Below are 114,059 nucleotides of genomic sequence, written 5' to 3' on the forward strand. Positions count from 1 at the left end.
CGAGTTCCTCAGCCGAGAGACCTCGGCGCCCCTTCAGAACACGGTATTTCGCAATCTTGCTCAGAGAAATTTGCCGACGCTCGGGGTCTTTATCTCTCGCTATGTCGTCCTTCGCGGCTTCATGAACATAAATGTCAACTTTGTGCGACAAAGCCAGATTGAGAAATCTAGCATACGCGGCTTCGACCTTATGGTAATCTTCCAGCCCGATAAGGATATTCGTATCAATGAGATACGATTGCTGGCTCATTTTTGAGGGCCTTTCGAAGGTCACGCTTAGCGTACAAGAAAGATTGAGGGGGCTCGAAACCAAACTTCTCCCGAAGTTCGCTCAACGGCAGGGGGCGCGAGAAGGTTTTTACGTCATCGAACACCAACGCAAAGCCATGCTCGAGACCGTCAAAATATTTTTCGAATTTATCGCGCGCAATGAAAGCAGTACTCTCAAACTCAGCCCAAATCTGTTCCACTGGGAGCTTTAGCACGTCTCGGATTGCCGCGGTGCCAACCATGGCCTTAACTGGCGAGGTGGAATAAATGTAGGCGAGTGTACCGTTCGGCGCGGACACAGGAAAACGGCGACGCAGCTCGACCGTTTTCCTGCCTTCCAGAATTTTCTCCGTGTAGACCGGTTTAATGGAGAGCACGACATCCCGTTGCGGCTTGAACGGCTCATCCCCAAGGAGCGGTAGAACTAACTGGTCATCATGTCCCTGCTCAACATCGAATGCTTCGCAGAGCTTCATCGACAAGGGAGCGTCTGTCGGAAAATGGGCATTTAACCGCAAGGATGCACCAAGGGCCTCGACATATCTTTGGACAGTGCTCAAATAGACTTCACCGCCCTGCTCAATCTTTGAGACGGCAGCTTGTTGAACGTTCATGCGCTGCGCTATCTGGCCTTGGGTGAACCCGGCCAGCAGTCGCAGTCGCCGCAACTCCGGCCCCACCATCGGGGATTTTTCACCCGATGTGACCGCCTTTGCCTCGACTATCCTGCCGGTCAACTTGCCCATGTTCGCCCCTCTCTTTTCCCTTCTACTTACAAGGCTATTATATTCCTCGCAAGGAATATCGGTGCACACTATCCACGTGTATTTGGACGTCTCGCGTGACAATCGCCCAACAAATCGAGCAATTTCTAGCGTAAGCTTGCCCAGGGCAAGCGACACACTCTCCCCGTAAGGACCTGCGAAGGAAGCAAAAGACTCTGGCAACCATTGACTTTGGAAACGGCAGCGCGCCATCTAGTTGAGCCAGGGCAGAACCCACCACCTTTTCGAGCATTGGGAAGTAGATGGCCGAACGAACACTAAGTGAAAAAGAACTTTGCAAAGTCGATATCAACGACCCTTTCTTCGATAGCCTAAAGGACGCATACGAAGGGTTTGACGTATGGTTCAAATCAAAGGCAGCAGAAACTGCATTCCTTTTGGAGGATACCAAATCAGGATCCATCGAAGGAATGCTCTATTTGAAAACCGAGAATGGTCCGATAGCAGACGTGACGCCACAGCTAGGAGCTGGTAAATGGCTGAAAGTAGGGACTCTAAAAATAAATGCAGCCGGTACAAAAGCCGGAGAGCGAGTAATAAAGAAGGCGTTCGACCGCGCCATATCTGAAGACTGCGTTGGCATTTACGTGACTGTGTTTGCTGTTCACACGACACTTATCGCGCTTCTCGAGCGATACGGATTTGTTCTCCACGGCTCAAAAACAACCCCTAGCGGGGTAGAGAACGTATACACCAAAGACTTGACTGCGGACTTAGCCGATTTACGAAAAAACTACCCACGATTCTCTGTTGCAGGGCGTAGATACTGGCTGCTTGCCGTATACCCTGAGCACCACACAAAACTCCTGCCGGATTCTAAGCTAATTACAGATCCGGTAGATATAGTGAAAGATGTATCCCACTCCAACACAATAGAAAAAATTTATGTTGGAAAGCTCGCGCTAACCCGCATCGCTCCAGGTGATCTAGTTGTAATTTATCGAACCAGCGACCAAAAAGGGCCCGCGTATTATCGGTCTGTGGCAACGTCTTTGTGCGTCGCTATTGAAAGCAAAAAGAGGAAGGACTTCCTGTCAGAAGCCGACTTCAAGGAATACTGCAGAAAGCACAGTGTTTTTGATGACGCCGAACTGCAGACGTTGTACCGGGCCAGTGCGAGAATCTCCACCGTACGTTTGCTTTACAACGCCGCATTTAATCGACGCCTAATCCGAAAAAGGCTGCTAGAGGAAGTCGGAATATCGGAGCAGCCGAGGTGGGACTTGCGGGAACTTAATGAAAATCAAATTTGGGAGATTCTGGACCTAGCGGAAATTGATAAAGGCCTAATCATTGACTGACCATAGACCGGCAATAAGCACGCTCTCTGGGGTAGGGGCTAGATTCGAACTAATAACGGCAGCTAAGTGTCGACCTCCATCTCTATCTTCTGATTGGTGCGGCTGAAGCCTGCGCTTAGCAATGCTTCGTGTAGCCTACACTTTTGCCACACCGGAGTTCCGCAATGCAGAACTTCGGTGCGTGTTAGATATATTCAGACTGTTTCACTCGGGTCTATGCCGGGAGGCAGCGACCCCGTGGCTCACAATAGGGCCAGTAGGGACCCAAAGACATTGGGGGGCTTTCCCTACTGGGGGCCTCCAGCGGATGCCGTGAAGAATGAAGGTTTCGGGCACCGCTCGGCGCTGGGCGGCAGGAATGTTTCACGGTCGGAAGGAGGCGGAATTTCCGCTAAAGTGTGTAGAAGCTCGCCCCAATAGCGTGCGTTCTGAGGTCCACAATTAAATGGCGAGCTGTAGAAGGCACCCACAGAAAGCTGTTTGCAGAAGTGCAGCGAGTGCAGCAGCAGGTGAGCAAATCTCTTTGAGGGCGCTTTTTGGGATTTGCCCTTATTTTCATGACACTCTCAAATAATCACACATGAAATGTATGCTTACTATCTATCTTTTATAGGGAGAGTATCCACAGTTTTTTGGGGTATCCCCGCTACTGAAAACAAATGCCTACCCACTTCTGCACTCGCTGCATTTCTGTAAAATCTCCCCATAAGTCTGGTTCAGCCCGGTCGCGTTGTCAGTCACGGAAAGCCCGCGGCCCTCATTGTTTCACGGCGCAGCGCCCAGCGCCGCAGGCAGAGTGTCATGCGGACAAAGAAAAGGGGCCACCCGAAGTCAGCCCCGATTGTTAGCCTCAATGTCCGCCCGGTCAGTTCGGGCCAGTGATGCGATAGGCGAGTCTTGGTTTGCTGCCGTTCACCTCGCTTCCCGGTTCCAACTTGGTCAGCCATCCCAGCTTTGCCAGCTCGGACATGACCTCCTTCACCTTGGCTGCGGAGCGTAGGCAGTTGGGGCCATACGTGACCACGTCGCGCGGTGTCAGGTACTCCCGGTCCATGCCGTTCCGCTCTGCGGTCTCGGGCCAGCTTTCCAGCATCCACTTGCGCAGCGCCTCGGTCTCTTGCTCCTTCTGGCTGATAACTGCCGCACCGGTCAGGCGCAGAGCCTCAGCCATGTAGAAGCCGGCGATGATGATAGCGTCATGCATGGTCTCCGGGGCCACCATGCGGGCGTTCAGGTCATCTACCAGAGTCAGCACCCCGGCAATGCGGCAAGCCTGTTCGGCAATCTTGGATGCAGCGCCGGTCACGTCTGCAAGAGGTCCGCCGGGGGCCTGCGCGTGCTCAACCTTTTGCGCGAATTCGCCCAGCGCGAGACGGGCGTCACCAGACAGGCGCAGGCGGTTGGGTTTCAAATTCTGCCCCTGTGTTTTCGCATGGTCGCCCCAAGCTGGCATGACTGCATCCAGAGCACCCTTGATGCGCTGTTCCCAGCGTGCAATCGCCTGCTTTTGCCAGCTCTCGGCCTCTGGTGCTTTCTGCCCGATATGCACCCGACGCTTGCCGATGTTCGATGCGGGTTCGCAAAGCAGCATCCTTGGCAGAAAGCCCTGACCGACAGCCAACGGGTCGGAGACAAGGCCCTGCGCAATAACGGGCTGCACCATGAGGTGCATGGATAGCCGCCGGTCGCGCAGAGTGGATGTGCCGTCGCCGGCGCGGGTCCGCTTGATTGCCGCGCCATCCCAAAGCTTGGAGAACGCAGTGAGAGTCTTTTGTGCGTTATCCCGGTTCATGGCGTGTCCTCCCAGAAACTGACCGCCTTCATCGCTCAGGAGGCCAAGGCTAGGGTTGCCCGCCTCGTAAAGCTTGGTCAGGCCCTCGAAGGTCGGTTCCGTAATCACCCGGTCAGGCAGCAGCGGCGCGCAGGGTGCATCGCCCAGCTCTTCAAGAGCCTCTGTCCCCGCCTCGCCGCTGCGGATGGACGACCGCGCCCCGTTTTCCTGCTGCTTCCGGGCCTCGGTCGCGATGCGATACTTCTTCATGGCCTCCCGGTAAGCCCTCTCCTGTTCGCGCTCGTGCTTTTCGACGGCCTGAGCAAGCATTTTGTCCACGGTGGATTTGCGCTCACCGGATCGGGCGATGGTCAACACGAAAAGACTCGTAGGCGCGGTTCCGTGGAGCAGCTCCACGTCACCATGGCCCTGTACCGCTAGGGAGGCGATAGACAGCGCGGAGCCAGCGGCAATGGCAACGGGTGCCTGCGTTTGGTCAGCAACCGCCATTACCACGTCTTTCAGCGGGCCCAGTGCTTCGCATGGAAACTCCAGCGCGGGCATTGCCTTGCGGTATACCTCATCCGGCTCCGTTGCTTTCTCTGCCTCGATGTCAAAGGCGCTGGGCCCGTTTCCTGCGGGGGCTGCCGTGAAAGATGCAAGCGTCGGGCTAACCGCTGCTGCCTGCGGTGTGTTGGCAGTGTCCTGGCTCAATTCTGCGCCGACCCCCACCAGGTGCTCATCAACCGCATCCCAGTCAATGTTCCCGAGACCAATATCCATTAGGCGGCCCCCTTCTTAATCATCTGCCCGGCGCTACGGCGCAGTTCGTCGTTCCAGTCTCCCCCCTTGCGAGGCGGTTTGATGCGTCCGACCCTCCAGCCGAGTCCGACAGCGCGCTGGCCCAATGCGCTGGCAGCCTTTGCGCCCGCTTCATCCGGGTCTGGTGCTGGCAGGAGATGGTTGCTCCATGCGCCCGCCCGTACCGGCTCCGGCAGCAGGAGGCCGCGCATATTGGAGCTGGAGAGGGCGGCAATCACGCTCACCCGGCGGCCCTCGGCCTGCATCAGTTCCAGGATAGAAAGCCCGGTCTCGATTCCTTCGCTCACTACCATTGGCGCACCGAATTCAAAGTGCAGCATGGTCCCCGCGCCGCGCGTCTGGCCCAGCATCAGCTTGGACTGCGCGGTGGACAGCTTGCGCCAGCCGCCATTACCATCCGGTTCAAGAAAGGTCCGGTGTAGCCCGGTCAAATCCCTGCCTCCTTCAATCCTCACAGCAGAAATCATGGCAGGAAGGCGCTGCCCGCTCGGTCCGTGGAAGGCATTGGGCGAAAATCGGATAGATTCAGGTGGGGGCACGGTGATGCCGCGGCCGCGCAGATATGCTTCACTTGGGCTGCCTTGGGCGGGGAGGGCCTGCGTCCAGATGTTTCGCGCCATTTCGCGCTTGCGGCAAGCTTGCGCTTCTTCCTCCTTTCGACGCTGAGCAATGGCTTCATCGCTCAGGGCAGGCCAGCCGCGCCCGTCGCCGTCACCTGCTGCAAGGCCCCGGTCTTGAAGTGCAGGCAAGATTTCAGACAGGAAGTCACAGCCATTTCCGCAGGTACACAGCAGGCGGCCGTCGCTGGCGTTGCTGATGCTTAGGGCCGGCGTGCGAGTGTTCTGGTGGCTGGGGCAGAAGGTCACGCCATAGCTACCATACCAACGTCCGCCCAGCGCCTCGCAGATTGTGCGCGCGTCTGCGTCATGTTCGTTAAATTTGCTCATTGGTTCGTTCCGGTATTGGTGCCTGCGGCGCGATGGCCTTGAAGAATAGAGGCGGTTAGATTTGCGAGGGGCTGGAGGAAGGAGGCAGCCGCAGCTGCCCCCTCGTAGATGAAGTGCAAGAGGTCGGTCATGCCTTGCCCCTCCGCTTGTCCTGGCACTTGCCTTTCGGGCATTTCTGCACCGGGCGTTTGGCCCCGCCGTCGCGCAGGTCCAGATTGCCATTCTTCCCCTCGCGCTCGCGCTTGGTGCGGGCGTTTTTCGCGTGCATCTCGCGCCCGATGTGGATTGACCGCGCGTCAGGTGAGCGGTCGCGCCTCGAAGGGCGCAGCTCGTTAGGGTCGGAGATGTAGCCAGAGCGCACAAAGGGCAGCGCCGCCTCGGCTTTGGTAATGGGCTTGCCGCTCGGCTTGCTGGCATCTGCCAGTTCGATGCTCAGTTGTGCCTGCACCGGATCGCCATACATCTTGCCGCTCAGATGCCAATCCTCGCCCAGCGCATAGCCGGTAATCTGTGACCAACCGCGCGACGCAGCCGGGTCGGGCACCCGATGAATCACGTTGTGGACAGGCACGCCCTTTTCGCGCAGCTTCCGTACCGCGTCGGACAGGTTCCCCCGCTCACCCCGAATTTTGACAGCCGCGCCATACTTTCGCCCTGTAATGAGTTTCAGGAAGGCTTGCCTGACTGTGCCCATGAAGGTCAGCCGACGGCCATCTGCGCAGATGAAGTCGGCATTCATGTCGCCGTCAATCTCGGCGGCTACCTGTTCGACCGGCGGTAAAGTCAGTCGCGCAGGGTTGGGTGCATCCACAAGCCAGTCAGGCATGCGGGTTTCATTGTGCGGCACTGGTTTCGCGATGCGTTTCTCGTCAGATTTAGACATGTGTTGTCCTTCGATTGAGGCCGCCAATCGAAAAACCGGGGTTGTTTTCGGGGTAAAGTCAGGCTACCTGCCTTCCAGCTACAGAATGCAGGCTGCACCGCAGCTTCTTCCTCCGCCCTCGGCTTCCGTGTGGCGGAGTTTCTTTATGCTGCGGTGGGTTCGATGTACTCGATGCCTGCCGCTTGCAGGTCGGAGATGTGCCAGCGCTTCTGGCCTAGCACGATGCGCGGTCTGGGGAAGCCGCCTTGCCGCACCTTGCGGCGGATAGTGGAATGATGCAGCCCTGTAATCCGGGCGACGTCTACGGCGCTGAAATAATGCTGCTGAGGGCCGCTCTTGCGAGTCCGGCGGGCGTTGTCTGTTCGGTCGGCAGTGGTGGTGTCGATGCTCATGGGTTCACTACTTCGTCATGGTGTGTTTCTCCTGTGCGGGCACCTGCCCTTGTCATCGGAATTGTGGTTCGGTCGTTCGTCGGGTTCTGGCGCGCTCTAATCCATGATCCTGCTCCTTCTCGTTGCGGGACTGCTGAGATAGGGCGGCACCCCCGATGGGTACAAGTGCACAGAAGGGTGCACACCCGCTCATCGCTCCCTCGGAGAATCCTCCCCCTCGTTGTTTCACGGCAACCCGGCGCGACCAACGCCTTGCGAATAAGGGGCTTCAGCATCCAGACGCACGAAACCGGTATGCGACACTTCGCCACACTTATTCACGTAAGAACTGACTGGCTTTTTCTTTTCCTCTGTGTATTTGCGCTGGGCGGGATGTGGTTGCGGAGCGGAAGGAGGCGGATGGATACCGGGTGGTGCTGCGGCTTCCACGGCAGCCGGGCGCTGCTCCCATGGTCGCCTCTGCCGCCCTGTTATCGCTGCCAATATGACGGAGAAAAACCCCGGCGCGCGGTGCGTCAGGGCATCCGCCGGATGCCGTGAATAATGAAGGTTCCGGGTTTGGTCAGGTCCGGCGGCTGCCCAGCGCCACCACGTTGGACTTGCCTGCTGCGTCGGTGCAATGGTCCGCCCATGCCTCCATGACAGCGCGGCGGCGGTCCAGCAGGTCGCCCCGCGCGTATGCCTGCTCAACCGTGCTGCCAATCTTGTGCGCAAGGCACATCTCGGCCACTTCGCGCTCGATTCCGCTGTCTTGGCACCATGTCCGCAGGCTCGTGCGGAAACCATGAGGCACCGCATCTTTGACGTCCATACGGTCGCGCACCATGACCAGCAAAGCCATATCGCTCAGCGGCCGCTGCTCGCCGTTCTTGCCGCGCGTCGGGCTGGGGAAAACCAGCTCTGCCCCGTGGCCGCGCACCGATTCCAGAATCACTGCCGCAGCGTCGGATAGGGGCACCCGGAATTCCTCGCCGCCCTTCATATTCTCAGCCCGCACAATCGCCATGGGGCCTTCCTCGTGATCAAGATGGATGTCCTGCCAGCACAAGGAGCGCGCGCTGTTGCTGCGCAAGCCGGTCAGGATGACGAACTGCAGGCAGCGGGCAGCCATGGCCTTGCGACCAGCAAGGAGTGTGATGAAGGTCGGCACATCCCGCCAGTTCATGGCCGCGTGGTGCTTCGCCTTCCCCTTCACCAGCCCGCGCGGGTATGCCTTTGATGCCGGGCAGTTCTCTGTGTACAGGTCGGCGCTGATGGCGTCCGCAAAGATGAGTTTCAATTGTGACAAGCAGCGCCGGGCGGTCTCACGCTTGCCCGCTGCAATCAGCGGCTCAATGATGTCCTGCACATCGGTGCTGCGCACGTCCGCCACCGGCCTCTTGTGAATGCCCGCCATATGCAGCCGCACATTGGAGAGCCAATTTGCCTCGTGCTTGTCGCTGCGCCACTCTTTGTGCGCTTTCTGCTTTTCATAGGTCGTCATCGCGCAGTCGTGGAAGGTCGTCACCGCCCGCACCGCTTGGGCTTTCGCCTCCTGCCGCTCCGCAACCACATCCCGCCCAGCGCGCAGAGCTGACTTGATCCGCAGAGCCTCGGCCCGCGCTTCCTCTAGAGTCACCTCGGTCAGGCTGCCGGCCCCGATGTTCTGGCGCTTACCGTCCACCATAGCGCGCACCACCCACGACTTGCCGCCAGCCGGGCTGCACTTAAGGTAGAGGCCACCGCCGAAAGCTAGGGTCACCGGCTTATCGACCTTTACAGTCTCCGCGCCTCTTTGCGTCTTGGCGTATTTGTTTCCCACGTCCTACCCTCCACTTGCCGCATTCCAAGCCTACCGTGAACCGGTATGCCAATCGGTATGCCACTTTGTAGAGATGTCAAAACCAGCGGGGCAAGGCTGCTTGCAGAAAAGCCCCTATTTTTCTGGGGCTTCTGCACCATCATGCGCGCCTGTGAAATGGTGTAATGGCGGAGACGAAGGGATTCGAACCCTCGAGACCCTTCCGGGCCTACTCCCTTAGCAGGGGAGCGCCTTCGACCACTCGGCCACGTCTCCGTCGACGCGTATAGCCCAGCAACTATCGGATATACAAGGGCATTCTTGAAACGACGGGCATTTTCTTGGAAAATCCAAGAACCCCTTGAAAACGCTGTTTTTCATGGCTTCTCCCCGCCCACGGTTGAGACGCCAGTCAGGAAAGGTGCACAGAAAACGCCCGCCAGGGGTCCTGACGGGCGCTGCGATCTTCGTGGGCATACCGAGTGTTCAGGTGTTAAACAGGAAATGCAGCACGTCGCCATCCTTGACGATATAGGCCTTGCCCTCGGCGCGCATCTTGCCGGCTTCCTTGGCGCCCTGTTCGCCATTGTTGGCGATGAAATCCTCATAGGCGATGGTTTCTGCCCGGATGAAACCTTTTTCGAAATCGCCGTGGATGACGCCTGCGGCCTGCGGTGCCGAGGTGCCCGCGCGGATGGTCCAGGCGCGGGCCTCTTTCGGGCCGACGGTGAAATAGGTTTCCAGATGCAGCAGCTCGTAGCCCGCACGGATCAGACGGTCGAGCCCGGCTTCGCTGAGGCCCATTTCCTCAAGGAACATCTCTGCCTCTTCGGGGTCCAGCTGGCTGATCTCCTCTTCGATCTGGGCCGAGATAATCACATGGGCATTGCCCTGTGCCGCTGCCATTTCTGCCACTTTGGCAGAGTATTCGTTGCCTTCAACGGATTCGGATTCGCCGACGTTACAGACATAAAGCACCGGTTTAGTGGTCAGCAGCTGCAGCATCCGCCAAGCCTTGGCATCTTCGGCGTCAACCTCGACGAGGCGCGCGGGTTTGCCCTCTTCCAGCATCGCCTGGGCGTCGGCCAGAAGGCGATCCTGCTGCTGGGCCTCCTTGTCATTGCCCTTCAGCTTGCGCACGAGGCCCGCACGGCGTTTCTCGATGCTTTCCAGGTCGGCCAGCATCAGTTCGGTTTCGATGGTTTCAGCATCGGCCACCGGATCGACGCGCCCTTCGACGTGGGTCACATCGCCGTCTTCGAAACAGCGCAACACATGGGCGATGGCGTCCACTTCGCGGATATTGGCCAGGAACTGGTTGCCCAGCCCTTCGCCCTTGGAGGCGCCTTTGACGAGGCCGGCGATGTCCACGAATGTCATCCGTGTCGGGATGATCTGTTTCGATCCCGCGACGGCTGCCAGTTTATCAAGGCGCGCATCGGGCACCCCGACCTCACCCACATTCGGCTCGATCGTGCAGAACGGAAAATTCGCTGCCTGCGCCGAGGCTGTTTTCGTCAATGCGTTGAACAATGTCGACTTACCAACATTGGGCAGACCGACGATTCCCATTTTAAAGCCCATACCGGCCTCCTGATGCCACTTGGGAGCCGCTTCTAGGCAGCATTGGGCGGTGGCGCAAGCGGTCATGGCCCCGCAGCAACCATTGTCATCTGCCCCGGCCGCCCCGTTCACGCCATATCACGGCCGCTATCATTGTCTTGATTTTCCTGTTGCAAACGGACTTCAATACCCATGTCCCGGTCACCCAATTCTCCTGATGCTGAGTGAGACGATGAAATACATTGCTGCCCTGACCGCCGTCCTTTTGTCCGCAGGCGCTGCCGCCGCGCAGGACCGCGAACTATCTGTCGGGATCGGATACTCCGAATTCTCCCGGCCCGGTTCGGAAAACAGCGCGCTTGTGTCGCTGGATTACCGGCACAACGCGTTTTACGAAAAGGGCATCTTTTCCGCCCGTTTCGGTGCTGCCCTGGACGTGCAGGAGACCGGAGACCTCTTCATCGGCGCCGGTGTGGCGGGCAAATGGGATCTGGGCCAATCCTGGTTCATCGAGGCCAGCGTCCTGCCGGGCGCCTATTTCGAAAGCGTGGCACTGAACGATCTGGGGTCAACCTTCGAGATCCGCAGCATGGCAGGCGTCGGACGCAGCTTTGCCAACGGAACCGCCCTGTCGCTGTCCCTGTCGCATAAATCCAATGCCTCGACCGCCGATATCAATCCCGGTGTCAATTCCCTGCATCTGCGCTGGCATTTTCCGCTGTGATCCGGGGCATGTGCTGCAGGGTTGATGTGGCTTGGGATTGATTTCCGGTAGAACATTCGGCACACCAGAGCGGACATCACAAACAAGGCCCGATCATGACCCGCATTGACGCCAAATTCGCCGAGCTTTCGGCCGCCGGAAAGAAAGCTTTCGTCTCCTATGTCATGGCCGGAGATCCGGATTTCGACACCGCGCTGGAGGTGGTCAAGGGACTGCCTGCCGCCGGGGTCGACATTATCGAGCTGGGCCTGCCCTTTACCGATCCGATGGCGGATGGGCCGACCATTCAGCTGGCCGGGCAACGGGCGCTGGACGCCGGGATGACCCTGGAACGTACGTTGCAGCTGGCCGCGGAATTCCGCAAAGGTGACGACACCACGCCGATCGTGCTGATGGGCTATTACAACCCGATCTATAACCGCGGCGTCGATAAATTTCTGACCGATGCCAAGGCAGCCGGGATCGACGGGCTGATCGTGGTGGACCTGCCCCCGGAAGAAGACGATGAGCTGTGCATTCCCGCCCAGGCCGCCGGGCTGAACTTCATTCGCCTTGCGACGCCCACCACCGATGACAAACGCCTGCCGCGGGTGCTGCAGAACACCTCGGGCTTTGTCTATTACGTCTCCATCACCGGCATCACCGGCGCCGCCGAGGCCGAAGCAGGCGATGTTGGACCGGAAGTGGCGCGCATCAAGGCCGCCACCGACCTGCCGGTGATCGTGGGCTTTGGCATCAATACCCCGGAAAAGGCGCGCAACATCGCGTCGATTTCAGACGGTGCCGTAGTCGGCAGCGCCATCGTCAGCCAGATAGCCGCCGGAAAACCGGTGGAAGAGGTTCTGGCCTTTGTGAAATCCCTGTCGGATGGCGCCCACGCCGCCTGACGCCTCCTTCAGAACAACAACCTGATCCGCGCTGCGGATCAGGTGGGTCAGGGTAGGCTGCTCCCGGCAAGCGCGCGCGCCATTGCCGCAACAAGGTCGGATTTGCGGGTTGGTTTGGCCACATGCGCCGTCATGCCCTGCGCCAGATAGCCCTCGATCTGATGCGCCATCGCATTGGCCGAAATGGCAATGATCGGCACCGGCGCACGACCCTCTTCACGTTCGGCGCGGCGGATCTCACGGGTTGCGGCAACACCGTCCATAACGGGCATGTTCACGTCCATCAGGATCAGGTCGGCGCCACCCGCCCGCCAAAGCGCACAGAGCTCGGCCCCATCCGGCAGAATGGTCAGATCCAGATCGAACTCCTTCAGCAGGTGGCGCAGGACCAGTTGATTGGTCAGATTGTCCTCAGCCGCCAGCACCCGCCAGCGGTGACGCTGCAACACCTCATTGCTCCAGTCCAGTTCGTCCTGCGCCGGATCCTCCGCAATGGGTTCGGTGCTTTGCAACACCAGTGAGACATGGAATTCGCTGCCCTCCCCGGCTGCACTGGTGAAATCGATCCCGCCGCCCATTTCCCGGCAGATCTGCTGCGCCACCACCAGACCCAGCCCGGTCCCGCCATGCAGCCGGTTCACGCTGACCTCGGCCTGAGCAAAGGGACTGAACAGTTTCTTGTGCTGCGCCGCGTGGATGCCACTGCCGGTATCCCGGATCCTGAAATCCAGCGCCACGCAGCCGTTTGTTACCTCCCGCGCATGCACGGTAAAGGTTACGGCCCCTTCGGAAGTGAACTTCAGCGCATTGGCCAGAAGATTGCCCAAAACCTGAGTAAGCCGCGTCGGATCCAGTTCAGCCCAGACCTCTTTACGGGCCATCAGCCCGCTCAGCACGCTGGTAAAGGACAGGCCCTTTGCTTCGACCCGGGGGCGAAACTGGCGGCAGAGGGAGTGAAATACCTCAGTCACGCAGGTTGGCATCATCTCCAGTTCAAGCTTACCCGCTTCGACCTTGGAGAGATCCAGAATGTCATTGACGATGGTCAGCAACAGATTGCCGCTGTCAGCGATGGTCTCCAGCGCCTGTTTCTGATCCTCGCGCATGCCGCTGTCCGCGAGAACCTCGGCCATGCCCAGAACGCCGTTCAACGGCGTCCTGATTTCATGGCTCATCACCGCCAGAAAGGCCGACTTGGCCTGGTTGGCCGCTTCGGCCTCCTGCCGAGCGGCCCGTTCCTGCTCAAGTGCAAGGCGCAGATCGGCAATTGTTGCTTTTGCGGGCAACCTGGGTTCGGAATTGCGGTTCACTGTCGAAATGACATGCCTCAATCGGTTCGTGCGTTTCAATAATCGCCCAAACCCATACAGACACCGCCCTGAGCCGGCCTCAAATGGCGCCAGAAATACGGCTACCCTGCAAGATTTCGACGTCTTGTTTTGAAACCTATAGGTTTTCTACAACAAATATACCGTAAAATTTTAGCGACAGACAATTTGCGCAGGCCATCATTGCGCCAGCAGGGTGAAATTGGTAAATAATCCTGACCACCACTAGGGCGAGGACGAACCGGTGCCTGTTATCACCAATATCAACGACCTGAAGCGCATCTACGAACGCCGCGTTCCCCGGATGTTTTACGACTACGCCGAAAGCGGCAGCTGGACCGAGCAGACGTTCCGCGAGAACACCTCGGATTTTGAACAGATCCGCCTGCGCCAGCGCGTGGCCGTTGATATGTCCGGCCGCTCCACCGCCAGCCAGATGATCGGCCAGGACGTTGCCATGCCGGTGGCGCTGGCGCCGGTCGGCCTGACCGGCATGCAACACGCCGATGGTGAAATCAAAGCCGCCCGCGCCGCCGAGGCCTTTGGTGTGCCCTTTACCCTCTCGACCATGTCGATCAACTCGATCGAGGACGTGGCGGAGGCGACCACCAAACCCTTCTGGTTCCAGCTATATACCATGAAAGACGAGGACTACGTGCGCCGCCTGATCGAACGTGCCAAGGCGGCCAAATGTTCGGCGCTGGTGATCACGCTGGACCTTCAGATCCTTGGGCAGCGCCACAAGGACCTGAAGAACGGTCTTTCCGCACCGCCGAAACTGACACCCAAGACCATTGCCAACCTGATGACGAAATGGGCTTGGGGCATCGAAATGCTGGGCGCCAAGCGCCGCGAGTTCGGCAATATCGTCGGCCACGTCGAAGGCATTTCCGACGCGTCTTCGTTGGGCGCCTGGACGGCCGAGCAATTCGACCCCTCGCTCGACTGGGGCAAGATCGAAAAGCTGAAGGAAATGTGGGGCGGCAAGGTGATCCTGAAGGGGATCCTGGACGCCGAGGACGCCAAGATGGCCGCCAAGGTCGGCGCCGATGCCATCACTGTCTCAAACCACGGCGGGCGCCAGTTGGACGGGGCGCTCAGCTCGATCCGGATGCTGCCGCAGATCATGGATGCTGTCGGCGACGAGATCGAAGTGCATCTGGACAGTGGCATCCGCTCGGGTCAGGACGTCCTGAAGGCGCTGGCGCTGGGGGCCAAGGGCACCATGATCGGCCGCGCCTTTGTCTATGGTCTGGGCGCCATGGGGCAGAAGGGCGTGACCACCGCTCTGGAAGTCATCCAGAAAGAGCTGGACACCACAATGGCCCTGTGCGGCGAGCGCAACGTGGCGGATCTTGGCCGTCATAACCTGCTGGTCCCCGAAGGGTTCGAAGGGCGCTGGCAGGACTGATCTCCGGCAGCGATTTTTAAGCTTTGCATTGCGGGGATTCTCCGCTATACGCGCGGCTTCACGCGGGGTGACAGCCTTGGAGGCATCCCGCCCTAACATATTGGAGAATTAAAATGGCTGGAGAGATTCCTGATCTCGTTTGCCAGGAACGTGCGGGGACGGGCAAGGGCGCCGCTCGCGCAGCGCGTCGCGCTGGCATGGTTCCTGGTGTTGTTTTTGGTGGTGACGTCGATCCCGTTGCGATCCAGATCCCCTTTAACGAGCTGTTCAAAAAGCTGAAAGCCGGTCGCTTCAAGTCCACCCTGTGGAACCTGAAGGTCGAAGGTCAGGAAGACGTCCGCGTAATCTGCCGCGACGTCCAGCGTGACGTGGTCAAAGACCTGCCGACTCACTTTGACCTGATGCGCCTGCGCCGCACCACCAAGATCAACCTGTTCATCCCGGTTGAGTTCGTCGGTGAAGACGTTGCACCCGGCATCAAAAAAGGCGGCATGCTGTCCGTCGTCCGCCCCGAGGTGGAACTGGTCGTGACCGCTGGCGATATTCCGGAGAAGCTCGTCGTGGACATCTCCGAGCTGCAGATCGGTGACACCGTCACCATCTCCGCGATTGACCTGCCGAGTGGCGCCAAACCGACCATCGACCGCGACTTCGTGATTGCGAACATCGCAGCACCTGCTGGCCTGGCTGCCTCGGACGACGAGGAAGAAGGCGAAGCGGAAGAAGCCGCAGAAGAATAAGATCCACGCCACATTGGCAGGATCACGGAACGGAGCCCCATTCGGGCTCCGTTTTCTTTTGCCACAGCAAAAAACGCCCATCTGCCCCGGCTCTGGATTTCCGGGCGCGCAGCGGGCATGTATCAGGCAGAGATCTGCAAACAGCGAGAGAGCCCATGAAACTCTTTGTCGGACTGGGAAACCCCGGCGCCAAATACGAAAGAAACCGGCACAATATCGGCTTCATGGCGCTGGACCGGATCGCCGAAGACCACGGGTTTTCCCCCTGGAAGTCGAAATTCCAGGGACAGATCTGCGAAGGCACCCTGAGCGGTGAAAAGGTGCTGCTGCTGAAGCCGCAGACCTTCATGAACAATTCCGGCCAGTCCGTCGGGGAAACCATGCGATTCTACAAGCTGACACCAGCGGATGTCACCGTGCTGCATGACGAACTGGATCTGGCTCCCGGCAAGGCGCGCGTCAAACAGGGCGGTGGCCACGCGGGCCACAACGGGCTGCGCTCGATCCACGCCCATATCGGCGCAGACTACGCCCGCGTGCGTCTGGGCATCGGTCATCCCGGCCACAAGGACGCCGTGGCAGGTTATGTGCTACGCGATTTCCCCAAGGCGGACGAAGACTGGCTCGACGATTTAATGCGCGGCATTTCCGACGGCGCAGCATCGCTGGCCAAAGGGGACGGCGGCAAATTCATGAATGCGGTTGCCCTGCGCACCGCGCCGCCACGCAGCTCCACTTCGCCCAAGGGGCAGGAGAAGCAGGCCAAGGCGGAAAAGCAGGCGGACAAAGCCCCCGAGACACAGGACAACCGCTCCCCGCTTGAGCGTCTGGTGGACAAGTTCAAGTAGGCTGCTTTCCGTTGCGTCCGCTTTGCGCGGGTTCACCCCGGCGGCTAGGCTGACCGTAAAGGGGAGGAAAGACATGCGCAAACTCATGCGGATAGCCGGGCGTGTCCTGGCCATTGCAGCCGTTGTCCTGCTGGCGGCAGGCCTGTGGAAACGGGACGAGATCATGCGCCTTTGGGCGGTGAATTCGCTGTTTGCCGAAGACAGGATCGTGGCAAATTTCTCCAACATGGAGGGCGCCTTTCTGACCCGGCCGGTGTCGCGCGGCGACGGACCCGTCGTGCCCCTTGCCACAGGCGAGGCGATGACCCTGCCCGCCGGAGCGGACGACTGGATCGATGCCCGCGCCGTGACCTCTCTTCTGGTGCTGAAGGACGGGCAGATCCGCCACGAAAGCTATCACCTTGGCACTGCTGAGACGGACCGGCGGATTTCCTGGTCGGTGGCGAAAAGCTATCTTTCGGCGCTGTTCGGGATCCTGCTGGAGGAAGGTGCGATTGCCTCGCTCGACGATCCGGTCACCACATACGCGCCGCTGCTGAAAGGCAGAGCCTATGACGGCGCCAGCATCCGTAACGTGCTCAACATGGCCAGCGGCGTCACCTTTGACGAGGATTACCTGGATTATGACTCCGACATTAACCGCATGGGCCGCGAGATCGCATTGGGCGGGGCGCTGGACCAGTTCGCTGCCGATTTGAAGGACAGCTTCGCCGCTCCGGGCAGCACCTGGCAATATGTGTCGATCGACACCCATGTGATCGGCATGGTGATCCGGGGCGCCACCGGGCGCAGCATTCCGGACCTCCTGTCGGAAAAGATCATCACCCCGCTGGGGCTGGAACAGGCACCCTATTACGTGACCGATGGCGACGGCGTGGCCTTTGTGCTGGGCGGGCTCAATATCACCACCCGCGATTGTGCCCGGTTCGGCCTGATGATCGAACAGGACGGCCGGTACAACGGTCAGCAGATCGTGCCTGCCGACTGGATCGCCGCCTCGACCCGCCCCTCTGCTCCGACCAAGGAGGGCAAGATCGGATATGGCTATCAATGGTGGGTGCCCATCGGCGCCCATGACGGCGAATTCCTCGCCCGCGGTGTCTATGGCCAATACATCTATATCGACCAGGACCGGGACGTGGTGATCGTCAGCACGGCAGCAGACAGAAAATTCCGCGACAAGGGCGTAAACCGCGCTAATATCGAGATGTTTCGACAGATCGCCCGCGCATTATAGGGAGACCCGCATGGAAAAAGACGACAGCATCAATGTTCTGGGAGAGGCGCTTGAGCCCTGCTCCACCGATCCGATGACCGGCTTTTTCCGCGATGGCGCCTGCAACACCTGCGCGGCGGATCAGGGCAGCCACACCGTCTGCACGGTGATGACGGCAGAGTTCCTTGCTTATTCGAAATATGTGGGAAATGACCTCAGCACGCCACGACCCGAATTCCAGTTCAAGGGACTAAAACCCGGCGATTGCTGGTGCCTCTGCGCCGCTCGGTTCCTGCAGGCCGCCGATGAAGGCTGTGCGCCGCGAGTGAACCTGAAAGGCACCCACCAACGGGCGCTCGACGTCGTGCCAATCGACGTCCTGAAGGCCCACAGTGCCTAAGCGCAGACCCTAGCCGTCGTCACTCATCAGATCCTCGATGAACAGACTCAGCAGCTGCGTACGGCCGCTGACCCCGGCCTTGCGGTAGATCGCATTGCTCTGCGCCTTGACCGTGCCGTCCGAGGTTTGGCGCAGCTCTGCGATTTCCGAAAGGCTGAGGCCCTTGAGGGAAAACAGCGCCACATCGCGTTCGGCCGGGGTCAGACCCCAGGCGCAGAACCGTTCCTCTAGGTGATCCTTGAAGGCGGATTGCATCAGGCGCAGGCTTTCCTCGACCGCGCGCACCCGCTGCTGGCTGCGCCGGTAGGCAATCCAGCCCAGCACCACCCCCAACACGAGTCCCAGTGCGGCGCCGATTTCCAGAAATTCGCGGGTCTGCCAGCTGATCGGACGGGACCGTAGCCCCAGCACCGTAAGCGCGATATCGGAAACGAAAAACATGGCGCAAAGACCTTGCACCAATACCAGAACGGGAAGGAACCAACCCGTCTTCATGCGGCTGCCCTGCGTTTGGTCAGCACAGGCGCGTCCGGCCCATGATCAGTCATCACCGTCCCCGCCTTCGCCATCGCCACCTTCACCGGAGCCGCCCTGTCCGTCACCCCCATGACCGCCGTGGCCGCCCGCGCCGGGACCATCGCCGTTGCCGCCATCGTCAGATCCGTCATCCCCGTCTTCGCCGCCATCATCCCCGTCGCTGTCTCCGTCTTCGCCACCAAGGCGATCAAACAGGCTGAAAAGGCCGCTGCTGGCGCTGTCGTCATCCTTGTCTTCGATGTAATCGCGCAGGATCTCACCGGTGCCGGGGTTCACAATGATCTCGCGCTCGGTCCGGTCGGTTGTGGCCACGATCCTGTAGCGGCCAAGGAAAGTCCGCGTCACCACGATCTCGCCATAACCCTGCTGGCGCAGCTGATCGGTAATTCTGTCCGTGAAGGAGTCGGCCAAGGCGACGCCCGGATATGTCAGCAACATGACAAGACCAAAGAGGACGTCGGCGATCCGGCTGCGCATGGGCTGTGTCCTCCTTCGTGTGATTTCAACGGGGCGATGGGTTGCTCTGTGGGACAATGCCACTGATCGGCAGAAAAGCTCAACCGCGGTATCAGGCAGAAAATACCGCGGTTGAACCTTGTGAGGCGCCGGGGGGAAATGGAGCGTTGGGACGGATGCTCCACAGGCGCCTTGGGTGCGCTTAAGGGACGCGCGTCGGGTTAGTCGTGACCTTCACCACCGTTTCCTTCACCACCATGGCCTTCGCCACCGCCGCCGTGGCCCTCACCGCCATGGCCTTCACCACCGTGGCCCTCGCCACCGTGACCTTCACCGCCATGGCCCTCGCCACCTTCACCGTGGCCTTCGCCGCCCTCGCCGTGGCCCTCTCCATGGCCTTCGCCGTGGTCGTCTTCACCCGCATCATCGGACTTCCCATAGGCATAGGCATGCTCGTTCTGGTTCTGATGCTGGTTCTGGTTCTGATAGGCGTGCTCGTAGGAATTCTGGTTCTGCTCGCCCGAGCCTGTATCGGTAGAGGCATAGGTGGTCGCTGCAAGGCCCAAGAGGATTGCGGTGCTGGTCAGAAGTACGCGGTTCATCAGGATCTTCCTTTTATTGATCACGTTGGCGGTGGGTTTTCAGCCGCCTTGACCCAGACTGAACCGCTCGGCCCGGCAAGAACCATTCGACAGAGGTTTAAATTCCGGCCGGACTGCGGTTGGTTTAGGGCGCATAAACCTGGGTTTATGGCGCCGAAAACGAAAAAAAGAGCCGCCAGATGGCAGCTCTTTTCCTGTGTTTGCAGATAGATCAGGCGGATCGGATCAATCTTCCAGATCGCGGCCCTCTTCGGTGTCGGACATGTCAAACCCCAGATGGCGCGCCACCGTGAAGATGTCCTTGTCGCCGCGACCGCACATGTTCATCACGATGATATGGTCCTTGGGCAGGGTCGGCGCGATCTTCATCACATGGGCCAGCGCGTGGCTCGGCTCCAGCGCCGGGATGATTCCCTCCATCGCGCAGGACAGTTGGAATGCCTCCAGCGCTTCCTTGTCGGTGATCGACACATATTCGGCGCGGCCCGTGTCATGCAGCCAAGCGTGCTCCGGGCCGATGCCGGGATAATCCAGACCCGCAGAGATCGAGAAGCCTTCGAGGATCTGACCATCGTCGTCCTGCAAGAGGTAAGTGCGGTTGCCGTGCAGCACGCCCGGGCGACCACCGGTGAGCGAGGCACAATGCTGCATCTTCTCGTCCACGCCCTTGCCGCCAGCCTCGACCCCGATGATGCCGACGCTCTTGTCGTCCAGGAACGGGTAGAACAGGCCCATCGCGTTGGAGCCACCGCCAATCGCCGCAACCAGCGTATCGGGCAGGCGGCCTTCGCCTTCCTGTTCGGCCAGCTGCCAGCGCACTTCCTTGCCGATGACGGACTGGAAGTCGCGCACCATCGCCGGATAAGGGTGCGGGCCTGCCACGGTGCCGATGCAGTAGAAGGTGTCACGCACGTTGGTCACCCAGTCGCGCAGCGCATCGTTCATCGCATCTTTCAGCGTGCCCCGGCCCGAAGTCACCGGAATCACCTCGGCGCCCAGCAGACGCATGCGGAACACGTTCGGGGCCTGACGTTTGACGTCATGGGCCCCCATGTAGACCACACATTTCAGGCCGAACTTGGCGCAGACGGTCGCCGTGGCGACGCCGTGCTGACCGGCACCGGTTTCGGCGATGATCCGGGTTTTGCCCATGCGGCGGGCCAGCAGGATCTGACCCAGCACGTTGTTCACCTTGTGGGCGCCGGTGTGGTTCAGCTCGTCGCGCTTCATATAGATCTTGGCGCCGCCCAGATGATTGGTCAGGCGTTCCGCGAAATACAGCGGGCTGGGACGGCCCACGTAGTTCTTCCACAGATCGTCCATCTCGGCCCAAAAGGTCGGGTCGTCCTTGGCCCGGTCGTATTCCTCTTCAAGGCTGAGGATCAGCGGCATCAGCGTTTCACTGACGAAACGCCCGCCGAAAATGCCAAAGCGACCCTTTTCGTCGGGCCCGTTCATGAAGCTGTTGAAAAGATCTTCGGCCATGATTGTTCCTCTCTGCGCGGCACTGCTTCTGAGTATAGGGCAGCAGGCGACGGGTAAAGAGACACCAGACAGGAATCGCGCCATCTGCGGTAAAGTCACCGGGATGACCGGCCCGAAGCCGGGACGCGGCTCCGGTAGCCGCAAGCCCGTCGCCAATCTGGGCTTAACCCGTTGCGTGCTCCACAAAGGCGCGGATCAGGTCCGCATCCTTGACGCCGGGGGCGCTTTCAACGCCCGAGGACACATCGACCTGACGGGCACCGGTCATCCGGATTGCCTCGGCAACGTTCTCCGGGGTCAGACCACCGGCCAGCATCCAGGGCTTGCGCCAGTATTTGCGCCCGGCCAGCAGGCGCCAGTCAAAGGCAAGCCCGTTGCCGCCCGGAAGGTCAGCGCCCTTGGGCGGTTTGGCATCGATCAGAAGTTGGTCAGCCACATCGGAGTAAATATCAATCTGCGCCAGGTCCGCCGCGTCAGCCACCCCGATGGCCTTCATCACAGGCAGGCCGTAGCGCGCCTTGACCTCGGCCACGCGCTGGGGTGTTTCCTTGCCGTGCAGCTGCAACATGTCCAGCGGCACGGCCTCTGTCAGCGCATCCAGCTCCGCATCGCCCGCGTTGACCGTCAGGGCAACCTTGCACAGACCCACGGGCGCAGCAGCGGCCAGGGTTGCAGCGGTTTCATAGGAAACGTTGCGTGGTGATTTTTCGAAGAAGACAAAGCCTGCGTAGGCCGCGCCCGCGCGCGCCACGCAATCGACGTCCTGCGGCGTGCTGAGGCCGCAGACCTTTACCCGGATGTCAGCAGCCATCAGATCAGACCGCGTCGTCCAGCAGCGCCAGAACTTCGTCCTTGCCTTCGTGCTTCTGCTTTTTCAGCTTCTGCACTTCGCGGGACAGTTTCTTCACCTCGCGGGTCTGATTTCCGACCTCGCGGCGGTGCTTGTGCTCGCGCAGCCATTCCCAGATGAAGCCAATCACCAGACCGGCCGCAACGCCGCCCAGAACCACGACAAACAGCGGCAGGGCGATGCCCGGGTTCCAGCCCACCAGTTCCGCCAGGGCGGTTGGCATCAGCTTCAGCTCCACAACAGAGCGGTTCGCAAGGCTCACAGAGACCAGAATGATCCCAAGCGAAGCCAGGATGGCATACCGAATATAGCGCATTTAAGCCTTTCCGTTCAGACGGTCCCTCAAGAGCTTTCCAGTCTTGAAGAACGGCACATGTTTTTCCTCAACATGGACCGTTTCGCCGGTACGGGGATTGCGACCAACCCGCGCATCGCGCTTTTTCACCGAAAAAGCGCCAAAGCCGCGCAGCTCAACCCGGTCACCCCGGGCCATCGCATCGGTCACTTCCTCAAATACCGTGTTCACGATCCTTTCGACGTCCCGCTGATACAGGTGCGGGTTTTCGTCTGCAATCTTCTGAATCAGTTCAGAGCGGATCATCCTTTCTGCCCTCCCAAGCCAACGCAATCCTTTGTCGAGTGTTCCCGACTATAGGAAAAAATCGGCGCGCCGGGAACAAAAACAGGCGTCGCCAACCTCCTAATCTGAGGAGATTGCACGAAATTGCTTTGTAAAACCAGCCATTTGCTGCCTATAGGGCAGTTTGCCGCCGCCCGGGCCCGGTTTCGCGCCGCCGACGGCCTGCGGCCGGACCTGATTCGCCGCCCGCTCAGGCCCGGGGCCCCGAGGTGTCAAAATCAGCGCGGAAATCTCAGGTTGAGATCAAACGCGCATATCGATTGGCTCCTTGGGGTCCAGTTGAAACATCACCATATCATACTCCATGGGCGCGGAAGACAAGGTATTGCTCCAGTCATGGATGGGCCGATAAAAGTTCTCCGCCTCCGGCACAGTGATATCCACCGTCTTGGTCGTATCCAATGTAACCGCCACGCCGCCACGCAGATTTTTTGCCTCAAGACTCTCATAAAAGGCCGCATTCTCCTCTCGCATCTTAGCTTGACGCTCAACTTCATTAGAAATGACTCGCTTTGCTTCCTCAGGACTGAGCAAGTCGTTGATTTCGTCTTCGCTTGCTGCATACCTGCCTTTAATGGCGATTGCCGATGCCTGTTCATAATCCTTGATGGTTACGGACCCGCCGGCGTGCGTAATGATCAGGTCGTTTCCGTCCTTTTTCGCAGTATATGTTTGAGTGTCGATCTCCAGCATCAATTCGGCGCCGCGCGCGACCTGCACGGTGTCATGGCCTGCGTCACGTCCAACGCTCATCGCCACAGTTCCGCCGCCAATCGAAATCGTATCATTGCCGGTGCCTCCATTAACTGACAGGGTTTCCTGAACCGTAACGGAAATAAAGTCATCCCCTGCCCCTCCATGGATATCCGCCCGGCCAAGATAAGCCGCTGTTGCCTGCCTCACGCGTTCCTCCGCCGTTTCTGCTCGGGTATAGCCAGAGAACCCTGACATCCAATTCAAAGCCGACTTCCCCTCTTGCGTTACAGCTGACGCACCAATTCCAGCATCTACGGATATGGTGTCCTGACCGTCGGCGCCGTAAATACCGCTGACAACCCCGCCACGAATGGCTACGGAATCGTTCCCCTCGCCCGCATGGATGTTCTTTACCAAGTCGGATTCGATCGCGATCGCATCGTTGCCGCCTTTGGTGGACACACCGCTTACGCGCTTGGCCTTGATCGCGACCGCATCATTGCTGACTGTTTTGGAGCGCCACCCGAGTACAAGATTGCCAGATTTGGTTTGCCTAGCGTGCATGCGGCCGTCACGATCCGTGCCTACGGACTCCACCCAATCAGCTTCGATACTGATGGCATCATTCCCTCCCTCTGTGCCAACCCCGCGGACTTTTTTGGCGCTAATGGCAAAAGAGGCTTCATTTTGGGAGGAAATATTTCTGACAGTTTTGCCGCTAACAATGCTCAGCGCATCGGAGTCCGGGGTCTTGAACAAGGCGACAACTGTTCCGCCAAAAGATCGCTCCTGGCCGCCAAGATTTTCCAAGGCCGCCGCCATATTGGCCGCCAGTTTGTGGTATCGCTCCGCGAGAATCTTGCTCTGGGCCGCTTTGCTCCTTCTGGCTGTGGAAGATTCTAATTTTCCACGGGCATTCTCAAAGATTTCGTGCTCCTTAGTTCGATAGTCAATCTCTGCTTTTGCGAGCGAATTTAGCCTGTCCACGCCCCAGGCCGTCCCTTGATCACCCGATTCGACCCGGGCCTGAGCGCCCCTGTCGCTGGCTGAGGCATTAATCAGTGTAAGGGCGGAATTATTGACAATAGAAAGGCCGGAAAATGTGGTCATGTCTCTACTCCTGAAGCTGAATTCGTTCGCCGCAGTCTCAACCAGAGACATTTAGACATCATTGCAACCAAAAGGAGATTGCGTGGGATTTTACTAACCCATACTCCGGACTGTCACCTTTCCATGCCCCAGAACACAGAAAAGCCCCGCAAATTGCGGGGCTTTCCAGATTGTCAGAACAGAGAAATCTCTGAAGATCAGTCGCCGGTCTTCAGCGCTGCGCCCAGGATGTCGCCCAGCGATGCGCCGGAATCCGAGGAGCCATACTGTTCCACTGCTTCTTTCTCTTCCGCGATCTCGCGTGCCTTGATCGACAGACCCAGACGGCGGGTCTTGCTGTCAACGTTGGTCACGCGGACGTCGATCTTGTCACCTACCGAGAAACGCTCGGGGCGCTGATCGGCACGGTCACGCGACAGGTCGGAGCGGCGGATGAAGGACTTCATGCCTTCGTATTCCACTTCGATGCCGCCGTCTTCGATGGCGGTCACTTCGACGGTCACGATCGAGCCACGCTTCACGCCGCCCACGGCTTCGGCGAACTTGTCGCCGCCCAGGGCTTTGATCGACAGGGAGATACGCTCTTTTTCAACGTCCACTTCGGAGACAACGGCCGAAACCATGTCGCCTTTGCGGTAGTTCTGGATCGCATCTTCGCCACGCTCGTCCCAGCTGAGGTCGGAGAGGTGAACCATGCCGTCGATGTCGCCTTCGAGGCCGATGAACAGACCGAATTCGGTGATGTTCTTGACTTCGCCTTCGACTTCGGTGCCCTCGGGGTGGGTCTCAGCAAAGACTTCCCACGGGTTGCGCATGGTCTGCTTGAGGCCCAGGGACACGCGACGCTTGGCGCCGTCGATTTCCAGAACCATGACGTCGACTTCCTGCGAGGTCGAAACGATCTTGCCGGGGTGCACGTTCTTCTTGGTCCAGGACATCTCGGAGACGTGGACCAGACCTTCGACACCGGGCTCCAGCTCAACAAATGCACCGTAATCGGTGATGTTGGTGACGCGACCCTTGTGGACCGAACCCAGCGGGAACTTGGCGCCAACCAGATCCCACGGATCTTCCTGCAGCTGCTTCATGCCGAGGGAGATACGGTGGGTCTCTTTGTTGATCTTGATGACCTGAACCTTGACGGTTTCGCCGATCGACAGGATCTCGGAGGGGTGGTTCACACGGCGCCATGCCATGTCGGTGACGTGCAGCAGGCCGTCAACGCCGCCGAGGTCAACAAACGCACCGTATTCGGTGATGTTCTTGACCACGCCGTCAACCGCATCGCCTTCGGACAGTTTGCCGATGACTTCTGCACGCTGTTCGGCACGCGATTCTTCCAGGATGGCGCGACGGGAGACAACGATGTTGCCACGGCGACGGTCCATTTTCAGGATCTGGAAGGGCTGCTTCAGACCCATCAGCGGGCCAGCGTCGCGCACGGGGCGGACGTCAACTTGCGAACCGGGCAGGAAGGCCACGGCGCCGCCGAGGTCGACAGTGAAGCCGCCTTTGACGCGACCGAAGATCGCGCCTTCGACGCGGGCATCGTCTGCGTATGCTTTTTCCAGGCGATCCCAGGCTTCTTCGCGGCGCGCCATCTCGCGGGAGATGACAGCTTCGCCACGGGCGTTTTCAGCCGAGCGCAGGAAGACTTCCACTTCATCGCCAACGGCGATTTCGGGAGTTTCACCAGGATTTGCGAATTCTTTCAGATCAACGCGGCCTTCCATTTTGTAGCCGACGTCGATGATGGCTTGGCCCGCCTCGATTGCGATGACCTTGCCTTTAACAACGGACCCCTCATCGGGTGTGTCCATTTCGAAGCTTTCGTTCAGGAGGGCTTCGAATTCCTCCATCGATGTGTTCTGAGCCATGTGGTCTCGGATTTCCTTTACATATCTTATTTAGCTGGCCATGCGGTTGTCTCCGCCGGTCTGAATGGGTTGGTCGGTCTGAGATCACGCATCTGAACCGTCTGGAGCAAACAAACACAAAGGGCCGGAGGTTGCCCCGACCCTGCTCAGACTGTCCGTGGTGCGTTTTCGCATCTCTTTCGACAGGGGCCGTATAAGCAGATTCCCCCTTGCTGGCAAGGGGAAATGGACTCAGCATCCCTGTCACGACAAGGATGCGCCCCGGCTACTGGCGGCGGAAACAGCCGCCGCCTCCCCCGTTTCCGGTCAGCCTTGCCGGTCCTTGATCGCCGCAATGGCCGCCGCGATGGCGGCTTCGATGCTCAGATCGCTGGTATCGATCACCACCGCATCATCCGCAGGCTTCAGCGGCGCCTCGCTGCGATTCATGTCGCGTTCGTCCCGGGCCTTCACATCAGCCAGAACGGTGTCGTAATCGCTGTCCGATCCGTTTTCGCTCAGCTCCAGGAACCGGCGGCGGGCGCGGACCTCGGCGCTGGCGGTGACAAAGAGTTTCGCCTCGGCATCCGGGCAGATCACCGTGCCGATGTCGCGCCCGTCCAGCACCGCGCCCCCGGCCCGGCGGGCAAAGCTGCGCTGGAAATCCACCAGGGCCTGACGGACCTCGGCGATCACCGCCACTTTCGATGCGGCCTGGGCCACCTCGGCCGTGCGCAGCCCCTCGGCCTCCAGATCCGCAGCCACAAGGGACCGCGCGGCCTCAAGCGGTTTTTCACCACCCAGCACCCGCGCCCCGACAGCGCGGTACAACAGGCCGGTGTCCAGATGAGCAAAGCCGAAATGCGCGGCGACCGCTTTGGAAATCGTTCCCTTGCCTGCCGCAGCCGGACCGTCGATGGCGATGGTGAAACGGGTGGTCATGCTGCAAAGCGCTCCGAAATCTCAAGCGTGGGTGAACTTGGCGCCAAGCGCGGTCATCAGCGGCTCGAAGATCGGGAAGGAGGTCGCAATCGGGCCGCCATCATCAACGGAGACCGGGTTTTGCGCCGCCATGCCCATCACCATGAAGGACATGGCGATCCGGTGATCAAGGAAACTCTCGCAGGTGCCGCCGCCGGGTACGCCTTCGGGGCCAAGGCCCATCACAGCCCACCAATCGTCGCCTTCACGGACGGCAACGCCATTGGCCCGCAGGCCCCGCGCCATGGCGTCGATCCGGTCGCTTTCCTTGACGCGCAGCTCTTTGACGCCCGCCATCATGGTCTCGCCCCGTGCAAAAGAAGCAACGACGGAGAGCACCGGGTATTCATCGATCATCGAGGCCGCGCGTTCAGGCGGCACCTCGATCCCCTTCATCGAGGGAGAATAGCGCGCCCGCAGGTCGGCGACCGGCTCACCGCCCTCGACACGTTCGTTTTCATATGTAAGGTCCGCGCCCATCTCGCGCAGGGTAGTGAACAGTCCCGCGCGGGTCGGGTTGAGGCCAATTCCCGGCACCAGCACGTCCGATCCGGGCGTGATCAGCGCCGCGCAGACCGGGAAGGCGGCTGAGGATGGATCGCGCGGCACCGCGATCACCTGCGGTTTCAGCTCGGGCCTACCGGTCAACGTGATGACGCGGCCCTCTTCGGTCTCTTCGGTGGTGATCTCGGCGCCGAACCCTTCGAGCATCCGCTCGGTATGGTCGCGGGTGGCTTCCTTCTCGATCACCACGGTCTGCCCCGGCGCGTTGAGGCCTGCCAACAGAACAGCCGACTTCACCTGCGCCGAGGGCACCGGCACCACATAGCGCACCGGCACCGGATCCGCCGCCCCGACGATGGTCATCGGCAGCCGCCCGCCAGAGCGGCCCACCGCCTGCGCGCCGAACAGGGCCAGCGGATCGGTAACCCGCGCCATCGGACGTTTGTTGAGGCTGGCATCGCCGGTGAAGGTCACTGAAATCGGCGAGGTCGCCATAGTGCCCATGATCAGCCGCACGCCGGTGCCGGAATTGCCACAGTCGATCACATTGTCCGGCTCGGCAAAACCGCCGACACCGACACCAAAGACCGACCACTTTCCGCCGCCATGGTTGATTACCTCGGCCCCGAAGGCCTGCATCGCCTTGGCCGTGTCCAGAACGTCCTCGCCCTCCAAAAGTCCTGAGATCCGGGTTTCGCCCACGGCCATGGCGCCAAGGATCAGGGACCGGTGCGAAATCGACTTGTCGCCCGGCACCTTGGCCACGCCTGCCAGCGGGTCGGCACGGTGAGAGGTCATCGGGGTAGGCGTACCGTGTCCGGACATGAAGGCTTCCTTTGTCAGAGTGTCGCGAATGCTTTTGTTTCCGCTATCGGTAACGAATTGCCGTGATCCGGTCCAGCGCCGATCAGCGCAAGATCACGCCCATATCACCCCGATATCAGCCAAGGCGGCGGAAGGTCAGGTAATGCGGCGTTCGCCCTTCTCGCAGGGCCTTTTGCTCGTAACGGGTGGAAATCCAGTCGTCCCAGGGCTCGCGCCAGTCGGCAGGGCGTTCGGCCAGCCATTCAAAGCCCGCTCTTGGCACTTCTTCCAAGGTCTGGCGGACGTAATCAGGAATATCCGTCGCCACCCGGAAAATCGCGCCGGGTTTCAGGCAGCGGGCCAGCGGCTCCAAATGTTCCTGGGTCACAAAGCGGCGGCGGTGATGGCGTTTCTTCGGCCAGGGATCGGGATAGAGCAGGAAGGCGCGCGAAATCGACGCTTCGGGCAGCACATCCATCAGATCGCGCGCATCGCCGGGATGCACTGCGATATTATCCGCATTTGCCTTGCGGATCTTGCCCAGCAGCATGGCCACCCCGTTGATAAAGGGTTCGGCGCCGATGATGCCGACTCCTGGGTTTTTCTGGGCCTGATGCACCAGATGCTCACCGCCACCAAAGCCGACCTCGAGCCAAACATCGCGACCGCCAAACAGCGCCTGCAGATCCAGCGGATTGCGCTCCGGGTTTTCATCCCAGCCCACCGCCCCGGGCGACAGCGCCCCGAGGTCCTCGTCCAGATAACGTCGCTGGCTGTCCTTCAGGGTCTTGCCGCTGAAACGGCCATAGAAATTGCGCCAAGGCGCGCCGCTGGCGTGTTTGTCGGCCGCATCGGTCCGCGCCGGGTGGCTGGCAGAGCTGGTTTTCTTGTCATCAGACATCGGACGGGCCTTTTCATTGCCGGTGTTTCCACGCCCGAATTTGCGTTTCGCCATTAACAGGCGCAGGCGGGCGAATGCTGGGCGTCCATCTGCCGCAAGCCGCCCTGCGGGTCAAGAGAGCTGTCCCGGTGCGACTGATCCTGCGGCGCCTGTTCCCGCAACACTCCGGCAGCCACCAGCCGCAAGCGGGACGGGTACCATTCGGCATTGGGGCGCACCCGCATGGTTTCAATCGCAAAGGCCGGATCGACCCCGCGCGATACCAGATAGGTCAGCTGTTCGTAGATTTCCTCCTGAGTGTCCTGATAGATCCAGGAGCCGAATTCAAAAGGGGTGGCCCAATCTTCGTCATCGCGCCATTCGCGATAGTAGCTTTGCACCGCCTCCGGCGCCCAGCTGCGCTGATGAAACCCGATCTTGGACCCCAACATCATGCGCCGCCGCTGCCCGGCCAGAAAGATATCGACACAGGCGCTGACACATTCCCCATCGACCGAAGTATTCAGCCCGTGATCCATCACGATCCAGGCGATCTCGGCCCCGGCATAGACGCTGCCGCCGCTGCTGTTCAGACGGATCTCGGTGACCTGCGGGTTGTCTGCCAGGATGGTGCGAAAGGCGTCGATGTCCTCGGGGGTGATCTCGGACGCCGCGCCGGTGATGTCGGTTTCGGTGTCAAACACCAAGGCCTCGCCGTCGATACGAAATTTCTGCGGCAGGGGCTCCCTGGCCAGCAGGGGTAACGGCAATGCCAGCAGCACAAGGCAAAGCAGCGAGAACATAGTCAGGGATGAACGGTTCATATGGACATGGCTTCCTTTGCGCGAAGGGCATTCCCCGCCGGTAAAGTCTAGTTCGGCCCCGGCGCGTAGCTCAAGCCCTGCGCCCTACACCAGTCGCGGATCAAAAAGGGGCAGGCCCCGTGGCCCGCCCCCGTTTTGCAATACACTGCCTGACCGGATCAGACGGCCTTTTTCAGCGCCTCGACCAGATCAGTGCGTTCCCAGCTGAAGCCGCCATCGGCATCGGGTTCGCGGCCAAAGTGACCATAGGCTGCGGTGCGCTGATAGATCGGCTTGTTGAGGCCCAGATGCGAGCGGATGCCGCGCGGGCTGAGATCCATCACCTGACCAATGGCTTTTTCGATCGCCTCAGGCGCGACGTCGCCGGTGCCGTGGGTGTCAGCATAGATCGACAACGGCTGAGACACGCCAATCGCATAAGACAGCTGGATGGTGCATTTGTCGGCCATGCCAGCGGCAACGACGTTCTTGGCCAGATAGCGCGCAGCATAGGCCGCCGAACGGTCTACCTTGGTCGGGTCCTTGCCCGAAAAGGCGCCGCCGCCATGCGGGGCCGCACCGCCATAGGTGTCGACGATGATCTTGCGGCCGGTGAGGCCGGCATCGCCATCAGGGCCGCCGATCACGAACTTGCCGGTCGGGTTTACGTGCCAGATGGTTTCTGCGGTCAGCCAGCCCTCGGGCAGGGTCTCGCGGATATAAGGTTCCACGATCTGGCGGATATCGTCGGATGTCAGCGACTCGTCCAGATGCTGGGTCGACAGCACCAGCGAGTTGACGCCCACCGGCTTGCCGTTCTCATAATTGATGGACAGCTGCGATTTGGCATCGGGACCCAGTGCAGGTTCGGTGCCGTTCTTGCGCACTTCGGCAAGGCGGCGCAGAATCGCGTGGCTGAACTGGATCGGCGCGGGCATCAGCGCGTCGGTTTCATTGGTGGCAAAGCCGAACATGATGCCTTGGTCGCCAGCACCTTCGTCCTTGTTCTCGGCCGAATCGACACCCTGCGCGATATGGGCGGACTGTTCATGCAGCAGGTTGGTGATTTCCACGGTCTCGTGGTGGAACTTGTCCTGCTCGTAGCCGATGTCCTTGATGCAGGCGCGGGCGATCTCGTCGATCTTGCCCATGTAATCGTGCAGTTTGTCCTGGTCGGACAGACCCACCTCGCCCCCGATCACAACGCGATTGGTTGTGGCAAAGGTCTCTGCCGCGACACGCGCTTCTGGCTCTTCCGCCAGAAAGGCGTCCAGAACGGCATCGGAAATCCGGTCACAGACCTTATCCGGATGGCCCTCGGAAACGGATTCCGAAGTGAAAATATAGTGCTTGCGGGTCATGAAAAGTGCTCCATTTGGTTTCGCCTCGCCACGCCAGGAAGCCGTTGTGGGAGGAACCGAAACTACCTACGTGGGAAGACGGTTGTCGTCAATGCTTTTACCGGCCAGAGGTTGAGCAGCTATGAACGCGCCTGCATATTTCCGCCGCGGCGCAGCGCCGCACCTGCCAGCCCCAGCAGCAGGATCAGCACCGGCCAGTCCCCGGTTCCGCTGTAAGGGGTCGCGGGAAGCGCCGCGGGCAGGATCACATCCACATAGCCAGCCTCCCCCAGGGGCAGCGACGGGCCAAGACGCCCATAGGGGTCAATCACGCCGGAAATACCGGTATTGGCGGCGCGCAGCATCGGCAGCCCCTGCTCTGCGGCCCGCATCCGCGCCTGCACCAGATGCTGATAGGGCCCCGAACGAGTGCCGAACCAGGCATCATTGGTGATCTGCACCAACATGTGCGGGCGATCGGGTGCGGCGTTCACATCCTGCGGGAAGACTGCCTCGTAGCAGATCAGCGGCAATGCCTTGCCGATAGGCAGATCCATCAGCCGCGCGCCGGGTCCCGCAGCATAGCCCGCACCGGCCTGAGAGGCCAATCCATGGAATCCGAACCGCGCCATCAGATCGCCAAAGGGCACGTACTCCCCGAAAGGCACCAGATGCGCCTTGTCATAGATCTGCCCAGCAGATCCATCAGACCCGATCAAGGCGGCGGAATTGAAATAGGCGCCGCCTTCCTCGCGCTGGATCCCAAGGAGCAGCGGCACGCCGGGCGCCTGCTCAAGGATCGCCTCCAGCGTATCCCCGGCATAGTTCAGCAGTTGCGGCACCGCGGTTTCCGGCCAGATGATCATATCAGGGCGCGGGCCTTGGGCGTTAAAACCCATGGCGCGGCGCACGAAATCCCACCGCAGATCCGGGTGCCATTTCTGGTGCTGCGGCGCATTGGGCTGCACCAAGCGCACCTTATGATCGGTCAGTTCGACCTCGGGCGGAGACGGCAGCAGCGCCACCAGAGCCACAAGTGCACCACCGGGCAGGAACGCCCGCGCGGGGCTTTGGCGCAGCAACGCCAGCGGCAGAAACGCGGCAAGCGTCAGAACCGCCAGCCCCTGCGGACCAATCCACGGCAGCAGCTGCGCTGCGGGCGTATCAATCCAGAACTGTCCGAAAGCGGCCCAGGGAAACCCCGTCAGAAGATAGGCGCGGGCAAATTCTGCAAGGCTCCAGAAGGCAATCAGCAGGGCGACCCGCGCTGCCCCCCTGCTCCACCGCACGGCCCCGGCAAAGGCGGCGCCCCAGAACAGCGCCAGACCACCGGCCAGAAACACAAGGGCAAAGGGCGCCATCCAGGCGTGCCGCTGCGCATCCACCTGAAAGGGTTCAACGATCCACGACAGGCCAAAAGCGAAATAGCCAAGCCCAAAGGCCCAGCCCAACATGGCGCCAGACCAGGACGTCTGCGCCCGCAGGGCAAAGGCGCCAATCACCGCCAGTGCAATTGGCACGGTCCAGAGCATGTGATTGGGGGCCAGCGCCAGCGACATGAGCGCGCCAAAGCCAAAGGCCAGCGCAAGGACCGGCAAATGGGGGGCCAAGCGCCCCAACCTGCTGCGCAGACCGGAAACCTTCGTCATTCCGCAGCGTTGGGCACCAGTACCCGCAGCCGTTTGATCCGACGGGGATCGGCATCCATGATTTCGAACTCAGGCCCGTCCGGGTGCACGATCACCTCACCGCGGGCAGGCACCCGGCCCGACAGCATGAAGACCAGTCCACCCAGCGTGTCGATCTCTTCTTCGTCGACATCGTCGTGATTGGTCAGCGACTGGCCGATCTCGGCCTCAAATTCATCCAGTGGCGTGCGGGCTTGGGCGATATAGCAGCCAGATTTTTCCCGAAACCAGGTCTGATCCTCGCCGGTGTCGTGTTCGTCCTCGATCTCACCGATGACCTGCTCAATGAGGTCTTCGATGGTCACCAGACCGTCGACACCGCCGTATTCGTCGATCACCAGCGCCATATGCCGCCGTTCGGCCTGCATCTTGGCCAGAAGCACCCCGATGGGCATCGACGGTGGCACAAATAGCAGCGGGCGCAGCATCTCGCGCAGATTGAACGGCTCCGCCCCGCAGTTGAACCCATGGGTCAGGGCAAAATCCTTGAGGTGAGCAAAGCCAAGCGGCGTGTCCAGCGTGCCCTCGTAAACCGGGACTCGGGTAAAGCCGCTGTCGCGGAAGACCTGCACCAGATCGTCGCTTTCGATTGTCACGGGGACGGCCACGATCTCGGCCGAGGGGATAGCAACATCTTCAACCCGCATCCGGCGCAGATTGATCATGCCATGTGGCTGAACCTCGGAGACAGCGTCTTGCTGCTCTTCCTGTTCCTCCGTCGCGGCAGAGGTCGACAAGGAGCCGAAAATACGCCCCAACAGTCCGGTCTTTTCCGCGTGTTCCGTGGCCTCTATGGCCTCACTCTTCATATGCAGCGCGCCATGCGCTGCGTTAGAACTGCCTTCTATGTCGCCCATCTATCCTATCCAATATGCCCCGTTCAGGGGCTTCCATTTACCGTATATGGGTTATCGATACCCAGTTTGCCAAGTATCTCGACCTCCAGCCCCTCCATAAGTGTGGCGTCGGGGTCGCGAATGTGATCGTAACCCAAAAGATGCAACACTCCGTGAACAAGCAGATGACAGAGGTGATCTGCCAGCGGTTTGCCCGCTTCCTCAGCCTCACGGGCGCAGGTTTCATAGGCAATGGCAATGTCACCCAGCGGGATTTCGCCCGTAAAATCAGCCTCTGGCGGCAGAGGGTCCCCGCCCGGCTCCTCGGCAGAGAGTTCCTCGGCTGGCCAGCTGAGCACATTGGTCGGGGTCGGCTTTTCACGGAATTCTGCGTTCAGATCCGCGATGCGCGCATCGTCGCAGGCCAGCAGGGAAATCTCGCACTCCTCGGCCTCCAGATCAAAATGCGCAAGCGCAGCGCCGATGGACCGCTCCGCCAGCGCCTCAAACGCAACCGCATCCCAGCGGCTGTCTTCGGTGGAAATCTCTAATGTCATCTGTCGCTTTCACATATCCGCTGGGGTCCGACATCACGGACCCGGCGCAGGGCGCCGGGATCAGATTGCCGGAACATCCGCGTCATAGGCTTCGATGATCGCCGCCACCAGTGGGTGACGCACCACATCGCGGGCGGTGAAATAATTGAAGCTGATCTTGGGAATGCTGCTCAGCAACCGCTCCGCATCCGCCAAGCCAGACGGCACGCCGCGCGGCAGGTCGACCTGGCTGCGGTCGCCAGTGATCACCATGCGCGAACCTTCGCCAAGGCGGGTCAGGAACATCTTCATCTGCATGGTGGTGGCGTTCTGCGCCTCGTCCAGCACCACAAAGGCATTCGAAAGCGTGCGCCCCCGCATAAATGCCAGCGGCGCGATCTCGATCGTCTTCTCTTCCTTCAACTTGGCCAGTTGCTTGCCGGGCAGGAAGTCATTCAGCGCGTCATAAAGCGGCTGCATATAGGGATCGACCTTTTCCTCCTGGGTGCCAGGCAAGAATCCGAGCCGTTCGCCCGCCTCAACAGCAGGACGGCAAAGGATAATCTTGTCCACCTGTCCAGTGATGAACATGCTGACCCCGACCGCGACAGCCAGATAGGTCTTGCCGGTGCCGGCCGGGCCGATGCCGAATGCCAGCTCGTGTTCATATAACGCCTGCACATAGACCTTCTGCGCGTCGGTGCGCGGCTCCACCAGCTTCTTGCGGGTCTTGATTTCGACCTTGCCGCCACTGAACATTTCCAACTGGCCGCCCGGATCGGTCTGATCCGACGGCCCCATGCGCAGTTCGCGGTCCACATCGGCGCTTTCGACGCTACGGCCTGTTTCCAGCCGGTCATAGAGCGCAGTCAGAACCGCTGCGGCCTGTTCGCGGCTTGCTTCCTCGCCCATCACCGACAGAAGATTGCCCCGGCGCAGGATCTGCACGCCCAGCTTCTGTTCGATATCAGCGATATTGCGGTCGTATTCCCCACAGAGGTCGATCAGCAGGCGATTGTCAGGAAATTCCAGCAGCACTTCATGTGCGGTGTCGGGATGGGGGTGGGACGACGACGGCGGGGCGCTGGTGACCAATCTCTATTCCTCTGGCTTGCGGTTTCCTTCAATGTGCCTCTGCCGCGCGCCCTGTGCAAGCGCAGCCCGGCAAAATTCACACGGTTGAAACAAAAATGGGCTGACACAATACGGACGGGGTCAGAACGGCAAAAGAAAACAGCCGCCCAGAGACGGGCGGCTGCGTTGTTCCTAAAATCGTTTGGTGCGCTTACAGCGGGTCGCCATAGGTGGAACCAGACTTGAACGGCCCGGTTGCGACATTGCGCGGCAATTCGCTGTTACAGACGGGTTTTCCGTCCGGCGTGCGGCGCAAGTCGGCGTAGCCTTCGACACCGTCATCGATGATCCAATGCTCACAGCCCTGCGGATCCACCCAGATGCCGGCGGTCAGCTGCGAAAGATCGCCGCTTTTGCCGTCAAAAATGTTCTGGTCGCGAGTCTTGTCGGTGACATCGGTACAAGCCGCAACGGAAAGCGCAAGGCACAGAGCAGCGGCCCCTTTGAGAATGGTCATGCTGTAATCCCCCTTAGCGCACACAATAGATTTCGACGCGACGGTTCTGCGCCATATTGGCCGCGCTGGTATTGGGAACGCGCGGATCACGTTCGCCGTAGGCGCGGATATCACCAACCCGCGCACCGGCAGATCGTGCGACCTGAGCCACCGCATTGGCCCGGCGTTGCGACAGGCCGATATTGTATTCATCCGAGGCGCGGCTGTCGGTGTGACCCGCAATCACGAAATACCGTGTGCTCGGTTTTGTCTTCTGAAAGAATTCCGTCAGGCGCTTGCGGCCTGCCGCGTTGATGAAATGCTTGTCCGTGGCAAAGAACTGATCCGTCGGCATCATACCGCACAGCAGACCGGGACGACACACAGGTTTGCCGTCCGGTGTGACATGCGGTGTCATGTAACCTTCGGCGCCATCGTCCATCACCCAATGTTCGCAGCCATCCGGATCAACCCAGATGGTCGGCACATAGCGTTCCCCGACAACAGTACGTGTCTGCGTATCCTGCGCCTGAACAGACGCCCCTGCCAGACTGAATGCGACCGTGGCAGCGGCCAGCAAAGCGCCTGCTTTTCTCAACTTGAAATTCAGCACAACCAGATATCCTTCACCTAAGTCCCCCCGGGAGCATGCCACCACGAGCGTTAAGCCTCACGGTAACAGCATCAATCCATGTATAAACAATAAACTACACAACTTTTCAGCCTATTGCCCCTTGGCGGAGCCTATTTTTTCCCAAAACTATGCGGATTTACCCAACACTCAAACAAATTTCTTAAAACTGTCCACAAAATGGATGCAATAAAGACTCACCCCGCGCCAAAGGAGCGAGGTGATCAAAGGCTGCAAAGGCCCGAGGAAATGGTCAGCCGATCAGCTCACCGGCCAGCGAATTGGCGCCCGAGGAAACGATGCGCACCCGCGCCAGATCGCCGATGGCGCGGTCGCAATCGGCCACATGCACCGCGTGCAGATAGTCGGATTTGCCCACCATCTGCCCGGGCAGACGACCCGCCTTTTCGAACAACACGCCGACCTCGCGCCCGACCATGCTGTCCTGCACCTCGCGCTGCTGGCGGGTCAGCAGGGCCTGCAGCCGCTGCAGGCGTTCATCCGCCACTGCGGCCTCTACCTGCGCGCGCTCGGCCGCCGGGGTGCCCGGACGGGTCGAGTATTTGAAGGAATAGGCAGTGCCGTATTTCACTTCCTCGATCAGGTCGAGCGTGGCCTGGAAGTCCTCTTCGGTCTCTTCCGGGAAGCCGACGATGAAATCGCCCGAGATCAGGATATCCGGCCGCGCGGCGCGAATGCGTTCGATCAGGCGGATATAGCTTTCGGCGGTATGGCTGCGGTTCATTCGTTTCAGGATCCGGTCCGATCCGGCCTGCACGGGCAAGTGCAGATAGGGCATCAGCTTTTTGCAGGTGCCATGCGCCTCGATCAGGTCGTCCATCATGTCGTTGGGGTGCGAGGTGGTAAAGCGGATGCGCTCCAGCCCGTCGATCTTGTCCAGCTCCCAGATCAGCTGCGCCAGGGTCCAGTCGGCGCCATTCGGCCCCTCGCCGTGATAGGCGTTGACGTTCTGACCCAGCAGCGTGATCTCGCGCACGCCGCGCTCCACCAGTTCCTGCGCCTCACCGATAATACGGGACACGGGGCGGGAGACTTCGGCACCACGGGTATAGGGCACCACACAGAAGGCGCAGAACTTGTCGCAGCCCTCCTGCACCGTCAGGAAGGCCGTCGGGCCACGCTTGGCCTTGGGGCGGTTCTTGAGCTTTTCGAATTTGTCCTCTTCGGGGAAATCGGTATCGAGCACCTTCTCCCCCGCGCGCGCCTTGCTCTCCATCTCTGGCAGGCGGTGATAGCTTTGCGGTCCGACCACCAGATCGACCAGCGGCTGGCGGCGCATGATCTCTTCGCCCTCGGCCTGCGCAACGCAGCCTGCAACGCCGATCTTCAGATCCGGCTTCTCTGCCTTCAGACCCTTGAACCGGCCCAGCTCGGAATAGACCTTTTCGGCGGCCTTTTCCCGGATGTGGCAGGTGTTCAGCAGGATCATGTCGGCATCATCCGCCGATTTCGTCTCGACATAGCCCTGCCCGCCCAGCGCCTCGGCCATGCGTTCGCTGTCATAGACATTCATCTGACAGCCGTAGGTCTTGATAAACAGCTTCTTGGGGGCGCTCATGGGTTCGTTGCCTTCCAGCCGGACATAGGGATCAGCGGCCTGCCATACTGGGAAATGACGCCGCTTGCAATGCAAGCGCACTTACCCGATTTTGGGAGCAAATGCCAGAAAGGCAGGAGCAGACCGCCGTGATGTATTCTTCCCTCGACGATTTTCTTGAGCAGCAGTCGGCGCTGCTGATCAAGGGGCCCGTTGCGCTGATCTTTTTCGAAGATGACGTGGAAATCGGCACCACCCTGCGCCACCACCTGCAAAGCGGCTTTGCCGAGGTGATCGCCCTGATCCCTGATGCCTTTGACCTGCCGGGGGATGTGAAAAACCGGGTGCACCGGGTGCCGTTTGACTGCAGCGTGCCCGAAACCGTCTTTGCCGCAATCAACAAGGTGATCCGCACCGCAAGCCCCGGATGCTGGCTCTACTACTGCTACAACGCGGAATACCTGTTCTTCCCGTTTTGTGAAACGCGGACTGTCGCGGAAATGCTGACCTTTCACACCGAGGAAAAGCGCGCGGCGATGCTGACCTATGTGATCGACCTCTATGCAGGTGATCTTGAGGCTCATCCCAACGCCGTGTCGCTGGCCAATGCCTATCTGGATAAATCGGGATACTATGCGCAGTCCCGTTACATTGGTGCCAAAAGCAGCCCCGAGGAACGGCAGCTCGACTTTTTCGGCGGTGTGCGCTGGCGCCACGAGGAACACATCCCGCAGGCCAGCCGCAAGATCGACCGGATCTCTCTGTTCCGGGCCAGACCCGACCTGGAGCTACAGCAGAACCACACTTTCAATATCGACGAATACAACACCTATTCCTGCCCCTGGCATCACAACCTGACGGCAGCCATCTGTTCCTTCCGCACCGCCAAGGCGCTGAAACGCAATCCCGGCTCTTCGTTCGATATCCACAGCTTCCGCTGGCACAATTCCACCCCGTTCGAATGGCATTCGCGCCAGTTGCTGGATCTGGGGTTGATGGAGCCGGGGCAGTGGTTCTGAGGGCAGTTACCCGGCTCCCCCTGCCCCGCCTTAATAGCAGCCGCTTACCGCTGCAACAGCACCGGGAACCAATCCTCGCGCAGGCGCTGGCCCGGCTGCATGTCATGACCCGGAAACGGCGGTGAGGTCGGGCCGGGGCGTTCAACATAACGTGCATCATCGCCCACCAGCCGCAGGGAAAAGGCACGGCGGCGCTGATCTGCGGTATTACCGCGCGCGCCATGCAGCGTGCGATAGTTGAAGGCCACGGCGTCGCCGGGCTCCATCTCCCACTCCATGACCCGCATGCCTTCGGCATCGGGATCGGGCACCGGCATGTACTGTCCCTCGTCGGCAAAGAACCCCTCTTCCGAGACCCAGCGGGTGGGCAGCACTTCCTTTTCCCAGGCATGCGATCCGGCAACGCAGCGCAGCGATGCCTCCCGCACGGGATCAAGCGGCGACCAGAAACTGATCGTCTGCTGGCCCTCGACAAAGTAATAGGGGCCATCCTGATGCCAGGGCGTCGCCATCGAGGTGCCCGGCTCCTTGACCAGCACGTGATCGTGGAACATCTGCACCCGGTCAGAGCGCATCAGATCGGCGGCAACCTCGGCCACTGGCGAGGCCTTGATCGCTTCGTCAAACTCGGAAATCCGTGTCCAGTTGCAGTAGTCGTCAAAGAAACGCCCGGTCTGGCCCTTCTTTTCGTTGTTGGAGGCATAGGGGCCCGGCTCTGCCATATTGGCCTCTACACCCTTTCGCAGCAGATCGACCTGATCCTTGAACAGGCCCTTGATCATCACCACCCCGTCGCGCTGGTAGGTTTCGACCTGCTCTTCGGTGATCAGCGGATGCACCATCTTTCGTCTCCCTCATTGGACGTCTTGCTGCTGGTAAAGTTGATCTGGCCAGAACATAATTTCAAATCATATCTTTCTAATATACCCTTCGGAACATGTTATACCTCACTCTGCGCCACTATGAATATGTCACCGCCATCGCCCGCCATGGCAGCCTGTCTGGCGCGGCGTCGGCGCTGCATGTCAGCCAGCCCGCACTGTCCGCCGCGCTGGCCCGGATCGAGGCACATCTGGGCCGGGTATTGTTCCTGCGCAGAAAAGGCGCGGCGCTGGCACTGACGCCGCAAGGGCGCGAGTTTGTCACCGCAGCCGAGGCGCTGTTGTCGGAGGCCGCGCGGCTGGAACACGCGGGCACCGGTGCTGCACCGCAGGGACGGCTGGTAATGGGATGTTTCCGTGATCTTGCGCCCTTTCTGCTGCCACGTGCCCTGCGGGTGCTGCGACAGACCCTGCCGGGGGTGGAGTTGGACCTGTTGGAGAGCGATTTCGAGGATCTCATTGCAGCGCAGCTGTCCGGCGCCTGCGATCTGGCGCTGACCTGGGATCTGGGGCTTGATTCCAGCTTTACCCGGCAGGAGCTTTACCGCGTCACGCCACAGGCGCTGATTCCGCCGGATCATGCGCTGGCCGCCCGGGCTGAGGTCAGCCTTGACGACCTCGCGAGCCAGCCGCTGATCCTGTCGCGCGAGGGCTTGTCGATTGCCCATATGATGCGGCTGTTTCGCGGCGCCGGGCTGGTGCCTGCCATCGCCCATCGCGCCGCCTCGCTGGAACTCCTGCGCAGCCTGGCCGCCAGCGGCGAAGGCATCGGACTGGCCTACAGCCTGCCGCAATCGGACCACAGCTATGAAGGATTGCCACTGATCGCCCGCCCGTTGGCCGCGCCGCAGGCGGTGGAGCCGGTCGTGCTGACCTGCCACGCGGACCCGGCGCCGCACTCGCTCACCGCGCGGGCGATGGCTGCGCTGACGCAGGCTTTCAAAAAGGACGCTACGGAGAGAGAATCAGACGATCAGCCGTGATCGGCCTTCTTGCGCAGGCGGACCACTACATCGACCGATGCGATCTCCATGCCTTCGGGCGCCTCGGGCAGGCGCTGGATCACCAGCTGATCCGAGGGCGCATCGCTGACGCGGCCTTCCTGCTCCCAGTAGTAATGCGGGTGGTCATGGGTGTTGGTGTCGAAATAGCTTTTCGACCCGTCCACCGTGATCTCCTGCAGCACGCCCGCCTCGCAAAAGGCGCGCAACGTGTTGTAGACGGTGGCCAGCGACACGGCTGCGCCCTTGTCCTTGGCGGCTTCGAACAGGCTTTCGGCGGTGACATGGCGATGCTTGCCATCCCCGACCAGCAGTTCAGCCAGCGCCACCCGTTGCCGGGTCGGGCGCAGACCGGCCTGCCCCAGCCAGTTGGTTGCCAGATCTTCGCTGTTTGGCGTCATATGCAGATCCTGCCTCGCGTTGCTGACCGTATATATAGGGGCAACGGGGGGGGATTTTCAAATGGATTCCCCTGCGGCGTCTTGCACCGCGCCCCGCGCAAAGCCCCCGCAGCACATGGGCAGCACATGGACGGGACAGATGCAGAACCCTTGCAGGACCCGCAGGGCCGATGCTACAGGAGGCCAGATTGAAAACCGACACCTCAGCAGGAGCACCGCCAGCATGGCCGACTACCCGAGCAGCTTTGACAAAGAAGATTTGCTGAAATGCGCCCGAGGCGAGCTGTTCGGCCCGGGCAATGCCCAGCTGCCCGCACCGCCGATGCTGATGATGGACCGCATCACCGAAGTGAGCGCCGACGGCGGCAGCCACGGCAAGGGCCACATCCTGGCGGAATTCGACATCACCCCGGACCTGTGGTTCTTCGAATGCCACTTCCCCGGCAACCCGATCATGCCCGGCTGCCTGGGTCTGGACGGGCTGTGGCAGCTCACCGGCTTTAACCTCGGCTGGCGCGGCTGGAAGGGCCGCGGCATGGCCGTGGGCGTTGGCGAGGTGAAGCTGACCGGCATGGTCCGCCCCGACCGTAAGATGCTGACCTACAAGGTGGATTTCAAAAAGGCGATGCAGACCCGCCGCCTGACCATGGGCGTTGCCGACGGCACGGTGGAGGCCGATGGCGAAGAGATCTACCAGGTCAAGGACATGCGGGTTGTTCTGAGCGAGGGCTGAGGCCCGCGACGGCTGACCTCAGTCACAACCAGGTGAGAAGATCAGGAGGCCCCGCGGGGCCTCTTTTTTTGTTGGAGAGGTGTTTCAGGTATCTGCTTGAAGCGGACATGTTTCCTGGCATTCGTTGCGAGCCATCCGAATGTCCGCAATGCACAAGTGCTCGCCTTTTAGCTGAGCGACTCTATGCTCGTGTCACATTCCAATGTTCGGGCTCGACAACTCTCCCTAGAGCATAGTCCAAACGATCCTGCTCCCTCTTGTCAGCGAGCTCTCTCAGTCCGATAACTAAGGGAACAACGCGCGAGGCCGGTTTTGCAATCTCCGAAGTTTCAGTTTCTGCAAAGTGATATCCAGGACGTTTTCGATGTGAAACTCTTAAAGGAGGAGTGGAGGAAACGTACAAAACCGCAAATTCGGAAACAACTCGTTTTTGACGCGATTGAGTATAGAGACATTGACCAAGGTTTGACACGTCTTCTTCAACGCGTTCGCAGGGAGGTCAGCGAAGGTAACTACGTGGTGCGAATGCCAAAGAGATATCTAACTGAGAAATCTCGCGGTCTTTGCCGCCAAATGACCTTGATACACCCGCGAGACCTTCTTGTTCTGGAGAGGCTCTCCAGATCAGTGTACTTCGAGTTGAAACGAAAAGCCCCAAGCAAATCGGCATTCTTTGAACCGGACGATGGAAAGTTTGCGAAAGGCTTTAAGCAAAGTGACTTTGAGTACGGATCATTTGCCAGTTGGAAGAAATTCCAGAAGAGCATCTTTGGCTTTGCCAAGGAGAACGACTTCATCGTCATTACTGACGTCGCGAATTTCTATGACTTCATCAACTTCCAACATCTAAGAAATATTGTTTCGTCGCTTGCAGACATCCGGGAGTCGATTCTCGATCTGCTAATCCACGTTTTGAACCGCCTGACATGGACGCCAGACTTCATGCCTTTGACTCAAGTGGGCATGCCTCAGATCGAGACATCAGCCACACGTGTTTTGGCGAACGCAATGCTCTACGAGGTCGACAAGTTGTGCGAGCACTCAGCAGTGTCCAACTACGCAAGATTCATGGATGATATGGATGTTGGCGTGGAATCTGTTGAGAAGGCGAAGGCCATTGTTAGGGATATGGATCTGACGCTGCAATCACGCCAACTCAGGCTCAACTCTTCGAAAACTCAAATATTGTCGCAAAAAGAAGCCTTTAAACACTTTTGCACCTCAGAAAACCTGTCGCTGACTCGGATAGAAACATTTGTCGAGAAAGGGCGTTTCATTAAATTTGCTAGAACAATACTAACCGCGAAATATGAGGCTTGGCTTGATCGGTCCGTTGCCGGTGGACCGGGTGAGAATTCGCTCTTCATCAGGGGTAACGGGCCGAAAATCCACAAACATGTACTGAGCTTGATCTACGACGTGGGAAGCTCAGTCAGTGACGAGGACCTCCTCTGGCAGGTCGAGCACAATCCTTCTATGCGACCAACGGCACTGCGTTATCTCTCCAGAACAACCAGAGGGAATACAGTCCTCAAGAAACTGATCACCATGGTCAAAAATGGCGTGTTCATTGACGATGCTGCGTACGTGGATGTAGCAGGTTTCATGCTTCACGCCAGATTTCGCAAAACCAACGCATGCACATTGCGGGCAGAAGAGTTTTGCAGGCACGCCGCATCGACAGGCGACATTGGCTTGCATAGCGCATTATTCGTCTCGGCGCGTTTTCTCACACGCACAAAAATACAAAGGCTCCTAGATGACAATATCGAGAGTATATCAGATGACTTCTGGCTCAGCCGAGCAGCCGCAGGCCTGACATCTCTATTTATTGGTGAAACCGAATGGGGCCGGTATCTTGAATTCCTTCGCAATCTGAACTCGCCAGATGCTGATGACGTATGCGAATATCTGCTGGATGTAAGTAGCTCTACAAGCTTCAATCAATCGCTCAAAGCCTACATCAAGGCGGCCAATCACACCTTCCCTCAGGCGCTTTTCTTTCCGAAGGTTTTGGCCCTGTTGGCGGTCGCGAAGAACGGCAGCAGCGCATCATTGGCTCCCAACCTCCATGTTGACCACCCTGCACTTAAGAAGGATCCATACTACTCCCAAATGGGTTTTTGATTTAGGGCATCCACACCAAAAGATCGCCAACGCCGCATGATTGGGACAGGTGTGAAAGGCTGAAAGAGTTGGGTTTCAGACATTCTCTGCGCGATTGGAGAATGGCCACGTCGGGCCGTCAGGTCGATCCCGAACGCCTGGAGGCCCCGGCTTTGCAAAGGTCGCTTCCTGCGCAAAGCCCCCACCCCCAAACCCAACCCATCTTGCACCCATGCCCTGCACGGCCTAGTAAGGCAAAAGCTATTAAGGGAGTGCACCTATGCGTCGCGTCGTCGTCACCGGTCTTGGCATCGTCTCCTCGATCGGCAACAGTGCCGAAGAGGTTCTTGCATCGCTCAAGGCCGGGAAATCCGGTATCGTAGCCAGCCCCGAAATGGCCGAACACGGCTTTCGCAGCCAGGTGGCCGGCACGCTGAAAATCGATCCTGCCGAACATGTGGACAAGCGCACCCTGCGCTTCATGGGGCCGGGGGCCGCCTATGCCCATATCGCCATGCAACAGGCGATTGCCGATTCCGGCCTGTCCGAAGATCAGATCGTCAACGACCGCACCGGCCTCATTGCAGGGTCCGGCGGACCGTCGACCTCGTCCCTGCTGGCCGCGCATCAGACCGTTCTGAAAACCGGCGCGACCAAGCGGATCGGGCCCTTCGCGGTTCCGAAATGCATGTCCTCCACGATTTCCGCCAACCTGTCGACCGCGTTCAAGATCAAGGGCATCAACTATTCCATCACCTCGGCTTGCTCCACCTCGCTGCATTGCATCGGCAGCGCCGCCGAGCAGATCATGATGGGCAAGCAGGACGTGATGTTCGCCGGTGGCGCCGAAGAGCTGGACTGGACCCTGTCCTGCCTGTTCGACGCGATGGGCGCGATGTCCTCGAAATACAATGACACGCCCGAAAAGGCCTCGCGCGCCTTTGACCAGAACCGCGATGGTTTCGTGATCACCGGCGGCGGCGGCATCGTCGTGCTGGAAGATCTCGATCACGCGCTGGCCCGCGGTGCCAAGATCTATGCCGAGGTCACCGGTTTTGCTGCAACCTCGGACGGGCACGACATGGTGGCCCCCAGCGGTGAAGGCGGCGAGCGCGCCATGCGTCTGGCCCTGTCAACCCTGCCCGAGGGCCGCAAGGTCAGCTATATCAACGCCCATGGCACCTCGACCCCGGTTGGCGACCTCGGCGAAGTCGAAGCCGCCCGCCGCGTCTTTGGCGCAGGCCAAGTGCCGCCGATTTCCTCGACCAAGTCGATGACCGGCCACGCCCAGGGGGCTGCCGGAGCGATGGAGGCGATCTTCTGTCTTCTGATGCTGGAAAACGATTTCATCACCCCGTCGATCAACGTCGAAACCCTGTCCGAAGGCATCGAAGAGGGGGAAATCGCCACCTCCTATGTGGAGAACGCCGGTCTGGACAGCGTGATGACCAACAGTTTTGGGTTTGGGGGCACTAACGGCTCCATGGTTCTGAGCAAGTACAAGGGATAAGCACGTCATGTCTGGAGTTTTGACCGGCAAACGGGGCCTGATCATGGGCGTGGCCAACGAACGTTCCATCGCCTGGGGCATCGCCAAGGCGATGCACGAGGCCGGAGCCGAGCTGGCCTTCACCTATCAGGGTGAAGCCTTTGGCAAGCGGCTGGAACCGCTCGCGGCCTCTGTCGGCAGCGATTTCATGGTCGATGTGGATGTGACCGACGATGCCTCACTCGACACCGCCTTCGAACAGCTGGCGGCGCGCTGGCCGACAATCGATTTTGTGGTGCACGCGATTGCCTATTCGGACAAGACCGAGCTCACCGGCCGGTTCATCAACACCAGCCGCGCGAACTTCAAGAACTCCATGGATATCTCCGCCTATTCCTTCATCGAGGTAGCGCGCCGCGCCTATCCGATGATGGAGGAGAACGGTGGCACCCTGCTGACGCTGACCTATGGCGGCTCCAACCGGGTGACTCCGAACTACAACGTGATGGGCGTTGCCAAGGCCGCACTGGAAAGCGCCACCCGCTATCTGGCCAATGATCTTGGCCCCGATGGCATCCGCGTCAACGCGATCTCGCCCGGCCCGATGAAGACCCTCGCTGGCGCCGCTATTGGCGGGGCGCGCAAGACCTACAAGCACACCGAACAGAACGCGCCCTTGCGGTCAAACGCAACGCTTGAAGCTGTGGGCGGCACCGCCGTCTATCTGGCCTCGGATGCGGGCGCCTATACAACGGGTGAGGTCATCCGTGTCGATGGTGGCTTTCATATTCTTGGTATGCCGCAGCAGGAAAACCTCTAAGCTTTCCGCAAGCTGCATACTTCAAAATGGAAAAACGGGCGCCCTCACCGGACGCCCGTTTTTCTTTTATGGCAGGCGCGATCCCAAACGGCTCACCCTCCGTCAGCCTCGTCCGGGCCATCCTTCTCTTGAACCTTACGGCGGGAGCGCGCCAATCCTGCCTCGAACCCCTCGCCATCTCCGAATTCGGAAAACTCGGCATAGCGCGCGTGGGCCCCTGCAACCCGCGCGGCATGCTTGATCGGGCACCAATAGGCTTCGGTGCGGCTGGCAACTTCACGCACCCAGGCGATCACCCCGTTGCAATACCCGCAGTAGATGCAATTCAGTTTCTGCACTCCGTTGAGATAGGCCAGATGGTGCCGGTCCATCCGGATAAAATCGCGCCTCGGCACCTTGGGGATACCGTAAACCGGGAAACAGGCGGCCTGATAGACAAGCACAAAAAGATCCAGCAGCACGAAGGGCACGATCAGCGCATAGATGAAAGGGGCGGTGATCAGCACCATCGGCCGTGTGTAGGCAAGAAAGCGTAGCCAGCGCACCCGCAAAGCCCGGTGACGACGGCGGGCCTCTTCCTCCCAGACGATGCGGCCGTTCTCCAGCTTGTACTGAAACGCGGCGCGCTTGTCGGCAATTTCATCCTCCAGCTCGTCCTGCAGCTCCCGCATCCGGGCCAGCAGATCCTCCATTCGCGTGCTCATCTCATACCCTCCATCTGCTCGTTACACCGGCGCGCGGACCGCGCTCTGTTGCGCCCTCGCGGAACTATGCCGTGGCCGCGCGCCATTCGGCAATCAGCGCTGCCATGATATCCGACGCCGAACCGCTGCGGACGCGCGGCGCGCCTTGGCCTGCCCATTGCGCGCCAAACCCAGAGGCCCCGGCCGATTTAGCCGCCGCATTCAGCGCCTTTCCCGCATCATAGGCGATCGGATAGTCCGGAACAGCCGCGCCTGCGTGCTCTGTCGCCCATGCGGTGAAATCGTTGGCGAGGCAACGGGCCGGGCGGCCTGAAATCGCCGCTGTCATCTGCGTGGCCTCTGCCGCTTTCGAATGCAGCCGGGCGCGGTACGCGCCATCAGCCAGGCTCTCGCTACAATCGATGAAGGCGGTGCCCAGCTGTGCTGCAGACGCCCCCAAACGCAGCGCCGCTGCGATATCGCCCCCCTTCATCAACCCGCCTGCGGTGACCACCGGCAGATCAACCTCCGCCACCAGCCGCCGCGTCAGGTCAAGGGCATTCAACCTTTCGTCTGGAGCTGCCGGATCAAAGATGCCGCGATGACCGCCAGCCTCCCAGCCCTGCGCCACCACCGCCTGCACCCCGGCGTCGCGGATCGCACGCGCCTCCGCCAACGATGTGGCGCTCGCCATCAGAAAGATACCCGCCTCTTTCAGTGCCAGTATCACATCCGGCGCAGGCAGGCCGAAATGAAAGCTGACCACCGCCGGGCGCTCTGCCAGCAGCATCTCCTGCATGTCCCTGTCCACCACAAAGCTGGTATATATTTCGCTCAAGGCCGCTGGCGCCTCCGCATCGAACCGGGCAAAGACCGGGGCGAGCAGATCCAGCCAGGCCGCCTCCCGCGCCGGATCCGTCACAGCGGGCTGGTGGCAGAAAACATTGACGTTGAATGGCCGCGCAGTCAGCGCCCGCGTCTGGCGGATCATCTCCCGCGCTTGCGCCACTCCAGAGGCGCCGATGCCCAGCGCGCCAAGCCCGCCTGCATTGCTGACCGCCGCCGCCATGGCAGGAGAGCTGACCCCCGCCATCGGTGCCTGAAAGATCGGCACCTCAAGGTCCAGTGCCCGGATAAGCTCCGTTGCAGCCATGCCATATGTCTCCCTATTTTGCCCCTCGGCCAGCAAAGCCGCAGTTTCATGCCCATGCAAGTAGAGAAAGCGAAACGCCCATCCCCCTTTGGCCGGAGCCGGTTCAAGGGCGCCGCAGCCGCCGCACCCTAGGTGCGGCCTGCCCTTGAGGCGGCTCTGGCCGCACACAAACTGGCTCTGGCGCCCAAAGGAGGGGCAAAGCCCTCCCTTTGGCGCCTCTCAGCCGTCCTTCGCGCCGCGCAGCGGCGCCACTCCGACGGAACGGGCCCAACGGAAAAGGCCGGATCTGGGATCCGGCCTTTTCAGGCGGGAGAACCCCGCCTTGCAGAATAATTCGCAGATCAGTTAATCGACACCAGCTCGATATCGAAAATCAAATCCTTGCCCGCCAGCGGATGGTTGGCATCAAGCGTAACCGTCGCTTCGTCCGCTTCGACCACGGTTACCGGCAGGACCTGGCCTTCCGGGGTCTGCATCTGCAGCTGCGTGCCCGGCTCCAGCGGAATGTCATCCGGAATACCTTCGCGCGGGATCGCCTGACGTGCGTCAGGGTTGGACGGACCGTATGCGTCATCACAGGCGATCTCGAGCGTCTTCTTGTCGCCCGCGACCATGCCCGGCAGACCGGCATCCATGCCGCCGATCACGTGACCGGCGCCAACGGTGAACTCCAGCGGATCACGCCCTTCGGAGCTGTCAAAGACGGTCCCATCCGTCAGTCGGCCCGTGTAGTGGATGCGCACGGTGTCGCCATTCTTTACCTCGGTCATGTGACCTCCAGTTCGTGTTCAGAATCTAAAGGGCCGGACCCTACAGGACCTGTTTGTGATGTAAACCCACGGCCCGGACCGCAGCAGAGACAATATTTGACCGCCATCCGGGCACCCTCGCGCAATTGTGACAGGTACAACTTCCCGCTTTGTTCCAAGCTGCCTCCTATGACAAAGTCGCGGCAACGGAGGACCCCATGCCCATCACCACCTGTGTATTCGACGCCTATGGCACCCTGTTCGATGTTGCCGCCGCCGCCCGGCAGGCCGCGGCTGAACCGGACTTCCCCCAGCTTCAGGGCACTTGGGCAACTCTGGCTGCGAACTGGCGCCAGAAGCAGATCCAATACACCTGGCTGCGCGCGGTAACCGGCGCCCATACCGATTTCTGGGAGGTCACCCAGAACGGGCTGGACTGGTCGCTGGAGGCCGCCGGTCTGGCCGGAGATGACGCCCTGCGCGAGCGGCTGCTGGCGCTTTACTGGGAACTTCAAGCCTATCCCGAGGTGCCCGCCATGCTCACCGCGCTGAAAGAGGCCGGTTTCAACACGGCCATCCTGTCCAACGGCTCGCCCGGGATGCTCGAAGGATGCGTGCAATCCGCCGGAGTGGGCGCGGTTCTGGACGATCTCCTGTCGGTCGAAAGCGTCGGCGTCTTCAAGCCGCATTCCAGCGTCTACGATCTGGTCGGCAAACGCTTTGACTGCGCATCCTCCGAGGTGCTCTTCGTCTCCTCCAACGGCTGGGACGCGGCGGCGGCCAGCGGTTACGGCTTCGAAACCGTCTGGGTCAACCGCGCCGGAGAACCGATGGACCGCCTGCCCTGGACGCCGCAGCACGTGCTGAATGATCTCACCACGATCCCGGACATCGCCAAGGGCTGATCCCCTCAATCCCAAAGGAGCACATCGCACCGATGCCAAATTTCACCACTTCGGATGGGCTGTCGCTCCACTACACCGACAGCGCGCAGGGTCAGGCCCTGCCGCTGATCTGCCTGCCGGGCCTTACCCGCGATGGGCAGGACTTTCGGTATTTTGCACCGCATGGCGCACGCTACCGGATGATCACGCTGGATGCGCGCGGGCGCGGGCAATCGGACCCCGACCCTAAGATCGCCAATTACAACGTCATGCGCGAGGCGCAGGATGTGATCGAGCTGATGGATTACCTGGGCCTGGAACAGGCGGCGATCCTCGGCACCTCACGTGGGGGAATGGTGGCCATGGTTCTGGCCGCCACCGCAAAGGACCGCCTTAGCGCCGTGGTGCTGAACGATGTGGGGCCGGAAATCCCTCAAGGTGGCATTGCCCGCATCATGGAATACGTCGGTCGCCGCCCCGCTGCAAAAACCTATGATAAGGCTGCGCAAACTCTGGCGGCTTTGATGGCACCCGCCTTCCCCGACGTGCCGCCCGCCCGCTGGCGCGAGGAGGTCGAGGTCTTCTACGACGAAACGCCGGATGGCCTTGCCCTGCGCTATGATCCACGCCTGCGCGATGCGCTGCTTGAGCAGGCCAAGGCTGGCCCGCCCCCCGATCTTTGGCCGCTGTTCATGGCGCTTGAAGGGCTGCCCTGCGGCGTGATCCGGGGCGCCAATTCCGATGTGCTGAGCCATGAGACCTATCTTGAAATGCAGCGCCGCCTGCCTGCCCTGCAGGCGGTAGAGCTGGACAATCGCGGCCATGTCCCGTTTCTGGACGAACCGGCTGCCCTCACCCTTATTCATTCCGTATTGGACCAGATTTGATGACTTCCATTTCCATGATCGAAGCCGCTGCACAGCGGCTTGATGGCCACGCCCGCAAGACACCGCTGCTATCCTCGCCCTTCCTCGACGAGGTTGCGGGCCGTCGCCTGCTGGTCAAACCTGAGTGTCTGCAACACACTGGATCGTTCAAGTTCCGGGGCGGCTGGGCAGCGCTCTCGGCAATGGACGAGGACACCCGCAAACGTGGCGTGCTGGCCTATTCCAGCGGCAATCATGCGCAGGGTGTAGCAGCCGCCGCGCAGGCCCATGGCGTCCCTGCCGTGATCATCATGCCCTCTGACGCGCCGCAGCTGAAGATCGACAACACCCGCGCCCTTGGCGCCGAGGTGGTGCTTTATGACCGCGCAGGCGAAAGCCGCGAAGAGATCGGCGCCCATTACGAGGAAACCCGCGGCCTGACGCTGGTAAAACCCTATGACGATCCGCAGGTGATCGCGGGCCAGGGCACCGTTGGTCTGGAGATCGCAGAGCAGGCCGCTGCCGAAGGCGTCACCTCGGGCGATGTGCTGGTCTGCTGCGGTGGCGGCGGTCTGACCGGCGGCGTGGCGCTGGCGCTTGAGGCGCGGGCGCCCGGTCTGCGGGTGCGCCCCGCCGAGCCGGAAGGCTTTGACGACGTGGCCCGGTCACTCTCAAGCGGGCAGGTCGAAAGCAATCCCGCCACCTCCGGCTCCATCTGCGATGCCATCCTGACGCCTGCGCCGGGGGAAATCACCTTTCCCATCCTGTCGCGCCTTTGCGGCCCCGGCATTGTCATCACCGAGGACGAAGCCCTGCACGCCATGGCGCTGGCATTCTTGCGGCTGAAGATCGTTGTCGAACCAGGCGGCGCTGCTGCCCTTGCCGCGGCCCTGTTCCACGGGGATGAGATCCAAGGCGATGCGGTGATCGCCGTGGCCACCGGCGGCAATGTGGATCCCGCGATGTTCATCCGCGCACTGGAGCAGCACGCCTAAGGCGGCACCTGTCCCTCCCCGACCTTTGCTTTACCTTCCCGTGCCTTCGCGGATATGGTGCGCCGCAAACGTGACGGGGAGAGATATCATGCAAATCGCGGATCTGGGCGATGTCCAGCTGCACTACCGTGTCGACGGCGATCCGGACGGCGCGCCCATCGTTTTTGCCAACTCTCTGGGCACCGACCTCAGGGTCTGGGACGCGGTGGTCGAACGCCTGCCTGCGGGTCTGAAGGTGATCCGCTATGACAAGCGCGGGCATGGTCTGTCCACCGTTCCGCCCGCTCCCTATTCCATGGGCGCGCTGGTACGCGATGCCGAGCGGCTCTTGGATCATCTCAATGTGCGCGACTGCGTCTTTGTCGGCCTCTCCATTGGCGGCATGATCGCACAGGGGCTGGCCGTGAAACGCCTCGATCAGGTGCGCGCGCTGGTACTGTCGAACACCGCCGCCAAGATCGGCACCGCCGAGATGTGGCAGGAACGGATCAAGGCGGTCGAGGAACAGGGCATCGAGGCGCTGGCGGACAACGTGATGGAACGCTGGTTCGGCAAGGATTTCCGCGCCACACCCGAACTCACCCTGTGGCGCAACATGCTGGTGCAGCAATCGCGCGCCGGTTACGCGGGCTGCTGCGCCGCTATCGCGGGCACCGATTTCTACACCCCCACCAGCGGGTTGCGTCTGCCCTGCCTTGGCTTTGCCGGGGCCGAGGATGGCTCTACCCCGCCCGATCTGGTGCGCGAAACCGTCGATCTGATCCCCGGATCGCAATTCCACCTGATCCGCCGCGCGGGCCACATCCCTTGCGTCGAAAAGCCCGATGAATACACCGAACGGCTGACCACCTTCCTCAAGGAGATCGGACACATTGGCTGACTTTCTGCTGATCCACGGATCCTGCCACGGCGCCTGGTGCTGGCGCGACCTGATCCCGGCGCTGGAGGCGCGCGGCCATACCGCCCGTGCCATCGACCTGCCCGGCCACAACGACGGGCGCGATCTGACCAGTGTCACGCTGGAGGAAACCGCCGAGGCGATCCTGATGGCCGCCGGGCCGGACACCATCGTGCTGGGCCATTCCTGGGCGGGTTTTCCGATCTCGGCCGCCGCAGAAAAGGAACCCAGCTGCCTGCGCGGGCTGATCTATCTCTGCGCCTATGTGCCAGTCTCGGGCCTTTCCATGATCGACATGCGAAAGCGCGGCCCGCGCCAGACGCTGGCCCATGCGGCGATCAAAGACGAGGACAGCAACAGCTATACCGTTGACCCCGCCGAGGTGCCGCGCCTGTTCTACCACGACTGCCCGCAAGAGGCGGTGGATTATGCGCTGGAACGCCTTTGCCCGCAGGCGATCCGTCCGCAGGACACGCCGCTGACCCTGGGCGCCAACTGGGACGGTACGCCCAAGGCCTATATCCGCTGTGCAAATGACCAGACCATTCCGCCGGAATATCAGGCCGATATGGTCAAGGACTGGCCCAAGGGCCGCGTACATGTGATGCAGACCTCTCATTCCCCGTTCTTCGCCGCGCCGGATGCGCTGGCGGATCTGCTCACCCAGATCGAAAAGGATCTCTGACATGGCCGGATCGGTCTTTGACAGCCAGCTTTATGGCGATCTTTTCCCGGCGGGCGATGCTGCGCGCCTGTTCAGCGACAGCGCCGAAATCCGCGCCATGCTGCTGGTCGAGGGTGCGCTGGCCAAGGCGCAGGGCGCGGCGGGCGTGATCCCTGCCGACAGCGCCGCCGCCATCCAGCGGGCGGTGATGGAAGTCGCGCTAGATCCCGGTGCGCTGCGCAAGGCCACCGGACAGAACGGCGTGCCGGTGCCCGCACTGGTCGCCGCCCTGCGCAGCGAGATGAACGCGCCGGAACATGCGCAATACGTGCATTGGGGTGCCACCTCGCAGGATATCATGGACACCGGCCTGATGCTGCGGCTGCGGCAAGTTCTGGCAGCGGTTGAAACCGATCTGAAAGCAGCGCTGACGGCGCTGGCCCGACTGGCCAAAGACCATGCCGAGCTGCCGATGCCCGCCCGCACCTATGGCCAGCATGCCACCCCGACCAGTTTTGGCTCCGTGGTCTCCGCCTGGGGCGCGCCACTGATCGCGCTTCTTGAAGAGCAGCCCGCCTTGCGTCAGTCCTGCCTGCTGGTCTCACTCTCTGGTGCTGCCGGAACTGCCGGGGCGCTGGGGCCCGAGGCGCCGCAGATCCGCACTGCCCTGGCCGAAGGCCTGTCTCTGGGCGATCCCGGACGCAGCTGGCACAGCGACCGAACCCCGGTGCTGCGCCTCACCGACTGGCTGGTGCGGGTCAATCTGGCGCTTGGCAAGATGGGTGAGGATTGCATCGCGCTGGTGCAGACCGGCATTCAGGAAATCCGCCTTGGCGGCGCAGGTGCCTCATCGACCATGCCGCAGAAACAGAACCCGGTTGCACCGTCAGCGCTGGTGGCGCTGGCGCGGCAGGGATCGGGGCTTCTCTCGGTCCTGCACGGCGCCGCCATGCAGCAGCATCAGCGCGACGGTGCCGCCTGGTTCACCGAATGGATGTGCCTGCCACAGATCGTGCTGGGCGCGGCCAGTGCCGCCGCCATGGCCAAGGAGCTGAGCGCCGGGATCACCCCCAACGCCGATGCCATGGATGCGGCGCTCGCCAGCGGTCTGGACATGATCCACGCCGAGGCGCTGAGCTTTGCCCTCGCCGCCAGCATGCCCCGACCGGAGGCGCAGGCCGCCGTCAAAAAGCTCTGCCTGGAGGCCAACGAGACCGCAACGCCACTCAGCACCCTTGCAGCGCGCACCTTTGCCGATCTGGACACAGAGGCACTGTTCGATCCGGTCCGGCAACTGGGACATGCCCCGGCGGAAGCCTTGCGTTTTGCCGAAAAAGCCGCCGAAATCTGCGGCCAGAATTAACCGGCAAAGAGACATCAGGATGCGGCGCGGGAAAGACGGTTTGGCAGAGGCTGTGCCCGCGTTCATGAAACGCAGGCACAACAGACGCGGGGCGGTGCCCTTCTGATGCGCCTGCCGCTGGTTTTTGTTCTGCTGACCGTGATGATCGATGCCATGGGCATCGGTCTGATCATGCCGATCATGCCCAGCCTGATTGTCGAGGTGCAGGGCGGATCGCTGGCAGATGCGGCCATCTGGGGCGGCGTTCTCAGCACCGTCTTTGCCGTGATGCAATTCCTGTTCAGCCCGGTGCTGGGCTCCTTGTCAGATGCAATTGGCCGCCGTCCCGTGCTGCTGGTGTCGCTATTCGTGATGGCGCTGGATTATCTGGTGATGGCATTGGCGGGGTCCTTGTGGCTGCTGCTGGCCGGACGCCTCATCGGCGGTATCACCGCCGCCACCCACTCCACCGCAGGCGCCTATATCGCCGATATCTCGAAACCGCATGAAAAGGCTGCGAATTTTGGCCTCTTGGGCGCGGGCTTTGGCGCTGGTTTCGTGCTTGGTCCGCTGATCGGTGGTCTGCTTGGCGAGATGGGCACCCGGGCGCCCTTTTATGCCGCCGCCGCCCTGTCAGCGCTGAACTTTGCCCTTGGCTGGTTCGTGATGCGGGAAACGGTCACCGACAAGACCCGCCGCGCCTTTGACTGGCGCCGCGCCAACCCCTTTGGCGCCTTTCGCGCCATGGCCCGCATTCCTGGTATTGCCAACCTTCTGTGGGTCTATTTCCTCTATTCCGTGGCGATCTACGTTTACCCGTCGATCTGGTCCTATTTCACCGCCGAACGGTTTGGCTGGGACACCAAGGTTATCGGCGTGTCACTGGCCATCTACGGCGTCTCGATGGCGCTGGTGCAGGGCTGGCTTTTGCGCCACTGCGTGCGCTGGTTCGGCGAGCGACGCACCGTGCTTTGGGGGCAGATCTTCGACTTTGTCGCCTTTGGCATTCTCGCCTTCATCACCAGCGGGTCGCTGGCGCTTGCGCTGATCCCGGTCTCGGCCCTTGGCGCGGTGGTGCAGCCCGCATTGCAGGGGATCATGTCCCGCGCGGTGGACGACAACCAACAGGGGGAGCTACAGGGGGTGATGACCGCCGTACACGCCCTGTCGATGATCATCTCTCCGATGATGATGACGCTAACCTTTGCCCATTTCACCCGCGCCGAGACCGCCATCTACCTGCCGGGGGCGCCGTTCCTGCTGGCGCTGGTGCTGATGTTGGGTGGGTGTCTGCTGTTCTTGCGCGCCAGCCGTTCCCACACGTAAACGCGCAATCTCCCCTGCAACTCTCCTCTTGCGACAATCAACTGTCCGGGTCACCGTGCGGAAAATGCACGGTCTAAAAAACACGGGCCAACGGGGAGAACGCACCATGCAAACCATCAAAGCCGCCGTCTGCCACGCCTTCGGCAGTCCGCTTGTCATCGAGGAGATTCAGCTGGCCGCCCCGCGCATGGGCGAGGTCGAGGTGACGCTGGATGCGGTGGCCATCTGCCACAGCGATATTTCCTATGCCGAAGGCGCCTGGGGCGGTCACCTCCCTGCCGTCTATGGCCACGAGGCGGCCGGAACGATCACCGCGGTTGGCGGCGGCGTCAACGGATTTGAAGTGGGGGACAGCGTTGTCGTCACCCTGATTCGCGCATGCGGCACCTGCCCCAGCTGCGCAGGCGGCAAGCCGACGATCTGCGAAACGCCCTATGACGGGGTTAAAAACGGCCCCCTCACCACCGCCGATGGCGGCCCGCTGGAACAAGCCATGGCTTGCGGTGCCTTCGCCGAAAAGGTGGTGGTCGATCAGCGCCAGATCGTGAAGATCCCCGACACCATGGCCAAGGATGTCGCCTCGCTGATTTCCTGCGGGGTGATCACCGGCGTTGGTGCCGCGGTCAATGCCGCCGGTCTGCGCCCTGGGCAGGACGTGGTGGTAATCGGCGCCGGCGGCGTTGGCCTCAACGCCATTCAGGGCGCCCGCATCGCAGGCGCCCGCCGCATTGTCGCCGTCGACATGAGCGAGGAAAAGCTGGAGGTTGCCAAGGAATTCGGCGCCACCCACGGGGTGCTCGGCAGCCAGGCCTCACCCTGGCGCGCCGCTTACAAAGCGCTTGGCGGCAAGGGGGCCGATGCGGTGCTGGTCACTGTAGGCGCCATCCCCGCCTATGATCAGGCCGTGCGCTATCTGGGAAGGGGCGGCAAGGCGGTGATGATCGGCATGCCGCATTCCGGCCAAAAGGCGGAATACGAGCCCGTCGTAATGGCCGCCATCGGTCAAGGCATGGTCGGCTCCAAGATGGGCGATGTGGTGATCCAGCGCGATATCCCCTGGATGATCGACCTTTACGATCAGGGGCGGCTCAAACTGGACGAGCTGATCTCCGGCCGCTGGCGCCTTGACCAGATCAACGAGGCCATCGCCGATACCAAGACCGGCTCAGCCCGGCGCAACGTCATCCTCTTCAACCACTAACGGCTGCCGCAGCCCAAAGGAGTCCTCCCATGAAGCTGCAGAACCTCGACATCATCGTCACCGCACCGCCTGCCCCGGGTTGGGGCGGGCGCTACTGGATCCTCGTTAAAGTGACCACCGACACCGGGATCACCGGCTGGGGCGAATGCTATGCCGCCTCGATCGGGCCGGACGCCATGAGCCATGTGATCCGCGATGTCTTTGACCGGCATATGGCGGGCGAGAATCCGGAAAACATCGAGCTGATGTTCCGCCGCGCCTATTCCTCGGGTTTTTCCCAGCGTCCCGATCTGACGGTCATGGGTGCCTTTTCCGGCTTGGAAATCGCCTGCTGGGACATTCTGGGCAAGGACAGGGACCGCCCGGTGCATGCACTGCTCGGCGGGCGGATGAACGATCGCATCCGCGCCTATACCTATCTTTATCCGCTGCCCCATCACGACATCGCCGCCTTCTGGACCTCGCCCGATATGGCCGCCGAAAGCGCCACCGAAATGGTGCTGAGGGGCTATACGGCGGTGAAATTTGACCCCGCAGGCCCCTATACGATGCGCGGCGGCCATATGCCCGCGATGCGCGACATCAGCCAGTCGGTCGCCTTTTGCAAGGCGATCCGGGAGGCGGTCGGCGACCGTGCGGATCTGCTGTTCGGCACCCATGGCCAGTTCTCGACCGCAGGCGCCGTACGGCTGGGCCAGACGCTGGAGCCCTATTCGCCGCTGTGGTTCGAAGAACCCACGCCCCCCGACAATATCGAGGACATGGCCCGCGTCGCCCGGCAGGTGCGCATCCCGGTTGCCACCGGCGAGCGGCTGACCACCAAGGCCGAGTTTGGCGCGGTGCTGCGTGCGGGCGCTGCCGAGATCCTGCAACCGGCGCTGGGACGGGCCGGCGGCATCTGGGAGATGAAGAAGGTTGCCGCCATCGCCGAGGCCTTCAACGCGCAGATGGCGCCGCATCTTTATGCTGGGCCGGTGGAATGGGCCGCGAATATACATCTGGCGGCCTCGATTCCGAATATCCTGATGGCCGAAACCATCGAAACCCCCTTCCACGACGCCCTGATCAAAGGGGCGATCCGCGTCGAAGAAGGCTTCATCCGGCCGCCCGAGGCCCCCGGTCTGGGCATCGAGGTGGACGAGGATCTGGCCCGCGCCAATCCCTTTACCGGTGATGATCTGCACCTCAACATGCAAGAGGCGCCCTGCGACTATGCCAAGGGAAATGCCTTTGCCGGAGGCGCCCCGCCGCTGCCCGAGTGACTCTGTTTCATCGATGGCTTGTGCAACAGGGACAAAATGGGGCATTATACGGTCCATCATTTATCGCAGGACCCCGGACACGTGACCATTCAGCATCCCGATACGATGTCGCCGGATACCCCGATCGACATGGCCCAGCGCGCCGCCGATGCCGCGTCTTTCCTTAAGACGCTGGCCCATGAAGGGCGGTTGATGATCCTGTGCCATCTCGGCACCGGTGAGAAATCCGTCGGCGAATTGGAAGCGCTGCTGAATATGCGTCAGGCCGCCGTCAGCCAGATGCTGGCGCGACTGCGCGACGAGGGGCTGGTCGAAACCCGCCGCGACGGCAAGACGATCTTCTATTCCCTGAAGGACCGGAACACCGAAGAGATCATCGCGCTGCTCTACCGCCAGTTCTGCGGCCCGGAATAAGCACCCACTGCGCCCGGCACCGAGCGGCCCACAGACGTCTCCATTCCAAGACTACACCGGATCAAACCCGCTGGGTTTGAGACCCACGGCACCTGACCCCGTTCGACAAGGACGCGGGTGCTCCCGTGCCTGTCAGATCCCTTGCCTGCGGCAAAGCCCCAGACACGCTTTGGGCGTGGCGCGGCTTCGCCGCGCCACGCCCAACTGGCACAGGGCATTCCCTGAATGGCCGAAACCAGGCGGGAGTGCCCCGCCTGCCTTTCAATGGTGGTTTCTCAGAACGCCCGGATCAGTCGTCCGCACGCACGGTCTGCCGTTGACGGCCCAGACCTTCGATTTCCAGCTCCATCACGTCGCCCGGTTTCAGATAGATCGGATCAGGCTTGATCCCCATGCCGACGCCCGGCGGGGTTCCTGTCGCGATCACATCGCCCGGATGCAGGGTCATCAACTGACTGAGGTGGGCAATGATTTCCGCCACCGAGAAGATCATCTTGCCGGTGGTGCCACTTTGCATGCGCTGACCGTTCACATCGCAGGACAGCGACAGGTTCTGCGGATCGGCAACCTCGTCCCGGCTCACCAGCCAGGGGCCGATCGGACCAAAGGTGTCACAGCTTTTGCCCTTGGTCCATTGCCCGGTCAGCTTGATCTGGAAATCCCGCTCGGACACATCGTTGACCACGCAATACCCGGCCACATAATCCAGCGCGTCTTCTTCGCTCACGTATTTGGCGGTCTTTCCGATCACCACGCCCAGTTCGACCTCCCAGTCGCCGGCGACCGAGCCGCGCGGCAGCACCACATCGTCATTGGGGCCGACAATGGCCGAGGTCGCTTTCATGAACAGGATCGGATGTTCGGGGATCGGCATCCCGGCCTCTTCGGCGTGGTCCGAATAGTTGAGACCGATGCAGAGGAACTTGCCCACGCCGCCGACGCAGGGCGCCAGGTCCACATCGCCTTCGACCACTGGCAGGGCCGCCACATCCAGTGCCGCCATCTTCGCCAGCGCGGCATCATCCAGGGTTGCGCCTGTGATATCCTCTACATGATCCGACAGATCGCGGACCGTTCCATCGGCCGCCAGCATCCCCGGACGCACAGTGTCTCCCACGCGATATCGCAGCAGTTTCATTCTATTCTTCCCGTCTTGTTGGTTGTCTTCGTCAGATCAGCTCGACACGTAGCCGGCCACCACCTGCAACAGCTTAAAGGCCGTCGCGGCGTCGTTTTCCACCACGGCGAGGAACTCTTCCTCGCCGATACGCAGACAGGTCAAATCCGTCTGCGCGATCATGCTGAGCGCACGGGGCTCCTTGCGGATCAGCCCCAGTTCCCCGACCAGCCGCCCCGGGCCAACCGTGGCAATCAACCGGTCCTCTTCGCCATCCTGTGGCAGGAACAGCCCCGCTTCGCCTTCGGTGATCATATAGGCACCGTCGCTGGCATCGTCGTCTTTCAAAAAGACCGCATCGCCCGCCTTGGCCTCGTACCAGCGCGCGCCAAAGGCCAGCAGCCGCAGCTGACGCCGGTTGAGACCTGAGAAAAGCTCTGATTGTTCCAGCGCCCGCAGTTTTCGCGCCAGATCCTGGCTGGCGGCGCTGTCGGCCACGGCGGCCTCCTGCATCTGGTCGCTGACCAGCCGCCCCTGGCGCAACTGGTAGAAAACATCGAAGACTTCGGAGCGTTCGAAATCGCTGTCGAGATAGACCAGCGTCGTCTCCGGCAGCAGCTTGCGCAGGTTCTTGTGCACCGAAACGCGGGTTTCCAGATCGTAACTCGCCAGCGCCGATTCCAGGATCAGGATATCGGGCCGTTTGATCGTCGCACGGGCAAAGGCCAGCGGTTCGGCAAAACTGGCAGGCAGGCCCTGCCCGCCCAGCGCCACCGGCAGATCAAAGATCAGTTCGACCACCATGTTGCGGGTGCCATTTTCCACCAGCACGTCCGACACCAGCTTGCGCAGCTCGTCACCGCGGGCGCCGGCAGTATCGGAGATCTTGCCGAACATGGCGTTCTCCATCACCGTCAGACCGGGAGCAAAGCTGCTGTCGTCGATACGGACAAAGATGTCCTCAAGCGTTTCCATCAGCTCGTCCGCGTGGCTACGGCGGAACTGCAGGATGCGGTCCTGCATTTCCTGACTGAAGGCCGGGCCGATCTGCTCGGCTGAGATGCTGAAGGGCACGATCAGCATCTGCGCCAGCTCGTCCCGGTCCAGCGCATCGACGCCCTTGCTGCGGGTCTTGTCCACCAGCGCAAGCGCCGCCTCATAGGCCGACGGTTCCAGCCCCAGTTTGCGGAACAGCGGATGGCCGGTACCATCGATACCAAAGATCTGCCGCAGCATGTCCACCACGTCCTGTGTCAGCGTCACAAGGTCGGTGTCCAGCTTCAGCTCGCGCAGCCGGTCCAGAAAATTGACGTGGCGTTTCAGCACCGCTTCGGTGATCGGCTCGCGCAGGGTGGCATACAGCAGGTTTTCCGCCACCGGCAGCGCAGGGTTATAGCGGTCTGGTGCAAAGAAATGCGCTTGCGCCTCCAGTCCAGCCTTTTCAATGGCCGCCTGCACCTTGGGGCGCAGCTCGATCAGGCTGGCGGTCAGGCGCGGATGCGCGTTGCTGTCGAATTTCTGGTCCATGCCGCGCCGGAACAGGGCGGTATCGGTGCCGATGCCCGACACCAGTTGCACCCACCAGTCGCGCAATTCCGCCTCGGTCGAAAAACCCGCAAGCGATGGGTCCAGCCAGGCCGCATCGTAGGGGTCGGGACTGTTGCCCGCCCTCAACGCCGCATCCAGCTGCAACATGTCGCGGGCCTCACCCTGCGGGCGTTGCCGCATCGGCATCATGACGTTGTCCCCGAAAGAGCCCCGAAACAGAACCGGCCGCGAGGTCGCATGACCGATGCGCGAAGCAACGATGGCCTGATGCACCTCGCGCAGATCAAAGGTTGCGACCGTCACGGCGCCCGCCGCAGGCAGCACTTCACGGGTCAGCAATTCGGCCATGGCGCGGCGGTCTTCCTCGGACGGGGCGGCAATGCCGATGACCTTCCCGGCAGGCAGCGTGGCGGTAAGATCCTCCAGCACAAGATTGCCATCGGCGTCGCGCACGCTGACGTCTTTCAGCTCGATATCGCCCTTGAGGCGCGGAATATCGTCAGGTTCGCCGGTCATCAGCGCTTCATCGACCATGCCCGGCGGCGCGAAACGTTCCAGGATCACCTCCCAGCGCAGCGACATGTCCTGCGTCTGGTTGTAATAGGTCAGCAGTTCCTTCCAGGGCGAGGCGATATCCTTGTACGCCGCCAGCGCCGCCACCAGCGCGCCCAGCGACACCTTGCCCTGCAGCACCAGAAAGCCGCCCACGGCGTAAAAGAAGAATGGCGTCAGCTGGGTGATGAAGTTGTTGAGGAACTTCATGAAGAATTTTTTCTGGTAGATATCGAAACGGATATCATAAAGCCGCCCCAGCCGGTCGGTGATCACCGCCATCCGGTAGCGCCAGCCGCCATTGATGCGCAGCGTGGCGGCACCTGCTGCGCTTTCGCCGATTTCCGAGGCCAGCGCCCGCACCTCTTTGATGCGTTCCTTGTTCAGAAGGTTGATGCGCCGCTGCAGCATCGGGATCAACCAGCCCTGAAGCGGGATCAGTGCCACGGCGGCCAGACCGAACCAGAAGCTTTGCACAAACAGGAAATAGAGGATGGTCAGCATTTGCCCGGCCTGCAACACCGGCTGGCTGACGGCATCGCCCATCAGACCGCCCATCGGCTCGGATTCCGATGTCACCATCGACACCAGTTCGCCCTGGCTGACCCGTTCGAAATAAGGCTGCGGGAACCGCAAAACGCGGGCGATCAGCTGATAGCGGAACCGGCGCAACATCCGTTCGGCCAGAACCCCCTTCATGGTGTTGATCCGCATTTTCAGCAGACCGTGCATCAGCACCGACACCAGAAAGGCCACACAAAGAATCCACAGGAAAGTCAGCTTATCGAAGGAATACCCCAACACCGCAATCGTGTCGGTCTCGGCACCAATGGCATCGTTGATAATACGCTTGGGCAGTTCCAGTGTCAGGTACAAAAGCGGAAACAGGCAGGCCGTGACCACCAGAAGCACGAGCTGATCACGTTTGGAATACTTCCAGATAAAACGGAACAAAGAACGTTCTATGAGACAGCTCCGGATAGGCGTCTGAAATTCGGTACAGCATATGCCTAGCGCGGTTTACCTGTGACAGGCAATGGCAACTGCACCAAAGCCCGTTTTGGCCTGTCGTCGCGGCACTAGGGCACGCAGCATTTGCCATGGCGGCAAAAAAACGTAAGGTTCCCGGACAGTATAGATGACAGGGGACTGTTTTGCCGGAGCATACCGGAACATTATTGCTGCTGCTCTGCCTGATGCAGGTCAAACATATGTTCGCAGATTTCTTTCTGCAGACACCAAAGATGCTGTCGGGGCGCGGCGAATACCTGCACAGCGGTCGTGCGCAGCATGCCGGAGTTCACACGCTGGGTTCCATTCTGGTCTTCGTGCTGATGGGCGCGCCCGTCCTGTTCATCCTGATCACCTGCGTGCTGGAATGGATCGTGCATTTCAACATCGACTACTGCAAGGCGCGCTATTCCGACAGCAAGCAACTGACGCCGCAGCAGGCGGCTTTCTGGCGCGCTGCCGGTACCGATCAGGCGCTGCACCAGCTGACCTATATCGCCATGGCCGCCGCTTGGCTGAAATACGCGACCTAGGGCACAACCGGCCTAAGGTACAACCGGTCTGTCCCGCTTGATCGTGCGCAGGACCACGTTGGTCTGGGCGCTGGCCACCGCAGGCAGGCGGAACAGGAACTCTTCCAGAAACCGATTATAGGCCTCCAGATCCGGCGCCAGAACCCGCAGGTGATAATCCGACTGGCCGGTGGTCGCAAAACACTCCTGCACCAGCGAATTGTTCTCAACCGCGCGGATGAACTCCTTCAGCTTTTCCGGATCATGCCGCGTCAGCTGCACATGCACCATGGCGTGAAAGCCAAGCCCCATGGCCGCCGCATTCACCACCGCGCCATAGCGTTCGATCACACCGGCCTCTTCCAGCGCGCGCACCCGCCGCCACAGGGCAGAAGGAGACATGCCTACCGCCTCGGCCAGATCCGCATTGGAAATACGCGAATCCTCCTGCAACAGGGTCAATATACGGCGGTCGCGGTCGTCCAGCTTCATTGTAACGGTTATCCAGTTCAAAATAGCGATCAACACCGGTTAATTTATCCACAAATTGCCAAAACGCCAGTAGATGCGGCAAAATTTTCCGCCCTAAATGGATTATCCTTTCGCGATCACAGACTATCCGCGCGAGGACTCCCCGATGACCAAGCTGAGCCACGACTTCCGCAGCTACCAGCTCGATGACCGTTACGAGATGACCAAGGGCCGCGTGTTCCTGACCGGCACGCAGGCGTTGGCGCGGATCATGCTGGACCAGTCCCGCCGCGATCAGAACGCCGGGATGAACACCGCCGGTTTCGTTTCGGGCTATCGCGGCTCGCCTCTTGGCGCCGTCGATCTGGAATTCTGGCGCTCTCGCAAGCGGATGGAAGAGGCCAAGGTCAAATTCATGCCCGCCGTGAACGAGGATCTGGGCGCCACCGCCGTTCTGGGCGCGCAGCAGGCGGTTCTGGATCCCCATTGCGAGGTCGAGGGCGTCTTTTCCATGTGGTACGGCAAGGGGCCGGGCGTCGACCGTTCTGGCGATGCACTGAAGCATGGCAACGCCTATGGATCGTCCGAAAAGGGCGGCGTGCTGGTGGTGGCAGGCGATGACCACGGCTGCGTCAGCTCCTCGATGCCGCACCAGTCGGACGTGGCCTTCATGGCCTGGTTCATGCCGGTGCTGAACCCGGCGGATGTCTCCGAATTCCTGACATTTGGCGAATACGGCTTTGCCCTGTCGCGCTATTCCGGCACCTGGGTCGGCTTCAAGGCCGTGTCGGAAACCGTGGAAAGCGCGCGGTCCGTGGAATTGCAGCCGGACCGTGAATTTGTTCTGCCCGAGCTGCCGCCCTACCCCGGCGGGCTGCACATCCGCCGCGCCGATCTGCCCTCGCCCGAGATCGAAACCCGCATACAGGCCAAGATCAAGGCGGTGCGCACCTTTGCCGAGGCCAACCCGATCGACCGGCGCATCTATGACGTCGAGGATGCCAAGTTCGGTTTCGTCACCACCGGCAAGGGGCATCTCGACCTGATGGAGGCGCTGCGCCTTCTGGGTCTGGACGAGGCCGCCTGTCGCCGACTGGGTATCGACATCTACAAGGTAGGCATGGTCTGGCCGCTGGCCCGCCCCGAGGCGCTGCGCTTTGTGAACGGCAAGGAAGAGGTACTGGTCGTAGAGGAAAAACGCGGCATCATCGAAAGCCAGTTCAAGGAATATTTCTACGACTGGCCTGGCGACAAACCCAAGAAAATGGTCGGCAAATACGACAGCGCGGGCGAGCCGCTGATCCCATGGACCGGGGAACTTAGCCCGCTGATGCTGGCGCCCATCGTCGCCGCGCGTCTGGATGCCTTCTTCCCGGAAGAAAACCTGCCCGCCAAGGCCGCCGCGCTGACCGCTGAGCCGCCCAAGCTGATCAACGTGCCCGGCGCCACCCGCACGCCCTATTTCTGCTCGGGCTGCCCGCACAACACCTCGACCAAGCTGCCCGAGGGCTCCAAGGCATTCTCCGGCATCGGCTGCCACGTCATGGCCAGCTGGATGGACCGGGAAACCGCAGGCTATGCCCAGATGGGCGGCGAAGGTGTGCCATGGGCGGTGGCCTCGCAGTTCAACGGCGGCAAGCATGTGTTCCAGAACCTGGGCGAAGGCACCTGGTATCACTCGGGCAGCCTTGCGATCCGGCAGGCGGTCGCGGCAAAAACCAACATTACCTACAAGATCCTCTATAACGACGCGGTCGCCATGACAGGTGGTCAGCCGGTGGACGGGCCGGTCAGCGTTTCGGGCATCGCCCAGACCTGCCGCGCCGAAGGCGTGGACCGCATCGCACTGGTCTCGGACGATATCGGCAAGTTCAACCACGCCGATTTCCCCGCCGGAACCTCGTTCCACGACCGGGGCGAAATGGACGCGGTACAGCGCGAGTTGCGCGAGATCCCCGGTGTCACCGTGCTGATCTATGAACAGACCTGCGCCACCGAGAAACGCCGCCGCCGCAAGCGCGGCAAGATGGAAGACCCGAAGAAATTCGCCTTCATCAACGATCTGGTCTGCGAAGGCTGCGGCGATTGCTCGGTGGAATCCAACTGCCTGAGTGTAGAGCCGAAAGAGACGCCCTTTGGACGCAAGCGCAAGATCAACCTCTCCTCCTGCAACAAGGATTTCTCCTGTCTCAACGGCTTTTGCCCCAGCTTTGTCACCGTTGAGGGTGGCGAGCGGCGCAAGAAGCAGCCCGCCGGTCTGGATGCAGACCAGCTGACGGCCCGCCTGCCCGCCCCGGACCTTCCCTCCCTCGCCGAGCCGTTCGATCTGCTCGTCACCGGGGTGGGCGGCACAGGCGTTGTGACCGTCGGCGCGCTGATCACCATGGCCGCGCACCTTGAGGGCAAGGGATCCAGCGTGCTGGACTTCACCGGCTTTGCGCAGAAATTCGGCACCGTCCTCAGCTATATCCGCCTGTCGAACGCGCCCGAAACGCTGAACCAGGTGCGTATCGATCAGGCCGCCGCCGATGCGGTGATCGGCTGCGATGTGGTGGTGTCCTCCGCCCCCAAGGCCTCGGCCCATTATCGCGCGGGCACCAAGGTGGTGCTGAACCGCGCCGAAATGCCCACCGGCGATCTGGTGCTGCGCCGCGATGCCGACCTGATGACCGGTCTGCGCGAAAAGGAGATCGAGGCGGTGGTTGGCGCCCAGAACCTATCGGGCTTCAATGCCAACGAGGCGGCCGAGGCGCTCTTGGGCGATGCGGTTCTGGCCAATGTGATGATGCTGGGCTTTGCCTGGCAAAAGGGGCTGGTGCCGGTCAGCGGTGCGGCCCTCAGCCAAGCAATCGAACTCAACGGCGTGGCCATCGACAAGAACCACCTCGCCTTTGCTATCGGTCGCGCCATGGCGGTGGATCCCGCGCTTGTCAGCCAGTTCTACGACGAAACCCCGGAAGAGGCTGAAACGCTGGAGCAGATGATCGACCGGCGCGCGGCCTTCCTGACCGAGTATCAGGACGCTGCCTATGCAGAGCGCTACCGCAACATGCTGGACCGGCTGCGCAGTTCCCTGCCTGCGGACGTGCAGGACGATCTGGTGACGCGCGCGGCAAAGTCGCTGTTCAAGCTGATGGCCTATAAGGATGAATTCGAAGTCGCCCGCCTGCTGACCGCAGACAGTTTCAAGGAGCAGATCGCGTCGGAATTCGACGGCAACTATTCAGTCAAATACCACCTTGCCCCGCCGCTGCTGGCGCGTGGCAAGGACAGCCGGGGCCGCCCGAAGAAAAGCGCCTTTGGCGCCTGGCTACGCCCGGCCTTGTCGGTGATGGCCAAGGCCAAGGGCCTGCGTGGCAGCGCGTTCAACCCCTTTGGCTATCACGCCGAGGCCCGCCTGCACCGCGACCTTCTGGACTGGTACGAGGCGGCGATGACCAAGGTCGCACGTGCCTATGGCGCGGACCGGCACGACACCTGCGCCGACATCCTGGCAGCACCGATGGAGATCCGGGGCTATGGCCCAGTCCGCATGGAGGCCGCCGCCAAGGTGCGCCAAGTGGTCGACCAACAGCTCGGCCAGCTCTGAGTGCCGTCTCTCCCGATCAAGGGCGCGCCTGCCTCTGCGCAGCGCGCCCTTTTTTGATCCAAAACTCTTGCTTATCCAGCACAGCTTTCCACTGCCCCGGATTGAAAACGCCTCTCCCATCGGGCTGCACAGTGCGACCGATTGCGGCCAGTGCCGGATTGGCAATTGTAAAAGTAGCCACAGAAATGCATAATTTTCGAACGATGGGTGACTTCGTTCCGATAAGGACGCAACGCGCCTTGGGAAACCGGCCAAGCAGTGCCGGGACACGCACACCAGACGGTTCGGAAAGGGCCTGCCTGTATGCCAACTGAAATGAACATCCTTCTGGTCGAAGACAGCGACCTGGATGCGATGATCCTGGAACGTACTTTGAAACGGCTTGATCTTCCGGCAACCGTCGTGCGGGCGCGTGACGGCGTCGAAGCACTGGATATCCTGGCGGGCACAGCCCCGGGAATATCAATCGAAAGCCCGTTCCTTATCCTGCTGGATATCAATATGCCGCGCATGAACGGCCATGATTTTCTGAGCGCCCTGCGCGCCAACCCGGACACGGCAGATCAGATCGTCTTCATGTTCACCACATCAGACAATCACGCGGACATTGCCGAGGCTTATAAGCACAATGTCAGCGGATATTTCATCAAGCCCCAAGGTGCGGCCGAGCTGAAGACGCTGCTGACCTCTCTTTTCCGGTTTTGGGAGATTTGTCAGCCGCCTGTGCCCAGCCCCGCCTAGGCGATGGCCACCGGACCCGGCTGCTTCAGACGTCCCAGTATCTTTCCGTGTAGACGGCGAATTCTTCCAGCTCCTCCGGCAGGGGTTCTTTGCCGGTGAAGACCCGCAGGTAATGAGGCGTCATCTGCAACCGTTCCTTATGGCTCTCGTTCGGCTCCGCCATGTCATAGCCAAGCTGCATGTAGTAAAGAACCTTGGCCCGGGTCTTTGCCTCCAGCTCCGGATAGCCATAGCGGGAGAACATGTCGCTAAGCGCTTTCACCCGCCGTGCATCGGAACGGTCCAGCAGGCTGCGCACCTTGCCCGAGCGCCGCGCCCAGTCCCGCACCGCGAAATCGAGCGCGGTATTGAACAGATCCGGGTTGGCAATGCAGTGAAAGACGTTCAGCACCGCACCCGTGATCGCGGCGGCAGGGGCTTCGGTCTGGGCAACCATCGCGGCGGTATTGGTCTGCTCCCACGTCTGCAACAGCGCATCCAGCAGATCCTGCCGCGATTTGAAATACCAGTAGAAGGAGGAACGCGACACGCCCATGCGCTCGGCCAGGGCCAGCACCTTGACCTGCTCAACCCCGTGGCTGATCAGCACATCCATCGCCACATTCAGCCAGTCGGCCCGGGTAACCTTGACGTTGCCGGTCAGGGGTTCGGCGGTGGGATCATCCCGGTGCAGGATCGGTTTGGGGGGCATGGACAGAACACCTCGTGACGTGCGCCAATCAGGGCACCAAACATCCTGCGGCGCCCACCGCGCCTTGTCCACCGCATTTGACGGTGTTGCGACATTTGTCTCAGTTTAAGGCCAGGGCACCTGGGCTCTCGAAATCGTGTCCGTCCATCGCGCGGGCCCGCACCGCCTGCAAATGAACGGTCATTGAGCCCCCACATTATGTATGCGAGCCTTCACGCTGAGACGGTTTCGAAGGTGACATGAAATGAGCAATGCCTGCACAGTGCGATGCTGCGAGAACATCCGCGGTCATGCCATCTGCCACCGCAAGGGAAACGAGACTACCCGCCCGATTGCCTTGGAGAAAAACCAATGAGCGTGACAGTCCGAGCGTTCAGGGCAGAAGATGCAGAGGCGTTCCGCACTCTTCACCGGGCCTGCCTCGCGTATTACCAGATTGCCCCGGCCACCCATGATCAAGAAGAGCGGGTGCTTGCACTGCTCCGCGCCGAAAGGCACATGGCGTGCCATCTGGCCTTTGATGGCACCCAGCCCGTCGGGTTCGCCACATGGGGACTAAGCTTCCCGGCAGGCCCGGGCATATCGTTGGTGATGAAAGAGTTATTTGTTTCACCGAGCGCACGACAGAAAGGTGTCGGAAAAGCATTGTTATCCGCCCTCATCGATGTGGCACGTCGCGAGGGCTGCACCCGTTTTGACTGGGCCACAGACGGCACCAACGAAGGTGCCCAACGATTCTACAAGGCGCTTGCAGCACCGAAAATGGCAAAGCAGAGTTATCGCGTAACCGACACGGAATTTGACGCTTTTCAAGCGCGAATAGGGCGCAAGTAGCGCGTGATTAATTCTGATATTGGCTCCGAACTCGGGCTGTCAGGACGTGCCATCGCTGCGCGCGACCTCCTCCTCTGCCCTCCCGGCCTACAACTGCGAACTTGGACGCTCCCGAATGGCCTCTTGCCAGGCCAGCGTGGCCGTGTTGGCTTCGGGCACGCGCATCTTGATCACGCGAGCAAAATCAACAAAGACGAAGGCCGAGATATCCGCCAGCGTGAAATGATCAGTGGCAAGGAAGGGGCTGTCCTGCAGACGCTCTTCCAAGAGATCAAAGAACCGTGCAGTCCGCGCCTGTCCGCGTTCGGCCAGCTCAGGGATCTGGGCATAGTGATCAGGGCCCGGAATGGCGCGGTTTTCAAACGCCGGGTGGCTGTTGCGCAGCGCCTCGGCCACGGGGGCACCGCCCTGCTGTTCCACGATGGCATTCCACATCAGCACCAGGCCTTTTTCATCGGCGGTGCGTCCCATCAACGGCGGTTCCGGATGCGCCGCCTCCAGATAGGCGGCAATGCCAAGGTTCTCGGTCAGGACAGTGCCCGTATCAGTGACCAGAACCGGGATCGTCGCGCGCGGGTTCACCGCCAGAAAGGCCGCGTCCAGCTGCTCACCCTTGGCGATGGAAATGTCATGGGTTTCAGGGCTCAGCCCTTTCTCCGCAAGAAACATCCGCGCCCGACGCGGGTTCGGCGCGGTGGAGCAATCGTAGAAAATCATGGCGGCCTCCCTCTGTTACTGCCAGCCTAGGGGCAGGGCAGCACGTGAGGCCAGCATGACGGAGCGTCGCGCGGATCAGGAGTCGCGGCGGTAGATGAAGCAGCGCCCCTCGACCGCGTCCGGCGGCAGGGGCATTTCGCGCAAGCTGTCAAAATACATCCGGTCCGAGGACACCATCATGCCGCCCACCGCCAGCAGCGGTTCGATGAGCGGCGACACCAGCCGGGCAAAGGCATCGTTCTTGGCGCGGTTGTGACCGCCCAGATCCGCGTGGATCAGACTGGCGGTCGCACCGAACCGTTCCACGGCTGCCGGTAGCGTTTCACGCACATCGCCAAGGATCGTCAGATCCTCGGGCGGGGTGCTGTCAGGATGCGAGGCAACAGCGCGTTCGAAGACATAGATATCCCGGCCGGTGATATTGTGCTTCATGTGGTGGTAGGTGCGCCCGTTCCCAAGCCCCAGCTCAAAGACCGGGCCGCTCATACCAGCGGTTTCGGCAATGGCGTAATCCAGACAGGCACGCTGGGACACCATGCGATCGATAAAAAGGTCCAGACGGGTGATCATGTTACGGTCTCCTTGCACGCCATGGCCGCACGGCGGCCAATCCCGTGCAGATGTGTCAGACTTTTACGCAAATGTGTAGCGAATAGCGAAAACGGCTCGAGCGCCTTCACAATTGCGTAAAGACCCCACCGGCGCGTCATATTTCCCGCATCTGGGGCTGCTATCTGCGAATGGGGTTTGACTAGTGCCCGTAGGCCGCGCGATGGTGGGGAAAAAAACAGGGAAACGGGAAGATCATGAAGAGACATCACCGGACCTCAGACGGGTTGAACTGAATGGCGCCGCTGTTGTCAGTCGAGGGCCTCAGCATCGGCTTTGGCCGGGATGAAGCTGTCGTGCGCGATGTTAGTTTTGACGTTGCCCCCGGCGGCACCCTGGCGCTGGTCGGGGAAAGCGGGTCCGGCAAGACGATCACCTGCCGCGCCCTGCTGCGCATTCTGCCGCGCGCGGCGCAGATCCGCTCGGGCCGCGTGATCCTGAATGGCGGTGATGCGCCGCTGGATCTGTGCTCGATTGGTGAGCGGCGCATGCGGGATGTGCGCGGCAACCGTGTCGCGATGATCTTTCAGGAGCCGATGCGCTCCCTGTCGCCGCTGCACCGGATCGGCAACCAGGTCTCCGAAGTGTTGTGGCTGCACGAAGGAAAGAGCGAAGCCGCTGCCCGCAAGGAGGTTCTGGAGTGTTTCGAACGGGTCGGTTTTCCCGAGCCGCAACGCACCTATGACTCTTATCCCTTTGAATTGTCCGGGGGCATGCGCCAGCGCGCGATGATCGCCATGGCGATGGTGGCCAAACCCGATCTTCTGATCGCGGATGAGCCGACCACGGCGCTGGATGTGACAACGCAGGCACAGGTTCTGGGCCTGATGAAGGAATTGCAGCGCGATACCGGCATGGCGATGATCCTCGTGACCCACGATCTGGGCGTCGTTGCCAATATGGCCGAGGACGTGGTGGTCATGCACAAGGGCCGGGTGATGGAGGCAGGCCCTGCCGGGCCGATCCTATCGGATCCGGCCCATGCCTATACCCGGGCGCTGATCAATGCCGCGCCCAAGATCCCCGCCGCCGCGCAGGCCGTGCCGCCAGAACCCAAGGAAGATCTGATCCTTGAGCTGAAAGCAGTCTCCAAGACCTATACCCTGCGCGCCGGAAAAGGCTGGGCGGCCCCCACCTTTATCCACGCCTGTCGCGGGGTTGATCTGAAACTGCCACGCGGCAAGACGCTGGCCATCGTCGGCGAAAGCGGCTCTGGCAAGACCACCGCCGCCCGCATCGCATTGGGGGCCGAACCGCCCGATCCCGGCGGCGAGGTTCTGTTCCGCCCCGATCCGGATGGAGAGACCGTCAAGGTTCACCAGATGGACCGCGCCGCCCGCACCGCCTTTCAGCGCGAGGCGCAGATGGTGTTTCAGGATCCCTATTCCTCGCTCAGCCCGCGCATGCGCATTTCGGACACCATGACCGAACCGCTGGAAATCCACGGCATCGGCACCCCCGCCGACCGCCGCGACAAGGCCGCGATGATGCTGAAGACCGTCGGCCTTGGCCCCGAGATGCTGCAACGCTATCCGCATGCCTTTTCCGGCGGCCAGCGCCAGCGCCTGTCGATTGCCCGCGCGATGATGCTGGATCCATCGCTGATCGTCTGTGACGAGCCGACCTCGGCGCTGGATGTGTCGGTGCAGGAACAGATCCTGCGGCTGTTGGAAAACATTCAGGAACAGCAGGGGCTGTCCTATCTTTTTATCAGCCACGACCTGGCGGTGGTGGCGCGGATCGCCGATGAGGTCGCCGTGATGCGGCGCGGTCTGGTCGTCGAGCAGGCGCCGCCGCAGACGCTGTTCCACAACCCCCAGCATCCCTACACCAAGGCGCTGATCGCAGCGCAGCCGGAACCCGACATCGACCGCCCGATCAATCTGGATCTGGTGTCGCAAGGCGCCGGCGCGCCGGACAGCTGGCCCGAACATTTCAGATTCACAGGAGCCGAGGCCCCGCCTCTGGTCATCCTGGAACCCGGACATAAGGTACGTTGCCATGTTTAACGCCCCGAAAACCGCGACAAAACGAAATGCCCTGAAACCCATACTTGCCATCGCGGTGGCCGCACTGCTGACACCGCTTGCCGCGCTGGCAGGCACGCTGCCCACCCCGCAGGAAAGCGCCTTCTGGGAACAGGAGGTCGCCTCTGGCAACCTGCCCCAGGCGGCAGAACGCCTGCCGGATGCGCCGCTCGTGGTCAATCTGGAGGCCAAGGGCCGCGCCTTTGGCGTGCAGGGCGGTGCGCTCAACACCATGGTGACCCGGTCGAAAGACATCCGCCAGATGGTGGTCTATGGCTACGCGCGGCTGGTCGGTTATGATGCCGATTACAAACTGCAATCGGATATCCTGCTGGGCTATGAGGAAGAGGACAACAAGCGCTTTACCCTGCACCTGCGCCCCGGGCATCGCTGGTCGGATGGATCCCCCTTCACCTCGGCCGATTTCGAATACTGGTGGAAGGACATCGCCAACAACCCGCTGCTCAGCCCCGCCGGGCCGCCGGAATTCATGCGCGCCGAGGGCGAATTGCCAGAGGTTACATTCCCGGATGAAACCACAGTCGTCTTTGAATGGCAGAACCCGAACCCGAGCTTCCTGCACCATCTGGCGCAGGCGCGCCCGCCCTTCATCTACCGGCCCTCGGCCTATCTGAAGCAGTTCCACGCCGATTTCGCCGACCCGGCCAAACTGGCCGAGGAAGTGGATTACGCCCGCGTCAAAAGCTGGGCGGCGCTGCACAACAAATACGACAACATGTACAAGTTCGACAATCACGAGCTGCCCACCCTGCAGCCGTGGATGAACGCGACGGCGGGCAAGAAGATCCGCCACTTGTTCGTGCGCAACCCCTATTACCACCGGATCGACGCCAAGGGCGTACAGCTGCCCTATATCGACACGGTGGAAATGGAGATCGTCTCGGGCGGGCTGGTGGCTGCCAAAGCCAACGCCGGAGAGGCAGACCTTCAGGCCCGTGGTCTGGGTTTTCGTGACATTCCGATTCTGCGCAAGGGCGAAGCCGACGGCGGCAACTACCGGACCTTCCTCTGGGGCACCGGCACTGCCTCGCAGATCGCGATCTATCCGAACCTCAACGTGAATGATCCGGTCTGGCGCGCGCTGCTGCGTGACGTACGGGTGCGCCGCGCCCTGTCGGTCGCCATCAACCGCGCCGCCATCAACAAATCGCTCTACTTCAAACTGGCCAAACCCGGCGCCATGACCGTGCTGGAAAAAAGCCCGTTCTTCGATCCCGCCCTGCGCGAGGCCTGGGCCCAGTTCGATCCCGATCTGGCAAATCAGCTGCTGGATGAGGTCGGGCTGACCGAAAAGGATGGCTATGGCATCCGCCAACTGCCCGACGGCCGCCCGATGGAGCTGATCGTGGAAACCGCCGGTGAGCGGCAGGAGGTCGAAAACGCCCTGCAGATCATCACCGACGACTGGCGCGATGTTGGGGTGAAGCTGGTGATGCGCCCGCTGGATCGCGACATTCTGCGCAACCGGGTGTTCTCCGGCACCACCGCCGCCTCGGTCTGGTATGGTTGGGACAACGGGCTGCCGCAGCCCTATACCTCGCCCGCCTATCTGGCGCCGACCGATCAGGTCTTCCTGGCCTGGCCGAAATGGGGGCAGTACTACCAGACCGGCGGAGAGGTCGGCGAAGCCCCCGATATGGAACCCGCCCAGCGCCTGATGGAGCTGGCGCATGACTGGGAAATCGCCACCACCGAAGAGGAGCGGATCGCGGCCTGGAAAGAAATGCTGAAAATCCATTCCGAGCAGGTCTACGGCATTGGCCTTGTGGCCGAGGCGCCGCAGCCCGTGGTGGTGTCAAACCGCCTGCGCAACGTGCCAGAACGCGGCATCTGGGCCTGGGACCCCGGCGCTCATTTTGGAGTCCACCGCATGGATGAGTTCTTCTTCGAGGACGGTAAGGGCTGATGGGAATCCTGCGCTACGCCATATACCGCTTCGGCACCATGCTGCTGACGCTTTGGGTGGTGTCGGTGCTGATCTTCGTGATCATCAACCTGCCACCCGGCGACTACCTGTCCAACCAGATCGCCGAGCTGCGCGCCAGCGGTCAGACCGCAGGCGTGGCCAAGGCAGAGTTCCTGCGCACGGAATACGCGCTCGACAAGCCCATGTGGCAGCAGTATTTCATCTGGGCTGGCTTCATGCCCGGCCCGCACGGCTTCTCAGGCCTCATTCAGGGCAATTTCGGCTGGTCCTTCGAATTCGACCGCCCGGTGGCCGAAATCGTCGGTGACAGCCTGTGGCTGACGGTTCTCGTTAATCTCGCAGCGGTTCTTTTTGTTTATATGGTGGCCCTGCCGCTGGGAGTTCTGGCGGCGGCGCGCTCGCGCACCTGGGTGGATTACACTTCGGCCTTTGTCGGTTACCTCGGTCTGGCGACGCCGAACTTCCTCCTGGCGCTGATCCTGTTCTACTACGGCCATCGCTGGTTCGACCTGCCCATCGGCGGGCTGATGGACCCCATCTACGAGGGTGAGCCGATGAGCTGGGACAAGGTGAAATCGATCCTCATCCACCTGATCGTTCCAACCTTCGTCATCGGCACCTCGGGCGCTTCGGCGATGATGCAGCGGTTGCGCGCCAATATGCTGGACGAGTTGGGCAAACCCTATGTGGAAACCGCGATTGCCAAGGGCATGTCGCCTTCGCGGATGCTGGCGAAGTACCCGCTGCGGGTGGCCTTCAATCCCTTTGTCGCTGACATCGGCAACCTGCTGCCCTCGATGGTGTCGGGATCGGTTCTGGTCTCGGTGGTGCTGGGACTGCAAACCATCGGGCCGGATCTGCTGCAAGCGCTGAAATCGCAAGACATGTTCCTGTCGGCCTTCATCCTGATGTTCGTCGCCCTTCTGACCCTGATCGGCACGATGATTTCGGACGTGCTGCTGGTCCTTCTGGATCCGCGCATCCGCTATGAGGGGCGTGACGCATGAGCAAGCTGCCCGACGGTCGCTATGTCGACGATGCCCCCTATGACGCCGAACAGTCCCTGCGCGAGCTGGAGCGCAAGGATCTGGATGCTCCGAACTGGGTGCTGATCTGGCGCAAGTTCAAGACGCACCGGCTGGGCCTGATCTCCGGTGCCTTCCTGCTGTTCTGCTATCTGATGCTGCCCTTTGTCGGCTTTGTCGCGCCCTATGGCCCGAACGAACGTCACAGCGAGCATCTCTATGCACCGCCGCAGGAGATCAATCTCTTCCACGAGGGCGAGTTCCTCGGCCCCTTCATCTACCCGATGACCTCTGAGGCCAATCTGGAAACCTTCCAGTGGGAGTTCAAACCGGATCTGGACAACCCGCTGCGGCTGAAATTCTTCTGCGAAGGCAGCTCCTACGATATCGCCGGGCTGATCCCGGCCGACACCCATCTGGTCTGCGCGCCCGGCGCCGATGTGCCGCTGTTTCTCTGGGGTTCAGACCGGCTGGGCCGCGATGTCTTCAGCCGCATCCTTTATGGCGCGCAGCTGTCGCTGACCGTCGGTCTGATCGGGATCACGGTCTCCTTCGTTCTAGGCATCTTTTTCGGCTCTATTGCGGGCTATTTCGGTGGCCGGATCGACTGGGTGATCAACCGGGTGATCGAGATCCTGCGCAGCCTGCCGGAGCTGCCTCTGTGGCTTGCGCTCTCAGCAGCCGTGCCCTCGAACTGGTCTCCGGTGGCGGTTTTCTTCATCATCTCGGTGATCCTTGGCATATTGGACTGGCCCGGCCTTGCGCGCTCGGTGCGGGCCAAGTTCCTGTCTTTGCGCGAAGAGGAATACGTGCGCGCCGCCGAAATGATGGGCGCCACATCGGGCCGGGTGATCCGCAAGCATCTCCTGCCGAATTTCATGAGCCACCTCATCGCCTCGGCAACCCTGTCGATCCCGGCGATGATCCTGGGCGAAACCGCGCTTTCCTTTCTGGGCCTGGGCCTGCGCGCGCCTGCGGTCAGCTGGGGCGTGATGCTGAACGATGCGCAGAACCTCGCCAATATCGAGATCTACTGGTGGACCGCCATTCCCATGCTGCCCATCGTGGTGGTAGTGCTGGCCTTCAACTTCCTTGGTGACGGCTTGCGCGACAGTCTGGACCCCTATCAACAATGACCCTGCTTGCCGCCCTTCCCGATCCCGCAAGCTATGCCATCACCGGCAGCGGGCACAGGCCCAGTGCCTTTGCGGTGACCGGGCTGGCCACTGCCTCTGTTGCTGCCGTCGGCGTGGAACTGGCCCGCTACATGAAGGTGGCAGGTCTTGCGCCCCGCGCGCCCGAAGTCACCGTGGATCAGCGTTTGGCGGCGCTGTGGTTCGGCTATAGTTTTCGCCCCGCAGGCTGGGAGATGCCATCGCTTTGGGATCCGATTGCCGGGGACTATCCCTGCGCCGATGGCTGGATCCGCCTGCACACCAACCTGCCCCATCACCGCGCCGCCGCGCTTCAGGTGCTCGGCTGCGAAGGCACGCCCGAGGCGGTGCGCACGGCCGTCAGCAAATGGGACGGCGACCTGCTGGAGCGCGAGATCGTCGCTGCTGGAGGCGTGTCGGCCACCATGCGCAGCCGCGAGCTGTGGCTGTCGCACCCGCAGGGACAGGCAGTCGGCTCGGAACCGTTGGTACAATGGACCGCCCCACGCGACGTCTCTCCGCGTGCGCGTCCTGAAGCAAGTGAGACACGGCCGCTGGCCGGACTGAAGGTGCTGGATCTGACCCGGGTCTTGGCCGGGCCGATTGCCACCCGGACGCTGGCCGGATTTGGCGCCGAGGTGCTGCGGATCGACCCGCCCGGCTGGGATGAGCCGGGGGTGATACCGGATATTTCGCTGGGCAAGCGCATGGCCATGCTCGATCTGCGCAAGGACCCGGACCGGCGCCGTTTCGAGGCACTTCTGGCCAAGGCCGATGTGCTGGTGCACGGCTACCGCCCCGGCGCCCTTGCAGGTCTTGGTTACGATCAGGCAACCCGCGACCGGATCGCCCCAAACCGGATTGAGGCAACGCTCAACGCCTATGGCTGGACCGGCCCCTGGGTGCGCCGCCGCGGCTTTGACAGTCTGGTACAGATGAGCGCGGGCATCGCCGATGCAGGCCGGATCTGGGCAGGCGCAGAGAAACCGACCCCGCTGCCGGTGCAAGCACTGGATCACGCCACTGGCTATCTTCTGGCTGCGGCGGTGATTTCCGCCCTCAGCCGGGCCACCGAGACCGGTAAGACCCCGCAGGCACGGCTGTCCCTGGCCCGCACCGCCGAGCTGCTTGCCAGCCTGCGCCCATCGCAGGGTGGCCCCTCCATCACCCAGGCCGAGGCGCAGGATTATGCACCTTCCCGCGAACATTCCGGATGGGGACCGGGTCTGCGCCTGAAACCGCCGCTTGCGCTGGGAGAGACCGGCATGCGCTGGGACCTACCCGCAGACAAATGCGGCTCTTCCGAGCCCGTCTGGACCAGCTGACCCTTAGCCATCTGGCATCTCCCTCAAGAATGGCAGACCGCCCGCGCCGTGCCCAACCCCAGGCGGAGCGCAGAGGCGCTCAGGCGCGGGGGCGGGAGCGCCCTGTTCTCACGCACCGCGAATTTCAGAATTTATGCAGCACAGACCTATCGGTCGTCGCCGCCCCTGCCCTCATCGGCGTCCAGAAGATCGGCATCAATCGCCGCCTGCACGGCCCCCGCCGCCGCCTCCTTTTGCTGCGGGGTCAGGTTCTCGTTCTGATCCTCCGCAAGGCGCACCGTGACCTCGCGATGAGCGAACTTGATGCCTTCGCGTGCGAACAGCTGGCGGATTTCCTCGTAGACCTTCTTGCGCACCAGCCACTGATCGCCCGGTTTGGTCATGAATTTCACCCGGATGATCATCGCCGAATCCTGCATCTCGATGACGCCCTGGGATTTCAGCGGCTGGATGAAATTGTCGCCAATGACCGGATCGTCCAACAGCTCCTGCCCCAGTTTCTTGATCAGCTTGCGGACCTTTTCCACATCGGTGTCATAGGTCACCCGCAAGGGCAGCTTCATCATCACCCAGTCGCGGGAATAGTTGGTCAGCACCCGGATTTCGCCAAAGGGAATGGTGTGCAGCGCGCCCAGATGGTGGCGCAGCTGGAAGGAGCGGACCGAGATCTTCTCGACCGTGCCTTTCACGTCGCCGATGTCGATATACTCACCCTTGCGAAAGGCATCATCGACCAGAAAGAAGGCGCCGGAAAAGATATCCCGCACCAGCGTCTGTGAGCCAAAGCCCACCGCCAGACCGACAACGCCTGCACCAGCGAACAGCGGGCTGACATTGATCCCCAGTTGCATCAGCAGGATCAGAGCAATCGATACCACGACCACCGCCAGAATGGCGCCCCGGAACAGCGGCAGCAGCGTGGCAAGCCGACTGGCCCCGCCTGCGCCGCCTTCATCGCCCAGCTCGCTCTCGGGCATATCGCCGACTTCCTCGTCGATCTTGCTGTCGATCCAGATCCGCGAGACGCTGTAGATGATATAGCCAAGGAACAGGATCACCACGATGTCGAAGATCCGGTCGATGGCCGAATTGTCAGTCCAGTCAAGATCCGGGTTCCACACATAGATCAATGCCAGCGCCCCGCCGACAAAGGCCAGAACCCCGGCAACCCTGCGCGCCAAATCCTCATAGGTGGCAATCGGGTGGCGCTTTCGCATCGAAGCGGCGGCCGCCTCATCTGCTTCTACAGCCTCCCCGTCAGGGCCATCGGCGTCTTGCGCATCGCTGTCCTCTGGCTGAACCATTTGCGCGGGAAGACGCCGCCTGTCGGCATAGACTTCGATCCCGTAGTTGATGATCCCATAGACCACCAAGATCGAGGTCAGCACCATATAGGTTCCCGCCATCAGCGGGATCGACATCTCCCGCTCCAGCACCAGATCAAAGGCCAGCTGAAGCCAGCCAAAGACGATATAGGCCACGACCGCGGGCGCCCAGGCCACCGACAGCAGCCGCACCAGCCAGGAGCATTCCTCAGCATCGCGGCCCGCGCGGATGGCGCGGCTGATGGCCCCGGCGTTGAAGGCGACAAGCGCCAGATTGCCGACAATCCCCAAAAGCGCCAGCCCGCCATAGACGATGGCATAGACGTTGTAAGTCAGCCCGAAATCCCCGACCCAGGCGGCAAAGACGAGGGTCGAAATATCATAGGTCGCCAGCACCGAAGCCCAGATATAAAGCCGTTTGGCATCCCGGTCGGAAAATGCCGGTATCCGGTATTGGCTAAGGTAGGGCGACAGCACCATGCGCCACAGGTCCGATATGGTCCGGGACAGGAAAAAGGCGGTATAGATCGCCAGCACCGTCAGCCGCACCGACGAATTGCCTGAGGAACCCAGCACAAGATAGGATCCCAGCAGCGCGATCCCCATCGAAAAGATCGTTCCCCCGACGCCCAGCAGGAAGCGAAAGAACAAAAATGGCATTTTCTCGCGATAGCCTTCGGGCTTTTCCTTGGTACGGGCCACCACGTGGTGCAGCGCAAATCTCTTGCCGTAGAGCTCAACGGTGACCCAGCGCCCCAGAAACAGGAACAGGAGGCTCCAGAACAGGATTTCCGCATAGGTGGCGATCCGGCCATCGGGGCTGGTCTGGCGCAGGATGTATTTCATCTCAAAGATGGAATAGGGCAGCGCCTCCAAACGACTGCGCAATTCGGCCCGGAAGATATCCATCTCCGACTGGGCTTTCATCAGCATCGATGCACCTTCCATCTTGGCATCGTGTTCGCTGATGGCCTGTTCCGCAGCCCCGTCCTGCGCGCGGGCGCCGCCGCTGTCGACGATGATCACATCAACGCCGCTTTCGGCAGCCAGCTCGATGGCCCGGGCGATCGGATCCTCGCCGTTGTCAGCCGCCGTCTGCGCATGTCCTGTGCCCGCAGTCCCGATGACCAGCGCACACAGAAGAAACAGGGCAAACAACCCCGGGAGAAGCCGCCGGACGGGAATGAAGTTCATGGTCTGAAATCCTCAGGACAGTTCAAACCAGACTAGCCAGCGCCCCCAGTCGGCGCAATTGCCCTACTGCAACAACAGCGGAACGATTTTGGCACATCGCCGTGACGCGCGGGGCTTTAGCTGCCATTTGTTGCGCAATCGGGACTGCAAAGGCCGATCGCCCTTGATTTCGGCGCCTGCCTATTGCACCACCCTGATAATACACCTGTTCAGGCGACCCTATGAAAGATCAGACAAGCTCCACCGCCGACAGGGAAAACGGCGCCCGCAGCCCCCGGGTCATGCTCTACAGTCATGACACCTTCGGGCTGGGCCACCTGCGCAGATCGCGGGCGCTTGCCGGGGCGATTACCGCCGCCGATCCTTCTGCGTCGGCGCTGATCCTGACCGGTTCACCAGTTGCCGGGCGGTTTGCCTTTCCCAGCCGGGTCGATCACATGCGCCTGCCCGGGGTGATCAAACGCTCCGACGGCAGCTATGCTTCGCGCACCATGGGGATGAGCATCGAGGAAACCACCGAGATGCGCGCCGGGCTGATCCGCTCCATGGCGCAACAATACGATCCCGACGTGCTGATCGTCGACAAGGAGCCAACCGGTTTCCGCGGCGAGCTGATGCCCGCGCTGGAATGCCTGCGCAGCCGCGGCCATTGCAAGCTGGTGCTGGGCCTGCGCGATGTTCTGGACGAACCCGAGGTGCTGGCTGCCGAATGGGAGCGCAAGAACGCGGTTCCAGTGACCGAACAGTTTTACGACGAAATCTGGGTCTATGGCCTCAGCTCGGTCTATGACCCCACGCAGGGGCTGGATCTATCTCCCGAAACCCGTTCCCGCATGCACTGGACCGGCTACCTGCGCCGCGATCTGGGCCAGATCGGTGAGCCGCCCGAACAGCCCTATATCCTGATCACCCCCGGCGGTGGTGGCGACGGGGCGATGATGGTGGATCTGGTGCTGTCGGCCTATGAACGGGACCCAAACCTCAGCCCGCGTGCCGTGCTGGTCTATGGCCCCTTCCTGTCCGGAGAAACACGCGAGGCGTTTGAGGCCCGCGTTGCCGCGCTGGATGGCCGCGTCACCAGCGTTGGTTTCGAAAGCCGGATCGAAACGCTGTTTGCAGGCGCCTGCGGCGTGGTTTGCATGGGCGGCTACAACACCTTCTGCGAGGTTCTGTCCTTTGACAAACCTGCGGTAATCGTGCCCCGTACCACGCCGCGTCTGGAACAGTGGATCCGCGCCAGCCGCGCCGAGGAACTGGGCCTTGTTTCCATGCTGGACGAAGACCGCGATGGCTGGACCCCCGAGGCGATGATCCGCGCGATAGACGCGTTGAAGGATCAAAAATCCCCCTCTGCCGCTTTTGGCGAAGGGTTCCTCGACGGGCTCGATTATGTCACCCACCGGGTGAGCGCCCTGCTGCAGGACGCGCCGCGAAAGGCAACCGAATGACCACAAACCGGCCACCGCTTGCGGTGCTGGTCAAGGGCTGGCCGCGCCTGTCCGAGACCTTTATCGCGCAGGAGCTTGTCGCGTTGGAGGCCGCGGGCCACAGTTTCGAAATCTGGTCCCTGCGCCACCCCACCGATGTCAAACGCCACCCGCTGCACGACCGTTTGCAGGCACAGGTGAACTACCTTCCCGAATACCTCTATCAGGAGCCGGAGCGCGTCTGGCGCGCCCGCGAGACGGCGCAAAAGCTGCCGGGCTACGCCGAGGCCCGGCGGATCTGGCGCGCCGACCTGCGCCGCGACCCCAGCCGCAACCGCATCCGCCGGTTTGGCCAGGCCTGCGTGCTGGCCGCCGAAATGCCGGACGCGGTTCTGGGGCTTTATGCCCATTTCCTGCACACGCCGTCCTCGGTGGCGCGCTATGCGGCGATCATGCGTGGCCTGCCGTGGAGCTTCTCCGCCCATGCCAAGGACATCTGGACCTCGCCCGACTGGGAGATCCGCGAAAAACTGTCCAGCGCCGATCACGGCGCTACCTTCGGCGCCACCTGCACTGCCTTTGGCGCCCAGCACCTGCGCGATATGTCGGACGATCCGGCGCGCATCGACCTGATCTATCACGGGCTGGACCTCAGCCGGTTTCCCGCCCCGCCCGACCGCATCTGGCGCAAGGCCAGCGATCCGCTGCACCTGATGTCCGTTGGCCGTCTGGTGGAAAAGAAGGGCTTTGACCGGCTGATCGACGCGCTGGCGCTGCTGCCAAAGGACCTGAACTGGCACTGGACCCATATCGGCGGTGGCGGCCTTGGCGATCTGTTGCAGGGCATGGCCGAGGACGCGGGCGTTGCTGATCGCATCACCTGGCGCGGTGCCTGCGACCAGCCCGAGGTGATCGAGGCGATGCGCCAGAGCGATATCTTCGTCCTGCCCAGTCGCGTTGCCGCAGATGGCGACCGCGACGGGCTGCCGAACGTGCTGATGGAAGCCGCCTCGCAGCGGCTGCCGATCCTGTCGACGCCCGTCTCTGCCATCCCCGAATTCATCGACAGCGGCACCCATGGTCTGCTCAGCGATGATGCCCCCGCAGCGCTGGCGGCTGCCATCTGCAAGATGGCCGAGGATCCAGAGAAGACCGCCGCCATGGCCGAAGCCGCGCTCCAGCGCCTGCGCCGTGACTTTGGCATGGATCCGGGCATTGCCCGCCTTTCCGAACGGCTCAACGCCATGCTGAATGGCGCATGACCAGCGGCAGCGGCAAACACATCGCCTTTTATGCGCCGATGAAATCGCCGCGCAGCCCGGTGCCCTCGGGCGACCGGGAAGTGGCCCGCAACCTGATGGATGTGATTGCCGCAGGCGGCGCCCGCGTCGATCTGGTCAGCGAGCTGCGCATCTATGACAAGACAGGCGATGCGCAGCGGCAGAACGACCTGCAAGAGACCGCCCGGCAAGAGGTTCGTCGCCTGCTGGACGAGATGCCGCCCGTGGATCTCTGGGTAACCTACCACAACTACTACAAGGCACCGGACCTGATCGGGCCTGCCGTGGCCCACGCCCGTTCCATTCCCTATGTGCAGATCGAAAGCACCCGCGCCACCAGCCGCCTGACGGGCCCCTGGGCCGGGTTTGCCAAGGCCGCCCATGACGCTGCCGATGCGGCCGATACCATCTTCTATTTCACTGCCAACGACCTGATCACGCTGGAGCGCGAGCGCTTTGGCAGCCAGGCGCTGGTGCATCTGCCGCCCTTCCTGCCGCAACGCGAACTGCCGGAGCCATCGACGCTGGACGGTCCCATGCTCAGCGTCGGCATGATGCGCGCGGGGGACAAGCTGTCGTCGTATCGTATCATTGCGGAAACGCTCAGCCATCTTGAGGGCGACTGGCAGCTTGAGATCGCAGGCGATGGCCCCGCCCGGGCCGAGGTCGAGGCGATGATGGCGCCCTTTGGCGACCGTGTGCAGTTTCTGGGACAGCTGGATCGCGACGGCCTGACAGCTGCCTATGGGCGCGCCAGCCTGTTCTTCTGGCCTGGCGTCAACGAGGCCTTCGGCATGGCCTATCTTGAGGCACAGGCGCACGGCCTGCCCGTGGTGGCGCAGGATCGTCCCGGCATGCGCGACGTGCTCACCCCTGCCGCATACCCGGCACCGGAAGAGGGGCCAGAGGCGCTGGCAGAGCAGATCAACGCCCTGCTGACCGATCCCGATCTGCGCACCCGCCGCAGCGCCGAGGCGCGCCAGATGATTGCCACAACCCACCTTGCCCCCGCCGCAAGCGCCCGTTTCTGGGCCGCCGTGGCCCCGCTGATGGAGGCCCATCCATGATCCGTCTTGCCCTTTTGCGCCATGGACATACCGACTGGAACCGCGCGGGCCGCATTCAGGGCCGCAGCGATATTGCGCTGGATGATACCGCCCGCAGCGAGCTGACCGCGCAGGCATTGCCAGCGCCCTGGGATGCGGCGGATCTGTGGTCCAGCCCGCTGCTGCGCGCCGCCGAAACCGCGAAACTGGTGGCCGGGCGTGATCCCCAAACGGCGCCCGAGCTGATTGAAATGGACTGGGGCGACTGGGAAGGTCTGCGCGGGATCGACCTCAAGGCCGACCCGAAAAGCGGCTTTCGCGATATCGAGCACTGGGGCTGGGACTACCGCCCCCCCGGCGGCGAGACCCCGGCCGAGGTCTGGGAACGTATCGCGCCCTGGCTGCAACGCCTCACCCGGGACACGGTCGCGGTCTGCCATATCGGGATCATGCGGATGATCCTGGCGCGCGCTTATGGCTGGGACTTCGAAGGTCCGGCGCCCTTCCGGATCAAGCGCAACCGCCTCTTCATGGTGGAGATCCACGGCGATGCCCTGCTCCCGCAGCCCGATCCCATCCGCCTGATCCCGAAAGAGCCGCAATGAAGGTCCTGATCGCAGTCACCCATCTGCTGGGCACCGGCCATCTGTCACGGGCGCTGACGCTGGGCCGGGCCTTTGCGGCGGCAGGCCATCAGGTCCGCGTGGCCTCGGGCGGATTTCCGGCGCCGCAGCTGAGCCTTGCGGGGCTGGACCTGGTGCAACTGCCGCCGCTGCGCTCGGACGGGGTGGATTTCACCCGACTTCTGACAGCCGAGGGCACCGTGGCGGATGACGCCTATCACGACGCCCGGCAACGCACTTTGTGCGAAACCCTGCGCGAAATGCAGCCCGATGTGCTGATCACCGAGCTTTACCCCTTTGGCCGCCGCAGCCTGAAGGGAGAGTTTCTGTCACTGCTGAAGGCCGCCCACGCCCTGCCGCACCGGCCCGTAGTGCTGGCCTCGATCCGCGATATCCTGGCGCCGCCCTCCAAGCCCAAAAAGGCGGTAGAGGCAGACGCGGTGATCGCGGAGTTCTACGATGCAGTGCTGGTGCATTCCGACCCCGCCGCCACCCGGCTGGATATCAGCTGGCCGGTCTCGGAGATGCTGGCGGGCAAGCTGCGCTATACCGGTTACGTGGCGCCTCCAGCCGCCCTGCCGCACCCCGAACAGGCGGGCGCGGGTGAGGTGCTGGTCAGCGCCGGCGGCGGCAGCGTTGGCGATGCCTTATATGACGCCGCGCTGGAGGCCGCGCAGCAGACGCCCGATATCACGTGGCGGCTTTTGGTCGGCGGCAGCGACGCAGCAGAACGGATCGCGCGGTTCACTGCCAAAGGCTCCCGCGCCATCATCGAAGCCGCCCGCCCCGATTTCCGTCAGATGCTGTGCCACGCCGCCGCCTCGGTCAGCATGTGCGGCTACAACACCGCGCTGGACCTGCTGCAGGCGGGCGCACCTGCCGTGCTGGTGCCCTTTGACGCGGGCAAGGAAGTGGAACAATCCCTGCGCGCCGAGAGCCTGGCGCCGCTAAGCGGTATCGCGGTGCTGAAGACCGCCGATCTGACGCCAAGCGCGCTGGTACAGGCGGTGAAAGGCGTGATGGCCGAGGCGCCGCGCGCCACCGACCGCTTCCGGTTTGACGGCGCCGCCAGAACGGTAGAGATTGCTGCCGAACTGGCAGGAGACCGTCGATGACCCCGGCAATCACCCCGGATTGGAGCGCGCTGGATCAGGAGCTCGAGGCCTGGCAGCAGGCCGGATTGCAGCTCCCCCTGTGGTGGCGCGATGATGACGCCATCGAGGTCACGCCGCAACTACAGCAGCTGTCCGAAACCGCGCAGCGGCTGGGTCTGCCGGTGCATCTGGCGATCATCCCACGGGACGCCCAGCCGGAACTGGCCACGCATCTGCAGAACACGGCTGATCTGATCCCCGTGGTGCATGGCTGGGCTCATAAAAGCCACGCCCCGGAGGGTGAGAAAAAGGCCGAGTTCGGCGCCCACCGTCCGGTGCAGGATATGCTTGGAGAGGCCGAAGCCGGGTTGGAGCGGCTGAAGAGCTTTTTCGGATCCAGCCTGCGCCCGATGTTCGTACCGCCCTGGAACCGTATCGCGCCCGAGATCCTGCCCTGGATGGCGGGCCTTGGCTATTGCGCCCTGTCGACCTTTACCCCGCGCTCCCGGACCAAGGCCGCGCCGGGACTCGTGCAGATCAACACGCATCTGGACCCGATCGACTGGAAGGGCAGCCGGTCATTGCTGCCCGAGGCGCAGCTGATCGCCCAGGTCGCATCGCAGCTGAAAGACCGCCGCCAGGGCCGCGCCGATACCCGCGAACCCTATGGCATCCTGACCCACCATCTGGTGCATGACGACCGGATCTGGGGGTTTACCGAAACTTTGATTGCACGTCTTCTGGCCGGGCCCGCCATGGCCTGGACCTATGACGAAAGGATTTCCTGAATGAGCCGACTGGATTCGATGCTGCGCCGCCTGACCGCGCAACGGGACGGGCTAAACTGGGCCGCTGAGCAGATCACGGATGTTCCCGGCGACGCGCTGGACATGGGGTTGGGCAACGGACGCACCTATGACCACCTGCGCGAGATCCTGCCGGATCGCCGTATCTGGGTGATCGACCGGGTGCTGCAATGCCACCCTTCCTGCGTACCGCCCGAAAAGGATTTCCTGCAAGGCGAAGCCGAACCCATGCTGCAGCGCCTTGCGGCTGAGGGCCACAAGATCGTGCTGGCGCACTATGATTTCGGCTTTGGCGTCAAGGAAAAGGACGTCGCCGAGGCTGCTGCCATGTCGCCGGTGATCGCCTCTGTCATGGCGCCGGGCGGTATCATCGTCTCGGGCCAGCCTCTGGTGGGTTTTGAGGAGCTGGACGGCCCAGAAGGCATCCCCGAAGGCCGCTACATGTTCTACCGCGCCTGACGCGCCGCCCAACGGCGTTCACCGAAACAAAAGGCCCCGATGCGCTTTGCGCCGGGGCCTTAATACATGAAGCTGAGTTGTTTTTCAGGCCACCCGCTGACCACGGGAATAGACGCCCTGCAGCGCAGGCACACCGGCGCGCATTGCGAAACGGATCAGATCCGCGCGCTTGCCGACCTCCAGCGCCCCACGATCCTTCAGGCCCACCGCCTTGGCCGGGGCGCTGGTGACCGTCGCCATGCCGCGCGACATATCACCCCAGATCTCTCCCAGCCGCGCCGCCGCCAGCAAGAGCGCCGCTGGCACATAATCGGACGACACGATATCGAGAAGGTCCAGCTCGGCCAGCTCCTGCGCCGCCACATTGCCCGAATGCGAGCCGCCGCGGATCAGGTTCGGCGCCCCCATCATCACCTGGATGTCATGAGCATGGCAGGCACGGGCGGCTTCGACCGTGGTGGGGAATTCGGCCAGACGGATACCGTGACCGGCCGAGACGGCGACCTGATCCTCGGTGGTGTCGTCATGGCTGGCCAGCACCGCACCAAACCGCTGCGCGGCCTTCACCGCCTCGACCTCATGCAGATCGCCATAGGTGTCGCGCATGGTCTTGAGGTTCGCGATATGCTGCAGGAAGGCATCATCATCAAACCCGTGCTTGCCCTTCACATAGGCCTCGAGTTTCGAAATATCGCGGAACTGGCGCTGCCCCGGCGTGTGGTCCATCAGGGAAACCAGCCCGACGCGATCGTCATCGCCGAACTCATTGAGCTCCTCCACCAGTGTTTCCGAGCAGACCTCGGCACGCAGGTGCAGGAAATGGCTGATCTTGAGCGCATCCTTGGCGCGCAACTCCAAGAGTTCAGAGGCAAGGCTGCGGGCGTATTGGCCGTATCGCGCCTCCTTGGCCTTGATCGAGCCGACCCTCAATGCGTCAAAGACCGTGGTGATCCCGGTGCCTGCGAGTTCCGCGTCATGGGCGATGATCGCGGCGGCATGGGGCCAGTCCACCTTGGGACGGGGCTGGATGTGGCGTTCCAGATTGTCGGTGTGCAGCTCGATCAGGCCGGGGCTGACAAAATCGCCGCCGCAATCCACCGCACCGGTGGGCACGCCCGCGCCCTCGGCCATATCCGCGATCTCTCCGTCCTTGATCCTGAGGCTGCCGGTGCGGGTTTCGCCGGGCAGAACAAGGGTGGCATTGGCAAGGATCATCTCTTGTGTCATCTGGATTTCACATCTTTCGAGGTATTGGAAAGGCCACGTTTAGGAGGCCAATGTGACATTCACGCGATACGCGATCTATTTTGCGCCGCCCCAAGGGGCGGAATGGAGCCGGTTTGGTGCCAGCTGGCTGGGCTGGGACATGGAGGTCGGGGCCGAGGTGGCGCACCCGGAGGTCGAAGGGCTGGACGTGGCCGCGATCACCGCAACGCCGCGCCAATATGGCCTGCATGCGACGATGAAACCGCCGATGCGACTGGCCGAAGGCACCTCCCGCGCCGATCTGGAGGCTGCCTGCGCCGCGCTGGCCGCTACACAGGCGCCAGTCACGCTGGAGGGGCTGCAACTGGCGCGGCTGGGCCGGTTTCTGGCGCTGCGCCCCTTGGGCGATGAAAGCGCGCTCAATGCGCTGGCCGCCGCCTGCGTGCGCGATCTCGATGCCTTTCGCGCCCCCGCCCCCGAGGCGGAGCTGGCCCGCCGCCGCGCGAACGGACTCAGCCCCGAGCAGGACCGGAACCTTGTAACCTGGGGCTACCCATACGTTTTGGATCAATTCCGCTTTCACATCACCCTGAGTGGCAAGCTGCCCAAGCCGGAGCTGCCCAGCGTCGAGGCTGCCTTGCAGGCGCATCTGATCCAGCTCTTGCCCACGCCCTTCGTGATCAAGGATCTGGCGCTGATGGGCGAAGATACCGAGGGACGGTTCCATCTGATCCACCGCTACGCCCTGACCGGCTGAATTGCGGCGCGGGCGGCCATGACCGCCGCGCCAAGATCGCCGCTGTTGTCGATCTCATGGACCTGGGCCAGCCCCGCAGGCAGGGGTTTGCTCGCGCGGGCAAGTCGACGCTGCACCTCGGCGGCATCCTCGCGCCCGCGCGCCGCCAGACGGGCGGCGAGCACCTCGGGGCGGGCGGTGACGGACAGGATGCGGAAATCGTCAAAGGCGTCCTGCGCCTCCAGCAGCACCCCGCGCGAAAGGTTCACCAGAACGGCCGTAGCCCCGACGCGCAGAGAATCGATCTCTTTGGGGATGCCATAGTGCAGCCCATGGGCAGGCCAATGGAGGGCAAAGGCGCCCTTGCCTGCCAGATCCAGAAACGCGGCTTCGGTCACCGGGGTGTAATCCTCCCCCCCGGCCTCGGGCGCGCGGGTGATCACGCGGCGCATCAATTTTATGCCGGGATCGGCCTGCCGCAGCCCCTCCATCAGGCTGTCCTTGCCCACGCCTGAGGGGCCGACAACGGCAATCACCGGCCCCTTGTTCGCGCCCATGCTCATGCGGCGGCCCTTGGTGTAAAGCCCGAGACATCGACAAACTGGTCGCAGACCTGTTCGCGCGCGGCCTCGTCATGGAAGATGCCGACAATGGCTGCGCCGCGTGCCTTGGCCCCTTCGATAAGGCCCAGCACCGTGGCGCGGTTCTGCGCATCAAGGCTGGCGGTGGGTTCATCCAGCAATAGCGCCGGATAGTCATAGGCAAAGCCGCGCGCGATATTCACCCGCTGCTGCTCCCCGCCGGAGAATGTGGTGGGGCTGAGGCTCCAGAGCCGTTCGGGAATGTTGAGCTGCGCCAGAAGGGTCGCCGCCTTTTCGCGCGCCTCCTTGATCGGGGTGCCCACCGCCAACAGCGGATCCGCCACCACATCCAGCGCGGGCACACGCGGCACCACCCGCAGGAACTGGCTGACATAGCCCAGCGTCTTGCGGCGCAGGTCCAGGATCTCGCGCGGCTCGGCCTGTGCCACATCGGTGCCGCCCACCAGAATGCTGCCGCTGGCAGCCAAGTAGTTGCCATAAATGAGCCGCATCAGGGTCGATTTCCCGGCCCCCGAAGCCCCGATCAGGCCGACGCATTCGCCGGGTTTGACGGAAAGCGTGGCGCCCTCCATCACCGGGATCACCGCGCTGCCCTGATTGTGCAGGGTGAAGCTTTTGCTGACGTTTTGAAGTTCGATCATCACTTTGTCCTCACACCTGCAGCACGCTGGAAACCAAGAGCTGCGTATAGCCATGTTGCGGATCGTCCAGCACCTGATCGGTGAGACCCGTTTCCACCACATGACCGTCCTTCATCACCATCAGCCGGTCCGCCAGCAGGCGCACCACCGCCAGATCGTGGGTGACGATAATGGCGCTGAGACCCATCTCGCGCACTAGGCCCCGCAACAGATCCAGCAGCCGCGCCTGTACCGACACATCCAATCCCCCGGTCGGTTCGTCCATGAACACCAGCCTTGGCCCGGTCACCAGATTGCGGGCGATCTGAAGCCGCTGCTGCATGCCACCGGAAAAGGCCGAGGGGCGGTCGTCGATGCGGGCATCGGAAATCTCCACCCGGCCCAGCCAGTCGGCGGCGCGGGCGCGGATATCACCATAGTGGCGGTCGCCAACGGCCATCAACCGCTCACCGATGTTGCCACCGGCCGAGACCGACATGCGCAAGCCATCGCGGGCGTGCTGGTGGACAAAGGCCCAGTCGGTACGCCCCAGCATCCGCCGCGCGGGTTCCGACATGGTGACCGTATCCACCGGCCCGTCAGCGCGGGTGTCAAACACCACCTCGCCCCGATCCGGCGCAAGGTGCCCGGCAAGGCAGTTCAATAGGGTGGACTTGCCCGAGCCGCTTTCGCCGACGATGCCCATCACCTCACCGGGGTAAAGATCAAAGCTCACATCCGTGCAGCCGATCCGCGCGCCATACATCTTGGCGACGTCTTTCACTTGCAGCAAAGGGGTCATGCCGCGGCCTCCTCTCCCAGGCGGCCCACATGGCCTGCCTCGCGCCGCGAACGGCAGTAATCGGTGTCCGAGCAGACAAACATCCGGTTGCCCGCATCATCGAGGATCACCTCGTCGAGATAACTGTCCTCTGCCGCGCAAAGGTCACACGGATGATCGGCCTTACTGGCCTCGAAGGGGTAATCCTCGAAATCAAGGCTCACGACCGATGTATAGGGCGGCACCGCATAGATGCGCTGCTCGCGGCCCGCGCCGAACAGCTGAATCGCCGCCATCTCCATCTTGGGGTTGTCGAATTTCGGGATCGGCGAAGGGTCCATCACATAGCGATCCGACACCTTCACCGGATAGGCATAGGAGGTCGCGATGGCGCCGTGCTGGCTGATGTCCTCATAGAGCTTCACATGCATCAGGCCATATTCCTGAAGCGCGTGCATCTTGCGCGTCTCGGTCTCGCGCGGCTCAAGAAAGCGCAGCGGTTCCGGGATCGGCACCTGGTAGACGAGGATCTGATCTTCGGAGAGCTGTGCCTCGGGGATACGGTGGCGGGTCTGGATAACGCTGGCCTGTTCCGTCTCCTCGGTGGTGGCGACCCCTGCGGTGCGTTCAAAGAACTTGCGGATCGACACGGCATTGGTGGTGTCATCGGCGCCCTGGTCGATCACCTTGAAGGTATCATCCGGGGTCAGCGTCGCGGCAGAGACCTGCACGCCGCCGGTGCCCCAGCCATAGGGCATAGGCATTTCACGGCTGGCAAAGGGCACCTGATAGCCCGGCACCGCCAGACCTTTCAGGATCGCCCGACGGATCATCCGCTTGGTCTGCTCGTCGAGGTATGCAAAGTTGTAGTCAGACATTCTGGGCACCCTTCTTCCGTTTGGCCCGGCATCGCCGGGCCGCGCCCGACCTCCCCCCCGGGAGGGCGCTTCGCCCCCACCCGAGGTCGGGCACTGCCCTGTGTTGCACGGCGCTCATTCCGCCGCCTCCCGTGCAGCCATCTGCTCCACCGCCTCGGCGGCTTCACGGCGCAGCTTGCGCACCAGTTCCAGTTCGGACTGGAAATCGACGTAATGGGGCAGCTTGATATGTTCGAGGAACCCCGTCGCCTGGATATTGTCGCTGTGGCTCAGGACAAATTCCTCGTCCTGCGCGGCGGCGCCAAGATTATCCTCGCCCAGCTCTTTCCAGCGCAGGGCGCGATCTACCAGCGCCATGGCGATGGATTTTCGCTCCGACTGGCCGAACACCAGACCATAACCACGGGTGAACTGCGGCGGCACGGTCTTGGAGCCTTTGAACTGGTTCACCGTCTCGCACTCGGTCAACTCCACCTCGCCGATCTCGATGGCAAAGCCCAGCTCGGGGATCTCCATCTCCACCGCCACGGTGCCGATGCGCAATTCGCCCACGAAAGCGTGGTTGCGCGCATAGCCGCGCTGGGTGGAATAGGCCATGCCAAGGATGAACCCCTCGTCCCCGCGCGTCAGCGATTGCAGCCTGACCGATCGGTCAGCGGGAAATGCCATCGGCTCGCGCGTCAGGTCCCCGGGCTGGGCATCCGAGCTCGGTTCACGCTCGATGATGTCCTCGCCTTGCAGGAACTCGGTGATATGGGGCGTCGGTTCGGTCCTGGGCGTTGCAGCGGGGGCTTCCGGCACCTCGCCCTCGGCGGCCAGTTTGAAGTCGAGCAAGCGATGCGTGTAATCAAAGGTCGGCCCCAGCACCTGCCCACCCGGCGCATCCTTGAAGGTCGCCGAAATCCGCCGGTCGCAGGCCATCGCACCGGTATCTACCGGCAGCGTATAGCCAAAGCGCGGCAACGTGGTGCGATAGGCACGGATGAGGAAGATCGCCTCGATCAGATCACCGCGCGACTGTTTGATCGCCAGTGCCGCCAAATCGGGATCGAACAGCGATCCTTCGGCCATCACCCGATTCACCGCCAGCGACAGCTGCTCACGGATCTGCGCCAATGACAGCTCGGCCACCGAGGTATCGCCGCGACGCTCCTCCGCCAGCCAGGCATGGGCATTGTCGATGGCGCGCTCGCCACCCTTTACGGCTACATACATGGCTCAGGCCTCCGCAAGGATCTGGGTCGAGCGCGGCAGCGCCGCCACCTGAGAGCCAGAGGTGAAAAAGAAATCGACGCCGAGCGGATAAAGCATCGCATTGCCCGCACAGGCCACCGGATCCGGCAAAGCCATCTGCGCCGTGTCCTTGATACCGGGACCGATGAGCGTGGCATTGGGCGCATCAAATCCCGCGACCTCAACAATCAGCGTGGTGGAGCGGTCCGGGTACTCCGCCGTTCCGATGGGAAAGCGGTCAAGCGGCATCAGGGCGCCCCAGCCTCCAAGGGCAAAATCCGCCTGCTCCGCACTGACAATGGGCGCGCCGGTATGAAAGGTCAGCCAGCCACGCAGGGCCGCGCTGTCCACATCGGGCGCCAGAAAGACGCCGGTTTCGGGATCGCAAAGCGTCAGCAGCAGGCTGCCCGCCGCATGGGAAATCCCCTCAGGCGGGATAGCGCCCGTGATCTCTTGCACCATGCCGGGCCGCGCCATAGCATTCATCGCCGCGCGAAAGGCATGGGCCGAGGCGACTGGCGGGTTGGCAAACCCACCCGCATAGACCGTGTTGTCCGTCATCTGGTTCATCAGTCCTCTCCCCGCACCATGGTGAAGAAATCGACCTTGGTCGCAGCCGCCTTTGAGGCACGCGCGTCTTTGGCGGACGCCCGCTCTTGCTCCAGCGGGGTCAGAACCGTCGCGCGCAACGCCTCGGCCGCATCGGTCTGCATCAATGCGTCGATCTTGGCGGCCATCTCGGCCTTGGCCTTGGACCGGCCCTGCACGTAGCCGTGGCCAACCGTGCCGTCGGCCAGCGACAGGGCGCAGCGGGTGACGGTCATCTCACCAAGGTTGAAGGGCGCGCCGCTGCCGCCCATACGGCCCCGGACCATCACGCCGCCCGCCTCGGGCGCGCGCAGCCAGTCAAAGGCAGGCTCATGATCAAAGGCGCGCCAAAGCTCGGCAAGCCGGGCATCGTCAGCCGAGGCCAGAAGACCCATCCAGGCCTTGCGATCTCTTGTGCGATCCTCTGCGGAAATTGTGGTGTTCATCGTGTCAAAGCCTCTTGGCCGGGTTGTCTATATTTACTATACAACTAGACAAATCATAGGTGACTCGCCTGCAAGGGCGCAAGCCAATCCTTGTGAAAGTTTGATGACATGGCCCGAACCCCGGTCTGGAAATCCATCGCAGGCACATTGACCGACGATATCAGCCAGGGTCGCTATGATACCGGCGACAAGCTACCAGCAGAGGCGCAGCTGGCGGCGCGGTTCGGCGTTAACCGCCACACGGTGCGCCGCGCTCTGGCGGAAATGGCCGCAGGAGGTCTGGTGCATGCACGGCGCGGCGCCGGAGTGTTTGTTGCCGCCAAACCGACGGATTACCCGATCGGCAAGCGGGTGCGCTTTCACCAGAACATCTCCAAAGGCGGGCGCACCCCGGCAAAGCAGATCCTGACCACCGAAACCCGCGCAGCCGCCGCTGGCGAAGCCGCCGCGCTGGCGCTGTCCCCCGGCGATCCGGTGCACGTCTACGACGGGTTATCGCTGGCAGATGGACAGCCGATTGCCCTGTTCCAAAGCATCTTTCCAGCCGAAAGGTTCCCCGAGATGCTCACGGCGCTGGAAGAGACGCAATCCGTCACTGCCGCGCTGCAACGCTGCGGCATCGAAGACTATACCCGCCTTGAGACCCGCATCACGGCACGCCAGGCGACGGCAACACAGGCGCTGCACCTGCGCATCCCCGAAGGCGCCCCGATCCTGCGCACCACCGGCATCAATGTAGATTCCGAAGGCCGCCCCATCGAATACGGCCGAACCTGGTTTGCGGGCGACCGGGTGACCCTGACCGTCGGCGGCGACGAATAGAAAGCTCTCGCCCATCAAAGCACTTCTGACGATGGCCCTTTCCCGTTGGGCCCAGCGCTACCTGCCGAAAAGCCGTTCGCCAAATCCGGGTCAAGGGCCGCGCAAGCGGCCGTGCGCATGCACGGTTCACCCTTGAGGCGGAATTGGCGGACTGGACACTCGATATGGCGCATCAGGGCAAACCTGCCCCTGAGGCGCCTCTCAGCAAAGGAAAAGCGCCGCGCAAAGCGCGGCGCCTGGCCCAACCGGGACAACGCATTTTAAATGCGGCGCCACGGGCGGGAGATCCCCGCGCCGTGGCTCACACAAGACTTATTGCTTGGCGTTGAACACAAACAGGGTCTCACCGTTGATCTTGTAATCGTTGATCAGCGCCTTGGCCTTGTCCGACACCAGCCAGCCTTCCAGCTTCATCGCCAGATCGTTCTTGGCATGGGTGTGTTTCTCCGGGTTCACCGGCAGATAGGCGTATTGGTTGAACAGCACCGGATCGCCCGAGAACAGCAGCGCCAGATCACCCTTGTTGCCAAAGTTCAGCCAGCTGGCGCGGTCGGCCATGATATAGGCATTCATCCCCGCTGCCGTGTTCAGCGCCGAGCCCATGCCGGCCCCCACCGCGCGGTACCAGTCGCCAAAGCCCTCAGCGTCCAAACCGGCAGCAGCCCAGAGGCTCAGCTCTTTCTTGTGGGTGCCACTGTCATCGCCGCGACTGACAAACAGCGCCTCTGCACCTGCAACCTTCTGCAGGGCATCAACTGCGGTTTCCGCATCCGCAATCCCGGCGCCATCGGTCTTGGGTCCGATAAAGACGAAATCATTGTACATGATCTCGCGGCGATGGGTGCCGTTACCCCCAGCCAGAAAACGCTCTTCGGCCTTTTTCGAATGCACCAGGATCGCATCCACATCGCCCGCTTCGCCTAGGCGGATCGCCTGACCGGTGCCAACGACCAGAAGCTGCACGTCCAGATCCAGATCCTTCTTGATCTCCGGCAGCAGGATCTCTGCCAGCCCGGAATTGTGGAACGAGGTGGTCACCGCCATCTTCATCTCTTCGGCAAAGGATGCGGTGGCCATGACGGCCGAGGCGACAACGCCCAACACCAGATGTTTCATTCTACTATATCTCCTCTCAAGAATGCTTGCCCCTGCGGGGTTTGAGGCCCGGCAAAAAACGCTTCGGCCGGAGCGAACTCGTGAATGCGGCCGCCAATGATGAGGATCACCTCATCCGCCAGCCGCTGCGCCTGACCCATGTTGTGGGTCGACATGATCAGGCGAGTCCCGCTTTGGGCCGCCTCGGTCAGGATCTCTTCGATTTCCCGCGTCGCCCGTCCATCAAGCGAGGCGCAGGGTTCGTCCAGAAACAGCACTTCCGGCTCCCGGATCAGCGCCCGGGCCAGCGCCAGCTTTTGCCGCTCACCACCCGAAAGCAGCACCGCGGGCCGCTCCAGCGCATCGCCCAGATCGATCCGCCGCGCCCAGTCCGCAGCACGGGCGCGGGCCTCCTTGCGTGGTACCCCGATCAGGCGCAGGGGGTAGGCGATGTTTTCCACCACGGACCGGCGCATCATCACAGGCGTCTGAAACACAAAGGCCTGACGCTTTTCGGCCTCCGACCTGGGGCAGGCCCAGGTCAGGCTGCCGCCATTGAGACGTACGACGCCGTGCAGCATTTTCAGAAACGAGGTCTTGCCGGCTCCGTTCGGCCCCACCACGATAGTCGCTCCCACGCCTTCCAGCGTCAGGTCCACCGGGCCAACCAGCACCTTGCCGCGCCTGCGCACCACGCCCTGCTCCACGGTCAGCGGAAACATCTGCATCACCAGCGTCCCCCGCGTTCGGTATGGCCAATCCAGTGGATCGACAGGTTGACGGCAATCGCCATGCCAATCAGCACAAAGCCAAGGCCCAGCGCCATGGCGAATTCGCCCTTGCCGGTCTCCAGCGCGATCGCGGTGGTCAGAACCCGGGTGGCATGGTCGATATTGCCGCCCACCACCATGATGGCGCCGACTTCTCCGATGGCGCGGCCAAACCCGGCCAGCGCCGCTGTCAGCAGCGCCCGCCGCCCATCCCACAACAACGCCCGGATCCTTTGCCCCTGGGTGGTATTCAGTGAAATCAGCAGATCGTGGTAATCGCTCCACAGCTCGCGCAGGGACTGATGCGCGATCGAGGCCACCAGCGGCACGATGATGATCACCTGAGCGATCACCATCGCCGAGGGCGTGAACAACAGCCCCAGCACCCCCAGCGGCCCGGACCGCGACAGGAAGACATAGACGATCAGGCCGACCACCACCGGCGGCAGCCCCATCAGCGCATTGAGCACCGCAATCGTCGGACGGCGCAGGCGAAACCGGCGGACAGCCAGCAAGGCCGCCAATGGCAAGGCGATGGCAGAGGCGATGGCAAGGGCGGTCAAAGTGACCCTGAGAGAGCGCAAAGTGATCTCGACCAGATCAGGATCCAGCATCACCACCAGCCAGAACGCCTGGCTCAGACCGTCCCACAGATCAGACATGACGCTTGATTTTCCCCCCGATGGCTTAGGGTTACAGGCCTGTTTCCCTCAGCTTTCCCCAGTGTCAAAACACAGGAAAGCACCCCGAAACAGAAAAAAATGCAGCCGCCCCTGAAAAAGGACAATTTGTCCACTATATCGATGAGTGACTGCGCATCGCCGGACAGAAAGATGCCCAACGCCCGCGCTTGATCCGGGGAACAGATCTTCTATCGCCGGGTTTACAAACCCGCGGAGCAAGAGATTCTTGGCCTTCCGGCCACCCCAACAGCAGCCCCGGCGCAGCAGCGACCAGCCTGCGGCCTTTTCGCACCATTACTTGCGCGCGGCATGTGAACGTGAAAGAAGACCGACCCAAAGTGCCCGCCACAGTTCCGCAAGGGCGCGTTTTCGAGGAAATGCCATGTTCGATCTGCAAACCATGCGCGATCAACTCGCCAGCACCTATGATCTGGCGCCCAACCCCGATCTGGCCGAACAGATGTCAGATCTGTACCAGACCATGGACCGCGTGGTGAACCCGGTCGACTGGGCGCGCTATGCGCCCTATGTCGCGGCGATCAACGCGCTGAAGAAAGAACGCGGCGCGGTCATTTTGGCCCACAACTACATGACGCCGGAGATCTATCACGGCGTTGCGGATTTCGTCGGCGACAGCCTGCAGCTGGCCATCGAAGCCGCCCGCGTCGAAGCGGATGTGATCGTGCAATGCGGCGTGCATTTCATGGCCGAGACCTCCAAGATCCTTTCTCCTGAGAAAACCGTGCTGATGCCCGATATGGCGGCAGGCTGTTCGCTGGCCGAAAGCATCACCGCCGCGGGCGTGGAAGAGATGCGCCGCAAATACCCCGGCGCGCCGGTTGTCACTTACGTGAACACCACCGCCGAGGTGAAAGCCGCCTCCGACATCTGCTGCACCTCCTCCAATGCAGCGCAGATCGTCGCCGCGATGGACAGCGACACCGTCATCATGACGCCGGACAAATACCTGGCGCAGAACGTGGCCAACCAGGTGCCGCAGAAGAATATCGTCTGGTGGGACGGTTCCTGCATCGTGCACGAACAATACACCGCCAAGGACCTGCGCGAATTCCGCGAATGGAACCCCGGCACCCGGCTGATCGCCCACCCCGAATGCCCCCCCGATGTGGTGGCCGAGGCGGATTTCTCCGGCTCCACCAGCGGCATCATCAAATATGTGACGGACGAAAAACCGGAAAAGGCGATGCTGATCACCGAATGTTCGATGGCCTCGAACATCGCGGATGAGCTGCCCGAGGTGGATTTCGTCGGCCCCTGCAACATGTGCCCCTACATGAAGATGATCACGCTGGAGAAAATCCTGTGGTCGCTGCACACCATGTCCGAACCGGTCGAGGTTGACCCTCAGGTCGCGGACAAGGCGCGGCTTGCAGTGCAGCGGATGATCGATCTCAGCCAGAAACTGGGCATCTGACCGGTGACAGAGGCCAGCACCGGGCGCATTGACACCGGCCGCATCGTCATCGTCGGCGCCGGTCTGGGCGCGCTTTACGCGGCGCTGGAACTGGCGCCGCGGCCAGTGCTGATGATCTCTCCTGAAACGCTTGGTCAGGGCGCGAGTTCTGCCTGGGCGCAGGGCGGTGTCGCCGCCGCCATGGATCAAAGCGACAGCCCCGAAGCCCATGCCGCCGATACCCGGACCGCTGGCGCGGGCACTGTCGATCCAAAGGTGGCCGCCATGGTCACCCGCGTTGCGCGCGAGCATATCCTCGATCTGACCGATCTTGGCACGCCCTTTGACCGCGACGCGGCGGGCAACTACGTGATGAGCCGCGAAGCCGCCCATTCCGCCGCCCGCGTGGTGCGCGTGAAGGGCGACCGGGCCGGGGCGCAGATCATGGAAACCCTGATCGCCGCCGTGCGCGCCGCCCCTTCGGTGCAAGTGCTGGAAAACACCCAGGCCGTCCGACTAGAGGTAGACGGCGATACCGTTACCGGAGTCTGGATCTCGCAGGCCGATGCGCCGTCGGATCCCGTCCTGATCACTTGCCCCGGCGTTCTTCTGGCCGGGGGCGGCTCTGGCGGGCTTTTTGCCCATACGACCAACCCGCCCCGCATTCGTGGGCAGGTTATCGGTCTTGCCGCCCGCGCGGGCGTGCGTATCGCCGACCCTGAATTCGTGCAGTTCCACCCCACCGCCTTCGATATCGGTGAAGACCCGGCGCCCTTGGCGACCGAGGCCCTGCGCGGCGATGGCGCGGTGCTGATGAACAACAAGGGCGAACGCTTCATGCAGGCGGTCCACCCGGACGCCGAGCTGGCCCCGCGCGACATCGTGGCCCGCGCCATCTTTGCCGAGACCCAAGCCGGGCGCCGCCCGGTTCTGGACACCCGGCAGGCCCTTGGCGCCGAGGTCGCAACCCGCTTTCCCACCGTCGCCGAAACCTGCGCCCGCGCCGGGATCGACCCTGTGACCCGGCCGATCCCCGTGGCCGTCGCCGCCCACTACCACATGGGCGGGGTGGACACGGACATGCAGGGGCGTGCCAGCCTTGGCCATTTGTGGGTCTGCGGCGAGGCTTCCTCGACCGGGCTGCACGGTGCCAACCGGCTGGCCTCCAATGGATTGCTGGAGGCACTGGTCTATGCCCGCACCGCCGCGGCCGATATGAAGGATCTGCCGCAAAAGGGCGATCTGTCGGAGGTCGCGATCACCTTTGCCCCGGATGGTCACGAAACAGATCCCAGCGCCGTTCAGACCCTGCGGGAGACCATGACCGCCAATGTCGGCGTACGCCGCACCGAGGACGGCCTCAAGACGGCGCTTGTCACCATTGCCCGGCTGGAGGCAGAGAACGCGAAGGATGAACCCTTCGTCAACATGTGCGCCACCGCCACCGTGATCGCCGCCGCCGCCCTGATGCGCCGCGAAAGCCGAGGCGGGCATTACCGCGATGATTTCCCCGAGGCCGATCCCGCACAGGCCCATCGCACCCATATCACCCTGACCGAGGCCCTTGCCCTGCGCGACCGGATCGCGGGCGAGAGCGCAAAGGAGCCCACATGAGCACTGCCTTCGCCACCCTGCCCGACCTGATTCTGGAACCGATGGTACGTGCCGCCCTGCACGAGGATCTGGGCCAGAACGGCGATATCACCACCCGCGCGGTGATCCCGGCGGATGTGACCTATTCCGCCCGGCTGAACGCCCGCGAGACAGGCATCGTGTCCGGCATGCAGATCGCCCGCATCGCCTTTCATCTGGTGGACGCGGGGCTAAAGGTGGAGACGCTGCTGCCCGATGGCAGTGCCTGCAAACCCGGCGATACGCTGATGACCATCGAAGGTTCTGCCGCTTCGATCCTATCCGGCGAGCGGGTGGCGCTGAATTTCGCGGGCCGCCTGACTGGGATCGCAAAACTGACCCATTGTTTCGTGCGCGAAACAACTGGAACGGACACCCGCATCACCTGCACCCGCAAGACCACGCCGGGCCTGCGACTCGCGGAAAAGCAGGCGGTTTTGCACGGCGGCGGTTACAACCACCGCTTTGGCCTGTCGGATGCGATCCTGATCAAGGACAACCACATCGCGGCGGCCGGAGGCATTACGGCGGTTCTGGAAGCCGCAAAGGCCAGCGTCAGCCACATGATGAAGGTGGAGATCGAGGTCGATACCCTGGCCCAGCTCGAAGAGGTGCTGAAGACCGGCGGCGCGGATGTTGTCCTGCTCGACAACATGGACACGCCGACGCTGGCAGAGGCCGTCAAGATGACGCGCGGCCATCTGGTGACCGAGGCATCCGGCAACATGAAGCTGGAGCGTATTGCTGAGGTCGCCGCCACCGGAGTTGATTACATCTCCTCCGGCGCGCTGACCCATTCGGCGCCGACTCTGGACCTCGGCCTCGACTTCTGAGGCTGCCGCTAGAGGCAGCCGCGCGGTACGGTCTCGGACCATTCCTTGACCAGAACCGGCTCTGATGCACCGCCCTCATAGGCGTGGATGCGCCGCCAGAGGTAGAAATTCTGCGCATCGCAGGTCATCCGGTTTTCCGTGTCGATCGCCACCTGCCAGTCGCCGCGCGCAAAGGTAAAGCGCCAGTCGGATTTGAAGGTGGCCGTGGCCGGATCATCGGGGTGGATCGCGTAGTGCATCGTGACATGGCTGCCGACCTGCATTTCGTTATGGGGGTTCACCGCCTCGCCGTAGTCGTCAAAGGTATCCAGCACCAGCGTACCATCCGGAAGCGCCTTGGTCTCTGACGTGCCCGAAGGCGCGCGCAGCTGCCTGCCGCCCAGGGTCGGATAAGGCTGCGCGGGGCCGGGGGCCTCAGGCGGGATTTCCTCGCTCACCTTTCGCTCTGGCAGGATCAGGGCGCAGTCTTTCAGGTCCAGCGTGATCTCTGCCACCTCTGGTGCGGGCCAGACGATGGGCCAGTAGGAGGTCGAGAGCGCCAGCCGCAGCACATGACCGGGGCGCAGCGCATGGGCGCATTCGTTCAAGGGGAACTCCACCTCGTAGCGTTGCCCCGGCACCAAAGGCGCGGGCGCGTCATGGCCATTCAGATGCGTCAGGTTGAAAGGGCGATAGCTGATCCGCTGCGAGGATCCATCCGGCGCCACATCGCACAGGCGTCCGACGATCTGTGCCACCGGGCGATCAACGGTAAAGGCGATGCGCACGCGCGGGCGGCCAAGGATCTGCAACTCATCTTCCAGCGGCGCGGTGTCGAAACAGGCCGACAGCGCATCATCCCCCGCCTGATCGCCGGGGAGTTCATTGTCGAACCGCATGCCCGGACAGAAATAGCCCCCCGCCTGACCGACGGTTGCAGGGTTAGAAATCCTGCACTCCCCGCTGCCTGCAGTGTCTGTCAGACCGCCTGTCGAAAGATAAACCACCCGTTCGCTGACATTGGGCGAGGGCCAGTTCTGCTCGGCCACCCAGCGGCCCTTGCGGGGCTTGTTTTCCTTGGTGGGGCCGAAATGCTCCTGCATGTAGACACGGTAGTCGGGCAGCGCCTCGGCGCCGCTTTCCTCGCCCTTCAACCAATGGTCGAACCAGCGCAAAACTTCGCCGTGGAAATCCGCCGGATCGAGTTTCGAGATATGCGCATAGCGATGCTCCCACGGACCCATCAGCGCCTTGGTGGGTGCGGTCAGGTTCGCCGCCAGCATCGCTGGCGTATTGAGATAGGCATCGGCCCAGCCAGTGATCGCCAGAACCGGGGCGGTGATCGCTGACCAGTCCTCGCAGACCGAGCCATGTTTCCAGAAGTCATCGCGGGACGGGTGGCGCAGCCAGTCGGCGGACATGAAAGGCAGCTTCTCGATCCGCTCCAGCCAGGCATCGCGCCAGTCGGGGCGCAGCTCGGGGTCCAGGGGCCGCGTCATATAGGCGAACATCTGGCTGCCCCAGTTAGCATTGTCGCTGAGCAGGCATCCCCCCATGTAGTGGATGTCATCCGCATAGCGGTCTGCGGTGGACGCGACCGAGACCACTGCCTGCAATTCGGGTGGGCGGCGATAGGCCAGTTGCAAGCCGTTGAAGCCCCCCCAGGAGATGCCGATCATCCCGACCTTACCCGTGCTCCAGGGTTGCGCCGCGATCCAGGCGAGGACCGCCTCGCCGTCGCTCAGCTCCTGTTCGGAATATTCATCGTCGAACAGCCCCTCGCTGTCGCCGCTGCCCGAGATATCGACGCGGATGCAGGCGTAGCCTTCTCCGGCAAAAACGGTATGGGTGGTCTCATCCCGCGGCGCGGTGCCATCGCGTTTGCGATAGGGCAGGTATTCCAGGATCGCCGGGAACGGCCCCTCCCCTTCGGGCAGCCAGATCCGCGCCGCCAGACGACGCCCGTCAGCCATCGGAATCCAAGTGTTTTCAATCAGAGTAAAGGGCACGGGCATAGGGGGCATCCAATCTTAAAAAAGTTTGGCGCCACCCTGCCTTCGCGCGTCCTTATTTGGCAAGCTTTGGCGCGGATTTTTCCAGCGCCAATTCGGCATCCGAGAATTTCCACGGCCCCCGGACGCCTGGCACCCCTTCAGGCGCGATCTGCATACCACGATGCTGGATCTGCGGATCGTCAAAGGCCTGCCCGATGGTGTTGATCGGCCCGGCGGGAACCGTCGCCGCCTCCAGTGCCGCCAGAAGATCAGATTGGCTCCATTGCATCAGGGCCGTCTCCAGCAGCGCGGTCAGCTCCTGACGGTTCGCCACCCGCAGCTGATTGGTCAGGAACCGCGGATCGACCTTCAGATCCGGCAGGCCCAGCGCATCACACAGCCGCTGGAATTGGCCGTCGTTGCCCACCGCCAGAATGATATGGCCATCCTTCACCGCCATCACCTGATAGGGCGCGATATTGGGGTGATCATTGCCCAGCCGCGTCGGGCTGGTGCCGGTGGCGAGATAGTTCATCGCCTGATTGGCCAGCATCGCCGTGGCACAATCCAGCAGCGACATATCCAGATGCTGCCCCCGCCCCGTGGTGTGGCGTTGCTCGACCGCTGCAAGAATGCCGATGGTGCCGTAAAGCCCGGTCACGATATCGGTGATGGCGACGCCGACCTTTTGCGGCTGCCCCTCGGGATCGCCGGTGATCGACATCAGCCCCGACATGCCTTGAAGCAGGAAGTCATAGCCCGCGCGGGAGGCATAGGGGCCGTCCTGCCCGAAACCGGTGACCGAGCAATAGATCAGCCGCGGGTTCACCTGTTTCAGGCTGTCGTAATCCAGCCCGTATTTCTTCAGGCCGCCAACCTTGAAGTTCTCGATCAGGATGTCGGCGTCCTTGATCAGATCTATGACTGTCTGGCGACCTTCCTTGGTGCGGAAATCTGCGGTGACACAATCCTTGCCGCGGTTGGCCGCATAGTAATAGGCCGCCGTCTTGTCCTCATCTCGCTCGATGAACGGAGGGCCCCAGTGGCGGGTATCATCGCCTGCCTCGCTTTCGACCTTGATCACCTCGGCGCCCAGATCCGCCAAAGACTGGCCAATCCAGGGGCCAGCCAGAATACGGGCGAGTTCAACCACTTTGAGGCCTGAAAGCGGGGTCATGGCGGCTCCTGTTCTTGTCGCTGTTGCGCCTGTGTAGCCCAGCCCTCCGGACGCAGCAATCGGCGCCGAGGTGTTTTGATCAAATCCCCCCGCGCCCCTTTGTCACTTGCCCTTGATCCGCACGGCAAAACTGGTGCGCGCACCGGCAGGCGGCGGAGGAAAGGGCGCCGCCCGGCGTACTTGTGCCAGCGCGATATCATCAAGCCGCGCGGAGCCAGAACTGCGGGCAATCGCGACCTGCGCCAACCCGCCACTGGGCGCGATCCGGAAGGCGACGACCGCCTCGCCCCGCACATTGGCGCGGCGCTTGGCCCGCTCGATCCGGCGCAGGATCAGACCGGGATAGTTGCTCGCCGCCGCATTGCCCTGCTGTCGGGCCTTGCTGCCCGTCTGGCGCGATTGCCCGCCCGGCTGTTTCGCAGCACCCTCTGCGACACCGCGGGTCGCGTTGGCGTTGCTGTTGCCGCGCGGTTGCGCGCTTGGCGTTGTCGGCTCAGGAGGGGTGTGCACTGCCTCTGCCTTTGCCACCTGCGGAGGGCGCAGCGGGCGGGGCCTTGGCTTCAGCGACTGTTCGACCGGAGGCGCCTGCTCCATAGGAGGCTGTGGTGCCTCAGCCTGTTCAACCGGTTCCTGTTCAACAGCTTCCATAGGTTTTGCCGCCTGCTGCACCGCTGGCTGGGTGGGCGGCAGAGCAGTCGTCGGCGGTGTCGGTGTTACAGCCTTGAGCGGTATGGGATCGCTATGGACCTGCGGCGGCGTGACCTCGATGCCCGGTGTCTGCGCGGCGGTGACAACAGGGACAAAAACAGGCTCTAACATGGGGAATTGCGCCTGTCGCTGCACCTGTGGCGTCTCCACCGGCTGGGCCGCCTCGGGCGTCTGTTGCGCGGCGCGGGGCTGCTCCGGCATCACGGCGGCGGGCTGCGGTGCCTCCACCCCCACGGCGAGATTGGCAAAGGCGCTGCCTTCGGCAGCCAGCGCGGTTTCACCGCCCGCCTGCTCCACCGGTGCGGTATCGGTGAACACCACCGCACCAGCATGGGCCACAGCGGCCATGGTCAGCGCCAGAAGCGCGGCGAAGCGGGACTGGGGCACCCGGCTCATTGCAGGGCCCGTTCCGACATCAGGATGACGCGCTTGGCGCCTGCCGCCCGCAGATCATTGCCGATGGTCACCAGCTTCTTCGCCGGTAGGTCCCGGTCCGGCACCACCCGCAGCGCGGCGCGCTGTTCCTCGGGCAGCTCAGCAACAAATGATGCCGCATCTGCTACCGGAGCGCTCCGATAGCTAAGCCGCCCGTCGGCGTGGATCACCAATGTATCCGGCGGCGCGCTGCCCTCCAGATCGGCGGTCTTGATCAGCGTTAGATCGCGGTCCAGCGGCGGCGCCAGGGTGCCTGCGATCATGAAGAAGACCAGCATCAGAAAGACGATATTGATCAGCGCGATGGTCGGCTCGCGCTCGCTCGGGATATGCCGCGTGATCCGCATCAGCCCAGCACCACCGTCTGCAGTCCCTCGACCTGCCGCAGGGCGGTCAGAAGATCCACCAGCCGCTGCGCGCTGGCCGTGTCATCGGGGCTGATCAGCACCAGATGGCCGCCGCCGTCCTGCGGCTGCAGCCGCACCAGATCGGCAATGCGAGCCAGATCCGCCTGTTGTCCGTTCAACATCAGACGTTCGGCGCCAAGGGTCACAAACAGCTTCTGCCGGTCCTGGGCCTTGGCGCCCTGCCCGGCCGCCATCAGTTCCACCTCGCCGTATTTGGAGAAGGTCGAAGTCAGCATGAAGAACAGCAGCAGCAGAAAGATCACGTCGATGAGCGAGGTCATCGAAAGACGTCTGCGCCGTTGTCCCTGCAGTTTAACCGCCATGAGAGGCCTCAGCCTGTTCGGCGGGGCAGAACAGCACCCGCAAGGCACGGTTGGCAAAGACCCGTTCGCGCTGCATCCGCGCCGTCAGCCAGCTCAGGACCAGCGAGGTCGGCATCGCCACGGCAAGCCCCGCCGCTGTGGTCAGAAGCGCCACCCAGATGCCACCGGCCAGCAGCGCCGGATCCACCGATGAGCCTGCGGTCTGCAGTTTCTGAAAGGCTTCGATCATGCCGATCACGGTGCCGAAAAGCCCCATCAGCGGCGCCAGTTGCGACACCATATCAAGCGCCCCAAGCCCCCGTTCGAGCTGGGCAAAGCAATCCTCGGCCTCGGCATCGGCACGGTCGGACAGGGCCGCATCCGCCGCAGTTTCGGGACCGGCCGCCAGCGCAAGCCGGAATACCGGCGCGAGATAGGATCGGCTGCTTTCCAGCTGCCGCAGGGCGCCGTCGCGATCGCCATGGTCCCAGGCGGTGACAGCGGCGGACAGATGGGCGTGGCGGCCCACCCGCGCAGTGCGGTACTGCCAGATCTTGTAGAGCACCAAAGCCGCTGTCAGCACCGACACGCAGAGCAGCAGAAGAACCACCGGGCCGCCCAGATCCAGAACCCCAAGCAGCGCATCGTGAAGCCACATCATCCCAGCAACTCCAGATCGATGCGGCTGCTGAGCGTGATGCCCCTACTGCAGGCGGCCTCTGGCAGATCAGCCCCGCCGGTGCAGGTGGTGGCGCCGTTGATCAGCACCCGACTGATGCCGTCGCAGGCATAGGGAAACTGGAACTGGCGCACCCGCATCCGCCCCGCAGGCAGGTCCTGGAAATCCAGCAATGTCAGCCGCGCCACCTGTCCTTTTGCGTCGAACAGAACGGTTTCATAAACCGCCTGACCGATATCCTGCACATGATCGTTCTGCGCCACAAAGGACAGCAGGCAAGCCTCGCCGATCTGCTCTGCCGCGCTCAGCTCGATCGACACGGCCGGGTCTGCGGCCCGTGCCGCGCCACCCAACCCCGCCAGCAAAACCGCTGCCGGGGCCACCCATTTCCTGTTTACGCATACCATTTGGAACCTCTTCAATCTCCGTTGGGTCAGAAGGTTTTCGCCAGGGTCAGCTTGATGTTGCGCCCCGGTGCGGTGCGGGTCGCCAGCGCGGGCGTGTAGACTCTGTCAAAGGCGTTTTCGACGCCAAGCCGCACCTCGGCGCCACTGAGCGCGCCGGTCTGCACCCGGTAGGTGGCACGCAGGTTGCTGATGCCATAGCCCTTGATCAGATCGCCGTTGTAATCGGTGAAGGATTTGCTGCCGACCAGTTCCCAGCTCAGATCCCAGGCCTCGCCGATCCGCTTGCCCAGGGTCAGGCGGGCGCTGTCCGCAGGGGTGTTGCGCCAGACGCCGCTGGCCCCGCCCGCCGAAACCGCGGTGTATTCGCCAACCGCCGCGTTGAAATCGGCGTAAAAGCCGTTGTCCATGCTGTATGTGGCTTCGATCTCGATGCCTTCGCTGTTCACTTCGCGGATCGGGTTGAAATTGCTGTCCACGTAAGAGGTGATGTCCCAAAGCTTGCCTTTGAACAGGTTTACCTTGGCCTGCAGAGCATCACCCGCCGTGAACACGCCGCTTGAGGTATAGGAGGCGCCCAATTCAAAGGTATGGGACCGCTCCGGCTGGGTCATGTAGCGCGGCGAGCCAAGATCATCGATGATCGGCAGGTTCTCGGTATAGGCACCGCTGCCAAAGAGCGCCCAGCCCGAAGCGAATTCATAGCGCGCCGAAAGCCCGCCCATCAGCGCGGAGTTATCATAGGACGAGGATCCGTCGTGGGCCTCGATATCCTGGGTTTCAAACCGCATGGCCGGGGTGATGGTCCAGTGATCGCCGATACCGATGTCATCCACCGCGAACAAGGCCAGACGCCGGTCGGTGCCGCCGGGGGCCGAAGGTGCGTTCAGGCGCTCGCGCTGCATCACCTCAACCCCAAGCCGCAGATCGTGTGTCGCCATGCCGGTCACGAAATACATGCTGTTCTTCGCGGTCAGCTTGGTGATCTCGTAATCCTGATCCGCATCGGCCAGGGCAATGACGCCTGGCCCCGAAGAGGTGCCCTCCAGCGGGCTGGAACCGGGCACATAGGCGGTATCGATATGCTGTGTCGAGCGAGTCAGGTTAACGTCCAGATCGATCAGGTCATTGCCAACCGGGTTCCAGCGATAGCGCAGCCCGGCGACCTCGTTGCTGACCTTGCGGTCGACGTTGCCAAAGGAGCCGCCGGTGGTGCCGAAAGTATCGTAGGGGACGTCTTTTTCATCTGTTTCGGAATAGTTGTAGGAGGCGGTGATCGAATGATCGTTATTGTCGCCAAAGCTGTATTTCACCTTACCCAGATACGAGGGCATGCGGCTCTCGGTATTGGGCACGACCTGCCCGTTTCCGTCCTTGTAGGCGTCGACATCACGCAGGGTGTAATTGAACAGAACCTCCAGCCGCTCGGTAGGCTGCCAGGCCAGAATGGAGGACGTCACGAAGCCCTTTGCATTGCTCGAGGCGCCGATGGTCTGGCGAAACCGTAGACCGATCTCACCGCCGGTGAAATCCGCCGCATCCTTTGTATCAAGCTGTACCACGCCGCCGATAATGCCCGAGCCGTATTCGAAACTGCCGATGGTGCCCCGGATCACCGACACGCGTTTGTAGAGCTCGGGATCGGTGAACAGCTGCGTGCCGATCCGGTAAAGCTCCTCTGACCCGGTAGAGGCGCCGTCGATCATGATCTGCACCTTCTGATCGGTGCCATAGCTGCTGGTGGCGCCAAAGCCGCGGATATTCAGGCCCGAGCCCTGCGGACGGCTGCCATTCACCAGCGTGACACCGGGTACCGAATCGATCAGCTCAGCCACGGATCCGGCCTGCCTATCGTTCAGCTCGTCCTGGGTAATCACGGTCTGCGGCGTCGCGGTTGCGGTCTGCACCTCGCGCTTGCCCTGCCCCAGTTCAACAGTGCCGAGAAACCCCTCGCCCTGCAGATCCAGCGGCAGATCCTGCGCCTGCGCGCCCGCGTTCATTGTCAGCCCCAGCACTGACACCGTTCCCAACAGCCGCATGGATATACGCTGTTTGCCCATCACATTTTCCTTCGCATCTATTCGTATTCGAACCGAAGGCTTGCGTGGGGGCTGGCACGGTATTTCAGGATTGATCTTTGGCGAAATTCAAAATTCCGCTTGAGCCTGTTAGTAAAGATGATAAAAACAGTCAACATAAATTCCGACCCGCTGATCCCTCAGCCGCCAGCGTGATCTGCCCCGACCGGCAGCCACAGCCAGCCCTTTCCAAACGATATGCAGACCGCCTCCGAAAGGGCCCGACATGACCACTCCGACTCCTGTCTCCGCAGAGCAGATCCGCGCCGAACGTGCTGACCATGCGCAGCTGCGCGACCGCGATTTTGCCGACAAGTTCAACATCACCGAGGCGCAGCTTGTCGCCGCCTTCAGTGGCGCGGGTGTGACCCGCATTGAAGCAAACCCCGATGTCGTCTTTCCCCGGCTGGAAGAGCTGGGCGAGGTCATGGCGCTGACCCGAAACGATTCCTGCGTGATCGAAAAGGTCGGGCGTTACAGCCACTATCAGGGTGGCGTTCACGCCTCTCTGGTGCTGACCGAGGAAATCGACCTGCGCCTTTTCCCGCGCCATTTCGTCACTGCCTTTGCGGTGGAACGTGAAGGCAAGAACGGCACCGCCCGCTCGCTGCAGTTCTTTGATGCCGCTGGAGACGCGGTGCACAAGATCCACTTACGCGAAGCCTCCGACCTGGCGGCCTGGGACCGGATCGTCGCCGATCTGGCGCTGCCGGAACAATCCGACACGCTGGAAGTCGCGCCCCGTATCCCGCCCGAGGGCGCCAAATCAGACCCGGACAAGGTCGATGTCCTGCGCGCCGAATGGGCCAAGATGACTGACACGCACCAGTTCCTGCGCCTGTGCTCGAAGTTGAAGATGAACCGTCTGGGTGCCTATCGCATCGCCGGGGAGCCTCTGGCCCGCAAGCTGCCGACAGACACCGTCACCCCGATGCTGGAAGCCGTACGCGAGCAGGAGATTGAAGTGATGATCTTTGTCGGCAACCGCGGCTGCATCGAAATCCACGGCGGCCCGGTCCGGAATCTGCGCGAAATGGGGCCCTGGCAGAACATCCTCGACCCCGGTTTCGACCTGCACCTGCGCCTTGACCACGTGGCCGAGGTCTGGGCCGTCAACAAGCCGACCAAGCGTGGCGATGCAGTGTCTTATGAGGCCTTTGATGCCGATGGCACCATCCTGTTCCAGGTCTTTGGCCGCCGCACCGACGACAACGACAGCCGCCCGGCATGGGATGCAATTGTTGCCGCGCTTCCCTCGCTGGAGGCTGAAACCCGGGCCGAGCCGGAGACCGTGTGATGTCTCTGCTCTCCCGTCTTTCCAAAGGCGCTGGCCTGTTCCTGCTCGGCACTCTTGCCGGGCAGATGGCCCTTGCCGCCCCGGCAGAGCGCGTTGTCAGTGTCGGCGGATCGGTCACCGAGATCGTCTATGCTCTGGGTGAAGGCCATCGTCTGGTGGCCCGCGACAGCACCTCCAGCTACCCGGCAGAGGCCGAGGCGCTACCCAATATCGGTTATGCCCGTGCCCTGTCGCCAGAAGGTGTCCTGTCGGTATCGCCCGATCTGATCATCGCCAGCGCCGGGGCCGGTCCGGTGGAAACGCTGGATGTGCTGAAACAGGCCGATATCGCCTATGCCGAGGTGCCCGAGGTCTACTCTCCTGCTGGCGTGATCACGAAGATCGAAACCGTGGCCGCCGCCCTTGGCGCCGAGGACAAGGCCAAGGCCTTGCTGGGTGACATTGCCCCCGATCTGGAGGCCGCCCATGCAGAGGCGCAGGCGCGCGCAGGCGATGCGCCGGTGCGGGTGCTGTTCGTGCTGTCCACGCAAGGCGGGCGGATCATGGCCGGAGGTCGCAACACCGCCGCCGATGGCATCATCCGCCTGTCGGGCGGCATCAACGCCATCGACGCCTTCGAGGGCTACAAACCGATGACGGATGAAGCGGTTTCCGCCACCGCCCCGGATGTGATTCTGGCAATGGACCGGGGCGGCGACCACGGCGTCGCGATGGAGCAGCTGGCCAGCCTGCCTGCGCTGATCCCCACACCAGCGGCACAGAACGAACGGCTGGTGCGCATGGACGGGCAATCCCTGCTGGGATTTGGCCCGCGCACCGCTGACACGATCCGGACCCTGTCAGAGGCCTTTTACGAAGGTCACACGGAATGAGCCTGGCAGCAGACGCGACAACCCGGAACCGAGGTCAGGCTCAGGGTCGGTCCACCGGGGCGCCGGTGGACCGTCGCCATCAGGCCCGGCGGCTGACGCTGGCGCTCGCGGCTCTGCTGCTGGTCACTTCGTTGAGCTCTCTGACCTTTGGCGCAGCGGGCACTTCGGTCTGGTCCGCCCTTGGGGATCTGATCACGGGGCGCGAGCTGTCACAACTGGACCGGATCATCCTGTTCGACATCCGCCTGCCGCGCCTGTGCCTTGGCATCCTCGTGGGGGCTGCGCTGGCGGTCTCCGGCGCGGTGATGCAGGGGCTCTTCCGCAATCCGCTGGCCGATCCCGGTATCGTCGGCGTCAGCGCCGGAGCGGGTCTGGCCGCGATCACCGCCATCGTGCTGGGCAGCCTGCTGCCAGCCGCCTTGCGCGACACATTGGGCAACGGCCTTGTGCCGGTCGCGGCCTTCTTTGGCGGCTGGGGATCGACGCTGATCCTCTATCGCACTGCCACGCGCGGCGGGCAGACCTCGGTTGCGACCATGCTGCTGGCCGGTATCGCCCTTGGCGCGCTGGCCGGGGCGCTGTCGGGCATTCTTGTCTACATGGCCGATGACAACCAACTGCGTGATCTGACCTTCTGGGGCATGGGGTCGCTCGCGGGCGCCACCTGGACCAAGGTTCTCGCCGCCCTGCCGGTGATCGGACTCTCCCTGTGTGCCGCGCCCTTCCTTGCGCGCGGTCTCAACGGGCTGGCGCTGGGAGAGGCCGCCGCCGGGCACATCGGCATCCCTGTGCAGCGGGTGAAGAATATCGCGATCATGGCTGTCGCCGGCGCCACCGGCGCTGCTGTGGCGGTCTCGGGTGGTATCGGCTTCATCGGCATCGTAGTGCCGCATCTGCTGCGCCTTGCCACCGGGCCGGATCACCATCCGCTTTTGCCCAATGCCG

109 protein-coding genes, 1 tRNA gene and 1 riboswitch (2 of these 111 only partly in view) are annotated in these 114,059 nt (G+C 62.1%); of the genes, 48 read left to right on the forward strand and 62 right to left on the reverse strand.

What is annotated here, in order from left to right:
• On the reverse strand, positions 1-250 hold the start of the coding sequence (locus SM766_RS10510; RefSeq protein ID WP_368947744.1) for a GNAT family N-acetyltransferase. It extends 1,289 nt beyond the left edge of the window; only the first 250 of its 1,539 coding nucleotides appear in the window; it begins with the start codon at positions 248-250; the stop codon falls past the left edge of the window.
• Positions 225-1,016, reverse strand: coding sequence for a helix-turn-helix domain-containing protein (locus SM766_RS10515; protein WP_368947745.1), 792 nt, complete (start codon positions 1,014-1,016; stop codon positions 225-227). Before SM766_RS10515 ends, SM766_RS10510 begins: the two co-directional genes overlap by 26 nt.
• A gap of 281 nt (positions 1,017-1,297) precedes the next feature.
• Between SM766_RS10515 and SM766_RS10520 the strand changes: the two genes are divergently transcribed.
• The gene (locus tag SM766_RS10520; protein WP_368947746.1) at positions 1,298-2,356 is read left to right on the forward strand and encodes a hypothetical protein; all 1,059 of its coding nucleotides are present in this window, start codon (positions 1,298-1,300) and stop codon (positions 2,354-2,356) included.
• A gap of 865 nt (positions 2,357-3,221) precedes the next feature.
• On the opposite strand, the gene SM766_RS10525 is transcribed toward SM766_RS10520, so the two are convergent.
• From SM766_RS10525 to ychF, 7 genes are all read right to left on the reverse strand, one after another.
• Complete coding sequence (locus tag SM766_RS10525) at positions 3,222-4,910, reverse strand: YfjI family protein (protein ID WP_368947747.1); 1,689 nt, start codon at positions 4,908-4,910, stop codon at positions 3,222-3,224.
• Entirely contained in the window at positions 4,910-5,896 is a 987-nt protein-coding gene (locus SM766_RS10530; protein WP_368947748.1) for a DUF7146 domain-containing protein, read from the reverse strand. The genes SM766_RS10525 and SM766_RS10530 overlap by 1 nt, the downstream gene beginning before the upstream one ends.
• A gap of 127 nt (positions 5,897-6,023) precedes the next feature.
• On the reverse strand, positions 6,024-6,722 hold the full coding sequence (locus SM766_RS10535; RefSeq protein WP_368947749.1) for a hypothetical protein: 699 nt from the start codon (positions 6,720-6,722) through the stop codon (positions 6,024-6,026).
• A 200-nt stretch (positions 6,723-6,922) separates the two neighbouring features.
• Positions 6,923-7,171 carry a helix-turn-helix transcriptional regulator gene (locus SM766_RS10540; RefSeq protein WP_368947750.1) on the reverse strand — a complete coding sequence of 83 codons (249 nt, stop codon included), beginning with the start codon at positions 7,169-7,171 and terminating at the stop codon, positions 6,923-6,925.
• A gap of 562 nt (positions 7,172-7,733) precedes the next feature.
• Complete coding sequence (locus SM766_RS10545) at positions 7,734-8,972, reverse strand: tyrosine-type recombinase/integrase (RefSeq protein ID WP_368947751.1); 1,239 nt, start codon at positions 8,970-8,972, stop codon at positions 7,734-7,736.
• 165 nt (positions 8,973-9,137) lie between these two features.
• Positions 9,138-9,227 (reverse strand) — tRNA-Ser (locus SM766_RS10550).
• 210 nt (positions 9,228-9,437) lie between these two features.
• Positions 9,438-10,535 carry a redox-regulated ATPase YchF gene (ychF, locus tag SM766_RS10555; RefSeq protein ID WP_065272349.1) on the reverse strand — a complete coding sequence of 366 codons (1,098 nt, stop codon included), beginning with the start codon at positions 10,533-10,535 and terminating at the stop codon, positions 9,438-9,440.
• 211 nt (positions 10,536-10,746) lie between these two features.
• Between ychF and SM766_RS10560 the strand changes: the two genes are divergently transcribed.
• Together SM766_RS10560 and trpA are read left to right on the forward strand one after the other, a co-directional pair.
• The gene (locus SM766_RS10560) at positions 10,747-11,238 is read left to right on the forward strand and encodes an acyloxyacyl hydrolase (RefSeq protein ID WP_082996165.1); all 492 of its coding nucleotides are present in this window, start codon (positions 10,747-10,749) and stop codon (positions 11,236-11,238) included.
• A 95-nt stretch (positions 11,239-11,333) separates the two neighbouring features.
• The gene (trpA, locus tag SM766_RS10565; protein ID WP_065272348.1) at positions 11,334-12,125 is read left to right on the forward strand and encodes a tryptophan synthase subunit alpha; all 792 of its coding nucleotides are present in this window, start codon (positions 11,334-11,336) and stop codon (positions 12,123-12,125) included.
• A 47-nt stretch (positions 12,126-12,172) separates the two neighbouring features.
• Here trpA and SM766_RS10570 read toward each other — a convergent pair whose 3' ends face one another.
• Positions 12,173-13,411 (reverse strand): ATP-binding protein, encoded by a 1,239-nt coding sequence (locus SM766_RS10570; protein WP_368947752.1) that lies wholly within the window; start codon positions 13,409-13,411, stop codon positions 12,173-12,175.
• A 286-nt stretch (positions 13,412-13,697) separates the two neighbouring features.
• Here SM766_RS10570 and SM766_RS10575 point away from each other — a divergent pair, with 286 nt between their 5' ends.
• From SM766_RS10575 to SM766_RS10595, 5 genes are all read left to right on the forward strand, one after another.
• Positions 13,698-14,864: an alpha-hydroxy acid oxidase gene (locus SM766_RS10575; protein WP_368947753.1), complete on the forward strand. Its 1,167-nt coding sequence runs from the start codon at positions 13,698-13,700 to the stop codon at positions 14,862-14,864.
• Positions 14,865-14,977: 113 nt separating this feature from the next.
• Entirely contained in the window at positions 14,978-15,604 is a 627-nt protein-coding gene (locus SM766_RS10580; RefSeq protein ID WP_368947754.1) for a 50S ribosomal protein L25/general stress protein Ctc, read from the forward strand.
• Positions 15,605-15,759: 155 nt separating this feature from the next.
• On the forward strand, positions 15,760-16,452 hold the full coding sequence (gene pth, locus SM766_RS10585) for an aminoacyl-tRNA hydrolase (RefSeq protein WP_368947755.1): 693 nt from the start codon (positions 15,760-15,762) through the stop codon (positions 16,450-16,452).
• Between the two features lie 73 nt (positions 16,453-16,525).
• On the forward strand, positions 16,526-17,689 hold the full coding sequence (locus SM766_RS10590; protein ID WP_368947756.1) for a serine hydrolase domain-containing protein: 1,164 nt from the start codon (positions 16,526-16,528) through the stop codon (positions 17,687-17,689).
• Positions 17,690-17,699: 10 nt separating this feature from the next.
• The gene (locus SM766_RS10595; protein WP_368947757.1) at positions 17,700-18,068 is read left to right on the forward strand and encodes a DUF2237 family protein; all 369 of its coding nucleotides are present in this window, start codon (positions 17,700-17,702) and stop codon (positions 18,066-18,068) included.
• 9 nt (positions 18,069-18,077) lie between these two features.
• On the opposite strand, the gene SM766_RS10600 is transcribed toward SM766_RS10595, so the two are convergent.
• From SM766_RS10600 to miaB, 21 genes are all read right to left on the reverse strand, one after another.
• Positions 18,078-18,509: a helix-turn-helix transcriptional regulator gene (locus tag SM766_RS10600; protein WP_368947758.1), complete on the reverse strand. Its 432-nt coding sequence runs from the start codon at positions 18,507-18,509 to the stop codon at positions 18,078-18,080.
• A 99-nt stretch (positions 18,510-18,608) separates the two neighbouring features.
• Positions 18,609-19,082 carry a hypothetical protein gene (locus tag SM766_RS10605; RefSeq protein ID WP_368947759.1) on the reverse strand — a complete coding sequence of 158 codons (474 nt, stop codon included), beginning with the start codon at positions 19,080-19,082 and terminating at the stop codon, positions 18,609-18,611.
• A gap of 200 nt (positions 19,083-19,282) precedes the next feature.
• Entirely contained in the window at positions 19,283-19,663 is a 381-nt protein-coding gene (locus tag SM766_RS10610; protein ID WP_368947760.1) for a hypothetical protein, read from the reverse strand.
• A gap of 225 nt (positions 19,664-19,888) precedes the next feature.
• The gene (gene trpB, locus SM766_RS10615) at positions 19,889-21,148 is read right to left on the reverse strand and encodes a tryptophan synthase subunit beta (protein ID WP_065272338.1); all 1,260 of its coding nucleotides are present in this window, start codon (positions 21,146-21,148) and stop codon (positions 19,889-19,891) included.
• A gap of 163 nt (positions 21,149-21,311) precedes the next feature.
• Positions 21,312-21,959 carry a phosphoribosylanthranilate isomerase gene (locus SM766_RS10620; protein WP_368947761.1) on the reverse strand — a complete coding sequence of 216 codons (648 nt, stop codon included), beginning with the start codon at positions 21,957-21,959 and terminating at the stop codon, positions 21,312-21,314.
• Between the two features lie 4 nt (positions 21,960-21,963).
• Positions 21,964-22,314: a lipopolysaccharide assembly protein LapA domain-containing protein gene (locus SM766_RS10625; RefSeq protein WP_274838002.1), complete on the reverse strand. Its 351-nt coding sequence runs from the start codon at positions 22,312-22,314 to the stop codon at positions 21,964-21,966.
• Positions 22,315-22,599, reverse strand: coding sequence for an integration host factor subunit beta (gene ihfB / locus SM766_RS10630; protein WP_065272335.1), 285 nt, complete (start codon positions 22,597-22,599; stop codon positions 22,315-22,317).
• 282 nt (positions 22,600-22,881) lie between these two features.
• A complete protein-coding gene (locus SM766_RS10635; RefSeq protein ID WP_368947762.1) occupies positions 22,882-24,444 on the reverse strand; it encodes a hypothetical protein in 1,563 nt (520 codons plus the stop codon).
• A 197-nt stretch (positions 24,445-24,641) separates the two neighbouring features.
• Positions 24,642-26,321, reverse strand: coding sequence for a 30S ribosomal protein S1 (rpsA, locus tag SM766_RS10640; protein ID WP_065272332.1), 1,680 nt, complete (start codon positions 26,319-26,321; stop codon positions 24,642-24,644).
• A 306-nt stretch (positions 26,322-26,627) separates the two neighbouring features.
• Complete coding sequence (gene cmk / locus SM766_RS10645) at positions 26,628-27,242, reverse strand: (d)CMP kinase (protein WP_274835346.1); 615 nt, start codon at positions 27,240-27,242, stop codon at positions 26,628-26,630.
• 21 nt (positions 27,243-27,263) lie between these two features.
• Positions 27,264-28,610, reverse strand: coding sequence for a 3-phosphoshikimate 1-carboxyvinyltransferase (gene aroA / locus SM766_RS10650; RefSeq protein WP_368947763.1), 1,347 nt, complete (start codon positions 28,608-28,610; stop codon positions 27,264-27,266).
• A gap of 115 nt (positions 28,611-28,725) precedes the next feature.
• Positions 28,726-29,490 carry a tRNA (guanine(46)-N(7))-methyltransferase TrmB gene (gene trmB, locus SM766_RS10655; RefSeq protein WP_368947865.1) on the reverse strand — a complete coding sequence of 255 codons (765 nt, stop codon included), beginning with the start codon at positions 29,488-29,490 and terminating at the stop codon, positions 28,726-28,728.
• Positions 29,491-29,543: 53 nt separating this feature from the next.
• Positions 29,544-30,293: a COG3904 family protein gene (locus SM766_RS10660; RefSeq protein ID WP_368947764.1), complete on the reverse strand. Its 750-nt coding sequence runs from the start codon at positions 30,291-30,293 to the stop codon at positions 29,544-29,546.
• Positions 30,294-30,451: 158 nt separating this feature from the next.
• Entirely contained in the window at positions 30,452-31,633 is a 1,182-nt protein-coding gene (gene metK / locus SM766_RS10665) for a methionine adenosyltransferase (RefSeq protein WP_065272328.1), read from the reverse strand.
• Between the two features lie 6 nt (positions 31,634-31,639).
• A riboswitch (SAM-SAH riboswitch) is annotated at positions 31,640-31,689 on the reverse strand.
• 63 nt (positions 31,690-31,752) lie between these two features.
• Positions 31,753-33,261: an apolipoprotein N-acyltransferase gene (gene lnt, locus SM766_RS10670; RefSeq protein WP_490363354.1), complete on the reverse strand. Its 1,509-nt coding sequence runs from the start codon at positions 33,259-33,261 to the stop codon at positions 31,753-31,755.
• Complete coding sequence (locus SM766_RS10675) at positions 33,258-34,157, reverse strand: hemolysin family protein (protein WP_368947765.1); 900 nt, start codon at positions 34,155-34,157, stop codon at positions 33,258-33,260. The genes lnt and SM766_RS10675 overlap by 4 nt, the downstream gene beginning before the upstream one ends.
• Before the next feature lie 23 nt (positions 34,158-34,180).
• A complete protein-coding gene (gene ybeY, locus SM766_RS10680) occupies positions 34,181-34,693 on the reverse strand; it encodes an rRNA maturation RNase YbeY (protein WP_368947766.1) in 513 nt (170 codons plus the stop codon).
• A 60-nt stretch (positions 34,694-34,753) separates the two neighbouring features.
• On the reverse strand, positions 34,754-35,767 hold the full coding sequence (locus SM766_RS10685) for a PhoH family protein (protein WP_368947767.1): 1,014 nt from the start codon (positions 35,765-35,767) through the stop codon (positions 34,754-34,756).
• Between the two features lie 190 nt (positions 35,768-35,957).
• Positions 35,958-36,263 carry a hypothetical protein gene (locus SM766_RS10690; protein ID WP_065272323.1) on the reverse strand — a complete coding sequence of 102 codons (306 nt, stop codon included), beginning with the start codon at positions 36,261-36,263 and terminating at the stop codon, positions 35,958-35,960.
• 13 nt (positions 36,264-36,276) lie between these two features.
• A complete protein-coding gene (locus SM766_RS10695) occupies positions 36,277-36,861 on the reverse strand; it encodes an OmpA family protein (protein ID WP_370571264.1) in 585 nt (194 codons plus the stop codon).
• Between the two features lie 265 nt (positions 36,862-37,126).
• Entirely contained in the window at positions 37,127-38,452 is a 1,326-nt protein-coding gene (gene miaB, locus SM766_RS10700) for a tRNA (N6-isopentenyl adenosine(37)-C2)-methylthiotransferase MiaB (protein WP_065273685.1), read from the reverse strand.
• Positions 38,453-38,580: 128 nt separating this feature from the next.
• On the opposite strand from miaB, the gene SM766_RS10705 reads away from it, so the two are divergent.
• Complete coding sequence (locus SM766_RS10705) at positions 38,581-39,450, forward strand: glycosyltransferase family protein (RefSeq protein WP_368947768.1); 870 nt, start codon at positions 38,581-38,583, stop codon at positions 39,448-39,450.
• Positions 39,451-39,494: 44 nt separating this feature from the next.
• Here SM766_RS10705 and SM766_RS10710 read toward each other — a convergent pair whose 3' ends face one another.
• On the reverse strand, positions 39,495-40,292 hold the full coding sequence (locus SM766_RS10710) for a phytanoyl-CoA dioxygenase family protein (RefSeq protein WP_368947769.1): 798 nt from the start codon (positions 40,290-40,292) through the stop codon (positions 39,495-39,497).
• 95 nt (positions 40,293-40,387) lie between these two features.
• On the opposite strand from SM766_RS10710, the gene SM766_RS10715 reads away from it, so the two are divergent.
• Positions 40,388-41,314 carry a LysR family transcriptional regulator gene (locus tag SM766_RS10715; RefSeq protein WP_368947770.1) on the forward strand — a complete coding sequence of 309 codons (927 nt, stop codon included), beginning with the start codon at positions 40,388-40,390 and terminating at the stop codon, positions 41,312-41,314.
• Here the strand turns inward: SM766_RS10715 and irrA are convergent.
• A complete protein-coding gene (gene irrA / locus SM766_RS10720) occupies positions 41,305-41,733 on the reverse strand; it encodes an iron response transcriptional regulator IrrA (protein ID WP_274830553.1) in 429 nt (142 codons plus the stop codon). The genes SM766_RS10715 and irrA overlap by 10 nt on opposite strands.
• A gap of 223 nt (positions 41,734-41,956) precedes the next feature.
• On the opposite strand from irrA, the gene fabA reads away from it, so the two are divergent.
• The 4 genes from fabA (at position 41,957) to SM766_RS10740 (ending at position 46,881) form a co-directional block, all read left to right on the forward strand.
• Complete coding sequence (gene fabA, locus SM766_RS10725) at positions 41,957-42,466, forward strand: bifunctional 3-hydroxydecanoyl-ACP dehydratase/trans-2-decenoyl-ACP isomerase (protein ID WP_065272318.1); 510 nt, start codon at positions 41,957-41,959, stop codon at positions 42,464-42,466.
• Positions 42,467-42,832: 366 nt separating this feature from the next.
• Positions 42,833-44,593, forward strand: a complete 1,761-nt coding sequence (locus SM766_RS10730; RefSeq protein ID WP_368947771.1) for an RNA-directed DNA polymerase — start codon at positions 42,833-42,835, stop codon at positions 44,591-44,593.
• A gap of 259 nt (positions 44,594-44,852) precedes the next feature.
• On the forward strand, positions 44,853-46,082 hold the full coding sequence (gene fabB, locus SM766_RS10735) for a beta-ketoacyl-ACP synthase I (protein WP_368947772.1): 1,230 nt from the start codon (positions 44,853-44,855) through the stop codon (positions 46,080-46,082).
• A gap of 7 nt (positions 46,083-46,089) precedes the next feature.
• Positions 46,090-46,881 carry an enoyl-ACP reductase FabI gene (locus tag SM766_RS10740; RefSeq protein ID WP_065272315.1) on the forward strand — a complete coding sequence of 264 codons (792 nt, stop codon included), beginning with the start codon at positions 46,090-46,092 and terminating at the stop codon, positions 46,879-46,881.
• 92 nt (positions 46,882-46,973) lie between these two features.
• On the opposite strand, the gene SM766_RS10745 is transcribed toward SM766_RS10740, so the two are convergent.
• The 3 genes from SM766_RS10745 to SM766_RS10755 all read right to left on the reverse strand — a co-directional run bounded on the left by SM766_RS10745 (position 46,974) and on the right by SM766_RS10755 (position 49,487).
• Positions 46,974-47,585: a hypothetical protein gene (locus SM766_RS10745; protein ID WP_065272314.1), complete on the reverse strand. Its 612-nt coding sequence runs from the start codon at positions 47,583-47,585 to the stop codon at positions 46,974-46,976.
• 64 nt (positions 47,586-47,649) lie between these two features.
• On the reverse strand, positions 47,650-48,717 hold the full coding sequence (locus SM766_RS10750; protein ID WP_368947773.1) for an NAD(P)H-dependent flavin oxidoreductase: 1,068 nt from the start codon (positions 48,715-48,717) through the stop codon (positions 47,650-47,652).
• A gap of 341 nt (positions 48,718-49,058) precedes the next feature.
• Entirely contained in the window at positions 49,059-49,487 is a 429-nt protein-coding gene (locus tag SM766_RS10755; protein ID WP_065272312.1) for an FKBP-type peptidyl-prolyl cis-trans isomerase, read from the reverse strand.
• 197 nt (positions 49,488-49,684) lie between these two features.
• Between SM766_RS10755 and SM766_RS10760 the strand changes: the two genes are divergently transcribed.
• The 10 genes from SM766_RS10760 (at position 49,685) to SM766_RS10805 (ending at position 59,318) form a co-directional block, all read left to right on the forward strand.
• Positions 49,685-50,371: a haloacid dehalogenase type II gene (locus tag SM766_RS10760; RefSeq protein WP_065272311.1), complete on the forward strand. Its 687-nt coding sequence runs from the start codon at positions 49,685-49,687 to the stop codon at positions 50,369-50,371.
• A 32-nt stretch (positions 50,372-50,403) separates the two neighbouring features.
• Complete coding sequence (locus tag SM766_RS10765; protein ID WP_368947774.1) at positions 50,404-51,237, forward strand: alpha/beta fold hydrolase; 834 nt, start codon at positions 50,404-50,406, stop codon at positions 51,235-51,237.
• Entirely contained in the window at positions 51,237-52,211 is a 975-nt protein-coding gene (locus SM766_RS10770) for a threonine ammonia-lyase (protein WP_368947775.1), read from the forward strand. Before SM766_RS10765 ends, SM766_RS10770 begins: the two co-directional genes overlap by 1 nt.
• Positions 52,212-52,299: 88 nt before the next feature.
• Entirely contained in the window at positions 52,300-53,091 is a 792-nt protein-coding gene (gene pcaD / locus SM766_RS10775; RefSeq protein ID WP_065272308.1) for a 3-oxoadipate enol-lactonase, read from the forward strand.
• On the forward strand, positions 53,084-53,794 hold the full coding sequence (locus tag SM766_RS10780; RefSeq protein WP_368947776.1) for an alpha/beta fold hydrolase: 711 nt from the start codon (positions 53,084-53,086) through the stop codon (positions 53,792-53,794). The genes pcaD and SM766_RS10780 overlap by 8 nt, the downstream gene beginning before the upstream one ends.
• Position 53,795: 1 nt before the next feature.
• The gene (locus SM766_RS10785; RefSeq protein ID WP_368947777.1) at positions 53,796-55,136 is read left to right on the forward strand and encodes a lyase family protein; all 1,341 of its coding nucleotides are present in this window, start codon (positions 53,796-53,798) and stop codon (positions 55,134-55,136) included.
• 105 nt (positions 55,137-55,241) lie between these two features.
• Entirely contained in the window at positions 55,242-56,441 is a 1,200-nt protein-coding gene (locus SM766_RS10790; protein WP_368947778.1) for a TCR/Tet family MFS transporter, read from the forward strand.
• 106 nt (positions 56,442-56,547) lie between these two features.
• Complete coding sequence (locus tag SM766_RS10795) at positions 56,548-57,642, forward strand: Zn-dependent alcohol dehydrogenase (protein ID WP_368947779.1); 1,095 nt, start codon at positions 56,548-56,550, stop codon at positions 57,640-57,642.
• Between the two features lie 29 nt (positions 57,643-57,671).
• Positions 57,672-58,904 (forward strand): mandelate racemase/muconate lactonizing enzyme family protein, encoded by a 1,233-nt coding sequence (locus SM766_RS10800; protein ID WP_368947780.1) that lies wholly within the window; start codon positions 57,672-57,674, stop codon positions 58,902-58,904.
• Positions 58,905-59,009: 105 nt separating this feature from the next.
• A complete protein-coding gene (locus SM766_RS10805; RefSeq protein WP_335645308.1) occupies positions 59,010-59,318 on the forward strand; it encodes a metalloregulator ArsR/SmtB family transcription factor in 309 nt (102 codons plus the stop codon).
• A gap of 289 nt (positions 59,319-59,607) precedes the next feature.
• On the opposite strand, the gene SM766_RS10810 is transcribed toward SM766_RS10805, so the two are convergent.
• A complete protein-coding gene (locus tag SM766_RS10810; RefSeq protein WP_368947781.1) occupies positions 59,608-60,456 on the reverse strand; it encodes a fumarylacetoacetate hydrolase family protein in 849 nt (282 codons plus the stop codon).
• A 36-nt stretch (positions 60,457-60,492) separates the two neighbouring features.
• Positions 60,493-63,489 carry an ABC transporter transmembrane domain-containing protein gene (locus SM766_RS10815; RefSeq protein WP_065272302.1) on the reverse strand — a complete coding sequence of 999 codons (2,997 nt, stop codon included), beginning with the start codon at positions 63,487-63,489 and terminating at the stop codon, positions 60,493-60,495.
• Positions 63,490-63,731: 242 nt separating this feature from the next.
• Here SM766_RS10815 and SM766_RS10820 point away from each other — a divergent pair, with 242 nt between their 5' ends.
• Positions 63,732-64,079 (forward strand): DUF3307 domain-containing protein, encoded by a 348-nt coding sequence (locus tag SM766_RS10820; RefSeq protein WP_274829523.1) that lies wholly within the window; start codon positions 63,732-63,734, stop codon positions 64,077-64,079.
• A gap of 12 nt (positions 64,080-64,091) precedes the next feature.
• On the opposite strand, the gene SM766_RS10825 is transcribed toward SM766_RS10820, so the two are convergent.
• Entirely contained in the window at positions 64,092-64,550 is a 459-nt protein-coding gene (locus SM766_RS10825) for an Lrp/AsnC family transcriptional regulator (protein WP_065272301.1), read from the reverse strand.
• A 145-nt stretch (positions 64,551-64,695) separates the two neighbouring features.
• Between SM766_RS10825 and SM766_RS10830 the strand changes: the two genes are divergently transcribed.
• Together SM766_RS10830 and SM766_RS10835 are read left to right on the forward strand one after the other, a co-directional pair.
• Complete coding sequence (locus SM766_RS10830) at positions 64,696-68,118, forward strand: indolepyruvate ferredoxin oxidoreductase family protein (protein WP_368947782.1); 3,423 nt, start codon at positions 64,696-64,698, stop codon at positions 68,116-68,118.
• 303 nt (positions 68,119-68,421) lie between these two features.
• Entirely contained in the window at positions 68,422-68,859 is a 438-nt protein-coding gene (locus SM766_RS10835) for a response regulator (protein WP_065272300.1), read from the forward strand.
• Positions 68,860-68,884: 25 nt separating this feature from the next.
• Here the strand turns inward: SM766_RS10835 and SM766_RS10840 are convergent, their stop codons facing one another.
• Positions 68,885-69,550 carry a TetR/AcrR family transcriptional regulator gene (locus SM766_RS10840; protein ID WP_065272299.1) on the reverse strand — a complete coding sequence of 222 codons (666 nt, stop codon included), beginning with the start codon at positions 69,548-69,550 and terminating at the stop codon, positions 68,885-68,887.
• A gap of 351 nt (positions 69,551-69,901) precedes the next feature.
• Between SM766_RS10840 and SM766_RS10845 the strand changes: the two genes are divergently transcribed.
• Complete coding sequence (locus SM766_RS10845) at positions 69,902-70,384, forward strand: GNAT family N-acetyltransferase (protein ID WP_368947783.1); 483 nt, start codon at positions 69,902-69,904, stop codon at positions 70,382-70,384.
• Positions 70,385-70,471: 87 nt separating this feature from the next.
• On the opposite strand, the gene SM766_RS10850 is transcribed toward SM766_RS10845, so the two are convergent.
• A complete protein-coding gene (locus SM766_RS10850) occupies positions 70,472-71,101 on the reverse strand; it encodes a glutathione S-transferase family protein (RefSeq protein ID WP_368947784.1) in 630 nt (209 codons plus the stop codon).
• 75 nt (positions 71,102-71,176) lie between these two features.
• Positions 71,177-71,671: a class I SAM-dependent methyltransferase gene (locus SM766_RS10855; protein WP_368947785.1), complete on the reverse strand. Its 495-nt coding sequence runs from the start codon at positions 71,669-71,671 to the stop codon at positions 71,177-71,179.
• A 275-nt stretch (positions 71,672-71,946) separates the two neighbouring features.
• Here SM766_RS10855 and SM766_RS10860 point away from each other — a divergent pair, with 275 nt between their 5' ends.
• The 5 genes from SM766_RS10860 to SM766_RS10880 are packed head-to-tail and all read left to right on the forward strand — an operon-like array spanning position 71,947 to position 79,189.
• Positions 71,947-73,719: an ABC transporter ATP-binding protein gene (locus SM766_RS10860; RefSeq protein WP_368947786.1), complete on the forward strand. Its 1,773-nt coding sequence runs from the start codon at positions 71,947-71,949 to the stop codon at positions 73,717-73,719.
• Positions 73,712-75,664, forward strand: a complete 1,953-nt coding sequence (locus SM766_RS10865; protein ID WP_368947787.1) for an ABC transporter substrate-binding protein — start codon at positions 73,712-73,714, stop codon at positions 75,662-75,664. The genes SM766_RS10860 and SM766_RS10865 overlap by 8 nt, the downstream gene beginning before the upstream one ends.
• The gene (locus SM766_RS10870; protein WP_368947788.1) at positions 75,664-76,692 is read left to right on the forward strand and encodes an ABC transporter permease; all 1,029 of its coding nucleotides are present in this window, start codon (positions 75,664-75,666) and stop codon (positions 76,690-76,692) included. Before SM766_RS10865 ends, SM766_RS10870 begins: the two co-directional genes overlap by 1 nt.
• Entirely contained in the window at positions 76,689-77,846 is a 1,158-nt protein-coding gene (locus SM766_RS10875) for an ABC transporter permease (protein ID WP_065272293.1), read from the forward strand. The genes SM766_RS10870 and SM766_RS10875 overlap by 4 nt, the downstream gene beginning before the upstream one ends.
• A complete protein-coding gene (locus SM766_RS10880) occupies positions 77,843-79,189 on the forward strand; it encodes a CoA transferase (RefSeq protein ID WP_368947789.1) in 1,347 nt (448 codons plus the stop codon). Before SM766_RS10875 ends, SM766_RS10880 begins: the two co-directional genes overlap by 4 nt.
• Before the next feature lie 146 nt (positions 79,190-79,335).
• Here SM766_RS10880 and SM766_RS10885 read toward each other — a convergent pair whose 3' ends face one another.
• Complete coding sequence (locus SM766_RS10885) at positions 79,336-81,708, reverse strand: mechanosensitive ion channel family protein (RefSeq protein WP_368947790.1); 2,373 nt, start codon at positions 81,706-81,708, stop codon at positions 79,336-79,338.
• 221 nt (positions 81,709-81,929) lie between these two features.
• On the opposite strand from SM766_RS10885, the gene SM766_RS10890 reads away from it, so the two are divergent.
• From SM766_RS10890 to SM766_RS10920, 7 genes are read left to right on the forward strand one after another with little or no spacing between them, the layout of a single operon-like run.
• Positions 81,930-83,156, forward strand: coding sequence for a glycosyltransferase family protein (locus tag SM766_RS10890; RefSeq protein WP_368947791.1), 1,227 nt, complete (start codon positions 81,930-81,932; stop codon positions 83,154-83,156).
• On the forward strand, positions 83,153-84,397 hold the full coding sequence (locus SM766_RS10895) for a glycosyltransferase family 4 protein (RefSeq protein ID WP_368947792.1): 1,245 nt from the start codon (positions 83,153-83,155) through the stop codon (positions 84,395-84,397). The genes SM766_RS10890 and SM766_RS10895 overlap by 4 nt, the downstream gene beginning before the upstream one ends.
• Positions 84,394-85,482 carry a glycosyltransferase family 4 protein gene (locus SM766_RS10900; protein WP_368947793.1) on the forward strand — a complete coding sequence of 363 codons (1,089 nt, stop codon included), beginning with the start codon at positions 84,394-84,396 and terminating at the stop codon, positions 85,480-85,482. The genes SM766_RS10895 and SM766_RS10900 overlap by 4 nt, the downstream gene beginning before the upstream one ends.
• On the forward strand, positions 85,479-86,066 hold the full coding sequence (locus SM766_RS10905) for a histidine phosphatase family protein (RefSeq protein WP_368947794.1): 588 nt from the start codon (positions 85,479-85,481) through the stop codon (positions 86,064-86,066). Before SM766_RS10900 ends, SM766_RS10905 begins: the two co-directional genes overlap by 4 nt.
• Positions 86,063-87,199: a glycosyltransferase family protein gene (locus SM766_RS10910; protein WP_368947795.1), complete on the forward strand. Its 1,137-nt coding sequence runs from the start codon at positions 86,063-86,065 to the stop codon at positions 87,197-87,199. Before SM766_RS10905 ends, SM766_RS10910 begins: the two co-directional genes overlap by 4 nt.
• 8 nt (positions 87,200-87,207) lie before the next feature.
• Positions 87,208-87,966, forward strand: coding sequence for a polysaccharide deacetylase family protein (locus tag SM766_RS10915; protein ID WP_368947867.1), 759 nt, complete (start codon positions 87,208-87,210; stop codon positions 87,964-87,966).
• The gene (locus tag SM766_RS10920; RefSeq protein ID WP_274835377.1) at positions 87,967-88,443 is read left to right on the forward strand and encodes a class I SAM-dependent methyltransferase; all 477 of its coding nucleotides are present in this window, start codon (positions 87,967-87,969) and stop codon (positions 88,441-88,443) included.
• Between the two features lie 84 nt (positions 88,444-88,527).
• On the opposite strand, the gene SM766_RS10925 is transcribed toward SM766_RS10920, so the two are convergent.
• Complete coding sequence (locus SM766_RS10925) at positions 88,528-89,670, reverse strand: alpha-D-ribose 1-methylphosphonate 5-triphosphate diphosphatase (protein ID WP_368947796.1); 1,143 nt, start codon at positions 89,668-89,670, stop codon at positions 88,528-88,530.
• 52 nt (positions 89,671-89,722) lie between these two features.
• Here SM766_RS10925 and SM766_RS10930 point away from each other — a divergent pair, with 52 nt between their 5' ends.
• Complete coding sequence (locus SM766_RS10930) at positions 89,723-90,406, forward strand: DUF1045 domain-containing protein (RefSeq protein ID WP_368947797.1); 684 nt, start codon at positions 89,723-89,725, stop codon at positions 90,404-90,406.
• Here SM766_RS10930 and phnN read toward each other — a convergent pair.
• The 7 genes from phnN to phnG all read right to left on the reverse strand — a co-directional run bounded on the left by phnN (position 90,388) and on the right by phnG (position 95,533).
• Positions 90,388-90,948, reverse strand: coding sequence for a phosphonate metabolism protein/1,5-bisphosphokinase (PRPP-forming) PhnN (phnN, locus tag SM766_RS10935; RefSeq protein WP_368947798.1), 561 nt, complete (start codon positions 90,946-90,948; stop codon positions 90,388-90,390). The genes SM766_RS10930 and phnN overlap by 19 nt on opposite strands.
• Complete coding sequence (gene phnL / locus SM766_RS10940; protein WP_368947799.1) at positions 90,945-91,628, reverse strand: phosphonate C-P lyase system protein PhnL; 684 nt, start codon at positions 91,626-91,628, stop codon at positions 90,945-90,947. The genes phnN and phnL overlap by 4 nt, the downstream gene beginning before the upstream one ends.
• A 10-nt stretch (positions 91,629-91,638) precedes the next feature.
• On the reverse strand, positions 91,639-92,409 hold the full coding sequence (gene phnK, locus SM766_RS10945; protein ID WP_192964531.1) for a phosphonate C-P lyase system protein PhnK: 771 nt from the start codon (positions 92,407-92,409) through the stop codon (positions 91,639-91,641).
• A complete protein-coding gene (locus tag SM766_RS10950; protein WP_274831577.1) occupies positions 92,406-93,266 on the reverse strand; it encodes an alpha-D-ribose 1-methylphosphonate 5-phosphate C-P-lyase PhnJ in 861 nt (286 codons plus the stop codon). Before SM766_RS10950 ends, phnK begins: the two co-directional genes overlap by 4 nt.
• 114 nt (positions 93,267-93,380) lie before the next feature.
• Positions 93,381-94,481, reverse strand: a complete 1,101-nt coding sequence (locus tag SM766_RS10955; RefSeq protein WP_368947800.1) for a carbon-phosphorus lyase complex subunit — start codon at positions 94,479-94,481, stop codon at positions 93,381-93,383.
• Positions 94,482-94,484: 3 nt separating this feature from the next.
• A complete protein-coding gene (phnH, locus tag SM766_RS10960; RefSeq protein ID WP_368947801.1) occupies positions 94,485-95,069 on the reverse strand; it encodes a phosphonate C-P lyase system protein PhnH in 585 nt (194 codons plus the stop codon).
• Positions 95,069-95,533 (reverse strand): phosphonate C-P lyase system protein PhnG, encoded by a 465-nt coding sequence (gene phnG, locus SM766_RS10965; protein ID WP_368947802.1) that lies wholly within the window; start codon positions 95,531-95,533, stop codon positions 95,069-95,071. Before phnG ends, phnH begins: the two co-directional genes overlap by 1 nt.
• Positions 95,534-95,641: 108 nt before the next feature.
• On the opposite strand from phnG, the gene phnF reads away from it, so the two are divergent.
• Positions 95,642-96,355, forward strand: coding sequence for a phosphonate metabolism transcriptional regulator PhnF (gene phnF / locus SM766_RS10970; RefSeq protein WP_368947803.1), 714 nt, complete (start codon positions 95,642-95,644; stop codon positions 96,353-96,355).
• A gap of 312 nt (positions 96,356-96,667) precedes the next feature.
• Here the strand turns inward: phnF and SM766_RS10975 are convergent, their stop codons facing one another.
• The 3 genes from SM766_RS10975 to SM766_RS10985 are packed head-to-tail and all read right to left on the reverse strand — an operon-like array spanning position 96,668 to position 98,882.
• Positions 96,668-97,471: an ABC transporter substrate-binding protein gene (locus SM766_RS10975; RefSeq protein ID WP_274831582.1), complete on the reverse strand. Its 804-nt coding sequence runs from the start codon at positions 97,469-97,471 to the stop codon at positions 96,668-96,670.
• Positions 97,468-98,178, reverse strand: a complete 711-nt coding sequence (locus SM766_RS10980) for an ATP-binding cassette domain-containing protein (RefSeq protein WP_368947804.1) — start codon at positions 98,176-98,178, stop codon at positions 97,468-97,470. Before SM766_RS10980 ends, SM766_RS10975 begins: the two co-directional genes overlap by 4 nt.
• Entirely contained in the window at positions 98,178-98,882 is a 705-nt protein-coding gene (locus SM766_RS10985) for an ABC transporter permease (protein ID WP_065272274.1), read from the reverse strand. The genes SM766_RS10980 and SM766_RS10985 overlap by 1 nt, the downstream gene beginning before the upstream one ends.
• Before the next feature lie 403 nt (positions 98,883-99,285).
• Here SM766_RS10985 and nadA point away from each other — a divergent pair, with 403 nt between their 5' ends.
• From nadA to nadC, 3 genes are read left to right on the forward strand one after another with little or no spacing between them, the layout of a single operon-like run.
• Positions 99,286-100,338: a quinolinate synthase NadA gene (nadA, locus tag SM766_RS10990; protein WP_065272273.1), complete on the forward strand. Its 1,053-nt coding sequence runs from the start codon at positions 99,286-99,288 to the stop codon at positions 100,336-100,338.
• A gap of 3 nt (positions 100,339-100,341) precedes the next feature.
• Positions 100,342-101,931: an L-aspartate oxidase gene (locus SM766_RS10995; protein ID WP_368947805.1), complete on the forward strand. Its 1,590-nt coding sequence runs from the start codon at positions 100,342-100,344 to the stop codon at positions 101,929-101,931.
• Entirely contained in the window at positions 101,928-102,782 is an 855-nt protein-coding gene (nadC, locus tag SM766_RS11000; RefSeq protein WP_368947806.1) for a carboxylating nicotinate-nucleotide diphosphorylase, read from the forward strand. The genes SM766_RS10995 and nadC overlap by 4 nt, the downstream gene beginning before the upstream one ends.
• A gap of 8 nt (positions 102,783-102,790) precedes the next feature.
• On the opposite strand, the gene SM766_RS11005 is transcribed toward nadC, so the two are convergent.
• From SM766_RS11005 to SM766_RS11040, 8 genes are all read right to left on the reverse strand, one after another.
• Positions 102,791-104,776, reverse strand: a complete 1,986-nt coding sequence (locus SM766_RS11005; RefSeq protein WP_368947807.1) for a CocE/NonD family hydrolase — start codon at positions 104,774-104,776, stop codon at positions 102,791-102,793.
• Positions 104,777-104,828: 52 nt separating this feature from the next.
• Entirely contained in the window at positions 104,829-105,932 is a 1,104-nt protein-coding gene (locus SM766_RS11010; RefSeq protein ID WP_274867748.1) for a CaiB/BaiF CoA transferase family protein, read from the reverse strand.
• 102 nt (positions 105,933-106,034) lie between these two features.
• Positions 106,035-107,036 (reverse strand): energy transducer TonB, encoded by a 1,002-nt coding sequence (locus SM766_RS11015; protein WP_368947808.1) that lies wholly within the window; start codon positions 107,034-107,036, stop codon positions 106,035-106,037.
• Positions 107,033-107,422, reverse strand: a complete 390-nt coding sequence (locus SM766_RS11020; RefSeq protein WP_368947809.1) for an ExbD/TolR family protein — start codon at positions 107,420-107,422, stop codon at positions 107,033-107,035. The genes SM766_RS11015 and SM766_RS11020 overlap by 4 nt, the downstream gene beginning before the upstream one ends.
• Positions 107,422-107,805, reverse strand: coding sequence for an ExbD/TolR family protein (locus SM766_RS11025; RefSeq protein WP_368947810.1), 384 nt, complete (start codon positions 107,803-107,805; stop codon positions 107,422-107,424). The genes SM766_RS11020 and SM766_RS11025 overlap by 1 nt, the downstream gene beginning before the upstream one ends.
• On the reverse strand, positions 107,795-108,445 hold the full coding sequence (locus tag SM766_RS11030; RefSeq protein ID WP_368947811.1) for a MotA/TolQ/ExbB proton channel family protein: 651 nt from the start codon (positions 108,443-108,445) through the stop codon (positions 107,795-107,797). Before SM766_RS11030 ends, SM766_RS11025 begins: the two co-directional genes overlap by 11 nt.
• Positions 108,442-108,870 (reverse strand): hypothetical protein, encoded by a 429-nt coding sequence (locus SM766_RS11035; protein ID WP_368947812.1) that lies wholly within the window; start codon positions 108,868-108,870, stop codon positions 108,442-108,444. The genes SM766_RS11030 and SM766_RS11035 overlap by 4 nt, the downstream gene beginning before the upstream one ends.
• 26 nt (positions 108,871-108,896) lie before the next feature.
• The gene (locus SM766_RS11040; protein WP_368947813.1) at positions 108,897-110,927 is read right to left on the reverse strand and encodes a TonB-dependent receptor domain-containing protein; all 2,031 of its coding nucleotides are present in this window, start codon (positions 110,925-110,927) and stop codon (positions 108,897-108,899) included.
• A gap of 244 nt (positions 110,928-111,171) precedes the next feature.
• Here SM766_RS11040 and SM766_RS11045 point away from each other — a divergent pair, with 244 nt between their 5' ends.
• The 3 genes in view from SM766_RS11045 to SM766_RS11055 are tightly spaced (each overlapping or abutting the next) and all read left to right on the forward strand, a layout consistent with a single transcriptional unit that may run on beyond the window.
• The gene (locus SM766_RS11045; RefSeq protein WP_368947814.1) at positions 111,172-112,242 is read left to right on the forward strand and encodes a hemin-degrading factor; all 1,071 of its coding nucleotides are present in this window, start codon (positions 111,172-111,174) and stop codon (positions 112,240-112,242) included.
• Positions 112,242-113,114 carry a heme/hemin ABC transporter substrate-binding protein gene (locus SM766_RS11050; RefSeq protein ID WP_368947815.1) on the forward strand — a complete coding sequence of 291 codons (873 nt, stop codon included), beginning with the start codon at positions 112,242-112,244 and terminating at the stop codon, positions 113,112-113,114. Before SM766_RS11045 ends, SM766_RS11050 begins: the two co-directional genes overlap by 1 nt.
• On the forward strand, positions 113,111-114,059 hold the 5' portion of the coding sequence (locus tag SM766_RS11055; RefSeq protein WP_368947816.1) for a FecCD family ABC transporter permease. Its footprint extends 155 nt past the window's final position; the window shows 949 of its 1,104 coding nt (coding positions 1-949); its start codon is at positions 113,111-113,113; its stop codon lies off the right edge, out of view. Before SM766_RS11050 ends, SM766_RS11055 begins: the two co-directional genes overlap by 4 nt.

The sequence above is a fragment of the Pseudophaeobacter sp. A-200-2 genome (assembly GCF_041008815.1).
GTDB lineage: Bacteria > Pseudomonadota > Alphaproteobacteria > Rhodobacterales > Rhodobacteraceae > Phycobacter > Phycobacter gallaeciensis_A.

Bases quoted from the DNA above. Each gene is read 5' to 3' on its own strand.
- SM766_RS10515 (WP_368947745.1), bottom strand. From the start codon at position 1,016: ATGGGCAAGTTGACCGGCAGGATAGTCGAGGCAAAGGCGGTCACATCG.
- SM766_RS10520 (WP_368947746.1), top strand. From the start codon at position 1,298: ATGGCCGAACGAACACTAAGTGAAAAAGAACTTTGCAAAGTCGATATC.
- SM766_RS10525 (WP_368947747.1), bottom strand. From the start codon at position 4,910: ATGGATATTGGTCTCGGGAACATTGACTGGGATGCGGTTGATGAGCAC.
- SM766_RS10530 (WP_368947748.1), bottom strand. From the start codon at position 5,896: ATGAGCAAATTTAACGAACATGACGCAGACGCGCGCACAATCTGCGAG.
- SM766_RS10535 (WP_368947749.1), bottom strand. From the start codon at position 6,722: ATGCCTGACTGGCTTGTGGATGCACCCAACCCTGCGCGACTGACTTTA.
- SM766_RS10540 (WP_368947750.1), bottom strand. From the start codon at position 7,171: ATGAGCATCGACACCACCACTGCCGACCGAACAGACAACGCCCGCCGG.
- ychF (WP_065272349.1), bottom strand. From the start codon at position 10,535: ATGGGCTTTAAAATGGGAATCGTCGGTCTGCCCAATGTTGGTAAGTCG.
- SM766_RS10560 (WP_082996165.1), top strand. From the start codon at position 10,747: ATGAAATACATTGCTGCCCTGACCGCCGTCCTTTTGTCCGCAGGCGCT.
- trpA (WP_065272348.1), top strand. From the start codon at position 11,334: ATGACCCGCATTGACGCCAAATTCGCCGAGCTTTCGGCCGCCGGAAAG.
- SM766_RS10580 (WP_368947754.1), top strand. From the start codon at position 14,978: ATGGCTGGAGAGATTCCTGATCTCGTTTGCCAGGAACGTGCGGGGACG.
- pth (WP_368947755.1), top strand. From the start codon at position 15,760: ATGAAACTCTTTGTCGGACTGGGAAACCCCGGCGCCAAATACGAAAGA.
- SM766_RS10590 (WP_368947756.1), top strand. From the start codon at position 16,526: ATGCGCAAACTCATGCGGATAGCCGGGCGTGTCCTGGCCATTGCAGCC.
- SM766_RS10595 (WP_368947757.1), top strand. From the start codon at position 17,700: ATGGAAAAAGACGACAGCATCAATGTTCTGGGAGAGGCGCTTGAGCCC.
- SM766_RS10600 (WP_368947758.1), bottom strand. From the start codon at position 18,509: ATGTTTTTCGTTTCCGATATCGCGCTTACGGTGCTGGGGCTACGGTCC.
- SM766_RS10605 (WP_368947759.1), bottom strand. From the start codon at position 19,082: ATGCGCAGCCGGATCGCCGACGTCCTCTTTGGTCTTGTCATGTTGCTG.
- SM766_RS10610 (WP_368947760.1), bottom strand. From the start codon at position 19,663: ATGAACCGCGTACTTCTGACCAGCACCGCAATCCTCTTGGGCCTTGCA.
- trpB (WP_065272338.1), bottom strand. From the start codon at position 21,148: ATGGCCGAAGATCTTTTCAACAGCTTCATGAACGGGCCCGACGAAAAG.
- SM766_RS10620 (WP_368947761.1), bottom strand. From the start codon at position 21,959: ATGGCTGCTGACATCCGGGTAAAGGTCTGCGGCCTCAGCACGCCGCAG.
- SM766_RS10625 (WP_274838002.1), bottom strand. From the start codon at position 22,314: ATGCGCTATATTCGGTATGCCATCCTGGCTTCGCTTGGGATCATTCTG.
- ihfB (WP_065272335.1), bottom strand. From the start codon at position 22,599: ATGATCCGCTCTGAACTGATTCAGAAGATTGCAGACGAAAACCCGCAC.
- SM766_RS10635 (WP_368947762.1), bottom strand. From the start codon at position 24,444: ATGACCACATTTTCCGGCCTTTCTATTGTCAATAATTCCGCCCTTACA.
- rpsA (WP_065272332.1), bottom strand. From the start codon at position 26,321: ATGGCTCAGAACACATCGATGGAGGAATTCGAAGCCCTCCTGAACGAA.
- cmk (WP_274835346.1), bottom strand. From the start codon at position 27,242: ATGACCACCCGTTTCACCATCGCCATCGACGGTCCGGCTGCGGCAGGC.
- aroA (WP_368947763.1), bottom strand. From the start codon at position 28,610: ATGTCCGGACACGGTACGCCTACCCCGATGACCTCTCACCGTGCCGAC.
- trmB (WP_368947865.1), bottom strand. From the start codon at position 29,490: ATGTCTGATGACAAGAAAACCAGCTCTGCCAGCCACCCGGCGCGGACC.
- SM766_RS10660 (WP_368947764.1), bottom strand. From the start codon at position 30,293: ATGAACCGTTCATCCCTGACTATGTTCTCGCTGCTTTGCCTTGTGCTG.
- metK (WP_065272328.1), bottom strand. From the start codon at position 31,633: ATGACCCGCAAGCACTATATTTTCACTTCGGAATCCGTTTCCGAGGGC.
- lnt (WP_490363354.1), bottom strand. From the start codon at position 33,261: ATGACGAAGGTTTCCGGTCTGCGCAGCAGGTTGGGGCGCTTGGCCCCC.
- SM766_RS10675 (WP_368947765.1), bottom strand. From the start codon at position 34,157: ATGGGCGACATAGAAGGCAGTTCTAACGCAGCGCATGGCGCGCTGCAT.
- ybeY (WP_368947766.1), bottom strand. From the start codon at position 34,693: ATGACATTAGAGATTTCCACCGAAGACAGCCGCTGGGATGCGGTTGCG.
- SM766_RS10690 (WP_065272323.1), bottom strand. From the start codon at position 36,263: ATGACCATTCTCAAAGGGGCCGCTGCTCTGTGCCTTGCGCTTTCCGTT.
- miaB (WP_065273685.1), bottom strand. From the start codon at position 38,452: ATGAGCGCCCCCAAGAAGCTGTTTATCAAGACCTACGGCTGTCAGATG.
- SM766_RS10710 (WP_368947769.1), bottom strand. From the start codon at position 40,292: ATGGTGCATCCGCTGATCACCGAAGAGCAGGTCGAAACCTACCAGCGC.
- SM766_RS10715 (WP_368947770.1), top strand. From the start codon at position 40,388: ATGTTATACCTCACTCTGCGCCACTATGAATATGTCACCGCCATCGCC.
- irrA (WP_274830553.1), bottom strand. From the start codon at position 41,733: ATGACGCCAAACAGCGAAGATCTGGCAACCAACTGGCTGGGGCAGGCC.
- fabA (WP_065272318.1), top strand. From the start codon at position 41,957: ATGGCCGACTACCCGAGCAGCTTTGACAAAGAAGATTTGCTGAAATGC.
- fabB (WP_368947772.1), top strand. From the start codon at position 44,853: ATGCGTCGCGTCGTCGTCACCGGTCTTGGCATCGTCTCCTCGATCGGC.
- SM766_RS10740 (WP_065272315.1), top strand. From the start codon at position 46,090: ATGTCTGGAGTTTTGACCGGCAAACGGGGCCTGATCATGGGCGTGGCC.
- SM766_RS10745 (WP_065272314.1), bottom strand. From the start codon at position 47,585: ATGAGCACGCGAATGGAGGATCTGCTGGCCCGGATGCGGGAGCTGCAG.
- SM766_RS10750 (WP_368947773.1), bottom strand. From the start codon at position 48,717: ATGGCTGCAACGGAGCTTATCCGGGCACTGGACCTTGAGGTGCCGATC.
- SM766_RS10755 (WP_065272312.1), bottom strand. From the start codon at position 49,487: ATGACCGAGGTAAAGAATGGCGACACCGTGCGCATCCACTACACGGGC.
- SM766_RS10760 (WP_065272311.1), top strand. From the start codon at position 49,685: ATGCCCATCACCACCTGTGTATTCGACGCCTATGGCACCCTGTTCGAT.
- SM766_RS10765 (WP_368947774.1), top strand. From the start codon at position 50,404: ATGCCAAATTTCACCACTTCGGATGGGCTGTCGCTCCACTACACCGAC.
- SM766_RS10770 (WP_368947775.1), top strand. From the start codon at position 51,237: ATGACTTCCATTTCCATGATCGAAGCCGCTGCACAGCGGCTTGATGGC.
- pcaD (WP_065272308.1), top strand. From the start codon at position 52,300: ATGCAAATCGCGGATCTGGGCGATGTCCAGCTGCACTACCGTGTCGAC.
- SM766_RS10785 (WP_368947777.1), top strand. From the start codon at position 53,796: ATGGCCGGATCGGTCTTTGACAGCCAGCTTTATGGCGATCTTTTCCCG.
- SM766_RS10790 (WP_368947778.1), top strand. From the start codon at position 55,242: ATGCGCCTGCCGCTGGTTTTTGTTCTGCTGACCGTGATGATCGATGCC.
- SM766_RS10795 (WP_368947779.1), top strand. From the start codon at position 56,548: ATGCAAACCATCAAAGCCGCCGTCTGCCACGCCTTCGGCAGTCCGCTT.
- SM766_RS10800 (WP_368947780.1), top strand. From the start codon at position 57,672: ATGAAGCTGCAGAACCTCGACATCATCGTCACCGCACCGCCTGCCCCG.
- SM766_RS10805 (WP_335645308.1), top strand. From the start codon at position 59,010: ATGTCGCCGGATACCCCGATCGACATGGCCCAGCGCGCCGCCGATGCC.
- SM766_RS10810 (WP_368947781.1), bottom strand. From the start codon at position 60,456: ATGAAACTGCTGCGATATCGCGTGGGAGACACTGTGCGTCCGGGGATG.
- SM766_RS10820 (WP_274829523.1), top strand. From the start codon at position 63,732: ATGCAGGTCAAACATATGTTCGCAGATTTCTTTCTGCAGACACCAAAG.
- SM766_RS10825 (WP_065272301.1), bottom strand. From the start codon at position 64,550: ATGAAGCTGGACGACCGCGACCGCCGTATATTGACCCTGTTGCAGGAG.
- SM766_RS10830 (WP_368947782.1), top strand. From the start codon at position 64,696: ATGACCAAGCTGAGCCACGACTTCCGCAGCTACCAGCTCGATGACCGT.
- SM766_RS10835 (WP_065272300.1), top strand. From the start codon at position 68,422: ATGCCAACTGAAATGAACATCCTTCTGGTCGAAGACAGCGACCTGGAT.
- SM766_RS10840 (WP_065272299.1), bottom strand. From the start codon at position 69,550: ATGCCCCCCAAACCGATCCTGCACCGGGATGATCCCACCGCCGAACCC.
- SM766_RS10845 (WP_368947783.1), top strand. From the start codon at position 69,902: ATGAGCGTGACAGTCCGAGCGTTCAGGGCAGAAGATGCAGAGGCGTTC.
- SM766_RS10850 (WP_368947784.1), bottom strand. From the start codon at position 71,101: ATGATTTTCTACGATTGCTCCACCGCGCCGAACCCGCGTCGGGCGCGG.
- SM766_RS10855 (WP_368947785.1), bottom strand. From the start codon at position 71,671: ATGATCACCCGTCTGGACCTTTTTATCGATCGCATGGTGTCCCAGCGT.
- SM766_RS10860 (WP_368947786.1), top strand. From the start codon at position 71,947: ATGGCGCCGCTGTTGTCAGTCGAGGGCCTCAGCATCGGCTTTGGCCGG.
- SM766_RS10865 (WP_368947787.1), top strand. From the start codon at position 73,712: ATGTTTAACGCCCCGAAAACCGCGACAAAACGAAATGCCCTGAAACCC.
- SM766_RS10870 (WP_368947788.1), top strand. From the start codon at position 75,664: ATGGGAATCCTGCGCTACGCCATATACCGCTTCGGCACCATGCTGCTG.
- SM766_RS10875 (WP_065272293.1), top strand. From the start codon at position 76,689: ATGAGCAAGCTGCCCGACGGTCGCTATGTCGACGATGCCCCCTATGAC.
- SM766_RS10880 (WP_368947789.1), top strand. From the start codon at position 77,843: ATGACCCTGCTTGCCGCCCTTCCCGATCCCGCAAGCTATGCCATCACC.
- SM766_RS10885 (WP_368947790.1), bottom strand. From the start codon at position 81,708: ATGAACTTCATTCCCGTCCGGCGGCTTCTCCCGGGGTTGTTTGCCCTG.
- SM766_RS10890 (WP_368947791.1), top strand. From the start codon at position 81,930: ATGAAAGATCAGACAAGCTCCACCGCCGACAGGGAAAACGGCGCCCGC.
- SM766_RS10895 (WP_368947792.1), top strand. From the start codon at position 83,153: ATGACCACAAACCGGCCACCGCTTGCGGTGCTGGTCAAGGGCTGGCCG.
- SM766_RS10900 (WP_368947793.1), top strand. From the start codon at position 84,394: ATGACCAGCGGCAGCGGCAAACACATCGCCTTTTATGCGCCGATGAAA.
- SM766_RS10905 (WP_368947794.1), top strand. From the start codon at position 85,479: ATGATCCGTCTTGCCCTTTTGCGCCATGGACATACCGACTGGAACCGC.
- SM766_RS10910 (WP_368947795.1), top strand. From the start codon at position 86,063: ATGAAGGTCCTGATCGCAGTCACCCATCTGCTGGGCACCGGCCATCTG.
- SM766_RS10920 (WP_274835377.1), top strand. From the start codon at position 87,967: ATGAGCCGACTGGATTCGATGCTGCGCCGCCTGACCGCGCAACGGGAC.
- SM766_RS10925 (WP_368947796.1), bottom strand. From the start codon at position 89,670: ATGACACAAGAGATGATCCTTGCCAATGCCACCCTTGTTCTGCCCGGC.
- phnN (WP_368947798.1), bottom strand. From the start codon at position 90,948: ATGAGCATGGGCGCGAACAAGGGGCCGGTGATTGCCGTTGTCGGCCCC.
- phnL (WP_368947799.1), bottom strand. From the start codon at position 91,628: ATGATCGAACTTCAAAACGTCAGCAAAAGCTTCACCCTGCACAATCAG.
- phnK (WP_192964531.1), bottom strand. From the start codon at position 92,409: ATGACCCCTTTGCTGCAAGTGAAAGACGTCGCCAAGATGTATGGCGCG.
- SM766_RS10950 (WP_274831577.1), bottom strand. From the start codon at position 93,266: ATGTCTGACTACAACTTTGCATACCTCGACGAGCAGACCAAGCGGATG.
- SM766_RS10955 (WP_368947800.1), bottom strand. From the start codon at position 94,481: ATGTATGTAGCCGTAAAGGGTGGCGAGCGCGCCATCGACAATGCCCAT.
- phnH (WP_368947801.1), bottom strand. From the start codon at position 95,069: ATGAACCAGATGACGGACAACACGGTCTATGCGGGTGGGTTTGCCAAC.
- phnG (WP_368947802.1), bottom strand. From the start codon at position 95,533: ATGAACACCACAATTTCCGCAGAGGATCGCACAAGAGATCGCAAGGCC.
- phnF (WP_368947803.1), top strand. From the start codon at position 95,642: ATGGCCCGAACCCCGGTCTGGAAATCCATCGCAGGCACATTGACCGAC.
- SM766_RS10975 (WP_274831582.1), bottom strand. From the start codon at position 97,471: ATGAAACATCTGGTGTTGGGCGTTGTCGCCTCGGCCGTCATGGCCACC.
- SM766_RS10980 (WP_368947804.1), bottom strand. From the start codon at position 98,178: ATGCAGATGTTTCCGCTGACCGTGGAGCAGGGCGTGGTGCGCAGGCGC.
- SM766_RS10985 (WP_065272274.1), bottom strand. From the start codon at position 98,882: ATGTCTGATCTGTGGGACGGTCTGAGCCAGGCGTTCTGGCTGGTGGTG.
- nadA (WP_065272273.1), top strand. From the start codon at position 99,286: ATGTTCGATCTGCAAACCATGCGCGATCAACTCGCCAGCACCTATGAT.
- nadC (WP_368947806.1), top strand. From the start codon at position 101,928: ATGAGCACTGCCTTCGCCACCCTGCCCGACCTGATTCTGGAACCGATG.
- SM766_RS11005 (WP_368947807.1), bottom strand. From the start codon at position 104,776: ATGCCCGTGCCCTTTACTCTGATTGAAAACACTTGGATTCCGATGGCT.
- SM766_RS11010 (WP_274867748.1), bottom strand. From the start codon at position 105,932: ATGACCCCGCTTTCAGGCCTCAAAGTGGTTGAACTCGCCCGTATTCTG.
- SM766_RS11015 (WP_368947808.1), bottom strand. From the start codon at position 107,036: ATGAGCCGGGTGCCCCAGTCCCGCTTCGCCGCGCTTCTGGCGCTGACC.
- SM766_RS11020 (WP_368947809.1), bottom strand. From the start codon at position 107,422: ATGCGGATCACGCGGCATATCCCGAGCGAGCGCGAGCCGACCATCGCG.
- SM766_RS11025 (WP_368947810.1), bottom strand. From the start codon at position 107,805: ATGGCGGTTAAACTGCAGGGACAACGGCGCAGACGTCTTTCGATGACC.
- SM766_RS11030 (WP_368947811.1), bottom strand. From the start codon at position 108,445: ATGATGTGGCTTCACGATGCGCTGCTTGGGGTTCTGGATCTGGGCGGC.
- SM766_RS11035 (WP_368947812.1), bottom strand. From the start codon at position 108,870: ATGGTATGCGTAAACAGGAAATGGGTGGCCCCGGCAGCGGTTTTGCTG.
- SM766_RS11040 (WP_368947813.1), bottom strand. From the start codon at position 110,927: ATGGGCAAACAGCGTATATCCATGCGGCTGTTGGGAACGGTGTCAGTG.
- SM766_RS11045 (WP_368947814.1), top strand. From the start codon at position 111,172: ATGACCACTCCGACTCCTGTCTCCGCAGAGCAGATCCGCGCCGAACGT.
- SM766_RS11050 (WP_368947815.1), top strand. From the start codon at position 112,242: ATGTCTCTGCTCTCCCGTCTTTCCAAAGGCGCTGGCCTGTTCCTGCTC.